The organism is Shewanella sp. MTB7 (assembly GCF_027571385.1).
GTDB lineage: Bacteria > Pseudomonadota > Gammaproteobacteria > Enterobacterales > Shewanellaceae > Shewanella.
The window spans coordinates 4,995,515-5,110,857 of sequence record NZ_CP085636.1; the positions used below are offsets into that span (position 1 = coordinate 4,995,515).

At 42.7% G+C, this 115,343-nt stretch carries 82 protein-coding genes, 1 tRNA gene, 4 pseudogenes and 2 riboswitches (2 of these 89 running past the window's edge); of the genes and pseudogenes, 38 read left to right on the forward strand and 49 right to left on the reverse strand.

The window, feature by feature from the left end; genetic code table 11:
• From chrA to HWQ47_RS21760, 3 genes are all read right to left on the reverse strand, one after another.
• Positions 1–723 carry the 5' portion of a chromate efflux transporter gene (gene chrA / locus HWQ47_RS21750; protein ID WP_269968091.1) on the reverse strand. Its footprint begins 441 nt before the window's first position, so only the first 723 of its 1,164 coding nucleotides appear in the window; the start codon lies at positions 721–723; its stop codon lies beyond the left edge, outside the window.
• Between the two features lie 82 nt (positions 724–805).
• Complete coding sequence (locus HWQ47_RS21755; RefSeq protein WP_269968092.1) at positions 806–1,981, reverse strand: glycerol-3-phosphate dehydrogenase/oxidase; 1,176 nt, start codon at positions 1,979–1,981, stop codon at positions 806–808.
• Between the two features lie 94 nt (positions 1,982–2,075).
• Entirely contained in the window at positions 2,076–2,531 is a 456-nt protein-coding gene (locus HWQ47_RS21760; protein ID WP_269968093.1) for a MarR family winged helix-turn-helix transcriptional regulator, read from the reverse strand.
• Positions 2,532–2,805: 274 nt separating this feature from the next.
• On the opposite strand from HWQ47_RS21760, the gene HWQ47_RS21765 reads away from it, so the two are divergent.
• The 3 genes from HWQ47_RS21765 to HWQ47_RS21775 all read left to right on the forward strand — a co-directional run bounded on the left by HWQ47_RS21765 (position 2,806) and on the right by HWQ47_RS21775 (position 5,197).
• Positions 2,806–3,258 carry a hypothetical protein gene (locus tag HWQ47_RS21765; RefSeq protein ID WP_269968094.1) on the forward strand — a complete coding sequence of 151 codons (453 nt, stop codon included), beginning with the start codon at positions 2,806–2,808 and terminating at the stop codon, positions 3,256–3,258.
• 216 nt (positions 3,259–3,474) lie between these two features.
• Entirely contained in the window at positions 3,475–4,890 is a 1,416-nt protein-coding gene (locus HWQ47_RS21770) for a cytochrome C biosynthesis protein (protein WP_269968095.1), read from the forward strand.
• A 118-nt stretch (positions 4,891–5,008) separates the two neighbouring features.
• Complete coding sequence (locus HWQ47_RS21775; RefSeq protein ID WP_269968096.1) at positions 5,009–5,197, forward strand: cytoplasmic protein; 189 nt, start codon at positions 5,009–5,011, stop codon at positions 5,195–5,197.
• Between the two features lie 81 nt (positions 5,198–5,278).
• Here HWQ47_RS21775 and ahpF read toward each other — a convergent pair whose 3' ends face one another.
• The 3 genes from ahpF to HWQ47_RS21790 form a co-directional block, all read right to left on the reverse strand.
• Entirely contained in the window at positions 5,279–6,847 is a 1,569-nt protein-coding gene (gene ahpF / locus HWQ47_RS21780) for an alkyl hydroperoxide reductase subunit F (RefSeq protein ID WP_269968097.1), read from the reverse strand.
• A gap of 191 nt (positions 6,848–7,038) precedes the next feature.
• Entirely contained in the window at positions 7,039–7,608 is a 570-nt protein-coding gene (gene ahpC / locus HWQ47_RS21785; RefSeq protein ID WP_269968098.1) for an alkyl hydroperoxide reductase subunit C, read from the reverse strand.
• A 178-nt stretch (positions 7,609–7,786) separates the two neighbouring features.
• Positions 7,787–8,530, reverse strand: a complete 744-nt coding sequence (locus HWQ47_RS21790) for a spermidine synthase (protein ID WP_269968099.1) — start codon at positions 8,528–8,530, stop codon at positions 7,787–7,789.
• Positions 8,531–8,881: 351 nt separating this feature from the next.
• On the opposite strand from HWQ47_RS21790, the gene HWQ47_RS21795 reads away from it, so the two are divergent.
• Complete coding sequence (locus tag HWQ47_RS21795) at positions 8,882–9,409, forward strand: DUF3332 domain-containing protein (protein WP_269968100.1); 528 nt, start codon at positions 8,882–8,884, stop codon at positions 9,407–9,409.
• Between the two features lie 67 nt (positions 9,410–9,476).
• Here HWQ47_RS21795 and HWQ47_RS21800 read toward each other — a convergent pair whose 3' ends face one another.
• Both HWQ47_RS21800 and HWQ47_RS21805 read right to left on the reverse strand, forming a co-directional pair.
• Positions 9,477–10,214: a dienelactone hydrolase family protein gene (locus HWQ47_RS21800; protein WP_269968101.1), complete on the reverse strand. Its 738-nt coding sequence runs from the start codon at positions 10,212–10,214 to the stop codon at positions 9,477–9,479.
• Positions 10,215–10,345: 131 nt separating this feature from the next.
• Complete coding sequence (locus HWQ47_RS21805) at positions 10,346–11,338, reverse strand: 2-hydroxyacid dehydrogenase (protein ID WP_269968102.1); 993 nt, start codon at positions 11,336–11,338, stop codon at positions 10,346–10,348.
• A gap of 137 nt (positions 11,339–11,475) precedes the next feature.
• On the opposite strand from HWQ47_RS21805, the gene HWQ47_RS21810 reads away from it, so the two are divergent.
• From HWQ47_RS21810 to HWQ47_RS21820, 3 genes are read left to right on the forward strand one after another with little or no spacing between them, the layout of a single operon-like run.
• Positions 11,476–11,886, forward strand: a complete 411-nt coding sequence (locus HWQ47_RS21810) for a hypothetical protein (protein ID WP_269968103.1) — start codon at positions 11,476–11,478, stop codon at positions 11,884–11,886.
• The gene (locus HWQ47_RS21815) at positions 11,861–12,391 is read left to right on the forward strand and encodes a class I SAM-dependent methyltransferase (protein ID WP_269968104.1); all 531 of its coding nucleotides are present in this window, start codon (positions 11,861–11,863) and stop codon (positions 12,389–12,391) included. Before HWQ47_RS21810 ends, HWQ47_RS21815 begins: the two co-directional genes overlap by 26 nt.
• Positions 12,392–12,435: 44 nt before the next feature.
• A complete protein-coding gene (locus tag HWQ47_RS21820) occupies positions 12,436–12,726 on the forward strand; it encodes a hypothetical protein (RefSeq protein ID WP_269968105.1) in 291 nt (96 codons plus the stop codon).
• Positions 12,727–13,758: 1,032 nt separating this feature from the next.
• On the opposite strand, the gene HWQ47_RS21825 is transcribed toward HWQ47_RS21820, so the two are convergent.
• Together HWQ47_RS21825 and HWQ47_RS21830 are read right to left on the reverse strand one after the other, a co-directional pair.
• Positions 13,759–14,001, reverse strand: a complete 243-nt coding sequence (locus tag HWQ47_RS21825; RefSeq protein WP_269968106.1) for a hypothetical protein — start codon at positions 13,999–14,001, stop codon at positions 13,759–13,761.
• 182 nt (positions 14,002–14,183) lie between these two features.
• Positions 14,184–16,373 (reverse strand): winged helix-turn-helix domain-containing protein, encoded by a 2,190-nt coding sequence (locus HWQ47_RS21830; RefSeq protein ID WP_269968107.1) that lies wholly within the window; start codon positions 16,371–16,373, stop codon positions 14,184–14,186.
• Between the two features lie 223 nt (positions 16,374–16,596).
• Here HWQ47_RS21830 and rluA point away from each other — a divergent pair, with 223 nt between their 5' ends.
• Positions 16,597–17,274, forward strand: coding sequence for a bifunctional tRNA pseudouridine(32) synthase/23S rRNA pseudouridine(746) synthase RluA (gene rluA, locus HWQ47_RS21835; protein WP_269968108.1), 678 nt, complete (start codon positions 16,597–16,599; stop codon positions 17,272–17,274).
• Positions 17,275–17,436: 162 nt separating this feature from the next.
• Positions 17,437–17,898: a transcriptional regulator AsnC gene (gene asnC / locus HWQ47_RS21840; protein ID WP_269968109.1), complete on the forward strand. Its 462-nt coding sequence runs from the start codon at positions 17,437–17,439 to the stop codon at positions 17,896–17,898.
• A 97-nt stretch (positions 17,899–17,995) separates the two neighbouring features.
• On the opposite strand, the pseudogene HWQ47_RS21845 reads toward asnC, so the two are convergent.
• The 4 genes and pseudogenes from HWQ47_RS21845 to HWQ47_RS21860 all read right to left on the reverse strand — a co-directional run.
• Positions 17,996–18,688, reverse strand: a pseudogene (locus HWQ47_RS21845) (IS4 family transposase); the annotation flags it as partial.
• Between the two features lie 10 nt (positions 18,689–18,698).
• Positions 18,699–19,757 (reverse strand): annotated as a pseudogene (locus tag HWQ47_RS21850) (IS630 family transposase).
• Between the two features lie 34 nt (positions 19,758–19,791).
• Positions 19,792–20,416: pseudogene (locus HWQ47_RS21855) on the reverse strand (IS4 family transposase); the annotation flags it as partial.
• Positions 20,417–20,541: 125 nt separating this feature from the next.
• Positions 20,542–24,342 carry a S8 family serine peptidase gene (locus tag HWQ47_RS21860; protein WP_269968110.1) on the reverse strand — a complete coding sequence of 1,267 codons (3,801 nt, stop codon included), beginning with the start codon at positions 24,340–24,342 and terminating at the stop codon, positions 20,542–20,544.
• Positions 24,343–25,039: 697 nt separating this feature from the next.
• Here HWQ47_RS21860 and HWQ47_RS21865 point away from each other — a divergent pair.
• Entirely contained in the window at positions 25,040–28,954 is a 3,915-nt protein-coding gene (locus HWQ47_RS21865) for a rhombosortase-dependent M36 family metallopeptidase (protein WP_269968111.1), read from the forward strand.
• Between the two features lie 82 nt (positions 28,955–29,036).
• Here HWQ47_RS21865 and HWQ47_RS21870 read toward each other — a convergent pair whose 3' ends face one another.
• The 4 genes from HWQ47_RS21870 to HWQ47_RS21885 all read right to left on the reverse strand — a co-directional run bounded on the left by HWQ47_RS21870 (position 29,037) and on the right by HWQ47_RS21885 (position 32,983).
• Positions 29,037–29,546, reverse strand: a complete 510-nt coding sequence (locus HWQ47_RS21870) for a hypothetical protein (RefSeq protein ID WP_269968112.1) — start codon at positions 29,544–29,546, stop codon at positions 29,037–29,039.
• Positions 29,547–29,639: 93 nt separating this feature from the next.
• Positions 29,640–30,746, reverse strand: a complete 1,107-nt coding sequence (locus HWQ47_RS21875) for a succinylglutamate desuccinylase/aspartoacylase family protein (RefSeq protein WP_269968113.1) — start codon at positions 30,744–30,746, stop codon at positions 29,640–29,642.
• A 35-nt stretch (positions 30,747–30,781) separates the two neighbouring features.
• Positions 30,782–32,131 carry a lysine-sensitive aspartokinase 3 gene (gene lysC, locus HWQ47_RS21880; protein WP_269968114.1) on the reverse strand — a complete coding sequence of 450 codons (1,350 nt, stop codon included), beginning with the start codon at positions 32,129–32,131 and terminating at the stop codon, positions 30,782–30,784.
• 135 nt (positions 32,132–32,266) lie between these two features.
• Positions 32,267–32,441, reverse strand: a riboswitch (Lysine riboswitch).
• Between the two features lie 104 nt (positions 32,442–32,545).
• Entirely contained in the window at positions 32,546–32,983 is a 438-nt protein-coding gene (locus HWQ47_RS21885; protein ID WP_269968115.1) for a DUF3293 domain-containing protein, read from the reverse strand.
• A gap of 572 nt (positions 32,984–33,555) precedes the next feature.
• Between HWQ47_RS21885 and arcA the strand changes: the two genes are divergently transcribed.
• Positions 33,556–34,275: a two-component system response regulator ArcA gene (gene arcA / locus HWQ47_RS21890; protein WP_269968116.1), complete on the forward strand. Its 720-nt coding sequence runs from the start codon at positions 33,556–33,558 to the stop codon at positions 34,273–34,275.
• Positions 34,276–34,465: 190 nt separating this feature from the next.
• On the opposite strand, the gene HWQ47_RS21895 is transcribed toward arcA, so the two are convergent.
• Complete coding sequence (locus tag HWQ47_RS21895; RefSeq protein ID WP_269968117.1) at positions 34,466–36,787, reverse strand: S9 family peptidase; 2,322 nt, start codon at positions 36,785–36,787, stop codon at positions 34,466–34,468.
• 261 nt (positions 36,788–37,048) lie between these two features.
• Here HWQ47_RS21895 and HWQ47_RS21900 point away from each other — a divergent pair, with 261 nt between their 5' ends.
• Positions 37,049–38,038, forward strand: a complete 990-nt coding sequence (locus tag HWQ47_RS21900; RefSeq protein WP_269968118.1) for a class 1 fructose-bisphosphatase — start codon at positions 37,049–37,051, stop codon at positions 38,036–38,038.
• 48 nt (positions 38,039–38,086) lie between these two features.
• Here HWQ47_RS21900 and HWQ47_RS21905 read toward each other — a convergent pair.
• Positions 38,087–39,258, reverse strand: a protein-coding gene (locus tag HWQ47_RS21905; protein ID WP_269968119.1) for an IS3 family transposase whose coding sequence is annotated in 2 segments (ribosomal slippage) — positions 38,087–38,988 and positions 38,988–39,258 — 1,173 coding nt in all. Because the reading frame shifts where the segments join, the coding sequence is not laid out codon by codon here.
• 90 nt (positions 39,259–39,348) lie between these two features.
• Positions 39,349–39,627 (reverse strand): hypothetical protein, encoded by a 279-nt coding sequence (locus tag HWQ47_RS21910; RefSeq protein WP_269968120.1) that lies wholly within the window; start codon positions 39,625–39,627, stop codon positions 39,349–39,351.
• Between the two features lie 372 nt (positions 39,628–39,999).
• Here HWQ47_RS21910 and HWQ47_RS21915 point away from each other — a divergent pair, with 372 nt between their 5' ends.
• Together HWQ47_RS21915 and HWQ47_RS21920 are read left to right on the forward strand one after the other, a co-directional pair.
• Entirely contained in the window at positions 40,000–40,707 is a 708-nt protein-coding gene (locus HWQ47_RS21915; RefSeq protein WP_269968121.1) for a HipA family kinase, read from the forward strand.
• Positions 40,704–41,546, forward strand: coding sequence for a DUF3037 domain-containing protein (locus tag HWQ47_RS21920; RefSeq protein ID WP_269968122.1), 843 nt, complete (start codon positions 40,704–40,706; stop codon positions 41,544–41,546). Before HWQ47_RS21915 ends, HWQ47_RS21920 begins: the two co-directional genes overlap by 4 nt.
• 1,317 nt (positions 41,547–42,863) lie before the next feature.
• Here the strand turns inward: HWQ47_RS21920 and HWQ47_RS21925 are convergent.
• Entirely contained in the window at positions 42,864–44,654 is a 1,791-nt protein-coding gene (locus tag HWQ47_RS21925) for a flavocytochrome c (RefSeq protein WP_269968123.1), read from the reverse strand.
• A 683-nt stretch (positions 44,655–45,337) separates the two neighbouring features.
• Between HWQ47_RS21925 and HWQ47_RS21930 the strand changes: the two genes are divergently transcribed.
• Both HWQ47_RS21930 and HWQ47_RS21935 read left to right on the forward strand, forming a co-directional pair.
• Entirely contained in the window at positions 45,338–47,389 is a 2,052-nt protein-coding gene (locus tag HWQ47_RS21930; protein WP_269968124.1) for an ATP-binding protein, read from the forward strand.
• Positions 47,390–48,769 carry a sigma-54-dependent transcriptional regulator gene (locus HWQ47_RS21935; RefSeq protein WP_269968125.1) on the forward strand — a complete coding sequence of 460 codons (1,380 nt, stop codon included), beginning with the start codon at positions 47,390–47,392 and terminating at the stop codon, positions 48,767–48,769.
• Between the two features lie 47 nt (positions 48,770–48,816).
• Here the strand turns inward: HWQ47_RS21935 and fdhD are convergent, their stop codons facing one another.
• Positions 48,817–49,680: a formate dehydrogenase accessory sulfurtransferase FdhD gene (gene fdhD, locus HWQ47_RS21940; protein ID WP_269968126.1), complete on the reverse strand. Its 864-nt coding sequence runs from the start codon at positions 49,678–49,680 to the stop codon at positions 48,817–48,819.
• Positions 49,681–49,826: 146 nt separating this feature from the next.
• Here fdhD and HWQ47_RS21945 point away from each other — a divergent pair.
• Positions 49,827–49,921, forward strand: a tRNA-Sec gene (locus tag HWQ47_RS21945).
• Here the strand turns inward: HWQ47_RS21945 and selB are convergent.
• The 16 genes and pseudogenes from selB to HWQ47_RS22025 form a co-directional block, all read right to left on the reverse strand.
• Complete coding sequence (gene selB, locus HWQ47_RS21950; protein WP_269968127.1) at positions 49,899–51,806, reverse strand: selenocysteine-specific translation elongation factor; 1,908 nt, start codon at positions 51,804–51,806, stop codon at positions 49,899–49,901. The genes HWQ47_RS21945 and selB overlap by 23 nt on opposite strands.
• The gene (gene selA / locus HWQ47_RS21955; protein WP_269968128.1) at positions 51,803–53,251 is read right to left on the reverse strand and encodes an L-seryl-tRNA(Sec) selenium transferase; all 1,449 of its coding nucleotides are present in this window, start codon (positions 53,249–53,251) and stop codon (positions 51,803–51,805) included. Before selA ends, selB begins: the two co-directional genes overlap by 4 nt.
• 124 nt (positions 53,252–53,375) lie before the next feature.
• Positions 53,376–54,341, reverse strand: coding sequence for a formate dehydrogenase accessory protein FdhE (fdhE, locus tag HWQ47_RS21960; RefSeq protein WP_269968129.1), 966 nt, complete (start codon positions 54,339–54,341; stop codon positions 53,376–53,378).
• A 2-nt stretch (positions 54,342–54,343) separates the two neighbouring features.
• A complete protein-coding gene (locus HWQ47_RS21965; RefSeq protein WP_269968130.1) occupies positions 54,344–54,988 on the reverse strand; it encodes a formate dehydrogenase subunit gamma in 645 nt (214 codons plus the stop codon).
• Between the two features lie 5 nt (positions 54,989–54,993).
• Positions 54,994–55,896, reverse strand: coding sequence for a formate dehydrogenase subunit beta (gene fdxH / locus HWQ47_RS21970; protein ID WP_269968131.1), 903 nt, complete (start codon positions 55,894–55,896; stop codon positions 54,994–54,996).
• A gap of 2 nt (positions 55,897–55,898) precedes the next feature.
• Positions 55,899–58,916 (reverse strand): formate dehydrogenase-N subunit alpha, encoded by a 3,018-nt coding sequence (fdnG, locus tag HWQ47_RS21975; RefSeq protein WP_269968132.1) that lies wholly within the window; start codon positions 58,914–58,916, stop codon positions 55,899–55,901.
• 684 nt (positions 58,917–59,600) lie between these two features.
• Positions 59,601–61,667: a sensor histidine kinase gene (locus tag HWQ47_RS21980; protein ID WP_269968133.1), complete on the reverse strand. Its 2,067-nt coding sequence runs from the start codon at positions 61,665–61,667 to the stop codon at positions 59,601–59,603.
• The gene (locus HWQ47_RS21985; protein WP_269968134.1) at positions 61,664–62,878 is read right to left on the reverse strand and encodes an urea ABC transporter substrate-binding protein; all 1,215 of its coding nucleotides are present in this window, start codon (positions 62,876–62,878) and stop codon (positions 61,664–61,666) included. The genes HWQ47_RS21980 and HWQ47_RS21985 overlap by 4 nt, the downstream gene beginning before the upstream one ends.
• Before the next feature lie 193 nt (positions 62,879–63,071).
• A complete protein-coding gene (locus HWQ47_RS21990; RefSeq protein WP_269968135.1) occupies positions 63,072–64,325 on the reverse strand; it encodes a dicarboxylate/amino acid:cation symporter in 1,254 nt (417 codons plus the stop codon).
• A 497-nt stretch (positions 64,326–64,822) separates the two neighbouring features.
• A pseudogene (locus tag HWQ47_RS21995) lies at positions 64,823–65,059 on the reverse strand (phosphoenolpyruvate carboxylase); the annotation flags it as partial.
• Positions 65,060–65,095: 36 nt separating this feature from the next.
• On the reverse strand, positions 65,096–65,968 hold the full coding sequence (locus tag HWQ47_RS22000; RefSeq protein ID WP_269968136.1) for a DUF7281 domain-containing protein: 873 nt from the start codon (positions 65,966–65,968) through the stop codon (positions 65,096–65,098).
• Between the two features lie 41 nt (positions 65,969–66,009).
• Positions 66,010–67,251 carry a hypothetical protein gene (locus HWQ47_RS22005; protein WP_269968137.1) on the reverse strand — a complete coding sequence of 414 codons (1,242 nt, stop codon included), beginning with the start codon at positions 67,249–67,251 and terminating at the stop codon, positions 66,010–66,012.
• Positions 67,251–67,874, reverse strand: a complete 624-nt coding sequence (locus tag HWQ47_RS22010; RefSeq protein ID WP_269968138.1) for a hypothetical protein — start codon at positions 67,872–67,874, stop codon at positions 67,251–67,253. The genes HWQ47_RS22005 and HWQ47_RS22010 overlap by 1 nt, the downstream gene beginning before the upstream one ends.
• Positions 67,874–71,569: an ATP-binding protein gene (locus HWQ47_RS22015; RefSeq protein ID WP_269968139.1), complete on the reverse strand. Its 3,696-nt coding sequence runs from the start codon at positions 71,567–71,569 to the stop codon at positions 67,874–67,876. The genes HWQ47_RS22010 and HWQ47_RS22015 overlap by 1 nt, the downstream gene beginning before the upstream one ends.
• A 232-nt stretch (positions 71,570–71,801) precedes the next feature.
• Positions 71,802–73,202 (reverse strand): alanine/glycine:cation symporter family protein, encoded by a 1,401-nt coding sequence (locus HWQ47_RS22020; RefSeq protein WP_269968140.1) that lies wholly within the window; start codon positions 73,200–73,202, stop codon positions 71,802–71,804.
• A 435-nt stretch (positions 73,203–73,637) separates the two neighbouring features.
• Positions 73,638–73,759: riboswitch (glycine riboswitch) on the reverse strand.
• Positions 73,760–74,132: 373 nt separating this feature from the next.
• A complete protein-coding gene (locus HWQ47_RS22025) occupies positions 74,133–74,834 on the reverse strand; it encodes a DUF3581 domain-containing protein (protein WP_269968141.1) in 702 nt (233 codons plus the stop codon).
• A gap of 308 nt (positions 74,835–75,142) precedes the next feature.
• Between HWQ47_RS22025 and HWQ47_RS22030 the strand changes: the two genes are divergently transcribed.
• The 4 genes from HWQ47_RS22030 (at position 75,143) to HWQ47_RS22045 (ending at position 80,347) form a co-directional block, all read left to right on the forward strand.
• Positions 75,143–77,332, forward strand: a complete 2,190-nt coding sequence (locus tag HWQ47_RS22030) for a TonB-dependent receptor family protein (RefSeq protein WP_269968142.1) — start codon at positions 75,143–75,145, stop codon at positions 77,330–77,332.
• A gap of 299 nt (positions 77,333–77,631) precedes the next feature.
• On the forward strand, positions 77,632–78,819 hold the full coding sequence (locus tag HWQ47_RS22035) for a porin (protein ID WP_269968143.1): 1,188 nt from the start codon (positions 77,632–77,634) through the stop codon (positions 78,817–78,819).
• 126 nt (positions 78,820–78,945) lie between these two features.
• Positions 78,946–79,464 (forward strand): FMN-binding protein, encoded by a 519-nt coding sequence (locus tag HWQ47_RS22040; RefSeq protein ID WP_269971825.1) that lies wholly within the window; start codon positions 78,946–78,948, stop codon positions 79,462–79,464.
• A gap of 82 nt (positions 79,465–79,546) precedes the next feature.
• Entirely contained in the window at positions 79,547–80,347 is an 801-nt protein-coding gene (locus HWQ47_RS22045; protein WP_269968144.1) for a PepSY-associated TM helix domain-containing protein, read from the forward strand.
• Positions 80,348–80,490: 143 nt separating this feature from the next.
• Here HWQ47_RS22045 and HWQ47_RS22050 read toward each other — a convergent pair whose 3' ends face one another.
• A complete protein-coding gene (locus tag HWQ47_RS22050; RefSeq protein WP_269968145.1) occupies positions 80,491–81,387 on the reverse strand; it encodes a LysR family transcriptional regulator in 897 nt (298 codons plus the stop codon).
• A 513-nt stretch (positions 81,388–81,900) separates the two neighbouring features.
• Here HWQ47_RS22050 and HWQ47_RS22055 point away from each other — a divergent pair.
• The 3 genes from HWQ47_RS22055 to HWQ47_RS22065 all read left to right on the forward strand — a co-directional run bounded on the left by HWQ47_RS22055 (position 81,901) and on the right by HWQ47_RS22065 (position 86,500).
• Positions 81,901–83,952, forward strand: a complete 2,052-nt coding sequence (locus tag HWQ47_RS22055) for an alkyl/aryl-sulfatase (protein WP_269968146.1) — start codon at positions 81,901–81,903, stop codon at positions 83,950–83,952.
• 99 nt (positions 83,953–84,051) lie between these two features.
• Positions 84,052–84,843, forward strand: coding sequence for a hypothetical protein (locus tag HWQ47_RS22060; protein ID WP_269968147.1), 792 nt, complete (start codon positions 84,052–84,054; stop codon positions 84,841–84,843).
• Between the two features lie 196 nt (positions 84,844–85,039).
• A complete protein-coding gene (locus tag HWQ47_RS22065; protein ID WP_269968148.1) occupies positions 85,040–86,500 on the forward strand; it encodes a glutathione synthase in 1,461 nt (486 codons plus the stop codon).
• Between the two features lie 146 nt (positions 86,501–86,646).
• On the opposite strand, the gene HWQ47_RS22070 is transcribed toward HWQ47_RS22065, so the two are convergent.
• The 5 genes from HWQ47_RS22070 to HWQ47_RS22090 form a co-directional block, all read right to left on the reverse strand.
• On the reverse strand, positions 86,647–88,005 hold the full coding sequence (locus HWQ47_RS22070; RefSeq protein ID WP_269968149.1) for an MFS transporter: 1,359 nt from the start codon (positions 88,003–88,005) through the stop codon (positions 86,647–86,649).
• A 324-nt stretch (positions 88,006–88,329) separates the two neighbouring features.
• On the reverse strand, positions 88,330–88,617 hold the full coding sequence (locus tag HWQ47_RS22075; RefSeq protein WP_269968150.1) for a 4Fe-4S dicluster domain-containing protein: 288 nt from the start codon (positions 88,615–88,617) through the stop codon (positions 88,330–88,332).
• Positions 88,614–89,906 carry an FAD-dependent oxidoreductase gene (locus tag HWQ47_RS22080; protein ID WP_269968151.1) on the reverse strand — a complete coding sequence of 431 codons (1,293 nt, stop codon included), beginning with the start codon at positions 89,904–89,906 and terminating at the stop codon, positions 88,614–88,616. Before HWQ47_RS22080 ends, HWQ47_RS22075 begins: the two co-directional genes overlap by 4 nt.
• Before the next feature lie 90 nt (positions 89,907–89,996).
• A complete protein-coding gene (locus HWQ47_RS22085; RefSeq protein WP_269968152.1) occupies positions 89,997–90,941 on the reverse strand; it encodes an FAD-binding protein in 945 nt (314 codons plus the stop codon).
• A gap of 8 nt (positions 90,942–90,949) precedes the next feature.
• A complete protein-coding gene (locus tag HWQ47_RS22090) occupies positions 90,950–91,723 on the reverse strand; it encodes an electron transfer flavoprotein (RefSeq protein WP_269968153.1) in 774 nt (257 codons plus the stop codon).
• A 1,083-nt stretch (positions 91,724–92,806) separates the two neighbouring features.
• Here HWQ47_RS22090 and caiT point away from each other — a divergent pair.
• The 9 genes from caiT to HWQ47_RS22135 all read left to right on the forward strand — a co-directional run bounded on the left by caiT (position 92,807) and on the right by HWQ47_RS22135 (position 103,103).
• Complete coding sequence (caiT, locus tag HWQ47_RS22095; protein WP_269968154.1) at positions 92,807–94,348, forward strand: L-carnitine/gamma-butyrobetaine antiporter; 1,542 nt, start codon at positions 92,807–92,809, stop codon at positions 94,346–94,348.
• 53 nt (positions 94,349–94,401) lie between these two features.
• A complete protein-coding gene (gene caiA, locus HWQ47_RS22100; protein WP_442802039.1) occupies positions 94,402–95,541 on the forward strand; it encodes a crotonobetainyl-CoA dehydrogenase in 1,140 nt (379 codons plus the stop codon).
• A gap of 153 nt (positions 95,542–95,694) precedes the next feature.
• Entirely contained in the window at positions 95,695–96,921 is a 1,227-nt protein-coding gene (gene caiB / locus HWQ47_RS22105) for an L-carnitine CoA-transferase (protein ID WP_269968155.1), read from the forward strand.
• Between the two features lie 10 nt (positions 96,922–96,931).
• Positions 96,932–98,485: a crotonobetaine/carnitine-CoA ligase gene (caiC, locus tag HWQ47_RS22110; protein ID WP_269968156.1), complete on the forward strand. Its 1,554-nt coding sequence runs from the start codon at positions 96,932–96,934 to the stop codon at positions 98,483–98,485.
• A gap of 61 nt (positions 98,486–98,546) precedes the next feature.
• Positions 98,547–99,332, forward strand: coding sequence for a crotonobetainyl-CoA hydratase (gene caiD, locus HWQ47_RS22115; protein ID WP_269968157.1), 786 nt, complete (start codon positions 98,547–98,549; stop codon positions 99,330–99,332).
• Positions 99,333–99,424: 92 nt separating this feature from the next.
• Positions 99,425–100,276, forward strand: coding sequence for a MaoC/PaaZ C-terminal domain-containing protein (locus tag HWQ47_RS22120; protein WP_269968158.1), 852 nt, complete (start codon positions 99,425–99,427; stop codon positions 100,274–100,276).
• A gap of 48 nt (positions 100,277–100,324) precedes the next feature.
• Complete coding sequence (gene caiE / locus HWQ47_RS22125) at positions 100,325–100,927, forward strand: carnitine operon protein CaiE (RefSeq protein WP_269968159.1); 603 nt, start codon at positions 100,325–100,327, stop codon at positions 100,925–100,927.
• A gap of 128 nt (positions 100,928–101,055) precedes the next feature.
• Positions 101,056–102,006 carry an alpha/beta hydrolase gene (locus HWQ47_RS22130; RefSeq protein WP_269968160.1) on the forward strand — a complete coding sequence of 317 codons (951 nt, stop codon included), beginning with the start codon at positions 101,056–101,058 and terminating at the stop codon, positions 102,004–102,006.
• A 209-nt stretch (positions 102,007–102,215) separates the two neighbouring features.
• Positions 102,216–103,103, forward strand: a complete 888-nt coding sequence (locus HWQ47_RS22135) for a LysR substrate-binding domain-containing protein (protein WP_269968161.1) — start codon at positions 102,216–102,218, stop codon at positions 103,101–103,103.
• An 83-nt stretch (positions 103,104–103,186) separates the two neighbouring features.
• Here HWQ47_RS22135 and mrcB read toward each other — a convergent pair whose 3' ends face one another.
• Positions 103,187–105,568 carry a penicillin-binding protein 1B gene (gene mrcB, locus HWQ47_RS22140; protein WP_269968162.1) on the reverse strand — a complete coding sequence of 794 codons (2,382 nt, stop codon included), beginning with the start codon at positions 105,566–105,568 and terminating at the stop codon, positions 103,187–103,189.
• A 164-nt stretch (positions 105,569–105,732) separates the two neighbouring features.
• A complete protein-coding gene (gene hrpB, locus HWQ47_RS22145) occupies positions 105,733–108,264 on the reverse strand; it encodes an ATP-dependent helicase HrpB (RefSeq protein WP_269968163.1) in 2,532 nt (843 codons plus the stop codon).
• Positions 108,265–108,392: 128 nt separating this feature from the next.
• Here hrpB and HWQ47_RS22150 point away from each other — a divergent pair, with 128 nt between their 5' ends.
• A complete protein-coding gene (locus tag HWQ47_RS22150) occupies positions 108,393–108,983 on the forward strand; it encodes a 2'-5' RNA ligase family protein (protein WP_269968164.1) in 591 nt (196 codons plus the stop codon).
• A gap of 294 nt (positions 108,984–109,277) precedes the next feature.
• On the opposite strand, the gene HWQ47_RS22155 is transcribed toward HWQ47_RS22150, so the two are convergent.
• Both HWQ47_RS22155 and pepB read right to left on the reverse strand, forming a co-directional pair.
• Positions 109,278–110,018 carry a winged helix-turn-helix domain-containing protein gene (locus tag HWQ47_RS22155; protein WP_269968165.1) on the reverse strand — a complete coding sequence of 247 codons (741 nt, stop codon included), beginning with the start codon at positions 110,016–110,018 and terminating at the stop codon, positions 109,278–109,280.
• A 447-nt stretch (positions 110,019–110,465) separates the two neighbouring features.
• Positions 110,466–111,743, reverse strand: a complete 1,278-nt coding sequence (gene pepB / locus HWQ47_RS22160) for an aminopeptidase PepB (protein WP_269968166.1) — start codon at positions 111,741–111,743, stop codon at positions 110,466–110,468.
• A gap of 525 nt (positions 111,744–112,268) precedes the next feature.
• Here pepB and sfsA point away from each other — a divergent pair.
• From sfsA to HWQ47_RS22180, 4 genes are all read left to right on the forward strand, one after another.
• Entirely contained in the window at positions 112,269–112,988 is a 720-nt protein-coding gene (gene sfsA, locus HWQ47_RS22165) for a DNA/RNA nuclease SfsA (RefSeq protein WP_269968167.1), read from the forward strand.
• 159 nt (positions 112,989–113,147) lie between these two features.
• Entirely contained in the window at positions 113,148–113,591 is a 444-nt protein-coding gene (gene dksA, locus HWQ47_RS22170) for an RNA polymerase-binding protein DksA (RefSeq protein WP_269968168.1), read from the forward strand.
• A gap of 141 nt (positions 113,592–113,732) precedes the next feature.
• Positions 113,733–114,635, forward strand: a complete 903-nt coding sequence (gene gluQRS / locus HWQ47_RS22175) for a tRNA glutamyl-Q(34) synthetase GluQRS (RefSeq protein WP_269968169.1) — start codon at positions 113,733–113,735, stop codon at positions 114,633–114,635.
• Positions 114,636–114,904: 269 nt separating this feature from the next.
• Positions 114,905–115,343, forward strand: partial view of a polynucleotide adenylyltransferase PcnB gene (locus tag HWQ47_RS22180; RefSeq protein WP_269968170.1) — the beginning only. It continues 830 nt past the right edge of the window; 439 of the gene's 1,269 nt are visible here — the first part of the coding sequence; it begins with the start codon at positions 114,905–114,907; the stop codon falls past the right edge of the window.

Here is a 115,343-nt window from a genome sequence, read left to right on the forward strand (position 1 = left end):
GGGTAACACCACATGCCCACCACCAAACACTAAACTGCCAACTTGGTAAAACTGACTGAAAAGCGATAACAAACTCGACTCCGGCGCACTGAAACTCTCAGAAACAAGAAAAGTTGAGCCCATAAACAAAAGTACAAAAATACTCAGCCAAAGGTAGTTGAGCTTGATGCGCTGCTTTGCTGGCTCAAGAGGCATAGCAGTCGTCGATAACAACTGCCTACCAACCAAAGCCGCAAAAATCAAGAGCGCAAATTGTATCCATATTCCAGGAAACAATAAGATAAGAATAAAACTAAGCAACATAAGCAAAATAGCAGGCTTTCGCTTACAAAATTGATTGAACATGATCCACACCGCATCAGCAACCACAACCACGGCCAGCAATTTAAGCCCGTGAATAACCCCTTGTGTTACTGGGTAGTCCAGCAATTGAGTGCTGGTTACCGCAAACAAAAATAGCAGAGTAAATGAGGGAAGTGTAAAACCAAGAAAGGCAGCCAGTCCTCCGAGTAACCCACCTCGATGATAACCAATAGCAAACCCCACCTGACTCGAACCTGGGCCAGGCATAAACTGGCTCAAAGCAACAAAACTGGCGTAACGTTTGTCATCTAACCATGCAAGCTCTTGCACGAAAGTTTGTCTGAAATACCCAATATGTGCAGCAGGACCGCCGAAAGAGATTAAACCTAATGAGAAAAAACGAATAAAAATCTGTAGCATAAATCCAGCAGAGCATTGAATAAAATTTGGCAAATTTTAGCATCAAAAGATGACACTCAGATGAATTTTTCATCTGAGTGTACTAGTACAGAGGCAAGCTATCGATATCTGCGACCACTTTTCGCCCCCCTAACATCTGCTCAAGCCAAAGCGTAACCTCTTTGGCAGTCGAACGAAATGTGGTTAGCTTTCCACCATAAAGAGTAAGCAGCCTAGGATGAGATTCACGAGTTTGTAACCAGAGTTCTCGAGAGCGCTCGAATGATGTTCCCACTTGTTTCGGTAACACCCTGACACCACAGAAAGTATCAATGATCTTTGACTCTAATATTTCAATCCCACCAGAGTCAGCAAAGTAATGCTGATAGATCCCAAGCAGATAATAGATCTCTTCTCTCTTAGGTTTTGGTTTTCCCTCTAAGCTGGCTAAGGGAGTTTCTGTCGTCCCTAATAATGTTTTCCCTCGCCAAGGCATAACAAACACCACTCTTTGATCAAAACAAGACTCCAGATATAAGATCCCCTCAGGGGGAGCAATATCGAGCAATAGATGGGTTCCCTGCACAAGCTCGACCTCCTCTCTGGCCATTGGAGGTGTTACGCAGTCGATAAGCTCATTGACCCAAGGTCCAGTCGCATTAATGACGCACAGTGCTGCCACCTTAAGATGTTCACCTTGGTGCTGATAGCTAACTTCACAGTGAGCAGGTTTATGTAAAATGGCATCACATCGAGTTTGCTGTAATACCTTTGTACCCAATTCTATTGCACTTTTTATGACGGCTTTAGTCAAAGCCTTATCATCTGTTTGAGCGTCCCAATATTGAAAAATTGCGACTAAACCTTTTAGTTTTAAACCTTGAATTTCAGGCCATTTAGTCGCTGAAATACTCTTGTATCTGCCTAAGGGATCTAATTCACTCAATAAAGCATAGGCACTCAGTCCAGCACGGATCGCCCATTGACTGCGTTGGCTACTCTCATAAATGGGGATATAGAAGGGAATCGGTTTAACTAAGCTCGGTGCTAATTTAAGCAAAGCTCGGCGTTCAGATAGAGACTTACGAACCAAGGACACTTGACCGGATTCAAGGTATCTTAATCCTCCATGAATTAGTTTACTCGAATTAGCAGAAGTCTGTTCACCTACCTCCCCCTTTTCCAAGAGCAATACATTATAGCCAGCCGCAGATGCACTTTGAGCAATACCAGCCCCATTGATACCGCCACCAATAATAACGAGATCAAATGTGTCCATTCAAATACCTGATGCAAGCTGTCGTACTTCCAAAGATAGCACAATCAGTTGAATCTGTTGATAAAACTAAAACCTACTTTATTTAGCACAAGTCTTACTTCTGCTCAACCTGAGCCAAACTCACATAAGCCTGATCACACAAACGCTTCAATTCGGCAAAAACGTCAGGCTTGATGCTGAGTTTACAGCGCATTTGTTCAGGAATTGTCGCTGCGCGTTGTTTGAGCTCCCGGCCTTCCTTTGAAGTGTGCAGTACCCTCGCTCTTTCATCAGTTTCACTGCGCCCCCTGCTTATCAAGCCCTTAGTTTCCAAGCGTTTCAGTAATGGGGTTAAGGTCCCAGAATCAAGATGAAGTTTATCGCCTAAAGTTTTGACACTGAGCCCTTCATTTTCCCACAAAACTAACATGGCCAAATACTGAGGATAGGTCAGATTAAGTTCATTAAGCAGAGGGCGATACGCTCTCACCATTGCGTTAGTGGCGCTGTATAGGGAAAAACAAACTTGATTGTCCAGTGCTAACGGGTTGCTCTCTTGATCTCTTGACATAATCTTAGCGTGATATTCTATTTAGTTGTGCACAATATACTTATTGTGCACAACTAAATCCTCACTTTCAAATAAGAATTTGTGTTTACTCTTAGAATAATTAAGGAGCCGATTAGAATCCCCTTCCTTTTGCCAAAATAATTAACGGGCAATTAGCTTACAGATTGATTTTATTCTGCCATTGCCTTAAATTAATAGCGCAACAAACCAGTAAAGATAAGATAACACCAACAAATCACCAATTAGGCACGTTTTACTTCAAAAGGAGCCAGCAATGAGAGTGATATTAACTATTATATCGATATTTGCAGTAGGTGGCGCAGCTGCACAGTGTGACCAGAGTATCCATATGTTTGATATTCCCTATGCAAAAAACAGCTCCTATTTCCCCAGTTCCTATTCCACCCAATTGGACGCTATTGGTAGAGAGCATAAGGAGCAGTCCGGGTATCTGTTATTAGAATTTCAGGTACAAAAAGAGCAAGTCAGTGATGAGTTGAGAACCTACAATCTGTGGCTAGCTCAACGCAGAATAGATAGGGTAAAAACCTACCTCTCCGATTCAAACTTTGTCGCTCCGGTTGTGACACGGATCTTAACTGCTGGCTTAACAAAACGACGAGATATGAGCGTGAGTTGGTGTCCTCTTTCTGCATCCCCAGAGACAACATCAGTGAGACTTGCCGAAAGCCAAGAGCTCTCTCTAGACGGAAAAACTAAGCTGTAGAAGAAAGCAAAGTTTATTTTAGCAAACTAGCTCCTGCCTGAATTTATATACCCAAACAACTTGGATATAGTATGTCTCAGTTCCCAATTCCCGATGATTCGAGATTCCGGTTGCAATTATTGAACGTTTATTTAGCTAACCTGATAAATAAACGTAAAGTAATTCAAGATAAGTATCTCAATATTCTCTCAAAGAGAGCATCCCGGTGGAGGGAACATGGCTAGAATGATTCTGTTAATCATCGTTTTTTGCTTAGGTATATTTTCAACATCTTCGACGTTAGCCTCAGTTTCATCAGTATCTCCTCCGGACAGCACACAAAACTGGCATTATATGAATGAAAAGGGTGAGCTTAAGATAAAGCTCTATTTTTTCTGGTCCAAAACCTGTCCACACTGTGCTGAGGCTCATCCATTTATCGATGCATTACCAAAGCATTACCCTTGGATAGAGCTCTCTTCACATATGATCTCAACGCCGGGCTCTATGGACAGATGGCAGGAGATAGCTTTACAAACTGGCACCAAAGCTAGCTCCGTTCCCTATATGGCCATGTGTGATAAAGCGGTCATTGGCTACAGTAGCGAGGCGGTAACGGGCCAGTATTTAGTCGACAGTTTAAAACAGTGTTATCAAGCTCTGGGTGGTACATTGGATCCCAATGATAACTTTGCACCTAGCAGTTTAAATAACGAGCAATCACTCTTTGGCACCTGTGGAGATGATACAGATCAAGATAGTAATGCTGGAACTTGCGCTCTTAATACTGAATCTCAACAGCCTCATATCAGCTCTGTTCAACCGGTAGAGTTACCATTCATCGGTGTGGTTGCCCCAGAGCAACTCTCACTTCCTTTGCTCACAGTGGTGCTAGCAGGAGTCGATGCGTTTAATCCCTGCGCCTTCTTTGTGCTGCTATTTTTACTCTCCATTATGGTGAATGCGAAAAGCCGCGCGCGTATGCTGATTGTGGGTGGGATATTTGTGTTCTTCTCGGGTTTTATCTATTTCCTGTTTATGATCGCCTGGCTCAATATTTTCGAGTTATTGGGAGCTAGTAGTGATGGAGGCATGATTATTCTAGGGGCTGGTATTTTGGCTTTAGTGGCTGGCATTATAAATTTAAAAGATTACTTTTTCACTAAGGGAGAGGTCACACTCTCCATGTCGGCTGAAAACCGAACCGGACTGATAAAGCGTATGGGGAAGCTCACGAATGCCAGTAGTATGGCGACTATGATTGCGGGAACAGTTATCTTGTCTATCTTAGCCAACGCTTATGAACTGCTATGTACAGCAGGTTTTCCGATGATTTATACCAGTGTGTTAGCCATGCATGAACTCCCTGATTTTGAACGCTATATGTACCTTGTTTTTTATAATATTGTCTATGTGATCCCCCTAGCGATTATCGTTATCGCTTTTAGCGCAACACTAGGTAAACGCAAGCTAACAGAGAAAGAGGGACAAACCTTAAAGCTGATGTCCGGTATTATGATGGTGGGTTTGGGGGGTACATTAGCCGTTGATCCTACCGCTTTGCAAAATGTGACTCTCGCTATAGGTCTGATCTTAAGCTCAATAGTCCTTACCTTCATTATCACTCTCACTAGAAAGATCTTAAATCAATAGGTCACATTTCATGCAACACTTCGATACCATAAACTACGTTAATGGACTAAAGTTTATGGTATCTGAGTCGATAGAATCTTAATGATAGATAGTTGAATTAATCTAGTGTGAGGTCGAAATGTCAATCACAATCGGTAGCGCAAATTTAGAGCCCAACTTAAGTAACGGTAATATTGGCGTTAAAGTCGCTCAACTCGCCAAAGAACAACAAGAAGCTGAAGGAGAGATCGCACTGCAATTGATTCAAGCTACAGCGCCCACTGCTCCAGTCGGCAATTCGGGGCATAACGTCAATATCAAAGTTTAGCTGTTACTCAATTTCTCTTGATACCAATAGCAATCAGCCAGTCTTATGACTGGCTGATTAGTTTGTACTTAATAGAGCTAATTAAGCTGCTACTTGGGCTTGCTCCGGCGCACTATGTCTGATGAGGTAATCAAACGCTCCTAACGAAGCCGTTGCCCCACTGCCCATCGCAATTATAATCTGCTTGTACGCTGAGTTAGTCACATCCCCAGCAGCAAATATGCCCGCTAACGATGTTTCACCTTTACCATCAACGATGATTTCGCCTCTTGGAGTCAAATCAATCGTCCCTTTTAGCCACTCAGAATTAGGGATCAAACCTATCTGAACAAAAATACCTTCAAGCTTCACATGGTGTGACTCTCCAGTCGTTCTGTCAGTGTAATTTAGTCCATTAACTCGCTTTCCATCACCAACAACTTCTGTAGTCATGGCTTGGGTAATGATCTTAATATTGCCCATAGAAGCCGCTTTACGTTGCAAGACTTCATCTGCTCTTAATTGGCTATCAAATTCGAGTACGGTAACGTGTTCAACAATATTCGCCAAATCGATAGCCGCTTCGATACCTGAATTACCACCACCAATAACGGCAACACGTTTGCCCTTAAATAAAGGGCCATCACAATGTGGACAATAAGCCACACCTTTACCACGATACTCTTGCTCACCGGGTACCTTCATTTCACGCCATCTAGCACCCGTCGCTAACAATACTGTCTTACTTTTTAATACAGCCCCATTTTCCAATTCAAGTTCAAACAATTCACCAGATTTAAGGCTCAAAGCTCTTTGATTATCCATGATATCAACATCATATTCATGAACATGAGCTTCAAGGTTGGCCACTAACTTAGGACCTTCAGTGGCCTTAACTGAGATAAAGTTCTCAATACCTACAGTCTCGGCTACTTGACCACCAAATTTATCGGCAACAATACCGGTACGTAATCCTTTACGAGCAGCATAAATTGCCGCTGCAGCACCTGCTGGACCACCACCGACAACAAGCACATCAAATGGCTCTTTTTCAGCCAAAACTTCTGCTTGACGTGCCGTCGCTCCGGTGTCTATTTTATTGAGGATCTCGGTCAAACTAATACGGCCTTGAGCAAACACTTCACCATTAAGGTAAACCGAAGGAACTGCTAAGATGTCGCGCTCGAATACCTCGGTTTGAAACAGTGATCCATCGATCATTACATTGGTAATATTTGGATTGATAGCCGCCATCATGTTCAATGCCTGAACGACATCCGGGCAGTTTTGACAGCTAAGAGAAACGTAAGTCTCAAAATGGTATTCACCAGGTAATGCCTTGATCTGTGCAATGACCGCATCCTCTAACTTAAGTGGATGACCGCCAGTATGAAGCAGTGCTAAAACAAGTGATGTAAACTCATGCCCCATCGGCAAACCAGCAAAGGTGATGTCGGTTTGAGTTTCTGTATTAGTCACCTTCATCGAAGGCATACGCTTACCTTCAGTTTCGATAATGCTAACCAATGGTGACAAGCTTTCAATATCTTGCGCTAAAGCTCTAAGCTCTTGCGCTTTAGGACTAGTATCTGCAGACACGACAAGTTCAACTGGGCGCTTGAGGTTTTGCAGGTAGGTTTTCAGTTGAGTCATAAGATTCGTATCTAACATGATAACTCCTAAAAAATCGACACTACTATCTTTGAGTATCAATCGGAAAATTTGGGAAAAAATAAGCTCAGACTGACAGGGGGAGCTGAGCTTATTTGGGCATAGATAAAAGAGCACTGAAGTGTAAAGCTAATCTTTCACCTCAGTGGCTGGTAGTTTGGAGATGAAGCCGCTACCAGCAATAGGTTAAATTAGATTTTACCCACTAGGTCTAATGATGGTGCTAGTGTTTCTGCACCTGGCTGCCATGCTGCTGGACAAACTTCACCGTCGTGAGTTGCAACATACTGAGCAGCTTGAATCTTACGCACTAGCTCTGCAGCGCTACGACCGATACCCAAATCATGAACTTCACAGACCTTGATTTGGCCTTCTGGATTGATAACGAATGTGCCGCGAAGTGCTAAACCATCTGCTTCAATCATGACACCGAAGTTACGAGTGATAGCGCCTGTTGGGTCACCGATCATTGGGTACTGAATCTTGTTGATAGTATCCGAAGTATCGTGCCATGCTTTGTGAGTAAAGTGAGTATCGGTCGATACTGAGTAAACTTCAACGCCCATACCTTGTAGCTTCTCGTAATGGTCAGCCATGTCCCCTAATTCTGTTGGACATACAAACGTGAAATCAGCAGGGTAGAAGAAAACAACAGACCACTGGCCTAGTAGGTCTTGCTCAGAAACTGGTACAAACTCACCCTTGTGGAATGCAGTTGCAGAGAAAGGCTTGATTTCAGTATTGATGATAGATTGATTCATTTAAAGCTCCAAAAAGATTATTAATTCATTCGCCTGACTAAGGTGTAACGGTCAGTTTGTTTTCGATGTGAAGATAATAACCAGGAACTAAAATTAAGTATAACGGATAAAAACTGTTGTTCTAATCGATTTATCCGAACAACAGTTTCAAATAGAGATATTACAAGGTATAAGCAGGCTATACCCAGTAATCGAACCGAGTCAAAGAGCGGCTCAAGGTAAAATCTAATTGTAGTGATAACCCATGAGCCTTAGCTCTCATTCCGCTACCTGAGATATCTCTTTTAGATTTACTAGCAAATACAACCCAATTGCCACCGCCAGTCAAACATGCTCTAACTTCACAGAAGTAAGTTTGCAGCAATTGCAGTAACTCCCGGTTTTGGCTATGTTCTTTCCAGCAGTTTAGGACAAGAAAGCCATCGGTTTTAATCATTGCAGCGGCGTTTTTTATAAAGCCTTCTGACAACTGACTTTCATCAACCCCATCCGCACCGTATATGTCGGCAAAAATAACATCAGCTTTCTTGTGATCTGCTTGCGTCAAAAATTCAGCAGCATCTTGATGAATTAACGTCAGTTTTTTTCCAATAGGTAGTTGAAAAAAACGTTTTGCAATATCGATGACTTGAGACCTTAGCTCAACTGCGGTGACTTTAATGCCGGTATCGTAGTGACGCAGTGCATGTATAAGTCCACCGCCACCTAAGCCAAGAATGATCACCCGCTTAGGTTTGATAAACAGAAGTACCAGTAACATCGCTTGCACATAAGTATGTTGCGGCAGATGAGGCTCAGCCTTAAGTAACTTGCTCTGTTCATCATTATCACCAAAAGAGAGCACGCGCATATGTTTGTCATCTAGCACCAACAAAGGGCCATACTCATCTTCGCTCTGATATAGTATTTCAAGTTCTGTCATAGTGCAGCCATAGTTCTGTCACAGTTCTGTTATCGTTTTCTTGCCCCAAATTAGGCCGCGTAGTATGCGCCAAAAAACGATGAGAACCCACCCAAACATTTTGATTTTATGTCTATCAATCTAGATTATTACCGTTAGCGATTAAGATACGAGCGTTAAGAAGAAAACAGTCAACGATGAAGAAATAAGCCATTAACACCAATATAAGCGCAATCACATTCAGTACATAACATTCACCACAACTACTTTAGCAATCACCACCAATATTCAACCAAGATATGTGATGTAGGTCTCCAACAATAAAAATCTAATCATTACAATCTGCTCGCTTTCCCATCAACTAAGAAAATCATGAAAAAGACATTAATCTCTATCACACTTGCAGCTCTATTAACCACTCAACTCTCAGGATGTATGGGACAAATGGGATTAAGCGCGATGGTCACCAAAGGCAACTTAAGTGCTGTAGATAATCGTTATGGCCGTGCTGGCTTATTTATCCTGCTTAGCCCAGTTTATGGTTTAACCGCTACTGCCGATCTTTTCATATTCAATAGCGTTGAATTCTGGACTGGTACAAACCCAATCACCCAACGCTCCCCTGCCGTTGTTGATATGCCTGTTGAAGCGATCTTTAAGGTTAACTCTCACCTCAATAAAGAACTAACTAAAGCGCCACTACCTGAAATTAAACTGACCAACGCGACAATGGAAGCGACAGGAGATGACACCTTAGTCATGACGCTGAATTTCGATGATGGCAGCCAACAGCTAATGTCAGGAAAGAAGAGTGGAGAACAGGTTGATTTTTACCTTGATAATGAATTCATCGCTCGAGTGAGTGTGCAAGACCTTGCTAACTACAGCAATCAAGGCTAAGCATTAGTCGCAGTAAGAGTCATCGTCCAAATAATGACTCTTACACTTTAAACGGCTTCATCTAACATTAACCTAATAGCCGATGAAAAAAGGCCACCGCTTGAAGGTACATCAGAATAGCTAAGGCGGGATCGTATCGACTCTCACTATCGCGCATAAAAGCATGCTGTGCATTAACTTCTAACCAGGTAAACGTTCGACCAGTATTATCTAACTGAGCATATATTCGTTTACGTCCCTCACTGGAAACATGCGGGTCTTGCTTGCCCCACACCATCACTAGCTCACCCTGAATATCCTCAGTTCTGGATAAAGAATCATTGCCTTCACCACTAGGTAGGGTACTCGAGTGAATGTCAGTCGCATATAAACAAAAAGCGGCCGAGATATCAGGATTTATTGCAGCGCGGTAAGCTAAATGTCCGCCGATACAGACTCCCATACTGCCAAGCTGACTAGTACAAAAAGGCTGACTTCTAGCAAATTGAACTAATGCTTCGGTATCTGAATCATGACTTTCTAATGGTTTAGCAAACTTATCTTCATTGCCTTTATCTTTACCTGCATCATCATAAGCAAGCACTGTTCCAATGGGATTAAGCTCGTGAAACACTTCAGGAACAAGTACCACAAAACCATGTCCGGCCATGATAGTAGCCGCTCTTGCAATGGGATCTGTCTGTTGAAAAATCTCAGAATAAAACAAAATAGTAGGAAACTGTCCCTCTTCATTGGGACGATAAAGATAGGTTCGCATCAACCCAGTAGCAGTGGGAATATCGTGAACTTCTTGGGTGACCATCATAATATAAAAACTCTGGCTGATATCGGATACCCAATCTATCAGCCAAGGTTTAACTTGTCAGTTATTATACTGTGATAATTCAAATTCTATCATACTAACTCGTCATAATGATGTATCAAGAGTACGTATGATCACGAGTGTAATTCATTGGAGCAAACTTCCCCTGAAAGTAGCTGCTTCACATTGGTTAAACTTGTATGTGCAATTGCGCCCAAAGCTTCGACAGTTAAAAAGGCCTGATGGCCAGTAAAGATCACATTATGACAGGCTGATAAGCGCCTAAATACATCATCTTGAATGATCTCATTAGACTTATCTTCAAAGAACAGAGATTTCTCATTCTCATAGACATCTAAACCCAGTGAACCTATCAGTCCTTGTTTTAATGCTTCCATCGCATCCAATGCATTAAGTAACCCACCTCGACTGGTGTTGATCACCATCACTCCTGGCTTCATCTTATCAAAGCTTTCGCTGCAAAGCAGATGATGATTATCAGGTGTTAGAGGACAGTGTAATGTGATGATATCGCAATGAGGATAAAGTTCATCAAGGGAGACATACTCAACAGCTAGTTTTATAACTTCCGAATTAGGATATGGATCATAAGCTAAGACCTTACAGCCAAAACCTAAGAGTATTCTGATAGTCGCTAAGCCAATTTTTCCCGTACCGATGACACCCACTGTACGATTATGCATGTTAAATCCAACTAAACCCTCAAGTGAGAAATTAGCATCGCGAGTTCTCTGGTAAGCTTTATGCACTTTTCTATTCAAAGTTAGCATTAAGGCTATAGTATGCTCGGCAACAGACTCCGGCGAATAGGCAGGAACATTGACCACCCGCAAACCTAAACGCTTAGCAGCAACAAGATCTACATTATTAAAACCAGCACATCGCATGGCAATAACCTTAGTACCGTTCTTAGCAAGCTCAACTAAGACCTCTTCACATAAAGAGTCATTTACAAATGCACAGATAGCCTCAAATCCATGAGCTAGCTTTACAGATTGCATGCATAAACGATGATCAAAATATTCGATTTCCGCACCGAAAGCCTGATTAGTACGATCAAAATGCTCAATATCATAGTGCTTAGCACTGAAGAATCCAATTCTCATTTTTACCCCCTAAATCCATTCTATTGGCTAAGAGTTTAACCGAAATCAGGCTTAAATTCATCCGTCAGAAATACAGGGCTTCACAGCATACAAAATCCTGATAAGCTTACGGCAACTCAAATAACTTTTGCATCATCATGGCTAAATCTAAACTCACAGAAAAGCAGTTCTGGTTACAAAGACTAAGCAAAACGAGCCTAAGAGCCATACATATTCTCGGGATCACAGGTGCTGGCGGCGGAATACTTTTAGGCGTCCCACAAGATAAGTGGATCTACTATTGGTGTATGGCCATGGCTTCAGGTTCCCTAATGATGATATGGGAGATCGTCAGAGACTGGCGTTGGTTGATTCAGCTGAAGGGAGTACTAACACTCGCAAAACTTGGTTTGTTGCTACTCTTCATTCCCCTTGCTCAGTATAAACCTGAACTCTTGATCATCGTACTGTTACTCTCAGTTATGGTATCTCATGGTCCGGCAGGATTACGTCATTTTTCAATTATTCATGGACGAAGAATCGATGGAAGAAAAGAAGTTAAAGGTTAAAGCATCTAGCTTAGTTACCGAATTCGAAGAATTTAAACAAGAAGCTGGACACAAAAAAGTACTCGACTTGGCCTGTGGTAACGGCAGAAATGGTCTTTGGTTTGCTAAGCGTGGCCATCAAGTGACTTTTATAGACAGATCATTCGCGGAGCTCATTGAACAGCCTGCAACTCAGCAATTTCTGCAATGGGACTTAGAAGACACATCAGCACCAGAGCTTCCCGTTGCAGAGTATGACCTCATTCTCGTCTTTAACTACCTGCATAGGCCTCTTTTCTCACAAATTAGATCAGCCGTAAAACCCGGAGGTCTAATTATCTATGAAACTTTCATCGATAAACAAGCTGAAATCGGCCGCCCAAAGAACCCTAAGTTTCTGCTTAAACAAGGTGAACTTAAGTTTGAATTTGATAATTGGACCTGCTTACATTACTTTGAAGGGGAGGTGTTTAATAATACTCACATGAGTAAAAAAGCTCAATTGATTGCACGCAAACCCAGCTAGAACGTCAAAATAATTATCATTTATCGAGTAAAATAAGGACGCTCATGTTTCCCTACCCAGAACAGTATCGACAAGCTACACCACCTATTCTTACAACCTTTATGGTGTTCTGGTCTCTCCTTAGCCGGTTACTCTTAGGTGACAATAGTTCAATCGCCTTCTACCTGCTGCTAGCCCTATTTCCCTTAATAATATTGCTGCACGGTCAACTAATCTGGCAAGCCAAGGGGATGGAGAGGTTAGATCAAGGTGTGTATGCTTTTATCCATATCGCCTTATCATTCGTCGTTTGGACATTTTCTTTAATGCACGTCAACGGCAATGGATTCTCATAAGTCTCTGATGAGATAGCAACTCATCTAAAATTTAGATTATTTACGCGCAAAAAAAAAGGAGTGCTCAATTGAAGCACCCCTATGTCTAAAGGGAGATGACTATAATCTAACAACTTACTTCCCATGATGAAAAACTTGACTTAAGCCGCAGTGAGAAACTTAGTCAGTTCAACCTCATAAAAGTAAAGTCAACAAAATTAAACGCTAGCAAAACATCTATAATGGACAAAATTTCACTTCAATTTTCAGTAAAAAATAGGGAGACAGGTTAATCAGTGTTCTGATTAAGGTGATCACAATTAATAAACCACTTAGCTACTACAGAAACAAACCCATACTCAAAACTGTCACGCTAATACCTATAGTTTGTAGGCAATAAAGACCTAACTCAGATCTAAGTTGTCAAACCTAACTATATGTACTATCCAGTTATCTCAATTGTGGACCAGACAATGAAATATACGACACTTCTAAATATTGATTATTTCCTTTTATTGTAGAAAACCAGTGATGAAACCCAGGGTAAAGTTAGATTAAAAGTCGACCTAATCATTGAACTTACCGAGTTAACCTGTCTGACTACAAAACTACAACTGGAAGAGTAATGAGTCATAACAAAAAAATGATTAAAAAGTGATTATAAGTAAAATCAAAGGATTATATCGGCATTCTATTTGATGATTTGATATACATTGAAAATAACGGATCCAAATACAAGATGGTGTTAAGTAAACAAAGAACCCATTTAAGAAAAATGGCCTACTTAAAAGTTTAACGATAACGCTTTGGGGCTGGAGGGTGAACTAATGATATAGTTTGATAACTCTACGAAACTTGTAAATAAATTATTATCAATAAGGAAAATAAAGAAGAAGTGCAACCTCAAACTAAGCTTAAATGTAAATAAGCAAATGTTATCAGCCACACCAAATAAAAGAGAAATGAAAATTTCTTTGAAATAAATTCTGACTATTAAACTAGCGGTTCAATAATGAGTATGTTCTCCACTGAACACTACTCATAAAAACTTTATTAGTTTACTTCTAACCAAGATCCTGGGCACGGTCTCATTGGACAGCCAGCTGTTGGTATAATGACCACTTCATCCTCTGCTTTATCATATTCATTCTGACCAATATTTTGCTGTTCAAAGCCAAGTTGGTATTTGTTTTCAACCACCACGTCATCATTTACTACAGCTACAGTCATCCCTGAAACGCATACAGCACTTAGTACTACAGCCTTAAAAAACATATTCATTGTTGAAATCTTCATGTTTAGTCCTCAAAATATCTAATTATCTAAATGCAAATAATTTTCTAGCCAATAAAATTATTCAACCAACTATACAACTTACAATTTCATACGGCCAAAAACATAATAAAAAGATTATGAAAAAATAACACTTAATAAAATCAACTATTTAAGTGATTACCCAAGGAGTATGCACAAGCATGCTACCTATAGTTTAACTTCACAATATTGGTATAACTTTCGTGGAAACTCCCTAAGTATATTACTCCTTCTCTATCGACAGCTATTGCTTGTGCAATTGCTATCGCCTGCGATCCGTTGCCAGAATTCATAATAATTCGCTCTCCCGTTTTAAGGTTAATGCGATCGATATCTATATGCCCTTCTCGGTAAGTTAAGTTGTAAACATATTGATCAACTATGGTCCACGACATATCAAGCATAACGGTAAACTCTTCATGAATTAGTTTCACTTCATCATTATCTAAGGTCCATAGGCCATCCTTTGCTCTTTGAGTAAAAAATAGCTGTCCAGTACTAGAAAACTGACCAAATTCAACTCCTTCAGCTAAAGTATTTGATATATCCCCAGACTTGATATCTACTAACCTAAGTGATGGCCTACCCAAAATATCAAATGAAGCCATAATAGTTTGATTATCAGGACCCCAAGCAACGCCATACAACTCATGTTGACCCTGGATATCAATATACTGAGTTGTATGACTATTTAAATCATAGATAAAAGGTTGATGATTGTTGCGACCCAATATCTGAGTTCCATCAACCGAAAATTTAATATGTCTAATAAAACTTATATCTTTAAATTGAGTTAACTGAGATTCGGTACCACCTTTTGATTTTAACCAAATTTGCGGCTCTCCTGTACGAGTGGATACAAAAGCCAGATGTTTCCCGTCTAAACTGATAGTTGGACGAGAGTCATCCCCATTCGAAGCTATAAAGCGAGACCAATCATGCTGTATTTTATCATCCGTTGATGCACTTCCTGATTTCAACGAAGAGGGTAATCGCCAAATTTCTCCATCGTACAATTGCCCTAATACAGCAACAACATCTCCTTTCTGGTTAGAAACAGGTGAAAAAACAGGCTGTAATATATTAGTTAGTTGGGAGTGTGTTTTTGACTCTATGATATAGCGCATCAAATTCAACCCTTCCCCGCGATAGATCAAAGACTCACTATCATGGCTCCAAGCTACTGTATGCAGAGCAAGATCGAGCATAAATAGTTTTTGCCAGTTCCCAGTGTCCAAAGACAGCAACATCACCTGTACCTGATACCAGCGAACATTTCTAACTACCGCCAAATAACGACCATTTGGTGAGAGACTGAGAGAGTAATCGCCACCACCAATGGAGTATGGTTGACTCAACTGCTTTTTATTAGCCCCAGTAATATCGATAGAAAACAACATTTTTTCACTAAGAAAGTTTTTTCCATGATCTTCATCAGAATAGAAAATGCTCTTGCCTGAAGGGTGCCAGACTATACTAGTACTCTGGATGATACTTTTACAGTCGGTGATCTTACTTACTTCTCCAAATTGTCCATCACGTACCTCCACCATATTAATTTGACAGCCACCGATGAGATTAAAGGAAAGATAAGCAATTTTACTGCCATCAGGGCTAAAAGCTGGATAACCCTGACTATCAAACGAATCTTCAAGAAAGTGAGTTTTACGATTATCTAATGTCATCAAACCTATACGCCAGCTTTTCTCACCTAAGTCTCGTTTCGCATAGGTCAAATATTTGCCATCAGCCGAGAGCATAGGCGATAGCTCTTGCCCATCGAGATAAGTAAGACGTTTTAGCTCTGTCTTAACATGTTGCGTATTATCGATAGTGGTATGATGAGTAATTTGGTAAACGGAGAAGATAAGCAGCGACAAAAGTCCGGTTAATAACAATGCTGTTTTCCCAGCATGATGATACAAGGTGGCAAACAAGCTACGTTTAAAGACTTGTCTCTTACTCTCTACATTATCAAGTTCAGTACCGGCAATCACTTCAGTAGCAAACTTCTCATGCTTGGTGATCTCTTTGAGTAAAGTAATAGGGGCAATTAATACATAACCCACTTTAGGTAAGGTTTTGATAAAATGTGGCGATTTTGCATTATCGCCAAGTTGATTTCTTAATATGCCTATAATGCGATTGATAGCGTTATCTGACACTTCCCCACCAGACCAGACCTCATCCAGCAACATATCCCGACTCACAGGTTCCCCAGCATGGTTTATCAGGCATAGCAGTACCTGCATCGCCCTTAACTCCACTTTGAGCAAGTTATCTCCGCTTAAAATGGTGCATTGCGCCGGATCGACAACCTTATCAGCCAATCGATATCGAGTTCGATTTAACATTAATGGCTCGCTTATTAGCTTAAAAGAATAAATAACAACATAAGAGTCCAAAGAGTACAGACAAGAACATCAAATTAGAGCAAGACAAGCAAATGAAATCAACACCATTAACAGATAATTCACTTATTAACATTGAGAGAGTATGTAACAGTATCTTTTTTTACTTGCTTCACCTCCTCACCTGCGGGTATCTTTGCTGCGCACTTTTACTAAGGTTCTTTTAATGTCTGACTTTATCTACTCGCCGCCCACAACACCTTGGCTTGACATCCTTTACCAAGACAAAGATATTTTAGTTGTCAATAAGCCTTCAGGTTTACTCTCTGTCCCGGGACGAGATCCAGCTCATAGAGATAGCATTTATGCCCGTGTTCTCGCTGAATATCCAAATGCACAAGTTGTTCATAGGCTCGACATGTCCACATCCGGCGTCATAGTGCTCGCATTAAGACGAAATGCAGAAAAAGAGCTTAAGAGACAATTTAGGGATAGAGAGACCAAAAAAACTTATTACGCGAGAGTCGCTGGTCATATAAAAGAGGGGACTGGCACCATTGAGCTTCCACTTATATGTGACTGGCCAAACCGCCCAAAACAGAAGGTTGACCATAAATCAGGAAAACCATCATTAACACACTATAAGGTTATCAGTAGAGCAAAACGTTCAACCTTGGTAAGGCTGACGCCAATCACAGGACGTTCTCATCAGTTAAGAGTACATATGCTTGCCATAGGTCATCCAATATTAGGTGATAACTTCTATGCTGACCCATTAGCAAAAAGATTAGCCTCTCGATTGTTATTGCATGCCCATGAGTTAACCATAAAACAACCATACTCGGGAAAGGAGTTGTCCTTCCGTTGTAATGTCCCCTTTATGGAGCCAGAGGGACAACAATAATACGGTATACCCAAACTACCTGAGAGTATTAACGTCCTACAGCAATAACCACTACTTCATAATACAACAAGGTATTTATTATCAAATGATGAATTTCAATAGCCTTTTCTTATAAAAAGACGTAAATTAGCCACTAATCATCATATAAATAAGCTAACCACCATGGATACTTCATTCCAAAGAGATCAACTTGATAATCAGATATTATCAGCACTGATGGCGGAGGCACGTACTCCTTTTGCCGAGTTGGCTAAACGTTTCAGTGTCAGTGCCGGTACCATCCATGTTCGTGTTGAAAAAATGAAACAGGCTGGCATTATCACTGGAGCACAAATTACCGTAGACCCTAAGGCCCTTGGCTATGATGTATGCTGCTTTATCGGCATAAATTTGAAGAGTGCCGGCGATTATCCAGCTGCGATATCTAAACTAAATGCGTTAGAGGAAGTCGTTGAAGCATATTATACAACGGGCAACTACAGCGTTTTTGTAAAGGTTATGTGCCAATCCATTGATGGATTGCAGCATGTGCTGATCAACCGTATTCAATCAATCGATGAAATTCAGTCAACAGAAACATTAATAAGCCTGCAGAACCCTATTGTTAGGGCTGTGAAGCCTTAATAGCCATTGAGGCAGATGAAAAACATACACTCTCTTGCTACTTTAATTTACCAGCAAAAAAAGGCTAACTCTCGTTAGCAATTCCGGTAAGTTAAGCTTACTGGCATTTTTTATTTCTGGCGTATCTCTGAGGTCTGCGCTTGACCATTCTAGGAAAAGACCGTATTCGTCGAGGCGCTAAAATCAGACTCTCAGCCATGTCGTAGAAGTACTTAAGCTGTCCAGGAATGGCACCTGGTGTGGAGTAGGGTAAGCCTACTAGCAGCCTAAAAATATGAGCTAAAGAACCATTAAAACTCAACTGATAAGGGAGGTAATCCCCTTTAAGTTGATGGCACATTTTCACCATTTGATAGCGTACTAAATTGTAATTGTAGGTGAGTAAGATCCCCCACAACTCCTGCTTAACGAGCTCTGGTAGTCGACTTCTCAACGTTAATCGATTGCCTAGCATGTATTGCTTCTGCTCGCGATAACCCAATTCTATTTCCCATCTATGTGCATATAGGTCAGCGATGTCTGTAACGGAATAGCGCATCGGATCTGTCATTGAGGTCAAAACCGAGTATTCTTTGCCATTAATCTTTCGACTTATTAACCGCACTTCCAGCTCATTTGGCAACTCAGCCCAGCGTTTTCGGGCATGTGGATTACTTTTTAACTGGACGATCTTATCGTTGTGTCCCAAGCTGCGGATCACCTCATATTGGACATTTTTCTTCAAGGGGATCAGCCAGTGTCGTTCAATACCAGTGGTTTGCCATTGATACAGCAGTCCAAGTGAAGAATACCATTCCATCTTAACAATTAGTCATTCTTGCCCAGTCTCTTTGACACAATGACATAACCCTTTTAGTGTCGCTGATAAAGTCATTCCAAGCAGTTGAACACTCATCCACTATATTCTCATAACCTTTGAAACTGCGATTAGCTAGATGATGCTGTCGTAACCAACTCCAGACTTGTTCTATGGGATTTAGCTCTGGCGAATATGGAGGTAATTTGATGATACTAAGATTGTTAAATTCATCCGCAATATCATCGGTATGCCAACCAGCACCATCCATCACTACAACAGCGTGTCGACCAGACTTTGTTCTTTGGGATATCAGCGAGAGATGTTGGCGCATAATATCCTTACTGAGGTATGGCGTAATTAGCGCTTCAGTTTCTCCTGTTTGTGGACAAACAGCCCCAAAGAAATGAACATATTCAAATTGTTGCTGACGCACAGCTCTTGGACGCGTCCCTTTTCTCGCCCATAAGCGTGTCGTGGTATTTTGTTGGCCAAATCTCGCTTCATCTTGGAACCAGATATCGACCTGCTCAAGTGCCACACTACCTGGGATGTTAAGGATCGTTTCCAGTTGGAACTTTTTTAAAAGCCGTTTGGGCTTCAGGTGATTGTTTGGGGTGCTTGGAACGGCTGGTTATCCAGCTAAAGCTCAGCTGAGTCAATAGTTTATAAATAGCATTAGGGTGATAATCAACATCAAAATGGTGCTGAATATATTTTCGGATGTCATCACCTGTCAGTCTGCCACCAGAGGTTTCAGACAACTTGCTTCTATATGGGTGCTAAGCTGTTGTTTTTGCTGTTTAGTAAGGTAGCTATCTCTTCCTTTATTCTTTTTAGCATCCAATCCTTTGAGGCCATGAGTAAGATATTTTGCTACCCATGTATTCGCACTGCCACGGGCGACTTTAAGTCTATTGGTGACTTCTGTTCGGCTGTGCCCTTCTAGAAATAATGACACTGCCAATAATCGGATCCGTTTGCGAGGGTCCTTTTCTGCTCTAGATAGGGCTAAGATCTCTTCTGAGGTGTAGTTTTTCAAAAAGGAATACGGGTGATTTATGGTGTTCCTATTAGATCACAACTCTTTACTGATTGGTATAAAAGCCTCGATCGAACAGTGTCAGACTATGGTCTGGAGTCGAATCGATAAGTTTCTCAGCCAAAATCATCTCGTTAACAGCATAATCATCAAAAGCACTGGCGGTAATAAGCTGGCTACTCAATTCCATTTGGCAGACCATACGGACTTGAGGATATTGAGTGTTTTTAGGCGTAGTGAATACCTCTGCATTATCAGGTGTATCTTCCGTTCGCCACACTACACCATCGACTCCTAGTAACATCAGTCCATTCCAAGCTGGATGTAGAGCTTCACGATTCCAATGAGCTTGAGTACACTCAAACAGCGCTTTCATTGCTTGCTTCACCTAGATCTTTTCGTCGTTGAGTTAAGGCGCTAGGAGCGACAAATGGCTTGCCCTCTCTATCGACGACATCGAGCATATTAACAATGTGAGCCATGGGATTATTGTTATAAATAGCCATCCCGATGACAAGGCAACTCATTGATTCTAATGTTAATTTACGTTTTACAAGCGTTACCGTTTCAGTCAATGCATACGCTTCCTCTATCTATTCTAGAGGGAGTAAGTCAGCGAGGGTTTCAACGTGATGAGGTTTGAGTTGGTTGATGATGTCAAAAGCTTGAGAAACATGCATAAAAAAATCCGAGACCTAGAGATAGGACTCAGATTCTGAAGCATCTAGAAGATCAGTCAACCGATCGATAAATCACTAAATGATCGGCATTGAACTCTCGTTAGCCTTTTTTTTAGTCAAACAAATTAACCTTGAAATTTACGTCTAATCCAAACAAGTGGAAGTAGCAAGGTTGCAATCCAACCCATAGAGCCACCTTCATCAAAGTTCAAGGTGTCAGTAACAGTAACTGATGTCATTTTCGTATTTGAATTCCCATTTCCATCAGAAACGGTTAGTTCAAATGACAATACAGTTCCTTGACTATCAACCTCTGGAGCATCGAAAGTAACACTTTTGCCCGTTGATCCTAGTGCTACGAGTACGCCACCCGTTTGTTTCCACGCATAAGTTAGTGCATCATCGTTGCCATCATAAGAAGCACTCCCATCAAGAGTAATGCTTGCTGTATCAGTAACGCTCGAAGGCGCATCAATCATAGCAACTGGCACCATTTCCATTACACCAAACTTAATAGTCTCTTCAACAAGATCAGAACCTAGTTCATTGGTTAGTTTCAACGCGAACGCATCACCTGCTTTTGTTGGTATTAAGTCAAAACCAGCAGATAAACTCTCACCTGAAGCTGCAGATTGAGTCACACTCCAAGTAATCGTATTTCCTTCTTGAGTTCCCTCATCAGAAATATTTTCCACCTTATGACCCGCGGACATTTGGGCTGTAAACGTATATACCTTATCTTCATCTGAGAAGTTAGGCTCAACATCAAAGCTCACTCTGCTCGCCTTACCTGCAGCCATAGCATCTGATAAGTTGGTTATATGACTAACATCATCTTTACGAACAAGGCTATATGGTACTTGTATCATGGCGCTCTTATCGCCAGACTCAAGAATCAAAATACCTGAAGAGTTCTTATCAGTATCCCAATCAAAAGTAAGACTAAACTCACCTTCATCTTCTGCTACTGTTACCGATACATCACTACTTAACGATGCTTCATCTGCTACAACAGAGGTTACAGTCACAGTCACGTCATCCGAACCACCAGGAGTTGAGGCTTTATAACCATCAACGACTACATAGTAAGTACCAGCGGGCAGATCGGTAAATGAGACAGATTCATCCGAATCCGCTCCAGCGCTACTTCCTATTTTAGCAAAAGAGCCGTTGAAAATACGAAGATCCACATCCGGAGCAGTTTCTGAAGAAGTAGAAAATATGACATTTGGTACTAATTCTGCAAATTCAACTTCGACTATTACAAAATCATCTTCAGGTACCGTTACAATTGTTGGTTCAACAAGATCCGATGTTTTATCATAAACTCCGGCTGTCATCGCAGATAGATCACTTGCGACAAAGCCAGTGTAAGTCATACTGCCTTCTGTACGACCTGCTGTAATTGACAAACTATCAGGAAGGTTATGTCCATTAGATTTAACCGCTACAGGTAACTTAGCTTCAGGCATCCCATCACTAACAAGTTTGATATTGGCAAAATTCCAGCCAGCACTAGCTGAAGTTGTATCAGCAGTTATGGTTAACTCTTGGGTTGCACCGACTTCAAGTTCGAAACTAGCGGGAGAAACACTTAATACCAAACCATCGGCCACACCTAAAGTGCTAGCGTTCCATGTGCCAGCTTTAGTTGCTTTCACAGTACGAGTCCAAGTACAAGTGTTGACACATTTAGCATTCGCCATCGTCGGTAAATTAATCTCTGATGGCTGTCCATTTAACCCTGGATCTGCTTTCACATAATTAACATAGGTCTCATCCATGACTAAGCCAGACTTCGCTGCGGCTTCTATATCAGCAAAACCAGCTCCCATATCAAAGAAATCAGATGGCGTCTCACCATCGTCTTTGAATGTAGTTTGGTTAGCGGTCATCATTAAGGCAGATTGTACTTCAGCAGGAGTCCACGTAGGGTGAATACTGGCAAGCAATGTTAATGAGCCAGCAATGTGCGGGCTTGCCATAGAAGTGCCACTTAAGAAACCATAATCATTCGGATCTGGAAACTGTTTAAAGGCATCAGACTGATCATCAGCATAAGCGGCAAAAATGCTCACACCTGGAGCTGCAATTGATGGAGCGATTACATCCGGAACTGATTTATTCGGACCTCGAGAAGTAAACTCTGCCGCAATACGTGCAAATTCATCATCATGTTCAATTTCAGTGCCCGTGATACTTGCCATATGTTCTGCACCGCTTGCCAACCATGCTCGCAGCACATCACCGTTATCAGCATCAATGTGAATAGCAGGTAAAACATGAGCATCGGCAACAACGCTTGTAGCCTCATCCTCACCATGTATGTTTGCTAGCACAAGTGCTGACGCGCCACCCGCTTTTACATTACGCCCTTTATCAACACGAGCAATAGCACCACGATCACAAACTACAATCGTGTCTGCTGCGAATGTATTTTCAGGAAACGGCTCCAAACACTGGGCTGAGTCACTATCAGGGTCATTACTATTTTCAAAGTTACCTGCATAAACAATAGAACCGGAAAATGCACCTGTCATCGCCTTACCCGTTAAATCTTTAGGAGCTTCTGTATCACCACCAGTAAAGCTGCCAACGGTTTTCTCAGTGAAATCTCTATCATGAGTATAAGCAGCAACAGTAGTTAACCAAGGTGCATCTCCAGGAGAGCCAACAGTTTCAGGTCCAGGACCTGAGTTACCCGCAGAAGTCGCAACATGAATACCCGCTTTACGGGCAGATAAAAAGGCTAACGCATCGGCATCATTCCATGGATTACTTGAACCGCCACCAATGGAATAGTTGAGTGCATCAACACCATTTTCAATTGCATGTTCTACTGCTAGAACGGTTAGTGAAGGCAAGCAACCTGCAAATCCAACATCATCATCTTCACCTGGAAGACATACCTGGTAAGAAACAATGTTCGCATGTGGCGCAACACCTGACATAGACTCAAATACGACACCCGTTTCTCCGCCATCCACATCAGGGACATTAGTATTTAAAAGAACATTACCCGCAGTTGTACCTGATGTATGAGAACCATGGCCATTATGATCTTCACCATTCGCAGGAACATCTAGATCATAATCTAGATAGCCATCAGTTACAGCAGGCCAACTATGTACACCAATTAATTTATCATTACAAAGCTCAGGAAAGTCACCAGCACAATCACCGGAATAAGTACCTTGTCCCCATGGGTTAGTGTGATCATAATCATCACCGCCAACATCAGCAAAAGAAGGGTGGTCAGTGTTGATACCAGTATCAATGATACCAACTATCATCCCTTCACCTTTACTTGCCGTCCCAGTCGCTTCACCACTCCATACAGCTGGACCTTTGATAATCGCAGGTCCCGCATCTGTCATCGTTTTACGTAAAATTTCTCTTTGAATATTTGCAATCCCTGAAACTTTAGCCAACTTAGCAGCTTGATCTTGCGTCATTTCAACAACCATACCGTTATAAGCTAATGTTGTTCTCTGTTTTATATTCAACTCACCCAGTAAAGATGTAGCCTTAGATATTACGCTGTCTTGGCGTGAGTTTAGAAACGAACGGTATGACTTTACATTCTTACTATTTACATCCAGCTTTCTGCTTTTACCTTTAACGGCGTCAGAAGATGTTGCCTCATAACCTTCAATCCCACCTTGATAAAGGGCAACTGGGTTTTCAATAAGACGAACAAAATATCTATAAGTTCCTGAGCTAAGATTCACTTCCGGCGTAAACACTGCATGACTACGAATAACTTGGGTGTTAGTCACTGGCTTAGAATCAACAACTGATATTTGTGCCCTAACGTCAGCTGATTTGGAGGCTACAACTTTAACGTGGTTATCTGAATATCCTACAGCATTCACAGACATGGAGAGTAACGCAGTAGATACTGCAATTGCGATTTGAGTTTTCACTTGTCAATTCCTTAACACTTTATAGTGTTTTTGTTATATTCCATATTTACTACTCAGCTCTCTTCTTACTCAGATAGAGATACTAAATTAAAGGAAAATCATTAGCAGATTTAACTAAAGACCTTACCTTTTAACACAACAACAACAACGCGGCAAACATAAATGCATAATCACACTTCAGATTGAGTAACAACAAAAAGATGCGTATAAACATAATGCTCCCATTACTTGAGTGCATGAATCATGAGTATTTGGTATAAATCTGATAAGTGCTCGTGATGACCCAGCCACAATTGCTAAACTGAGCTCTTTGAAAAAAAATCTAGAGGCATACTACACGGCAGGAAACAACAGCATTCTGTAAAGATTATGTGCCAGTCCATCGACAGATTACATCGATAGACAGCTAAATCGTATCCAGCCAATCCACGAACCTAATCATTAATTAAGCCTGAAAAAACCTATTGTTAGGACAGTTAAACCATCGCATCACATGGCACACGCCTCCTCACCTTGCGGAACCCCCTTAAAAACAACCGAGAGACAACATTTAGCTCTATAAAAATTAACAAAGAAAGCTATTCATGTTACAAAACTTCCTTAACCTCTCAAAAAAAGAGAGGAGATAATAATAATTCAATAATAAATTGCCTTAATTAAAATTTGTCTAAGGCACTAATTGACAAGGAAGAACGTAGTGAAAACTAAACTATCAATAGCAATAACAGCTGCATTAGTATCTAGTTCAGCTTATTCAGCACCGCAACCTGTAGCCATCAGCCAGCTGCAATTAAATCCTCAATTACAGAATGTTTATTCCCTCAAAAAACCAGCAAGTATTACAGGAATGCGCGATCAATTTGATGCAACGTCTAAGCAGGAAACATTTCAATGGGCTAAAAAAGGACAACAAACTCCAGCATTATCCGCTTTAGAACATAAGTACAAAGCAACAACAGCTGCCGATTTTTACTTGAATAAAGTCACTGGTCTTTCAACCGTAAAAAAAGGTAATGTGCAAGCCGTATTATCAAGTGTTCATGACATTGGTCGTGGATCCATGGTGGCCAAATACACTCAAAGACTCAATGGTATTCAAGTCTTTAATCACGAAGTCAACATCATGATGGATCGTGAGTTTAATATGGTTGCCGCTTCAGGTAAATTTGCAAATCATGTGTCATCTAAACACAATAGAATTGAAGGCTTACAAGCTGATTTTGGCGATTCGACTTCAGCCATTAATACAGCTTTCCATACAATGGGAGGCAGCCAAGTCTCTTTAGCCCAAAGCCCTAAAGATCCTAGCAATCAATTCCAATCTTATACTGCCTCAGTAACCGATGGTAATAAACAAATAGTAGGAGAACCTAGAAGTAAACAAGTTTACTTCATGAAGAAAGGTAGTTTAGTACCCGCATTTTACATAGAAATTCAAGTAGCTGAAACTAACAGTGTTGACTCAGAGTTTTATAGTTTTGTCATTAATGCTGAGACCAATAAAGTCTTATTTAAGCATAACCTGACATCTCAAGATGCTGACTTCAATTACAGAGTATACGCAGATGAGACAGGGGTACCTTGGGATAGTCCTCATGGAAATGTCATACCAGCAATGAGTGCAGATCAAACTGACTCTTCAGAATATTTAGATGCTCCTATGGTTATTATTTCTTCAGGTCCAATAAGCACAAAAGATGCTTGGTTGTCTGATGATGCAACAACAACATCAGGTAATAACGTTAATGCCTATGTTGATGCCATTGCACCAGATGGATTCACCAATGGCGATTTTACCGCTGAAGTGACAAGCTCTAACACTTTTGATTACAAGTATAATACTGCTGAAGTTGAAAGCTCTGTAAATAACAGAAAAGCAGCAACTGTTAACCTGTTCTATTTAAACAACTATCTACATGATACCTTCTATGACCACGGTTTCGATGAAGCAGCGGGTAATGCGCAGGCATTAAATTATGATCGAGGTGGAGTAGAGGGTGATGCTCTTCGTGCTGAAGTCCAAGATAACTCTGGCTTCAATAATGCAAATATGAGTACTCCAGCAGATGGGGCGTCTCCACGAATGCAGATGTATTTGTGGGATAGTAAAGATGCCATTATTGGTGAGCAATATGGTGTAACGGTCACATCTGACGATGCTATAGGGTTATTGCTTTCAACACAGCGTGCCAGTTTTGGTCAGGGACAGTTTGATATATCTGGTGATGTTGTCCGTATCACTGATGACACAGCGCCAACCTCTGATGGCTGTGAAGCTGCAGTAAATGGAGCCGAACTGGCTGGAAAAATAGCCATTATTGACCGTGGGGCTTGTAACTTTACTCAAAAAGCAAAGAATGCCCAAGATGCAGGAGCGATAGCGGTACTTATCGCAAATAATAGTGGAACTGACGAACCAGCTCCTATGGGCGGCTCCGATGATGACGTAAAAATCCCAAGCATGGGATTATCACTTAACGACGGTGCAAAAATATACGCTAAACTTGATGCTGCCGAAAACGTTACAATTTCAATGTTTAATCAAAAACCTTACAAAGCTAGTTCTTGGGATAATGCCATTGTGGCTCACGAGTGGGGACATTATATCTCCAACCGTTTAGTCGGTAATGCATCAGGCTTGATAAACCAGCAAGGCCGCTCAATGGGTGAAGGATGGGGGGATTTCCATGCGCTTCTCCTTATTTCAGAAGAAGATGATGCATTAATAGCTGGAAATGAATTGTTCCAAAAAGCATATGCCGCGGTGTCTTATGTAGGGTCTTTCTATACCGGTATTCGTAACTATCCATATAGTACCGATATGGAGATAAACCCACTAACTTTTGCGAATGTAGAGCTCGGCAATGGTACTGGTGCAGATCGAGATGGAAATGCCGAAGTGCATGATGCTGGAGAGCCTTGGGCTGCAATGTTATGGGATAGCTACGTTGCACTAATCAACGATGAACGCCATACATTCTCCGAAGCTCGTAGCTTAATGATGGATTATCTCGTCTCTGGCTATAAAATGACGCCTATAGCGCCAACTTATACTGAAGCTCGTGATGCTATTTTAGCCGCCGCATTTGCTAATGATGTAAAAGATTATGAACTCATTTTAGGTGCATTTGCTCGACGCGGAATGGGACTTGGGGCTGTTTCACCTGAACGTTTTGATACCAAACACAATGGTGTCGTAGAATCTTTCAAGACTAAATTGGCCACATTCTCTGTATCTGAACATAATCTAAATACAAATTACGAAGGGATGACTACTGGTTACTGCTCTAACGACAATATCTTAGATAAAGGAGAAACAGGTACAGTCAGCTTTACTGTCGCGAATAGAGGTAGTGAAGACTTCGAAAGCATTGAAGGTGTTGTTGAAGTAACGAGTGGACATGACGTTACTTTTGCTAACGAAGGGAAAGTAAGTTTTGCTGCAGTTCCAAAGTTTGGCGAAGCAACAAGTACTCCTCTCGAATTTACTCTTAATGACGCTGGAGTTGCTGAAGAAGTTGAATTAAAAATTACTTTCCCTGAATTGACTGAGGAAGTTGAAGCTTCTGAGTACAAACTTTCAACTGTAGTAAACATGGATTTTGTGGCTAAAGAAGCTCAATCTAATATGTCAACGAGTGACATGGAAGATTATTCAGGTTTAGTTGATTTGAAAGAAATGATACTAAGTGGCGGAGAGTTAGCTGAAGGCACTTCGATGCTAGATGGCACATATGCATCTTTCTTCCCCGTTGATAGCCAATATATGTTTATTGCAAATAATGGTTTTGCATCTGATGTTGCTTTTGAAACAAAACCCGTGACCGTAGGTTATGCAGGTGACTTTACTGTTAGCTGGTTCCAGTATTATGAAATAGAAGATGCTTATGATGGTGGTGTTGTTGAGCTAAGCATCAATGGTAGTGACTGGACTGATGTCACAAAAGTTGGTGGCACATTTGAAGGTGCTGGGTATGATGGTGAGTTAGCAGATCTACTTCCTGGTCGCTCTGCATTTACGGGAGTAATGCCTTGGCCTGGTGGAACTGAAACCGTTAACTTTGGTACTGCGTTAAACGGTAACGAAGTTAAATTTAGGTTCCGTATAGTTTCAGATACAAACACTAACTCATTTGGCTGGATCGTAGATAATGTTACTTTCAAGAACATCTCTTCGGATGTATTCCACACCCAAGTAGCGGGTGATAGCTTAGCATGTGATAACCGCTTACCTAGTGTAACGACAGTCGCAAGTGCAGAGAGTGTTAAAGAAGGTGAAGCTGTAACGTTAACTGCTACCGCTGTCGATGCAAACGAAGCCGATACATTAACTTATATATGGACGCAAACCTCAGGAACTGAAGCTACGTTAACTGGTGCTGATACAGCAACAGCCAGTTTTTCAGCTCCTTTAGTTTCAGCCGATGAAGCACTTGAATTTACCGTAACAGTAAACGACGGAACGGCTGATGTTGTATCGAATGTAAGTGTTACTGTAACGGATATACCTGCAGTCGTTACTCCACCTGCACCGAAGAAATCATCAGGTGGGTCTACAGGTTTACTGACTTTATTATTACTTCCGCTAGCGCTTCTTCGCCGTCGTAGGTAGTCACTAAACGTTAAACAAAAAAGAGTCATAACCCCTCGGTTATGACTCTTTTTATTAACAAAGCTTCTCTTATAAAAGTAGCTTAGTACTCTAGTGCATCTGAAGGTCGACTAAAATCTATCTCGATTTCAACTCGTGAAAAATCACCATTCTTGAGTAAATCAGAATAGAGAACATATAAGCTATCTTGAGCTGTTAAAGGTGTTAATCGATAGGTCTCTTTAGCAATTTTATCGACTCGATAACCGGAAGGTAATAGATCGGCTTTCTTTGCTATGACGACAAAGCTCCCTTTTAAGACCCCTGCTTCTGACATGGTAGGGCTAGAAACAGGACTGCCTTTAATTAAGACATCAGTATTAGATGTAAATTTCTGACCATTTAATCTATAGCTGTGAGTTTTAGTAGCACTAGAACTATCTGTGACCGTTATAAGCTCTTTACTCCTATTAGCAACCTCAGGCTGTTGCTCAACAGTCACAGAAGTGCTGGTTTCGGCAGGCGTCGCATTTGGCTTTTGAATGTCGTCAACTTTATCACTGGAGCAGGAAGCCGTTAATAATAGTAAGCTAGTTAATATCGTTTTATTCATAAAGCACCTATGTTCTGTCGATACAATCAATGTAAAACAAACATAACTGTAACATTTATGCGGTATTCATGTCTTCTCGTTAAGCGACTTCAATCAAATCTCGAACACATTCGTCATCACCTTATAAAGCTCTGTTCCTTGATATACAGACGCTGAAGCAAAATGTAATATGGGCACGCAATCTTGTTGCAACTTTAGCGATGTTAAGGCTTTATCACTGCCATAAAGATCCAGTCGTAGAATATTCACCAAAGGTTTTCCTGCCGATAATGGTTCCCCGACTTCAGCCAAATACTCCACCATACCACCAAGGGGGGAATGGTATTTTTTATAATCTTTTAGGTAACAAGCATAACGTGACATCTTAGCCGGTTTAACCTTCTCAGCAATAACCCCTCGATGACTTAGATAAGCCAAAATACCCTTTGCATCAATAGCGGCATCATCAAGATGAATATTCTCTTGGGAGCCCAGTTCAAGAGTAAATGCTGAAACAGGAATATCCATATCTCGCCCTGCTGATTTCATATACTCACAGAGCGTCCACCAAGGGCAAAAAATAGATTCATCCATGGCGCCACCAAAATCATTGGGGATCAATAAGGTATAGGGAATAGAGAAGTAACTTGCTGCATCAGCATCAAACTCAGGACAGTAGAGGTGTTTACAGGACTTAGGCCCAGTATGCAGATCAATCACGATATCGGCCTTATGGGCCATTGATTGCAGCATCACCGCTTGTTGATGACCCGTTGTTATCCCCCACTCGCTGCCTAAACGTTGCTGACACGACTCAAGTAAAATCGCCCTAAAGGCTGTGATAAGTTCATCATCAGATGATGTGCGATTATCTCGATACCAAGCAACAATATCAATTTTATGATCCAGATATTCACGATTCCAGTTAACGCCGGTAATGGGATCAAATCTACCCAGCGTAAATTCACCACTTTTTTGATTTATCCCCAAAGGATTGGCCAAAGGCACTAAGGTTATGTCGCCACATAAGGTATAGCTCTCTAACAGCTGCATAAGCTGATAAATAACCGCGTTTCCCTGCACTTCAGCGCCATGAACATTTGCTTGAATATAGACACTTGGTCCACTGACATTCTCAGCCTTCATACTGAATATAGGCAAAGTGAGGTCTTGACCAGTTGCTAACTCGCCAATTTTCAATGACGCTTGGGAAATGTGCATTTGCTATCCTTCACTATTTAACCGTCTCGAAATTATTACTCAAATAGGTTCTTATGTAGCGCTTTCACGACCTGAGCCGCTTCTGATTCTGCAACTAGCACACACAGATTATGTGGGCTAGCCCCTTGGCAAATCATTCTGACATTATGGGGCTCAAGCACTTCAAACACACGACGACAAACACCTGGCGTCGAGGCGATTTTATTGCCGATAATGGCAACCAAAGCCAAGCCATCCTCGACTCTCACCCTGCAATGCTGAGACAACTCTTGCAATAGAGATTCGCTCAGTAAACCATTGCCCGCTGAATCAGATCCGGTTTTATCTAGAGTGAGTGCGACGTTAACTTCCGAAGTGGTAATCAAATCGACACTGATTTTATGCCGAGCAAGCGTGGCAAATGTCTCGGCAAGAAAGCCTTGAGCATGCAACATCTGTAAGCTATGAAGGTTGAGTAAGGTCTGATCTCGACGCACTGCGACCGCTCTGTAAACCGGAGCGTCTTCAACCTGGTGACGTATCCAGGTACCACCACGCTCAGGCTCCCAACTCGATCCTACAAACACTTGAATTCTTTGTCTTACTGCAGGCAAAATGGTTGCAGGGTGCAGTACTTTAGCACCAAAAGTTGCCATTTCTGCCGCTTCATTAAAGCTAATTTCAGGAATTGGGGATGCCTTAGGGGCAAGCCGTGGATCCGTGGTATAGATGCCAGCCACGTCAGTCCAAATCTCAACCGACGTCGCTTTCAAAGCTTCAGCTAATAACGCCGCAGAATAATCACTACCACCTCGACCTAAAGTAGTGGTTGCGCCAAATTCGTCAGCTCCAATAAAGCCTTGAGTGACGATTCGTTGTGAAACCAATAAAGGAGCGAGATGTGCAGCAGTAAGCTCAGCAATGGTTTCAATTTGTGGTTCAGCTCGTCCAAAATGACTGTCAGTGCGCATCACCTGTCTCACATCAAATGCGATTGCCGCTTCACCTTTTTCTCTCAGTACCGCCGCAAACAGTGCTGATGAACATTGCTCTCCTTGGGCTAATAGCTCATCCATTGTCGCTTTGCTTCTATTCGCGCTTAGGGACTCACTTAAGGTCGAAATATGACTTAAAACGACGTCAAGACGAGCGGCGACCTCTTGGGAGTTACCGAGATCAGCTAAAATCTGATATTGAATATGTGCAATGTCTTTAATGAGCTGACTTCTGCGATCATCAGTTGTTTGCTCTTGGGTCAATTCAACTAATAGGTTTGTCACGCCACTAGACGCACTAACTACCACAACTCGGGTATTGGGATTATTAATAACAATATCGGCACAGCGACTCATCGCTGAGTAATCAGCAACTGAGGTACCACCAAATTTAGCCACATTTAAGGACATGAAGCGCCTCCACGACAAAGCAGACACTGAGAAGAAAAATTAACTTTAAAAATTGACATGATCACGCTCCGAACTCACTACGTTCGAAGAGCCTGGTGCAAAGATTACGCATCCTATAGAAGGGAAACAGACATCACCACCAGAAGCTCTCCACCAATAAAAGGTGACAATCTATGGGATTCAGCCCATTCGACCAATATTGAGTCATTCCAAACACTGCAATATCTCGGCGTTAACCTCCCTCATAAGTCATCATCAAAGTTTGGACCTTTCAGACTTACTACCTAGTTAACGCTCCTCTTCTGTATCCCATTGCTACCAATTGTTAATCAGTAAAAATGAGGAAAGTAAAAAATATCAAATTTTGAGTAAATAAGTCAACGATTAAAAAACATATTGTCGACAAACTCATCGTTAGACGAAATCTGGCAATTCATTAACCAGACTCACTCTGGAGGAAAAATGGCCAATTATTTGCTCCTGATATTGTGGCGGTGAAAAAAGACAAGGGATCAACTGTAACTTATCATGCTCGACAAAGTAGATAGCATTTTGCTGGAATTTCCGTCCTAAAATCATCGCAGAATTTTTATCAGTAGATACAGCCCAACTTTTCTCCATATGGCTACGGTCTAATGAAGTCCCCATCATAGCGCGATATGGTTGTCTTAATTGTTCAATCTCATATTGTAATTTTCTATCAAGAAGACGATTTTGACAGCTTGTGAGTATCTGCCCTTTCGGGTTATGAGCGGTGATTATGGCGAAGGATATATCAGAAGAAAGTGGCTGAGAAAATAGAAATTCCACGTCTTGATAACACTGCCAAAGAAGATTATTAGACTGGTTCATTTGCATCATATCCCCCGATTAGATTCGAAATATTATAGCAAACTAAATTAATCTTCCGATAGGCGTGACATACGTCACATAAATATTTTTTTTCACTTACAATAGAATCAATACGTTAGATAAAATTATGTGACCAAGATCATATCCACAAGTAAATTTGTTAACATTTCATTTGTTAACAAATGCCTAAAACGAGTACAATAGCCCCACTTGGTTCTTTGAACAAAGCTAAAAAATGGATGCTTTTTTGTTAGATTGCTATCTAACACCAAACAAATAGTTAACCAATTTCCTGTACAAAATGTGAGCTAGACTGCATTTCACATTTTTACTTCATTTTGTTTAATATCTTGGGGAACTTAACTCCCCTATTGTTAATCGAAGTGAAGACAGTTCGCGTTTCTATTAAATAAGATGCGCATACTTTAACTATCTTGGAAGTGTGTTTCAGTTTCAATTCAGATTTGAAAGCACTTACTCGATCAGTAAAATCAAGATGATGACTTGGAGCATAACGTATTATACGCATGCTCATGGTTAAAACAGAATTGAACAAAATTAGGTAAATTAATATGCAAAACCCGCACATTCTGATCGTAGAAGATGAAGCCGTTACCCGAAACACGCTAAGAAGTATTTTCGAGGCCGAAGGATATGTGGTAACTGAAGCCAATGATGGCGCAGAAATGCATAAAGCCATGCAGGAAAATAAGATTAATTTAGTCGTTATGGATATTAATCTTCCTGGCAAAAATGGTCTTTTGTTAGCACGTGAACTTCGTGAAATTAACAATATTGGTCTGATTTTCCTAACGGGTCGAGATAACGAAGTTGACAAAATTTTGGGTCTTGAGATCGGCGCAGATGATTATATCACTAAGCCATTCAACCCACGTGAACTCACCATTCGTGCCCGTAACCTATTAACTCGCGTTAATAGCACTGGTAATGAATCTGAAGAGAAAAGTGCTGTTGAGTTCTACCGCTTCAATGGTTGGAGCTTAGAGATCAACAGTCGTTCTTTGGTTAGCCCACAAGGTGAATCATACAAGCTGCCACGTAGCGAATTCCGCGCTATGCTGCACTTTGTTGAAAATCCAGGTAAGATTTTAAGTCGTGCTGATCTTCTTATGAAGATGACTGGCCGTGAACTTAAGCCACACGATCGTACTGTAGACGTAACCATCCGTCGTATCCGTAAGCATTTTGAGAGCTTACCTGATACGCCTGAAATCATCGCAACTATTCACGGTGAAGGTTACCGTTTCTGCGGTAATTTAGAAGAAGCATAAACGGTAAAGCTAGCGCTTATCTTTGCTTTAAGAAGCCAGTCTAACGACTGGCTTTTTTGTGTCTGGCCATAAATGTTCCTGACATTTATTGGCATTTCCTCCATCCCTGGAGGTCAGAACACTGATGTAAATTTACCATGGATGGATATAAATTTACTTTGTATCTTAGATTCTAACTAGTACCTCGAAGCTAGCCCCTAGAACTTTCTTTCAATTGCTTCTCTAAAAAATCTGCCAACGAACGATATAGATGAATTCTGACTTTTTCGCCGCGCATCGAGTGCTTAGAGCCTGGATAATCAATCATCTGAAATAATTTACCTTCATCCTGAAGCGCTTTATAGACCTTAGTGCTGTTCTCAAACAATACATTATCGTCTGCCATGCCGTGATACATCAACAGACCCGATTGATAGCTCTTCACATAGGGAAACACACTGCTCGCTTCATAGCCTTTGGCATTCTTTTCAGGATGATTCAGATAACGCTCGGTATAGTGAGTATCATATAATGCCCAGTCAGTTACCGGTGCACCAGATATCGCAGCCTTAAAATAATCAGGCGCTTTAAACAGCCCCATCAAGGCCATATAACCGCCATAGCTGTGGCCATAAAGTGCTATATTATTACCGTCCACATAAGGTAACGTTCTCAGATAATCGACACCGACTTTTTGATCGTTAACTTCCGCTTCGCCAAGATGCTGATAGATCACATGTTCAAACTGAGTACCTCGATGAGCCGAGCCTCGGTTATCCAGTTGAAACACCATAAAGCCCTGCTGCAGCAAGTATTGGGTAAAATAATCACTCTCGCTCCAACTGTTCACCACAAGCTGAGCATGAGGACCACCATAGACCCGCACTACAACTGGATACTTGTTATCTTCACTAAAATTGGTTGGTTTAAACAGGCGATATTGTAATGCTTGACCATCCTCAGCCTTAATTTGGCCAAACTCAGGCACCTGCCATAGGCCTAGGTACTCATTTAGCGGATGGCTCTTGTCTATCTTGTTTTGCTCCACCCACGCTAAATGTTGGCCCTTATCTCCATGTAAACTCACTTGTGGTGGTTGTACTAAACTACTGAAGTAGTCCAGATACACAGCCTGATTATCGGCAAAAACAATAGCGTGCATACCACGGCGTTGGCTCACAGCTTGAACTTCACCGCCAGCCAATGGCACTCGGTAAAGGTGTTGCTCTACGACGGTATCTTTACGGCCGGTAAAATAGATCCACCCCGCCTTCTCGTCAACAAACTCAACGCCATCAACCACCCACAGTCCCGACGTCAGTTGACTTGTTGTTTTGCCGTCTAAGCCCATTAAATAGAGATGATTAAAGCCATCACGCTCAGAGGCCCAGATAAAGCTATCTTGCAGCTTTAAGAAGTACAGGTCGTCATTGAGGTTAATCCAAGCTTCACTTCGCTCTTCAACTAGATTTCTAGCATTGTCGGTGTTATCGATATCGACGACTCGTAGATCGAGTGTCTGTTGATCCCGACTCTGCCATTGATACGATAACCGCTTGCTATCGGGTAACCATTTTACTCGCGGAAGATAGATATCTTGTTCTTTGCCTAGATCAACCCAAGTCACTTTTTTATCACTGAGTTTGACGATAGCCAAAGCGACTTTTACATTATTCTTACCCGCATAGGGATAACGCTGCTCGGTCAGCTTAATGCCATCGGCATAGATCTCATTGCGCGTCACTAGCTCAACATCAGATTCATCGATACGGGTATAAGCGATCGCAGTTTCATCCGGAGACCACCAATACCCCGTCATACGGCCCATCTCTTCTTGAGCGACAAACTCGGCCATGGCATTTTTAACCGCCCCGCCGCCATCTGTCGTCATCGCCGTTAGCTTCATGTCATCCAAGCTAAGTACAAACAGATTTTGATCGCGTACAAAAGAGACGAACTTGCCTTTAGGTGAAAGACGCGCATCGGTAGCAAATCCCTCACCAGTAGGCAGTAATGTCACCTTATTATCGCTTAATGAATAGTAATACAGCACACCAGATGCAGGAATTAACAATGCTTGGCTATCGTCAGACCAAAAATACTCCATGATCCCTTCACCAAATATACGCTGGCGCTCACGTCTCGCCTTCTCCTCATCAGAGAGTTCACCTATGGTCAACTTATCGGCGTCAAGCAAGACTGATTGCTTGCCCGAGGCCACATCCATCTGCCACAGATCATAAAAATATTGGTTGTCTTTACGTCCCGCTAAATAGGTCACACGTTTGCCATCGGGAGACAGTTTCAATCCTCGTGGACTAGTGCCAGTCAGCGCAGGCGAGGCGTACATGCGTTCAATCGAGAGAGGCGTCTTACCCGCAGCCGATAACAATGCCTGTGTATCATTATCCACAATGCCTTGATTGACTTGAGCTTGGCTTAGCTGAGTATTCACTGATTGAGATGCTGATATAGGAGTTGAAAATAGCATAGGTACCGCCATTAGGACTGAAGTGATCCATCTTGTTGTCATTATTACTTCCTAGCGCTTTATTGTTATTATTCTGTAATCCACTTTCTGCCATCGACAACCTACTGAAAAGGTGTGATAACGAGGATACACTGCGAACATCATTGTGCCTAAAGTTGGATAAAATAGAAACTATCAATTATTCAACAAAATTGAGTACTAAGAGGCTTATCAACGCTGAAAAAAGGTTCAATTTCAGGTATCATGCGCACAATAAAAAGACCCACCCTCAAGCAAATACTTGAAACTGTCATAGGAAATAACATGCAAACCTTGGCTCAAAATCTGACTTCGCAAGGGGTAAATGCCTCTCTGACTCAGCTTATCCATACTTTAGCGAACACTTCAAAAGAGATAAGCCATGCGGTACGCCATGGCGCACTTGCCGGAGTACTCGGTGCAACTGAGCAGGAAAACGTTCAAGGCGAGACCCAAAAGAAGCTCGACGTTATCACCAACGACATGCTTAAAGATGCCCTAAAAGCTGACGATACCGTTCGCGGATTAGCATCAGAAGAGGAAGATTACATTGTTGAAACCGGCGACAAGGGTGATTACCTAGTTTGCTTCGATCCACTGGACGGTTCATCAAATATTGATATCAACTCATTAGTCGGCACCATATTCTCAATACTGCCAGCGCCAAGCGGTGAGCTCTCAGAATCGAGCTTCCTACAAGCGGGTCGCAAGCAAGTTGCTGCAGGTTACGTGTTATATGGTCCTTCGACCATGCTAGCTTTAACCACAGGTAAAGGTGTTCAGCTATTCACTCTGAATCCTGAAACCAATGAATTCTTACTGACGACCGAAGCGATGAGCATCAGTAAAGACACCGCTGAATTTGCAATCAACATGTCTAACCAGCGTTTCTGGGAAGCGCCTATGCAGACCTACATCAGCGATCTACTCCTTGGCACTATTGGCCCCCGTGAACAAGCCTTCAACATGCGCTGGATTGCAGCCATGGTGGGTGATGTCCACCGCGTCTTATCTCGTGGCGGCATCTTCACCTACCCTACGGATAACAAAAACCCACAGAAGCCTTACAAGCTAAGACTCATGTATGAAGCTAACCCGATGTCATTTCTGGTTGAGCAAGCCGGTGGTAAAGCATCGACAGGCTATGAGAACATCATGGATATCGAACCAAGTGAGATCCACCAGCGTGTAGCGGTGATCTTAGGTTCGGCAAACGAAGTCGATGCGTGTCTTGAGTATCACGGTTTAGATTACAGCGAAGAACCGACTTTATAAGGTTCTAGGTTCTAGGATGATATGACCCCGGTTAAGTGGACACGGGGTTTAAATTCTTGATTCAAAAGCTATGGGGCTTACTCCATCTAGAGTCCCATGTCTTCTCAGCATATTATAATAATCATCGATATAAAATCGACACTGTATCGTCATTTCTTTTCTGCTTAGCTCTTCTAAGTTAGAGAACCATTCTTTCTTTAATTGAGCAAAAAAGCTTTCTGAGCATGCATTATCCCAGCAATTCCCCTTTCTCGACATACTCACAGTGACCCTACGTTTCGTTAGCCACTTAAGCACTTCAAAGCTTCTGTACTGAGCGCCTTGGTCTGAGTGAAACATCAGCTCACTTCTATTCGGGCTTCGTTCTCCCCAAGCTTGTTTGAGTGACTTCATTACCAGTTCGCTCGAGTTAATGTAGCTCGTTGCCCAGCTAACCACTTTTCGCGAGTATAAGTCGATGATGACACACAGATACTGCCAGCCCTCTTTGCACCTAATTTGTGTAATATCTGATACCCAAACTGTATTAGGCTTAGTTACATCAAACTGCCTATTTAAATAGTTCGGTGCTCTAGTTTCTACCAGCTTAGGTTTCACTACACCAAACTTTCTTTTACATGCCTTTGAACGATACCCAAAAACCTGTAGTAAGCGCTGTACTCGCTTTTTATTGCAATCGAAGCCATTTGCCACCGCATCGAGCCATAGCTTACGATAGCCGGCTATGCCCTTATGCTTACCGATCTGTTCCTTCAGAAAAGTAGATAGCTTCTTGTTCTCTACATCTCGTTTAGATGGCTCACGCTCAAGCCAGCTGTAATAACCTGAACGTGACACACTGAGTATCTCACAGAGTATTTTTATCGTCCTTCGAACCGAGCTATAGCCTTGAATAAAGCTAAACTTTACCCCTGATGTTTGTCGAAGAACTCCTTCGCCTTTTTTAAGATGTCGTTCTCCAACTCTGCATGCTCTAATCTTTTTTTTAGCTCACGGTTTTCACGTTCAAGTTCAGCTAGCCCCTTATTAGGGCCGATATTTTTGATAGGTTTAGAAACGTGCTTCTTTGACGTCAATTGAGCTCTCCATTTACTGAGCAAAGCGGGATGGATACCTAATTTACCAGCTAAAGCCTTTACTGTATCGGGAGAGTTTAAGGATTGTTGAACGGCAGCCAATTTGAAGGCTGCTGTGTGGATCTTACGAGTTATTATTTTCATGACACCTTATCGCTTATAATAAGGTGTCCACTTTTAGGGGGTCACATCAGGTTCTAGGAAAAGCCTAAGTTAAAGCGCAATCCTATGTCATTAGGGTTGCGCTTTTTTACAGTTATTGCTGACTTGCTTGATAGCAAGTTTCAAGTCTCTTCTAAGTTGGTATTTATTGCTTGCAGCATGTGCTGTATATGGATATACGAATGTCGTGATCACATGGATGTGAATGAACGACCCTTCTGTGTAAATACTTCTATGACAGCCACTCTTATTAACAGAAAGGGTCCCTATAGCCTCTACGACAGCGTCCATGCTGTCGAAGGTCACTGTCGCGTTCACACCTAATTGTTTATCTCTTCGAATTAGGTTCATGTTGTAACGTCTAAGGAATGAAACGACAAAGTCCCTTGGTGATCACAAGATTGAACTTGTTGGTTGTAGCTCGTTTCTGGACAAAAATGAGCTAGGACAACCACTCTAGCTAACCTGACATCGATTAGAAAAAGTGTCTTAGTTTATACTTGCTCCGCCCCCTTACCTGTAGGTAAGGGGGCGTGATGTATATCCATGCTGCGATGACTCACGAAGTAAAGCAATTCACGTTAGCTTTAGGATAATTAACTAGAAGTAATGGTGATCATACTAGGCGATTATTGAATAATTATTTGATTTTATATGTATAAAACCGTGATACTTGACTGAAAATAATACCGTTACTAACAGTGATCTCTTTGGAATGACTTAATGATTGGAATCACCAAGATCATTCGGCAGATGAAACAAGGTCAAACAGGACCTTTTTTGTGTGAAGCTGATGATGGACACAAATATATTGTAAAAGGCGCAAGAGCGACAGGAAAAGGCCTAGTAAAAGAATGGTTAGTCGGGCATTTATGTCGTGGTTTTGGTCTTCCAATTCCTGACTTTAAACTCGCGTATGTTGATAATGTACTTGTTGAATTTGATTATGATGACCTTGGGGCAGGTGTATGTTTTGCTTCACAGTATATCGATAATATTCAAGATATTACAGTCGCTCAGAGAAAGCGTATCGATAAACAATTACTCCGTGATCTATTTGTCTTTGATTACTGGATTAGAAATGATGATAGAAATTTAACGGCTCTTGGTGGGAACCCTAACTTGTTTATTCACCCTCAAACTAATAGGGTCTATGTGTTGGATCATAATTTATCATTCGAACCTGATTTCGATTTAGATACTTTTAACCAATGTCATATTGGGGCTGAAGCTTGGAATGAAAAAATTGATTTCCTCGATAATCAATTTTATGAAGAACGCTTTAAAGCTTCTTTAGCTACACTTAAAGAAGCAATAGAGCAACTCCCTGATGAGTGGCTTGAAGTATTCGATCTCGATAGCATTGAAGCACAAATCAAAGTAGTATTGCTTCACTATACACACACTGGTTTTTGGGAGGGCATACAATGAGCAACTTATGTAAATACGCAATAATACGTTTTATGCCGTTTGCAGAAACAGAAGAATTTGCAAATGTTGGTATTTTACTATACGCCCCAAAGCAAGGGTTTGTTGATTTCAAGCTAGCGCCAATGCGATTTGCTAGAGTGACTGACTTTTTTGATGATCTTGACGGTGCATTATACAGCAATGCACTTAGAAGTTTTACTGAAGAGTTGGAGCGAGTTCGTATCTTTGGGCGAAAAATGCTTGGTAGGGAACAGGTAAACTTTTTTCAGGAAGTTACTCGTTACCGTGAAGGTGTGATGACATTCGGTGGAACGAGTTCAATGTTATGTGATGATCCAACTATCGCATTAGAAGCACTTTTTGAGCGTTATATTGGAAGAAGCTTTGCGACTAAAGAGTATCGTGAGCAGCAGATGGTCAAAGTGCTTAGGCATGAGCTTAAAACCCATGTAGATAATGTTAAGTTTAAACAGCAAAGGTTGGTTGCTGATTATGTGCCGGTTAATATGCCTCTTGTGGCCTCTATTGGTAACATAACGAAAGTAATAAAACCTATCGCTTTTGATCAAGCTAGACCACTTAACCTTATAGAGCACGGAGAGCAATGGATTAGCCGAGTTAAGAGGTTGATTCAAGCTAAAACTATTAAGCCTGAGCACATGATGTTTACAGTTGAAAATCCTATGACAAAAGATAGCAATATCATAAGGGCTTTTAATGAAGTTTCAAATGAAATGCTTGATATTGGGGTAAATGTTACTCAGTTTGAAGATAAAAAAGCTATTTACAGCTTTGCATCTAACCTTCATGAAAATGAGACTTTTGAACTCATAAATTAATTATTCAGCCAGTAAATATGGTTATATATATTTGCTGGCATCTTTTCCTTATCCCTTCTTTCATTTACCTCCTAAGACGTTAAACCAGAAATAACAGAAAATTACGGCTCAGGTCTTGTATTTTGCATTAGCTGAGTTATTGCAAACGCAGATAAACAAGGATGTGAACAAATTTCCCCCTAGCTAACTTTGGGGCATTTCCGTGTTAGTGACTTACTCAGACAAGTCAAAATCGAAGAGATAAATTATCAGGTGTAGGTGCGGCTACGAGTTTTGGCAGCATGGAAGCTGCCGTAAAGCCCACAGGGATGTGCTAGTGGTGTCTCGTAGAAGTATCTGCACATTCCCCCGCTGAAGGCGATAGACAACCATGAAGGTACGAGCTTCAAGCACACCTGCAAATACCAAACTAGCCAGAAGCTAAATAAGAGAATGTAATCAGTCTTCATTCGAAGGTTAGCTAACTTTGGGGCAGAAACGTTTTACAAAATGCTACCAAGTAAAACCAAATCGAAGAGATAGATAAACAGGTGTAGATGCAGCTGCGAGCTTCCAAAACAAGGATGTTTTGGTAGAGCCCACACGGATGTGCTTGCGGCGTTTCGCAGAAGTACCTACACGTAAGCCTGCGGCAGGCAATATATGATAATGAAGATACAACCTTCAACAAGCTAGTCAATACCAAAAAATCAAATGAACCAAACCAAAAAATGTAATCAGCCTTCATTTGAAGGCTAACCAACTTTGGGGTAGAAACGATTTACAAAATGCTACCAATTAAAGCCTAATCGAAGAGATAAATAACCAAGTGTAGATGCGGCTGCGAGCTTCGACTTCTGGGATGAAGTCGTAGAGCGTATAGGGATATATTTACAGCGTCTCGCAGAAGTGTCGGCACATTCCTCGCTGGGAAGCGATAGATAACAATGAAGGAACGCCCCTCAAACACACCACTCAATACCAACTCAGCCAAAAGCTAAACTAGAGAATGTAATGAGCCTTCATTCGAAGGCTATTTCATCCATGGAGAGAAGTAACGGCAAAACTCCAGCTCTTCTCCGTGATCTCCGTGATCTCCGTGATCTCCGTGATCTCCGTGAAGCAAAGCACAACAACGTCCCTGTATAACGGCCAGTTCGGCTCCAGCCTCTCGCTCATTAACTTATGGCTTTGCCATATTCGCCGTGGTGAGGAATTTGTTGTCTTTAACTTAAAAGCTATCAACAATGAGCTGAGGGGACATTTATGAAAAATGACACAAACAAAAAAGCCTTCATCCGAAAATGAAGGCTTTCAATTTAAAGGTTAACTCTTAGATTAATTCTTCTTAGAGTAAGTAGCTGCTTCCTCACCCGCTACTCTACCGAAGGTGATGATGTCAGAGATAGCATTACCACCTAAGCGGTTAGCACCATGTACGCCACCAGTTACTTCACCGGCACCGTAAAGGCCTGGGATAACTTGCTGCTTGGCATTCATTATCTCAGCTTTAGAGTCGATTTTAACGCCGCCCATGGTGTGGTGTACGCCAGGTGTCACCTCAATGGCGTAGTAGTTGCCTTCATTAAGTGCACGAGGCAGGTTAGGACGTTCAAAGTCACTGTCTTTACCGCTAGTCACAAAAGTGTTGTAACGCGCCACTGTTTCAGTCAACGCCTTACCATCGATATTCTCAAGCTTACCTAGATTAACCAGCGTATCAGCAGTTGGTGCAACCCCAAGACCAATATACTTATCAATTTTCTTCAGTGACTTGCGAACAGAGTCATCGAAAATGAGATAAGCTGACTGACCTGTTTGGTTCAAAATAGCTTCAGAAGCCTTATCACGTGTAGTGATTTCGTTGACGAAACGCTTACCTTCACGGTTAACCAAGATAGCACCGTTACCACGCACCGCTTCAGTTACCATCACACCACCTTTAACAGATAGCGTTGGGTGGGCCTGGATGTACTGAAGGTCTACCATGGCTGCACCAGCATTTGCAGCTACGTCAATACCGTCACCAGTAGCACCTGGTTGGTTTGTTGATATGAAGCCTTTTAGCGTAGGATCTAGCTTAGCTACACGTTCATTGTTTTTAGCGAAACCACCAGTAGCTAGAATCACCGCATCGGCTTTAATCCAGTAATAGCCCTTGTACATGCCTTTAACTAGCAGGCCTTTTACTTTGCCAGAGTCATCTTTAAGGATCTCGATACCACGGGTATTCATACGCATATCAATATCGCGCTTAACCGCGTTATCATAAAGCACTTGAATCACATGAGCACCCACACCGGCACCACCTGTTGGACGATGTGAACGGTTAGCTGATGCGCCGCCCATACGGCCAACATCATTAAGATCTGCACCCATGGCTGTCATCCAATCAACAGACCCTTTTGAATGAGTCACTAACACATCAACCAAAGCAGGATCATTGATGTCTCGACCCCCTTTCATGGTGTCTTTTCTCATTGATTCAACACTGTCTTCAATCTTTTTGGCTTTTTGCTGATCGGTCCAAGCAGCGTTCATGCCACCAGCGGCTAACTTAGCATTACCACCAATAACTGGCTCTTTCTCAATCAGAATGACCGAAGCACCTTTATCAAACGCCGCAACAGAGGCTGAGAAACCAGCTCCGCCAGAACCGACAACCACAACATTAACCGTATCTTGTGGTGCAGCGGCAAGTGCAGCTTCACGCTCAGACTTGTCTTTGGCAAGGTCGGCAATACTTGGCTCGTTACGCTCCCATTTACCTACATAAGGCATATCAAAATCGAAGCTATGGCAAGAATCACAATAGACCATGGATTGTTCATGAGCACTATGGCAAGAGGTACAGGCTATTTCGCCAGGGAAGTGAGAGTCGTGAGCGTTATAGTGCTCATGCTTAGTTTCTTCAGCCACCTCATCCATGGAGCCGTGACAGGAAACACACTGAGCATTTTCATAACTAAGGTTATCGTTAGATAGCTCACCATCAGCGGTATGACAAGAATCACACTCTTGGTTTTCAGCATGAAAATCGGCAAGGTTATCTGCAGCAGTGGCGTTGGCAGTTAAACCGACAGTGCCCAGTAGTGTTGCCAGATAGATGGCACTTTTAAGCTTTTTCATCACGTCTCCTAATGTCCGATTTAAACAAAATGTTCTTAATCGAACCTTCATCTCTATTATTTTCAGCTAGAGTTTCGCAATATCCTTGATATCGTCAGCCCTCTATTTCAAATAAATTGTCGATGATTCCCTCCATTCGCTCAAGCTGAAGCGACAATCATGGATCTAAAATCAAGCTAGCTTCACAGCTCCATTTTTCTGTCATGCAAAAGTGCATCAATAAACTGGCCAATATGCAATTATGCATCCCCCCTAAAGAGGTAGATCACAAAACATCTGCTATAGAGGAAAAAGAGGGCTAATACCAATCAGTATAAAGATTTGATCGCTCAGCGAGAGTTTAGCGGTCCTGAGGCAAGGCAGCGAGTGAAGAGCATAGTTATTCTACGGTTAAGCTCGTTAACACAGCATCAGAACCGCTAAAACTCGCCTGTAAGGAGTGTTTTTGGCTGCCTACTTCTGCGTTGAATGAACTCATAAGGGAACAACCATTATGTCATCCATTCGCCTTGAATTAGTTTGCCAAAAAACACTCTGAGTAGATCAACTTCTTATACTGATTGGTATAATAGACCTTATTAAGGTGAAGAAATCCTTGTCAGAGTACAATACGAGAAAAGTAAATATATGGATTTGCGTCAGATAACACATTTCCTCCTATAGAGACTTGGTAAAATCTCACCATGAAATATTTATCTTTTTTACTTTTTTGTGTGAGCTTCACCTCTTTATTAGCTCAGGCTGAAACTCAGCCTCAAAAAAGCATCACCTTTGGTGTTCACTCCAAAACAGCGCCTCTTGAGTGGCGTAGCAATGGTGTCGATCAAGGCTTTAATGTTGAACTGATGAATCGTATCGGCCAACTTTGCGGATCGAGGATCCTTATTAGGCGCAAAACCTTTCAGCAGTTGCTAACAGATGTCCATGCTCCTGATAGTGACATTGATGTAATAGCCATTGTCAGCCCGGTCTCCATCGACAGAAAACTGAGCCAATCAGATCCAATCTATGCCACTCACGCCAAAGCCTACACCTTACAAGGTAAAGGATTTATCGATAGCTGGCATGACCTGATTGGCAAGCGTGTTGCCATCAAAAAAGGTGCTTTTGTTGACGTTTATCTATCAGATCAAGAGCAGGAGTTTGAGCGAGTGGATGTCGACTTGTATGAAACAGGTTTCCAACTGCTCATAAAAGGAGAGGTCGATGTCGTACTGGCGGAGAATTTTGTCGCTCGGCGATTATTGCCATTTTACCCCTCAATCAGAAGCTCGAGTGACCCACTAATATATGGTGCATTTAACTTTGTCACTAACAGCAAGAATGCCCCATTAATGGCACAAATTAATGATGCATTAAGGCAGCTAAAACTGTCTGGCGAATACGACACACTCGTCAATGAGTGGTTTGGTACTGGACGGGAAAAGGTCGACTTGACCTCTACTCAGCATAAGATGCTATGGCTAGCGACTTTAATCAGTATCATCTCTGCGTTAGGAACCATACTCACGGTTTATATCAGTAGAAGTCTTAAGAAACGTACTCAGTCACTAAAAGTGGAGCTGAATCAACGTCTACAAGTTGAAAGCCAAATACTAAAACTGTCGCAACAGTTTCAGTCAGTACTCAACGGTATCCCACATGGCGTCACCTTATACAATCGAGAATGTGAGTGTTTATGGAGCAATGACAAGAATAATCAACTGTTGCAAAGTCCCGATTTCCACTTCACCCATGGTCAAACTTTTCAACTCAAAACCACGTTAATTGAAGTATTAGACGAGCAAAAATCTCTAACCGCAGACATGAGTTACCACAACCAATTTTGGCAACTACAGATCCATCCTATCGATGATGATCAAGCCGTTATCCTCTTAGAGGAAGCCACAGAGCAACAAGCCTTAAGGCAAGCAAACAATGAAGCGAGCCGTCTGGCCTCATTGGGTGAGTTATCAGCAGGTGTTGCCCACGAGATCAATAACCCAACCGGACTTATCATCCACTCAATCGCATTCTTAAACCATGCCATTAATGATCTAAAACCTGCAGCACAATACTATATGCAGCAAAATCCATTTTGGTCTGTGGCGGGGCTAGATCCCCAGCACGCCATCAGCGAGCTAGAGATGAGCTGCTCGACAATTGATGACGGTGCCAACCGTATAAGTCGTATCGTTAACGATCTGAAATGTTATGCAAGACCCAATATTGCCAGCGAATATCAAAGATTTAAGCTCAATGAAGTCGTCATGGTTTCCCTTAGATTAACCGCAAACCAGCTAAAGCTATTCCAAGTAGAATGTCATCTGCAGGAGCCCGCACCTGAATTACTTGGGGATGCTCAGCAACTTCAACAAGTGCTAATCAACTTGATTCAAAATGCTTGTCATGCATCGCAGTCCACATCAGATATGAATACTAGTCTCATCACTATCGAAACTAGTACCTTGGCTAACACCGCCTGCTTAACCATTACAGACACAGGAACGGGTATGGATAGCGCAACATTGAAGCGCATTACGGAACCTTTTTTTACCACTAGACGATCCTGTGGTGGGACAGGTTTAGGCCTCTCCGTCTGCAGTCGGATCATCAAAGAACACCATGGTGAAATGCAGATTAGTTCACGTCTAGGCATTGGGACTCAAATCAAATTAATCTTCCCATTATCACCCGCACCTATTGAAGGTAAAAAACCAGACCTTGAAACAGAGCATAAGATTAGGTACAACTAGATGAAGTTAGCCAGAAATATTTTATTAGTAGACGATGAAGCTGCATGGCTAAGAACTTTAGCCCTCACCTTAAACCGTCTCGTACCTGAAGCTCATATCGATACCTGCGTCGACAGCAGACAGGTTATCAACCGACTGTCTGTCGATGATTACGCCTTAGTCCTGCTCGATCTAACCATGCCATTTCACTCTGGAGAAACTTTACTGGAGATGATCCGCGCAGACTTTCCTAAGACTCGGGTCATCATAGTCACAGGAGTTAATGAGGTCGATACTGCCGTGCGCTGCATCAAAAATGGCGCCTATGATTACTTTATCAAAACGGACAAGGTCGACGACTTAGCGAGAACAGTTCGAAGAGCCCTTGAGGTCGTCGGCCTTGAGCGTAACTACTTAAGGATAAAAGAGCGATTCTTGAGCCGCACCCTAAGCCAACCTGAGGCCTTCAATAACATCTTAACTTGCGAACCCGCCTTGCTCGACCAATTCCGCTATCTCGAGGCGGTTGCCCTAAGCCCTGAACCTATTCTTATCCAGGGAGAGAGCGGTACTGGCAAAGATGAATTTGCCAAGTCTTGTCATCAGCTTTGCTGCCGCGATGCCCCTTTCACCAATGTGAACCTGACAGGTATCAGCACTCAAGCATTTGAACTGCAGCTATTTGGCCAAATCCACACCCAAGATGATGGTCAAATATCCGCTCAGGCTGGGGTATTACACCAAGTGGGCAACGGCTTACTCTACCTCAATGAGATCGGTGAGTTACCACTGGAAGCTCAGGCGAAATTGGTCGATGTTATCGAACATAAACAGTACTACCCCATAGGCAGCGATCGCCCCTACCCGGTAAAATGTAAAATAATCACCTCAAGCCAAGACGATCTTCTCGCCCTTAATATTGCGGGAAAATTCCGCAGCGATCTCCTCTACAGACTGCAATCCCATAAAATAAAGTTGCCCCCTTTAAGAGAGAGAAAACTGGATCTGTCGATGTTGATCAATCACTTTATTGCATTGGCGGCACAAGAGATGGGACTCGAAAGCCCTCAACAGCCGAGTCATTTAGCTCATCAATTGGAAGGTTATAGTTTTCCAGGGAATCTGCATGAATTAAAGGGGATGGTATTTGATAGTGTTAGCCGCAGTAACGGCATACAACTGAACACAACTCCTTTTATGGAAGCGATTAATGAGCAGAAAAATACCACTGCGACGACAAAGAGCAAGATGGTATTTCCCAAGAAACTACCAACCCTTGCTCAAATGAGTAACGCACTAATTAACGAGGCTATGAGCCGTGCTGCCAGCAACCAAACAGCGGCCGCTCAGATGCTGGGGATAAGCCAAAGTGCGTTGAGTCGTCGCCTTAAAGGTCAGTAGGAGATATTATTTTTATAATAACTCTGCATTTTATGGAGGAACCCATTTCACATAACGGAAAATTGGCTATGTTCATCAGTGGTGAGCTGTTCATTTCCGAGAAATAGTCGTTGCGGGTGGGTATATATGGTCACCCTATTTTCACGACAAAAGCCAACTAGGGTGATATTCGATTTATGGGCAATTTCGATGGCTAAAGAGGTCGCCGAAGAGATAGCAAACACAATACTAATATTTGCAACAGCGGCTTTCTGTACCATCTCAAAACTGGCTCTACTGGTAAGTAATAAAGCGGTTTGAACAGATGATTTATCGGTCGATATATGGCCGATTAGTTTATCTAAGGCAACGTGACGACCTACATCCTCAAAACAAGAAGTGATCTCACCTTCTGCTGACAACATGGCGGCGGCATGTGTCGCGCCAGTCAAGTTAAAGGTCTGCTGGTATTTATGTAAGTTTGCTAATGCCCTCTTTAAGTAGGTTAAATCAAACTGTTTTTTCCCAGTCACTTTTACCGTAGGTTTAACGGTTTGCTCAATTTGTTCAACCCCACAGATCCCACAGCCAGTTCGCCCAGCAAGACTGCGTCTATGCTGTTTCAGCTGCATAAAACAACGCTGGCTAATCTCTATGTGTATCAAGATCCCAGTCTCAATTTGCTCAACCTCAATGGCGCGAATATCTTGTGCATTTTTAATGATAGATTCAGACAAACTAAAGCCAATGGCAAACTCCTTCAAAGCCGTTGGACTGGCCATCATCACCACATGAGAAATACCATTGTAAATCAGAGCAACTCTCACCTCTGTTGCCACGGTTTCTATCAAGGTTTGTTTTCTATCATTGCGAAAGCACGTTACTTCAACCTGTTCGGTAATGTTATTGGGACCGCACACAAGTTCCATCATAGTGATATTCCATTTTATGGTAAATAATGTCCCACTTATCGTCATCAAAATCGAAAACTGACTGTCGGACTCACATTTTATAAATATACAAATCGCTTGATATTGTTTAGCAATATAAAAGCATCTATTATCCGCCCAAGTGATATGGAAGAACGTCGTTTCCGGTGAAACGTCTGGACTTCAAATCCAGGTGGGGCTGCCAGCAGTCCCGGGTAGGTTCAACTCCTATGTTCTTCCGCCAAATCACTTGCTATAAAAACACTGCTATCTCGTATAACTCTTGAGTTATCCTTTTGCTTTCTCCAAGTTAATCCACTGCGGTCATAGAACTCTAAAAGTTGGATACTGGCCTTTCTGCCTAATTTAATAATCGAATTAAAATCAGCGGTTTTTACTTCACCATGGGTCTTTATTTGATCTCGAATAACATTGGCATAGAAATAAAGACGTGCTGTAAGTACATAACGATCCTTAATAATCGCCGATATATAACCCAGTTGAATGAGTTTGCGACAAAGTGGTCGCACAACAGCAAGGTCCAAATTATTCTGCTGAGCCAGATCCGATGACCACAGGGGTCCACCAGCTGTTAGCATCTGCTGCTTAATCAGTTGCCATTGCAATTGTTCATCATTTGAAAGCGCTAGATTATGCTGGGGCAGATGCACTAAGCCTCTGGTGCTATTCAGCCTATTATCTAGGCACAAGTTATCGCAAGCGTGCATTAATACCGCTAACGGGTATTGGCCGTGGGTCATACGCTGTAAACGATTAATGGTTAAACCTAAAAGCTCTGGCGATGCCTGATGATATTCGCTCACGAGCGTTAACAGTTGCTGTTCAATCTGTTCGCGGAGCACTGTAGAGAGTAAGTAACCGTCCACCTCAATTATGGCACTAGCTTTCACTAAGATGTCACTTTGGCAGCTCAATTGATTGGCCCACATAAACGCTGACCTTAGTACACAGTGAGTTAAAGTTTGCACCTGTAAACTTGCAACAAGACTCGTACACTCTTTAAGCTCACTTAACAGTGCCAATCGTTCAGGACTGCGTTTACCTCGGTTAGGTGGAGCAATATCCAGTACTCGTAATGCCCCTAGCGTGCTTTTAGCCGCTGCATCACGCACAATAATGCGATCTTGCTCTACACACGACAGCGCTTGTTCACACTGCAGCTCAACTAACGCTTGGTTATCGGGCAACAGTTGTAATAAACCAAGGCGTGCGGTGGTATGGCTATTGCCTAAATGAACTTGAACGTTTTGCCAATGTTTAAACGGCAAGCAAGATTCAAATACACCACATATCACCTTAGGCGGAACTAATGGTGCAAGTGCGGTTAACCAATCGCCGCGCATTGCGCCGCGGTGCTGATCAACACCCGTTAAGTTAAGCGCAACCCGCTGGCAACTATAAGCATGTTCACTCACTCGGCCTTGGCTGTGTAAGCTTCTGACTTTTACCGCTTTATTTTGCCCAGAAAGATAGAGGCTCTGCCCCCTGCTCACTTGACCACTGATAACCGTGCCAGTCACCACAAGGCCAGCGCCTTTAACGCTAAACACTCTATCAATGGCCATTCGAAAGCCTGTTTGTACACTTGACTGATTAAGTTCATGTATCTGGGTTTGTGCCAGATGCTTTATGGCGATATTAAGCTCGCTAATACCCAAGCCTGTCTGCGCCGACACCACATACACAGGACTGCACCTTTGATACTGGGCTAACAACTCAGTCACTTGTAACTTAACGGCTTCAACCCGTGCACTGTCCACTTTATCTTGCTTAGTCAGTACCACGATTAAGTGTTCAAGATTGAGCAGTTGCAAAATGGCCAGATGCTCGCTCGTTTGTGGCATAACGCCATCATCACAGGCAATAATAAGCAAGGCATGTTTGGCACTGCTAACCCCAGCCAGCATGGTATTGATAAATTTACTGTGACCCGGTACATCCACAAAGGCTAAACGTTGATTGTCGCCAAGATCCATAAAGGCATAACCAAGCTCGATGGTCATGCCACGCTGCTTCTCTTCCGGTAAGCGATCGGCATTGGTGCCGGTAAGCGCCTCGATTAAGCTGGTTTTGCCGTGGTCAACATGACCAGCAGTGACGATAATCATAGGTTCACTCCAGGTTGCTGAGCTGCGATAGCCTTGCCGATCTGTGCCAATACCTGAGCTAGCAGCTCGTCATTATCGCTACCACGCAAATCCAACCAGAGTCGATTGCTCGCCAAGCGGCCAATGATGGGCATACTTGCCGCCTTAAACAGATTATCCAGTTGCAATAAGCTCAATGGACTCTCGGGTTTAGGGCTGAAACACAGTGATAATGAATCCAGCAATACATCAGGTTGAGAACCGCTACCCACTTGTGTTTGACAGGCTTGTACTGACACTTCGAATAACAAGGTGAAGTCACGGCAAGCTAATATTAACTGCTGGGCTAAACACTCTAGCTCTGAGAGTGGACGAGACAGTTTTTTAAAGATGGGTAATTGAACGTCTAATGTCGTGGGGTTGCGGTATTGCATCAAGGTAGCTTCAAGCGCAGCTAGGGTCATTTTATCGCAGCGCAAAGCCCGTTTTAACGGGTGAGATTGCAGCTGAACAATAAGCGCGGCATCACCCACAACCAAGCCTGCTTGGGGACCGCCAAGTAACTTATCACCAGAAAAGCTGACTAAGTTAACCCCATCGGTGAGCATTTGCTGTGGCATAGGCTCTTTTGACAGGCCAAAACGTGATAAATCAGTCAGTGCGCCACTGCCAAGATCGGAAATAAGTGCAATGCCCTTCTCTTTACACAATGCTGCCAACTCAGCCTCTTCAGTCACTTTAGTAAAACCACTAATATGATAGTTACTGGTGTGCACCTTCATAATCGCTGCGGTGTTCTCGGTTATCGCCGCTGCGTAATCTTTAAGGTGAGTGCGATTAGTGCAGCCGACTTCCACCAGCTTACAACCGGCCTGGGCCATAATATCGGGAATACGAAACGCGCCACCAATCTCCACCAGCTCACCACGAGACACGATAACCTCTTTACCTGCGGCCGTTGCAGCGAGCATTAATAACACGGCGGCGGCATTGTTATTGACGATGCAACAAGCCTCAGCGCCGGTTAACTCATGGATCAATGCTGATATTGCCGTATCTCTATGGCCACGTTTGCCTTGGCCCATATCAAACTCAAGCGGCACCGGATAACGCATCACATTGGTGACAGCATCGATTGCCGCTTCACACATCTGCGAGCGACCCAGATTGGTGTGCAAAATGGTGCCCGTTAAGTTAATCACTGGACTCATACTTTGCCGTTGTTGCAATGCGATGCGCTTTTCAAGTTCTGCGACGATATCATTTGGCTGCTGACACCAACTCGGCATACTTTGATGCTTGGCAATATTGTGGCGCGCATCTTTAAGCATCTGCACCAACAATGATTTAATCCACGCTTTACCTTGTTGTTCAGTAAAACCTATCACTTGAGGTATCAGCAGCAAGCTGTCCATTGCAGGCAAACAACGGTAAAGGGCTTGAGTTGAGTTGATAGCTTGAGTCATAAGTCTTCGTCTAGTTAATATTAATAGGGTTGAACTGTGTTTAAAAAAGGAGTCGCACAGTGATGCGACTCCTGGTATTGCTGACTATTGTTTGCAGTAAACTTAGCCAAGAGCGGTAACGTTCCTAGTGGATATCACCGACTTTTGGCTGTTGTTCAAGTTCTAGCTGAGGCTCCTGTTCATGGGCCAGCAGCAAGGGGTTTACCGTGGTAGCGCTGTACCCATGATCAACCAGATGGTTGTCCATCACCATCGTGGCTAAATCGTCCACTGCGACTTCAAGTTTGGGATTGATGTCGGTAAAGAACATCTTGGTGTACCCCTTGCAGGTGTCACAGCTTTCAATACGAATCGCAGCATTGCTTTCAGTTTCTGCCCAGAGGTTAACCCCTTTGCTTTCACCGCATGCAGTGCATTCAGCACGCACTTCATGCCACTGGGTTTCACATAGACTGCAATGCAAGTAACGCAAACCGGTACGAGGTTCGTCCTTGATCACGCTCCCCACTGGATGGCTGCCGCAAACTGGGCATAAGCGTCTATGGGACTCACCTGTTGCAGCCAACCCTTCAGCAACATCAACAGCCCAATGAGACCAATAAACCGACAGAGCAGCCCAAATAAACAGGCTGTACTGAGCTGGTACTTCGGCAAAATGTCCACCAAGCATCGACTTAGCGTAACCTTGCAACTCATTGGAGTCAGCCCTAGCCAACGTCTTTAGCACCACATGTAATTCTGTACTGACTTTAGGCATTAGCTCACTAAGGAGTTCCAGCAATACCGACTGCCAATAATTTCCCCACTCAAAGTGTTCCTGTACCATCGGCTGGCTGTGTGTAAGATCTAACCTTGGCTTAAGGCCAAAGCAGCTCTTTGCAGCTTCACCATCAAATGCCGATACCTTTTGTTGAGCATTGACGAGTTGTTCAAGCAAGCCAAAATATTCTGTTAAGCCAGAGTCTTGGGCTAACTCAGCGAGTCTCTGCGCTCTAAATTGATAAACGGCTGTTGGGTTGGCTGGGATCACGGTTTTGATGTCCAATGACTGGCCGGGGATCTTTTCAGCGTCGAGTATTGCTGTGCTCATAATTAGTGTTTTTCCTGCTTAGTAGTCTTTAATTCAGGATCGTTTAGCATATTAGGGTGATGCTTCTTGCACCAAGCCCGCGACACATAGCCGTACAACATGCCAGCAACGGATCCTTCCACCCAAGTAGCCATCCAGAAATGCACTATCACAAAGATCAACATGATCACTGCACATACTGCATGTATCAAAATAGCCCATTGGATTGCGATAGAGTCAAAGTAAGGGGCAAAGTACGGCTGCCACATCATGATCCCTGTTACCGTCAACGCGATAGAGGTCACTACGAATGTACGGAACAGCACTTTTTGACCTGGGTTATAGTGACCGATAGCGGGGATCTTGTCCTCGTTCTCGAACATCACATCCTTAATCGCTAACATCCATGTCAGGTCATTCTTTTCCCACTTATTATGGTGGTAATAACGCACCAGCATCACCATCAAGGGTAAGCACATCATCAATCCAGCTATCGGATGAACAAAGCGCGCCATTTGTGGTGTACCCGCTATCGACCCCAGCCATTGAAAGGAAGGGAAGAAGAAAGCAAAGCCGGTTAGGAATGTCACCAAACCCGTTGCAACCACAAACCAGTGACAGAGGCGGTCAAACAACTTATGGCGCAAAATCATATTCTGCTTATGCATGAGCGTTACTCCTTATCTGACTTATCTGAGTGAGTGTGATCAAAGGCAGCCGGCTCATCTTCTTCAACGATATTGCGGCCCACAGTGATACGATGTAGACAGGCCACAGCCACAGTGGCAATAATACCTACCGCACCTAATGGCTTAACCACGTCTTGCCATAACTTAATTGGCACACTCGTTTTTGGATCGGCTGGTAAACCGTAGTTTTGTGGCTGATCAATATCATGCAAAATCATGACCATACCAGTACCACCCACACCTTCAGGGTTATACAGTCCAGCCTTGGTAAAGCCGCGCTTATGCAGTTCTTTAATTCTAAGATCGGCAATAAACAACATGTCTTCACGGGTGCCATACTTCAGTGCGCCGGTGATACAAGACTTCACGCATGCAGGCTCTTGACCCACTTGAATGCGATCTGAGCACATGGTGCACTTGTAAGCCTTTTGATCGATAGGATCGAGCCTAGGCACATCAAATGGACACGCAGTGACACAGTAACCACAACCGGTACATTTATCAGAGTCAATATCCACAACGCCGTTAGCACGTTGAACGATTGCCCCTTTGGTCGAACAAGCTGTTAAGCACGCTGGGTCTTCACAATGCATACAAGCGCTATGAGCGAATCGCCAATTTAGCTTGTTGTTCTCTTCCACTTCTTGGTACTTCATCAGTGTCCAACACTCTGAAGACAAGTCCATTGGGTTCTGGTAAGAACCCTGGAAGCTACCAACTGGGGCTCTAAGGTCATTCCACTCTGAACATGAAACCTGACAAGCTTTACAACCGTTACACTTAGTGGCGTCGAACAACTTAGCCACTTTGCTTAACTTACGTCGTACCTGCGCAGCAGGGGTGAGCTCTGATGTTCCAGAGCTTAAAATAATATCTTGAGCAGACATGATTAAACTCCCTCAGCCTTAGCGATATCCACAAGGAATGCTTTAAATTCAGGTACTTGTGTATTAGCATCACCCACTTCAGTGGTCAGTACGTTACAGCTGTAGCTTCTGCGTGTTAAACCGTTATGGCCACCATGACGTGGTAAGCCCACTGTGTGTACCATCTGGCCATGCACCTTAAGCGGTTGCAGACGCTTAGTGACTAATGCCTTAGTTAACAAACTACCGCGCTTAGAACTGACTCTGACCCAATCTCCGTTAGCGATACCTTTCTTCGCCGCAAGAATTTCGTCTAACTCAACGAAGGTTTCAGGCATAGAGATAGCCGCTAAACGACAGTGAATCGTCCAGAAGTTAAAGTGCTCTGTTAGCGAGTACGTGGTACACACATAAGGAAACTCGGTATGTGAACCTAAAGTCTCAGCCACACCCGGCAACATACGTACCGCAGGGTTGCTGATGACATTCGGGTGCAATGGGTTGGTGCCGATTGGCGTTTCCATTGGCTCGTAATGCTCTGGGAACGGCCCCTCTGCTAACATTTTTAGCGCGAAGAAACGACCCACACCTTCTGGCTGCATGATGAACGGATGCGCCGACTCTTTTGGCGGTAACTTCATATTGAAGTCGCCTTGGTCGATGCCGTGCCATTTACCATTAGTCCACTCAACAATGACGCGATTTGGATCCCAAGGCTTACCATCGACATCACACGATGCGCGGTTATAAAGCACACGACGGTTTGCTGGCCAAGAGAATGCCCAACCCGGCGTAATACCTTTACCTGACGTATCAGAGTTATCGCGCCGCGCCATCATGTTGCCTTCTTCAGTCCAGGAACCTGAATAGATCCAGCAACCACAAGCCGTACTACCATCATCTTTTAACTGGCTAAAGCTATCAAGCTGCTTGCCGGTTTTAAGGTCAATACCGTTAAGCTCTTTTGCCACTTCCTCACCATGTGGGAAATAAGGATTGTGATAGTCCCAGTTAACCGCGTTAATCGGCTCTGGTAATACACCACCTTCTTCTTTATAAAGCTCTCTAAGCTTCATCAAGATACCCGATAAAATCTCGGCATCTGGCTTAGACTCACCCGGTGCATTTGCGCCCTTCCAGTGCCACTGCATCCAGCGACCCGAGTTAACAATACAACCTTCTTCTTCAGCAAATAAAGTCGTTGGTAAGCGGAACACTTCAGTCTGGATTTCGCTAGGTTTAACATCATTAAACTCATCCGCTTTTTGCCAGAAAACAGAAGTCTCTGTTGCTAGCGGATCCATCACCACCATGTACTTAAGCTTGCATAGTGCAGCTAACGTCTTGTTACGGTTTGGCATAGAGTTAATCGCGTTAACCCCTTGGATAAAATAACCGTTCACTTGGCCGTGGTACATCATGTCGATGTGTTTAGTAAAGTCGTACTGAATATCCCACTTAGGTAACCAGTCATAACCAAAACTATTGGCCGCTGTTGCGTTCTCGCCCCAGAAACTCTTCATCTGTGAGATAAAGAACTTAGGATAATTAGACCAATAGTTAGTTTGGCCCGGACGCAACGCCTTAGGCGTGTAGTTATCGAGGTAAGTTGCTAAGTCAGTGTCGTTGTCATTTGGCAGTTTCAAGTAACCTGGCAGGTTCTGGCATAGCAGTCCCATGTCGGTTGCACCCTGCACGTTTGAGTGACCGCGCAGTGCGTTAACACCACCACCCAATACGCCGATATTACCTAACAGTAACTGCACAAGCGCCATCGAACGAATGTTTTGTGCGCCTTTAGTATGATGGGTCCAGCCCAACGCATACATAAAGGTCGCCGCTCTGTCATGAGTGTGAGTGCTACCAATTAAGGCGCAGACTTTCTCGTAATCTTCAACAGGCGTACCGGTAATATTACTGACGGTTTCAAAATCATAACGGGCAATATGATGCTTTAATAGATTCCACACACAACGAGGATGCTCATAGCTTTCATCGACTTTAGCGTAACCATCTTCATCAAGTTCGTAGTACCAAGAATCCTTGTCGTAAGTGCGACTCTTCTCATCAAAACCACTAAATAGGCCTTCATTGAATTCGAAATCTTCACGAATAATGTAACTTGCGTTGGTATACGCTTTTACATATTCATAGTTAACTTGCTTAGTTTCAATGAGGTATCGACATAGACCTAAAAGGAATGCGATATCTGTACCACTACGAAGTGGTGCATAACAATCAGCCAAAGCTGCACTACGGGTGAAGCGAGGATCGACAACCACTAACTTAGCGTTGTTGTGTTCCATAGCTTCTGTTACCCAGCCGAAACCGACAGGATGTGCTTCAGCGGCATTACCGCCCATGATCACCACGACATTAGCGTTCTTAATGTCGATCCAGTGGTTGGTCATGGCACCGCGCCCAAATGTTGGAGCAAGACTTGCTACCGTTGGGGAATGTCAGTTACGCGCAATAGTATCGATAGCCACTAGGCCAAGAGAACGAGCAAACTTATGAGTGATAAATCCACCCTCGTTTGGTTGTGCAGACGAGGTCATCATGCCTGTCGTCAACCAACGGTTTACTGTGGTGCCATCACTATTTTTTTCAATGAAGTTTTCATCGCGATCGTCTTTCATTAGACGCGCGATACGACCAAATGCTTCATTCCAGCTAATGCGTTTCCACTCATTAGAGCCAGCTTCACGAACTTCAGGGAAATGATTACGGTTAGGGCTATTAACATAGTCCACCAATCCAGCACCTTTAGGGCATAACGCACCACGGTTAACTGGATGATCCGCATCACCTTCAATATGGAAAATCGCTTTTTCGGCATTTTTGCCGTTACTGCCATGGCTGTACATCAACAAGCCACAACCCACAGAGCAATAACAGCAGTTATTGCGGGTTTCTTTTGCTTTCAACAACTTATACTCACGAGGCGCAGCCATCGCAGTGCCGGGCATTAATCCCAACGCTGATATCGCCGATGTGGTCGCTCCGCAGGCACACAGTTTAAAAAACTGTCGTCTGTCCATATAACCCTCACACAATTAATATTTATCCTACTCTGGCTGCGTTCATTTCATACCAGCATAGATTTGATTTATGTCATCCATCGCTCTTGTAAGCTATACGCTAAACATTAACTAGGACGCCGAGGAATTATCTTTAAAGTCGCCCAAACTTACAATTAATAACACACGCTGAAGATCACATAACAAATCAAACAGAACAAACCAAACTAAAACCCAAACCAAACAGCGTAATTAAGTTGAGATCGTAAGATTTCAGCGACATAACAGCATTAAAATTCAAAAATATAAAGATTAACAGATAGGGACAAAATCACCCACATCAAGCGGACAATATGTCTCATACGTTTATCCTAAAATGATGCTAACAAACAAGATAAAAATACATCCGATTGATGAACTGCGGCCCTAACGGTGAGCCCTACATAGATATTGATTAAATGAGACGGTAAAAAGTGCCTATTAACGAGCGTATAGATTTAGTTTTCTATCGATAGGAAATACGGGGATTTAGACAATATGACACACAAACAAACTGTCTGCGCTTATTGCAAATAGCGCTGAAGAGGGAGATTTGAAGCCAAACCCAATGGAAATGTACAGGAAGGAGCACTTGAAATCCGGAAATAGATAACTTTAAAGAGTAAGGTTCTACAAAATAACTTTCCTCCGAGGTATCACATTGACTTAATCATTAGTGACCGGGCTGTTTTCATTTTCAATCGGCAAGGTAACAATAAACTCAGCACCTTGACCTAAAATTGAACTAACTTGAATATTACCGTGGAGTTTATGTGTTGCGATATTATAGACAATACTCAAACCCAATCCACTGTCCCCTAAGCCTCGACGAGTCGTAAAAAATGGCTCAAAGATACAACAACAATCATTCTGCGAAATCCCCTTACCATTATCAGCCACAGTCAACACTAAATTGTATTGGCACATTGAGGCACTGATCGTTAACTTACCTTTGTCCATACTCTCAAATGCATGGATCATCGCATTTAGAATTAAATTAGTTAACAGTTGATAGAAATCACCCGCGTAAGAATTCAAAATGATGTCATTGGGGACCTCATTAATGATGTCCACCGGATACTTTTTGGTCTCAGGAGTTAAACTTTTCAATAATGAATCGACTAGATCATAAAGATTAAACTTCTCTTTATGAAGATTAGTCTGCTCAACCGCCACGAGTTTAAAATTACTAACAAGGGAAGCTGTGCGTTTAAGGTTCTTATCGAGTAAGAAACAAGTATCTTTGATCTCATTAAGATATTGATTAAAAACAACCTCAGTTAATGTATTGCTTTTGTAATACTGCTCTAAGATAACCAACTCCCTTGAAAACAATGAGGAAGCTGTAATTGCGATCCCAATTGGCGTATTAAGTTCGTGAGCAAAACCAGCAACTAACCCGCCTAACGAAGCCATTTTTTCAGACTCTATCAACTGAGACTGCATGTTTTTCAACTGCTGCATTGATTCGCTCAGCTCTTTATTACTTTTAGTTAACGCGAACTCTTTACTCTCACGCAGTGAAATCTCATTAGTCAAATCTCGCGTCCGCTCCTCTACCTTCTGCTCCAAGGTCTCTCTTGCTAAAGCAAGGGAGTGTGACATCTGATTAAAACTTAATGCGAGCTGGTAACTCTCCTTTGTTCCCTGGGGCGTTATACTACTATCAGTCGTTCCTGAAGCGATCACTTGTGTCATTTCAATCATTGATTCAAAGGGTTTTGCTAACCAGCGACCTAATAAACCAGCCAGTACTAGCACGCAGATAATAACCATAAAAAAGATGAAAACACTTAATCTTAATAGTTCATGATAAGCACTCATGACCTCCGCTAGATCTTCTTTTAATACCATTCCCCATTGCATTGATGGAATATAGCGAGTAGCAGCAATCACATTCTCCCCTCGGTAATCTTGGGCGAAAACAATGCCTCTAAGCCCTGATATCGCATTAGCAAGAGGCTTAGGTAGCGCAAACTCAGGGTACAAGTCTCCGATAATAACTTCAGGATCATATTTGAGCTTTGCCTGATAACTAAAATATCCATCTTGCCTCGCGGCAACCACCACTTCTCTACTCGAAAGATTACCACTTACATCTAAGGTGACTCGCTGAATAATCTGACTATCGATCTGAAGCACTATGACTCCCAGTAACTTGCCTTCAATCAATACTGGCGCTCCAATAAAAGCTGTCGCTTGCTCCAATGTTGAAGAGTATTCGAAGCTCGATGAGGATGACTCGAGGAAGTATTTTGCTTTTTGTATAACCCCATATAATCCAGGGTGAAATTGTTGCTCTATTGTTTGGTTTTTTTCTAGCTCATGTTGACTGGTTAAAGAGAATATCACCTCTTCTGAAGGGTTAATAAAAAGCAGATCTAAATAACCATAATCGGTATATTGCTGATACACATGTCGGTATTTTTCCAGTAGCGCAATATATTCAGCTCGTTGATTATCCCCCCCATGATAAAGAGCCATTAACAGCTCAAACACTTCTATCACCTCTGTAGATTGAGACAGAGTAAAAACATCGGCAATACGTTCACTGATGTAGTCTTCCACCTGTTTGACCTTTTTATCGGCAAACTGCGACAAGTGTTCTTGTTCTTGTGCTAATAAGGTGGCTTTAAAGGAGGATAAATACAGAGTGGATAGCAAAAGTGTAGGCACCATAATGCTGATAAGTAACCAGAAAAAAAGCACGCTGGACAGACCAAATCGTTTCATTTCAGCTTTAACTCCCGTACACGCTTAAGCCACTCCTGTTTGTTATGATAAGTAGGAAATGGACTTGGCCTAATTGGAGATTCACTGGACCAAACAATGTCAAATTGACCATCATCACGCACTTGACCTATGCGCACCGTTTTCCAGAGATGTTGGGTTGCAGCCTCCACAGAAACGACGCCATGAGGTGCATTCAAACTCTGATTTGCCAGTGTACTTCTGATCCTTAATGGTTCAAAAGTGCCCGCCGATCTTACCGCTTGAGCCCATAACCTAACCCCTACATAGGTCGCCTCCATCGGGTCATTAACCACCCTGCCAGCCCCAAATTCAAGCTTAAACGCCTTGATAAAACGCCTATTTTCATCACTATCAATACTCTGAAAGTAGTTCCAAGCAGCAAAATGTCCCTCCAACAGATCAATCCCTATCGCCCTAACTTCAGGCTCTCCAATGCTATAGGAAAGTACTTTAGTCTTGTTGATAGCATTCATGCCCTTAAAAAAAGCAATATTGCTATCACCATTTATCGTGTTTACCACTAAATCAGGCTTAAGAGCAGCAATCTCTTTAAGTGTTTGAGCAAGGTCTGATGATCCTAACGGAAGATAGGTTTCCCCTAACGGAGTAATACCACGGCTTTTAAGCTGATCTTTAATAATCATGTTAGCGGCGCGGGGAAAGATATAATCTGAACCCACTAAATAAACCCGCACTCCGATATTTTCTAATGCCCAATGGATACTTGGAATTATCTGTTGATTTGGCGTCGCGCCGGTGTAAATGATATTGGGTGACTGCTCTAGTCCTTCATATTGTAAAGGGTAGAACATTAGGTGGTGGTGCCTTTCAATAACAGGTTTAACCGACTTACGACAGCTCGACGTCCAGCAACCAAATATTACCGCGACTTTATCCTCTGTGATTAATCGCTCCGCTTCATTAGCAAACTTATTCCAATCAGAGGCACCATCGGCCAACACAGGTTCAAGCTTTTTACCTAACAAGCCTCCATCAAGATTAATTTCTTTAATAGCCAGAGAGATAACATCAACAAGATCTCGTTCACTAAAGGACATAGTGCCCGTCATAGAGTGCAAAATACCGATCTTCACCTTAGTATCTTGCTTAGTATCACATGCCTGTAATACTAAAAATAACCCGATAAATAATAAACTGATGCTCATAAATAAGCGGACTTTTTTTATCACACTATCTCCAAGTAGCAAGTATCAAATAAAGAGGTTTACTCACTCGTTAATTTTGGCAGATAAGTGAAATTTAGCTATTTAATGATTAAAAATCACCGGGAGACTTTAAACAAAAAAAGCCCGTAGCGAATATCTACGGGCTTTAATGACTTAACAGCCTTGTTCTGGAATCTGGTTAAAACAACTTAAGTGATCACGCTTTAGCTGTGACGCCTTCAAGAATAAACTCATCATGCTCAGTTGAGTCAACGATAGTCAGTACCGCGGTATCACCAACCACATTACATGAAGTCAGTACCATATCGATCAATCTATCTAATGCTGCAACAATGGCAAAGGCTTCAATAGGCAAACCCATCTGATGAATAAGCACACCTATCATCACCATACCGCCTCCGGGAACACCACCAGCACCAACTGAGAGTAGAAAAATACTAAACAGTAGTGTGGGGAGTTGTTCCATCGCGATAGGGGCACCAAATGCGTTGGCCACAAAAAAGATGGCAATGGTAATATAGATGGAGACACCACCCATGTTCATGGTTGCTCCTAGCGGCACACCAAAACCAGCAACGGCCTGCTTCACACCTAACTTTTCGGTCAATGTTCGCATCGTTACTGGAATCGTAGCATTTGAGCTAGCAGTTGAAAGTGAAAACAAAATCTGTTCGCGAGTCTTGGCACGAAACTCTTTCGCCGATACCGATGTAAAAATCCCTACAGCCATTGGATAAACAATAAATATCCAAGTCAATAACAGACCTAAAATAACAAATACATACTCGAGTACACTAACAAAAATCTCAGCTTCAAGGGTTGCACCTAACTTAAGCATCAAGGCAAATACGCCGATAGGTGCAAGTTGCATCACGACAGTAATAAGTTTCATCATCAACTTATTACCCTCGAGGAATCCCTGAGTTAATAGAGGCACGCCTTTACCCAAAGACTTAATCACGCCACCAACTAACAGAGCCATAAAGATAACTTGTAACATATTGCCCGATGTAAATGCAGACACGGGGTTACTCGGCACGATATTAACAATTAACTCAATCAGGTTAGGCAGTTCTGTTGCGGTGATCTGAACTCCCACTCCGCCAGTCATATCCACACCACGACCCGGCTCTAACAGCAGGGCTACCGCAAGGGCGGCAAAAATAGCAACGATGGTGTTAATGATATAAAACCCAAATGTTTTCCCGCCTAAGCGGCCGAAACTCTTTAAATCTTTAAGCTCTAAGATCCCACACACGATACTGACAAACACCAAAGGAACCACTAACATCATGATCATATTTATGAACATGGTGCCAACACCAGATGATAATTCGACAATTGTGCCGGAGAAGAAGCCAATATCGCCGAGTAGATATTGAATGATGGTACCGAAAATTAATCCGGAGAATAGACCTATAAAGATCCTTGTTGAAAGTGATTTTATCATTTTCCCGCCTTCAAATTAGCATGTCTTTTTGCATGCCTTCAAATTAGCATGTCTATTTTGCATGCCTGAGTTCAGCATCTAGTCAGTTAGGTACTGATGCTTTCTGAGGAGGTTAGCCCCCTACTTTGGCAACGATAGTGAATCATGCTAGCGATAATTTCAATGACAATTAAATCCAAGCCACTTTCCACATTAATGTAACACTAATTAAAAGGCTTACAGTAACAAGGTTCCGAAGGGATCATCAATAAAAACAATTTCATAAGTTTTACATTGGCATTACAAATACAAACTCTTTCATACAATCAGCACATATCGAGCTAGTTTTAAACGCCGTACTCATAATATTTTTAAGAATAATAATGCAAACAAAAGCCTGATACAGAGTAATCATTCAGCCTGTTCGAAAATTAGGGGTTATCGAGTCATTAAAAAGCAATAAAAAAGCCGATAAGGCTGTCGACCATATCGGCTTTTAAATTATAATAGTTATACCTCTAAGCAAAACCCAGCTCAACATCGCGAATAATAAAGTTACCAGTGTAAATAGGATCTGGCTCTCCAATGGGCTCCAGCTCAAAATAGTCCTTATGTTCTTGAGGCAAGCCCTCATAACCACAAATTACTTGATAGAGCCAGCTCTCCTTATCCCAAGGAAGTTCATTTTCACTCAAATATTCCAATGCAGACTGACTACGTCCAGAATCGATGACCGCACAGAAATAGCGATCGACAACACACTGATAAGTAAATTTTGCTCTATCAAAACGTTAAAGCTCAAACAGGGATAAGAGTAATTTATGTTCCAACATATGCTCTTGTTGCAAGGTATGGTGCTGAATTTTCATCAAATCAAATGCTAGATTGCATTGCTTAGGAAGGTGTTCTTGCGTCTCTAGGTAAGTTTTGGCATCTGTCTGATTCATCCACTCCTGCTCCACGCCTGCTAGTTGCTGTTTGAGCTTGATCGCCAGCTCACAGTCACTTGGTGTTAACCAGTAACTCGCACCACTGGATATAGCAATCTGTATTCCTGCTGGATCTAAATCACTAAAGCAGATCAACTTATGTGTATTAAAACGCCTAAAAAATTCATAAGCCATCCCTGTTTGTTGTCCAGGTTTCACATCCCCACGGTAGACCCACAGTGCCTCTTTAAGGCTATCCGGTATCCTTAATGCCTCTAAGTTGGCCATAAGAGTTAGGTTTTCGACTAACACGATTTGTCTATGCTCGATTGAGATGATCTCATGGGCTTTTATAGAGAGCCCTAACGAGGTAAAAGGTGTTTTGGCAAACTTTAGCCCGTTGAGATGAAATTTATTGAGGGTATTGATAAGCACGAAATCACGACTCACAGGGTAGCTATTGAGCTTCTCGTCTTTGTGGCCCTTAGCAATATTCTCTCGACTCTTTTTGTCAGGATAAGGGCTTAACAGATCTAACTTATCATTCAACCTGACCGTTTCAATCAGTGATAATCTGTTCGCAAAGGTAAACTTAAGAAAACCATTCTCTTCGATACCAAAGAAATACTCATCGCGTAAAATTTTGAGATATTTTGTATCTCCAATTTTAACTTTTCCCCCAGTAGGGTTATCCCGCAGTAAAGCTTGAGTAAACTTAAACACTCCTAGCTTCAAAATAGTCACTCCAACATAGTAAACCTGAATTCGAGGTAAGGTTACTTTAGGCTTATCACTACATCGCTATAGCTATAGTTATCCGATGTACCAGCCACTTTGACTTCTTTCATCTCAATATCAAACGCATCTTGTTGCTCATTGGTTAATGAACAATATGCGCTAAACACTAATTCAATCCAAGCCTTAGGGTGAATAGCTTGTGAGTCACCTTGCCAGCTTACTTGAGACGAAGTCCAAAACTCGACGGCGGAAACGGGACTGTTTTCACTAATGACTAACTCGAACAACTGCTCGGTTTTCTGGTCAAAAAAGTCCACTTGATAATCCACTTTTTCAACAGGAGTGAGTGTAACCTCACCGCTGTCACGCACTTTAACGGGCACGCTAGCCACTTGCTTACGCAGGGCTTGAACGATGGCAATCAATGAGGCTTCATGCTCTGTGTTATGGGTTTCGACATAACAGCTTAATGACATAGGTGGCGCATGTTTTAAAACATCAGGGAGCTCTGGGTCTTCAAACAGATTGTCATTAATTTCAAACTCTGGGTGTTGGCGTAAAAAACGCGCCATATTGCGCAGTTGACTGGCTTGCTTCTCATCTCGACGCAACCTGAATAAACTCAAGCGCATGTTATCAATGATAAAGCGCAAACGAGGTAACACCTGATTAAACCAGTAAATAAATCCAGTAATTTTACGTGCAAACTCATTGGGACAGGGCCAATTTATCCACTCGTAACAGGCTTCCGGATCGATCTGCTGTAACTCAGTCAATAAACTTTGGGCGTGGTTTAAATAACGTTCATTTTGTCTGATTTTGTTGGCTAAAGTACTCACGAAACCAAATTGGCTGACGATGCCATAATGCATGTTATCCAAGTTGGTATTGAGGCCATCTTTGGTTTCATACAGCAAGTCGTCTAGTTGATCGAGATAGAACTCGGCATCGTCATGCTCCTTTGACTGCACTGAAAGATGATAATCTTTAACCGTTTCATCCAGTGCATCAATCACTTTACCCATATCAGTTAATTGACGATAACTACTCTGCTTGCGCATTAAACGATTGAGCATTCGTTTAAAGTCAGTGGTCACTCGAAACTCACCGGGCTCGTCATCTGGACGCAGTAACCCAGCTTTGTGTAAGGTGCTAATGGTTTTAACGTCTTGCTCGTCACTGGTGATGCTGCCAAAAACGTAGGCGTTTGCTAACAGCTCATCATTCGCCCCTATCTTACGCAGTAAGACCGCGACTTGTCCCGCATCAAAGCCCGCCACTAGAAAAGTAACTCATCTTGCTGAACCTGTGGATCATTAGGTAATTCGACCCGCTCTGAGTCATTTAAAAACTCAATCAAGGTGTAAATAATATCGAAGCGTGCTGTGGCATAATAGCGGCTACTGCCTGGATTTTTACGCACAAAATAATGCATCTCTTCCAGCTTAGTAAATAGCGTTGCAAGTTGTTCACGAGTCTCCTCTTTATTGGTTTTAAAGGGTTTAATTGAGGTTAAACGACGTAACTGATCGCGCAGAGTCTGATCTTGTTCGAAAGGTTCAAATAGCTCGTTAATATTCACAACTGATTTACCATGGATCGGTAAATCCGCATTGCTTGCCGTTAACAATAGATCCAGAAATTCGACTAAGGGTCTAAAGGTGCCGCGCATCTCGCTAAATAGAGCCATGAGCTCAGCGGTATTACTACTATCTACCTTGATGTAAGTACAATAGTACGCATCCGCGCTTTCATGATAGGTTAATTTACGGTCAATATTTTCCAGGAAATCATTCACTCGTTCAAATTCAGCAGCAAGCTTAAGAAATTGAAACTCTTCATCAAATGCGGTTTCGCAAATAATGGCGCCCGTCAGTAATTGTTGCACGGTTTGTTTAAACATTAGCTTTGCTCCTGTGCCGTGACGCTCGCTTGTTTTTGACTTGCACGTAACGCCAGCAATTCGTCGAGACGGGATTGAGGGATCTCAGCATGATATATCTTATTATCTTTAAGCTTATAATGACGCTCATAGAGCGCCAGAATATGGCGATCGGTAGAGGGTGACGCTGATAAAATACAAATATGATTATCGCCAAACATCTGCAGCAATAGCGCAATATTTTCCGCCGCCAACTCACCTAGTTCATCCACGGGTAAGATTATTTGGCTACTGTGCTTACTCTCTCCACGTAACATACCAAGAATACCGGTGAACAAAGACAGCATCGCCAGATAGGATAATCCAGTCGAGCTAACTTTTTTAAGCTGACGGGCATTTCTGGCGTGTTTAACTTGGCCTTTCTCGGTGATGGTAAACTCAATATCAAACAAGTTGCTGTGATTAAGTACAAACCCTTCACTGGGCAAATAAACAGACAGCTTTTGCATCGCATAAACTAGCTCATCAGGGATTTCGCCAATCCCTTCACGCAGCTGATCACGGTACTGCTCGAATATTTTGGCAAACTGCTGCAATGGCCCCCAATAATCTAACTCTTCCTGTTTCATCACAGTGGTGACATTAATATCCGCCAACGCTTCGAAATGAGCCAGAGCAGTAACCTTGTTTGACAACTGCTTACCTATCTGTTTAATTCGATGGCCAAAGTTTTCAATATGTTGATAGAACTCATTAATTATACTGGCATTCACAGACACTAATTGATAAGTACTCTTTTGCTTTTGCTCTGCACTACTGAGTAAATCGGCGATAGGTTCACGATATTTGAACAGCGTTTTAGCAGCATCATAATGATCATTCTCTGCCACTAATTTTTGCCAGCTTTCGTAGAGTTCACTCGCGGCGTGGTCTTTTCTAAACCTTTCATTAAATTTAGTGAGTTGATCGCTTAGTCGCTTTTCAACCGTTTTAAATTGGCTTATCCAATCGGCACAAAAGCTCACACTGAGATCGGCCTGATTACTCGGCTGCTCTTCAGCAAACTGTGCATCAATGCCATGCTTAACACAGTTTTGCAGACTATCATTGAGCAAATTAAGCAAGTCATCGGTCGCTTGCTTTTGCAGATTATACTTTTTAATCAACTGCCTAAGCACAGTGATCTCACTTGTCAGTGAAACCTGTGAATCTTCTAACTGATTTTCGACACTGCGCTTTTGAACCATTCGGCTCTGATTTTCTTCGACTAAACCATTGCGGTGGCAATATCTGTTGTTCATAAAATGATGATATTTACGAGCTTTTTGCTCGAATTCGGTACACAGCTGCCGCGCAGTAATTAAGCCTTTACGCTCACTCACTCGTTTGTCGACTTCGCCATCAGGATCGAGTTTTGCTAAATCGGTATTTTGTTGTTTTTTAAGGTCTTTTAAACGTTGTTTATAATTAACGTCAAGTTGAATGTGTTCTTGGCTCAGCATGCTTAATTGTGTGTCACGATCACTTTCGACCACCATACGCTTTTCGAGAACTTGGTTATGCAATTCGTTACGTTGATCTTGGCAGTTCTCGTTAAACCGCTGCTGCTGTTTAGCATTATCCTTACCGTCGCTCTCAAGCGAGCGAAGCCGTACATTAACCTCTTCGGTGTACGCTTTAATGGCTAACTGCTTTTTAACAGCTAAGTTTTCCAACTGTACGTTCAACTGCTGCAGATTAAGCTCATTTTTTTGCAGATTTTGTGCTTCACGAGTACATGCTAATTCTGCCGCAGCTATCTCTTTGCCCAGCTGATTAATGTGCTCATCAAGCTGCTCAATTTTATCGGTTAGAATTTGAATATTCTTAGCAATAACATCACGTTTCTCACGCAACTGCATCTCATCTAAAAACAGTGAATCATTGCTTTGCAGTTGCTGTAAATCCAGAGATAAACCATAAAAACTATCACCACCAACCCATTGAGGGTCAAGGTCACAACGAGTGAGTTGCTCGCTAGTCAGTAATCGACCTATGTTATGTTTCCAGTTACTGGCTTGAGATTCATTATCTAGGTAGTGCTGCAACGAACCTGCAGCTGGGATCAATTGCGCTTCGATTTGAGTATATTCAGCTTTTAATGCTTCGAGTTGACGATTCCCTTGCTGATGTTTGTCGAGGTGTTTGTCACGTTGTTGACGAATTGAGCTTAATAGGGATTGAGACTGCGATTGAGTCTGATATAACTGATTTTGCTTATCTTTGGCATCGCTTAATGCGTGCTGGTTTTGTTCAATATGTTGCAATAAAGCCGGATCGAGTTGGACATGGTTTAATTCTGCTTTCGCGCTGCGTAACTCATGTTCAATATTTTGTTTTTTTAGCTGTAAATTAAGATTTTTATGACTAATTTGTTCCTCTAAATCACGGCTCTGTTGCTGATAAACTCCCTCAACTTTACTAAGTTGAGCAGCAGAAGCCACACTGATATCCGCCGATTTTTTCTCGTTCTCAGCTTGATCTTTAACATGTTGAAATTCCAACCTTTGGATCAGATCGGTAAACTTTTGTTGCACCTTACTCAGATTACCTTCAAACGCCTCGATGATGGCATTAACTTCGTTGAGCTCATTTTGGATATGAGGCGCTTTATCAGCTTGAAGCTGGTAATTAGGTGCGTCATCATCATCGAAAATCATTTTATCATCATCAAGTAGATCGATATGGCTTTGATCTGCACTGATTTTAGCTTGTAAATCAAAAATCTGTTTACTTAAAGCTTCAACGGTTTCATTGAGCTGTTTGTCTAACTCACTCAACCGCACCTGACTCTCTTGTTTCGCCTTTGAGCATTCTGTTTGCTTATCTTCAAGTCTCGCTTGATGCTCAATGATTTCAAAATGTAGATGCTGTAACTTAGTTAATAGGCTGTCTAAACTTGCAAAATCGCCTTGCCATAACCCAATCTTATCGGCGACCTTTTGCACTGCACGACTCGCCTGAATATCCGCAAGCCAGCTGGTGATCTCCTCTTTATTGAGGCTTATTTGCTCTTTTTCATCTACGCTGTTACGGGCAAGATGATCACTAGCTATCTCGACTAACATGCGTTTTACTGCTTCAAAATCGAGATTCTTCTCTATGGTTCCATTAATCACTTTTTCAATGTGTGGACACGGCAACTCACTAAATGCATAGCGATTCTGTAATTGACGAACTTCTTTTAATTTGCGGCCACTGCGTAAGTTTTGAATGACTTGACGGTATTTATCGATACCGAGAAAACTGGAACGATCACATCCCATCTGCCGATAACATCGGTCCACCTCAGATACGGTATAGGGCTTTTTATCTTCGCCAACAAAATAGTCACTATTATAGGCGCCATCGATAAATTTAAAATGTACTCCGCGGCCATCACTACTGGCCAATACCATACAAGTTTGACCATGAGGACGTTGGTATTCATACACCAACATACTTGAGTCACGGGGAAGGTAATAATCAGCAAAATTACGTGCTTGATCGACCTTACTAACAATATCGCTAGGACGCATACCATAGAAAAGTGGCAGCAGACGCATAAGGGAAGTTTTACCCGCGCCATTGGTTCCTTCAAGCTGAGTGTGTCCGGTTAAATCAAGCTCATTAACTTGGCCTTTCCAAAAACTGTCGATGATAATAATGCGCAGCAGAGAGTAGCCTTGTTGAACCATGATAAATCCTTGTATGAACGATATTTCGTACAGATATGCGATAAAAAGAGCGAACTTGCTAATTTATAAGGAATGATGAGTATTGTCGATAGTTACTGGCCCGAGTTACGCTTTTTATCAAAAAATTTTTAGGGTAAACACATTACACCATGTAATGCGAATCCTCTTGTATAGGGCGCATTTAGGCAATGATGGCGATTAAGTTAGCACTCGCCATCAAGCCGAGAGAGCATTAATTGACTATAGGAACATCAATGTTTGTTTTAGCTAAAGACCCGTTGGCCAGCCGAGCAAAATAACTTACTGTTTCTAAGTAGATAACATGACGTAAGCCGATGAGAGCAATTAGGTTAGGGATCGCCATTAAGCCATTAACGGTATCAGCCAGCAGCCAGATCATATCCAGATGAATAAAGGAGCCCACAGCGATTAAACTGAGAAATATCCCCTGATAGACACGATGACCTCGATCGCCCATCAAATAATACCAACAACGCTCACCATAATAGTGCCAGCCCAAAATGGTCGTAAAAGCAAAACACACCAAGGCGACAGTCACAAAATATTGACCCACAAGTGCCGAACCCCCACTGGCAAATGCGGCACTGGTCATCGCAGCGCCTGCGGTATCTCCGCTCCAAACGCCGGTAATGATCAATACTAAGCCTGTCATGGTGCAGATAATAATAGTATCGAAGAAGGTGCCAGTCATACTGACCAGTCCTTGCTCAACTGGTTCATTGGTCTTCGCAGCAGCAGCAGCAATCGGTGCACTGCCTAATCCTGCTTCGTTAGAAAACACTCCTCGTGCAATACCGATTTGTAACGCTTGTGCCACCGTAGCCCCTAAAAAACCACCCGCAGCAGAGATAGGTGTAAAGGCAGACTCGATGATTAAATGAAACGCTGGTACTATCTGCTCGCTAAAGAGTACCAAGATCCAAACACACGCTAGAACATAACCTAACGCCATAGTGGGCACTAACTTTTGCGCCACATTTGCAATACGCTTCACCCCGCCGAGCGTAACTGACGCAACCAATATGGTTAACACCAAAGCGGTGATCCAAGCTGGCACATGAAAAGCGATGGTGATTGCATCGCTAATCGCATTCACTTGGGCAAAGGTACCAATGCCGAAAAAGGCCACCCCCACACCGAAGAGAGCAAACAACTTAGCCATCCACGTTAACCCGAGTCCACGCTCGATATAATACATGGGGCCACCTGCTATCTGTCCCCGGGCATCAGTGGTGCGATATTTCACCGCCAACATACACTCGGCATACTTAGTTGCCATGCCAAAAAATGCCGCCAACCACATCCAAAATAGTGCTCCGGGACCACCAATTTTAATCGCGGTCGCGACGCCGACGATATTGCCCGTGCCTATGGTGGCAGACAGGGCAGTGCAAAGCGCCGCAAACGAAGAGAGATCGCCCTTGCCTATTGAAGGCCTAAACATTAATTTCAATGCTAATGGCAGACGAAAGACCTGAATAAGTTTCAATTTTAGAGTGAGGTAAAGTCCGGTACCGACTAACAGGCACAGGGTAAGTGGCCCCCAGACAATGGCATTTATATCGACCAGAAGTGCGGGCAATATATCGTTTATTAAAGTGTGGAAATTCATTGCTTTTCTCGAATATTAAACAGCTTGATTAATAAACGGAAGCGAACAAGAAATGGCTGTGGGTAGTCACTGACGAATGCAACCAACGATAAGCTCTACCTTAAAAGCAAGGTAAAAAGCGCAGCGACAAACGACAGTGACCTAGATAGCTATACCCAAGAGACCTCAAGGTGCTCGTTTCAGAGCCCCCGTAGGATAGCTGAACAAGGCAGTGATTGAGGATAATGGTTATTCCCTTGTCGATATCACTAACGCAGTGCAGGGATTCTACGGGAACTCCCGAAGGGCATGGCGAGAAGCAACATTTTTCTGTGTTATGAAATATTGAATTAGAATAACTAGTCCAACTATTTCATGCCTTGAACTCTGTCACTTCTCGACATGCTGAATCCTGCATCTTGAAGTTACTTGGGTATATACATAGCTATCACAGTCATCCTCTCCTCTGTCCTTTTGCCTGAGCGTTTCACCCCACAATAAACATCATTGTGGGGCTTTCGCCTTCGGCGCCGTAATATCTGTTAAAACAGACTTACGATCTCTCCAGAGGCTCGTCCAGTAGCAGTCCACGCCAATCACTATTGGCACCTGAAAGAGTATTTAGACTCAGACTCATTACAAGGTAATTGTCATTGTCTAAAGTTGCCTCGTCGGTGTGGGGGCAATTCCCCACTCTCCTGCTACCTTCATCCGAACGGATTGCCAGATTTAATCTTGTATCTAAATCTGGCAGTAGCACAGAGTGCAATAATCCTAGGGCTGACTCAAGACACATAGATCACACTTTTAGCTTCAATTTGTACAAGTGCGTTTTTTTTAAACAAGAAAAGCAACCGAGAGTCTAAAACAGCGAAGAAATAAAGACAAGAGTAAGAAAGCTGCATCCTGAGACTGGCTCAGGATGACAGAAAGAAAGATAAACCAATGGGATTAAAAGCTGGTTCTGCGACCTTCATAGGTATCGCACATACCTTGCACTTTATCCGCTTCAATAGGGCGAAGACCACTCATAACCAAGGTTTTAACACCGGTTCCAACGAGTGCATCGCCGCTGTGTAGTTCAAACTTTAACGTGACATTACCACGCTTACCGTCGACAACCAGTTCCTGCTCCACCAGTGACAAGGTCACTTGGGTAAAATCGAGCGTGGTTAAATCAAAAGACATGCTTTCATAGATAACCAAAGGACGCGCCGGATTAATCATTACCTGATGTTGCTTCATCATAGGCACCAGCACATGGATAAAGTTCAGCCCCGAAAAAGCAACATAACTGCGGATAAAGGATTCTATCTGAGTACTGCAATTTCTGACCTCTCCATGGCGCTCAACATTCAAATACAGCTTGTCTCTATCATCATGAATATTGAACTGCTCACCCACTGAATCAGGGAACTGTAATTTTACGCCATCACCAACCATGCCTTGAAAAGTAAAGCTCATTTTCTGGCTTAAGCCGTATTCGCCTAAAACCAAAGAAAAGAGCAGATCACCCGGAACACAAAAACGTTTAGCGCCAACATCATGAATAGGATTAAAGTCCTGAGCCACATGCTTAGCAAAATCACTTGCCTGAGATGGCGTAATCAAAACTGTTTTATTTTCTTTTTTAAAATAAGGTGTTAGAAACATATTCACTCAATGTAGTCACAATTAAAACCCATCGTCTCCAAGATGCAGAATGAAGAGATAGCTTAGGTATAGATAAAATAATCGCACAGTCTATAGCAAATATCACTAAACACTCACCCGATGACTTAGTCGCTGAACTTTAAACTTCTAGATTCGCTCTCCCACCAATGTTGTTGTTAACAAATGTAAAGAACCAGCCCATTAAGTTAATTTTAATACAGTAAGAATAGAGTATGCACGCAAATGATAATCAATCCCATTAACAATAATGTAGATGATTCGCAGTTCATATCCTATACGGAGCTCTTATGTCACACAGCACTACGCTATCCTTAAGTCTAATTTCAACGGCACTACTTACCGCACTTTCGCCTCAGGTTATGGCCCAAGAGCTTAACTCTCAATCGACCATGGAACAGATCAGCATCTTCGGTAAACACAACCCTATTAACACCGTACCTGGCAGCGCGCATCTGCTAACTGAAGCTGATCTTGAAACGTTCAGATACACCGACATCATGCGCACTCTCTCCTCAGTGCCAGGCATCTATATTCAGGAAGAGGATGGTTATGGTCTGCGCCCTAACATAGGAATGCGTGGTACAGGGCAGAATCGCTCTGAAAAGATAACTATTATGGAAGACGGTGTTCTGGCAGCTCCTGCTCCTTATGCCTCACCTGCAGCCTACTATTTTCCAACTTCAGGCAGAATGCAGTCGATTGAGGTACTCAAAGGCAGCTCAACAGTTAAGTATGGACCTCGCACCACAGGCGGTGTGATCAATATGCTCTCTCGTCAAATTCCAGAAGAGGAGCTTGCGGGTAAGATAGATGTCGCTGCAGGCCAAAATGGCTTTGCCAAAATACATGCCTATGCGGGTGGACAAGGTGAACGAATTGGCGCAGTCGCCGAAGTGTATCGCTACCAAGCCGATGGTTTTAAAGATATCAATGGTGTCGGAGGCAATACTGGTTTCGAGAAAAGCGATGCCCTTGCCAAAATCAGCATTCGCTCAGAAGAAGGGGCTAAATATGGGCAAATTGTCGAGTTTAAGCTTAAATACTCAGACGAAGTCTCAAATGAAACCTATATGGGGCTCACCGATGCTGATTTCGAAGCGACACCTTATGCACGTTACTCTGCCTCACAAAAAGATGTGATGAATACTGAGCACAAACAGTTTCAGATCAATCATCTCATTGACTTCAGTGATAGCCTGACCTTAGGCACAACGGCTTACTACAATGGGTTTGCCCGTAACTGGTATAAAGCAGACAGAGTCGGCGGAGACAGCCTTAAAAAAGGCGGGATCGAAAATGCATCAGCATTTGATAAGAATCCAAACTCTGCTCCCATTGATGTGCGCGTAAAGGCCAATAATCGCAGCTATGTCTCTCAAGGAATACAAACTGAACTTAACTGGTTTTTAGATAGCCATGAGATCGCCTTTGGTGCTCGCTACCACGAGGATTCGATGGATAGATTCCAGTGGACAGATCAATATAACATCGATGCAAATCAAGTCATGACCTTGACGGAGAGCGGTATTCCCGGTACCGATTCAAACCGTATCGACAGCGCCGAGGCCATAGCCCTTTACGTGCAAGATAAAATCCAGTTAGGCAACTTCAACATCACAGCGGGAGTTCGCTATGAAGATGTCACTACCAATCGACTCGATTGGGGCAAAGATAACGTACAGCGTGATGGAAAACCCATTGAAGACATCAGTAACAGCTTTTCAACTTTGCTTCCTTCACTCTCTGCCACTTATCAGGTCAATGATAACTGGCTAGTATTAGCTGGCGTTCAAAAAGGCTTCTCACCTGCCGCGCCTGGCAATGCAGATAGAGAAGAGGAAAACAGCTGGAACTACGAGGCGGGTACACGTTTCAACGCTGGTGAGTTCAACTCAGAAGCGATATTCTTCTATAGCGACTACAGCAATATGCACGGTAACTGTACCGCAGCTCAAGGCTGTGATGAAGAGAACCTCGACAACCAATATAATGCAGGTGAAGTGGCAGTATCTGGACTTGAATTGAGCTTAGGCTACCAATTTAACGCTGCAGGAGATATCAGCTTTCCAGTAAAGTTGGCGTATACCTACACCAATGCTGAATTCCTAAATAACTTTGAATCTGAATTTGATGCTTGGGGTGATGTGACTAAAGGCGACAAACTTCCCTACCTAGCGGAAAACATCCTCTTCGCCTCAGCGGGCGTTACAGGTGACAGTTGGGAACTAACTTTAGCTGCACGCTATACCGGTGATATCCGTACTAAAGCCGGTCAAGGTGATATCGCTCAAGATGATCTCATCAAATCAAAAACCATTGTCGATCTATCGGGACGTTACTTTATCAGTGAAGCGCAAGAGGTTTACCTCACTGCAGAGAACCTTTTTGATGAGAAATATATCACCACAAGAATTCATGGCTCTAACTTTGCGGGTAAACCACTGACTATTTCAGTGGGCTATGCGTACAAATTCTAATCACAACAAATAAGTTTCACATAAAGATTAGAATAATTTTGCCAGATATTGTCTTCAAGAAAAGGTGAGCCTTCTAGTTCACCTTATTCTCTTTCATTAGAAAACACTCATTATAAAACAGAGTCTTACTCTCTCTCCCAGCCCATCAACACTTACACAAATAAACTCACCTTCAATTTACCTTTAATTCACAAACATTGATCTTAATCAAAAACATAATGATAACGATTTGCATTATCGGCAAACATTGTTAGAATTTAACAAAATTTAATAACCTTTGCACAACACTCGGGAAAAGAATGATGATGAAGAAAACATTACTTGCAACAGCCTTAGTTGGCCTATTTGCCAGCCAAACGGCTTTCGCTTCTGATGAGACCCAAGAGCTACGTAAAATCATTGAGCAACAGCAACAAGTACTTCAAGACTTAGAACGACGTCTTGAAGCAACAGAAACTCGCGTCGAGCGAACTGCCGACGTAGTTGAAGAAGTTGCAGAGTCTAATAGTGCGACGACCATTGGTGGCTATGGTGAACTTCATTACAACAACATTACCGATAACAAGACAGGGAAAGACAAGAAAGAGGTTGACTTTCATCGCTTTGTTCTTTTCTTTGGTCATGAATTTACTGAAAATACCCGTTTCTTTTCAGAACTAGAAGTTGAACATGCACTATCTGGTAATGATAAGCCTGGTGAAGTAGAGCTTGAACAAGCTTACATTGAGCATGATTTTAACAACATGTTTACCGGTAAAGCGGGTCTATTCCTGATCCCAGTTGGTATCATCAATGAGACTCACGAGCCACCAACATTCTATGGAGTTGAACGTAACCCTGTCGAGAAAAATATCATCCCATCAACTTGGTGGGAAGCGGGTCTAGCACTTAATGTTAAAGCAGCTCCTGGCTTAGCTTTCGACGGCGCCATTACCAGTGGCCTTGAAGTTGCCACAACGGGTAGCAAGGCATATAACATCCGTAGCGGTCGCCAAAAAGTAGCCAAAGCCAATGCTTCTGATCTTGCTTATACCGCACGCGCAAAATACACAGCTATACCGGGACTTGAACTTGCAGCAACAGCTCAATACCAGTCTGACATCACTCAAGGTGTAGGCGGTGTTGATACAGCATCGGCAACTTTGCTGACCGCTCACGTCATTTACAGCATTCAAGCATTCACCGTTAAAGCCCTATATGCACAGTGGGATATCGACGGAGCAGAAGCTAAAGCACTTGGACGTAATGATCAAAATGGTTGGTACATCGAGCCATCATACCGTATCAATAACAGCTTTGGATTGTTTGCTCGTTACAACGAGTATGACAATGAAGCTGGTAATAGTGATGACACTAAAATCACTCAAACCAATGTCGGTGTGAACTATTGGTTACATGAAAATGTCGTCTTTAAAGCTGACTATGAAACAGTGGGTGGCGCTAAAGATGCTGACGGTTTCAACCTCGGCGTAGGCTACCAGTTCTAATCTACAAAATAAGTTCCTAGGTGCTAGGTTCTAGGTGCTAAAAGCCGTAGCTTTTAGCACCTTTCTCATTTTTTACCTAAACTCAGACAGTTAGGATCTGAAACTTTATTTATTGCTGAGCATATGATGAAATTAATTCAAACATTAGCCATTGCTATCACATTAAGTTTAAGTTTTGCAGTGCTCGCTAATAGCCAGTATCAAGCACCAAAAGCGTTTATCAGCCAAGCCTTCAACGCTCCCACTCCTAAGGCTAAGGTATTCTGGATCGACGATGAGGCTCAACAGGTCATTGAAAAGATCTTGTCCCATAAATTTAAGAAACTGCGGATCCGCTACTGGCAGCAGGAGGGAGAAACCGTCTGGATATTAGATGAGATAGGTAAAGAAGCCCCGATCACTGTCGGTATTCATGTGAAACAAAAACAGATAGCCCAAACTAAAGTACTTGTTTATCGTGAAAGCCGTGGTGATGAAGTACGCCACGATTTTTTTACCGATCAATTCAAAGCCGCCAAGCTCAATAAAGAGCTCAAGCTCGACAGACATATCGACGGTATTACCGGTGCTACCTTGTCAGTCAGAGCACTAACTAAACTTTCACGTATTGCGCTCTGGTTGGATTCACGAGTAACAAGAAGCTAGTGATGAAACTCTGACTCTAACTATCGTTACCTGATATGCTTGTTATGATTTCCACCTGACAGAGTTAATAACAAGAATAATAATGGCCCATAAACATCTCCCTTCCAGCAGAAACCGTGTCAGCTTAATGCTTAAAAGACTGCTTAGGCCTTGGCATCAATGGTTGGGGATTTTCAGTGCCCTTTTCGTCTTGCTCCTTGCCATAACGGGCATATTGATCAACCACAGTCATCATCTTGCTATCGATATTAGCCATGTCAAACAAGCTTGGCTGCTGGATAATTATGGCATTACACCGCCAGCTCAGATAAATATTTACCAAACATCACCACTACAGCTCGCCAGTTCAGACAATCTTGTCTGGGTAGATAAGCATCTGGCACTCGAAGCCAACTCTACCATTAACGGCATCGTCCCCTTTGGCGGTATGTTCATCGCTATTGATAGCGATAACCTATACCTCATCTCTGCTGAGGGAGCATTACTTGAAAAGCAAGATCTGAGCACAGGCTTACCTTCAGGGCTAACATCTTTAGCCAATGATGGTCATATCTGGATAAACACTGATAGTGGCAGCTATATGGCCGATGAAGACCTTATTGAGTGGACTCAGGCCATGCCCTTTGTCCCACTGACTTGGGTTCAACCCTTAACGGAAGTGAGTAATAGCTCAGTAATAACGGCAACTCAAGAGATCTCACTATTAGCACGCTCACACCACCTAACCTGGGAACGCGTCCTGCTCGATATTCACAGTGGCCGTTTCTTTGGTGTTTTAGGGCCCTGGTTTATGGATCTGGTTGCCCTTGCTCTGATATTTATGTCACTGTCTGGAGTGTATTTGTGGCTGCAGCACAAACCAAAACGAATTAAACGAAAGTAAATTCGTTTAATTCGTTAAACCTAGGGTTCATTGTAACAACTTGAAAGCTCTATCTCTTGAACCTATAGTAACGAGCTCACGAGCATTCTCTCAGGCACAGAGTGCCGTCCTAGCTGCATTTAGCAAGACAAAGCCCGTTCTATCTACATCAATATTAATTGCGCCAGTTTTTCTCTCAACCAGATATGCGCGGGATTAAACTCATTACGTTTATGCCACATCATATTGTGTAATACTGGCTTACTTTTAAAAGGAGGGGCAATACATTGAAGGTTGAATATTTCGGCGTATTTATCTGCCATGCTACTACAAGTAGTACCGATACAATCGCTCTCTGATATCAGTGCCATCATGGCGATGAGTGAGTGACACTCACAACTGATTTTACGCTCACGGATCACCTCTTCAGTAAAAAAATCCAGTGCAGTAAGATCCGAACGACGCACTTTAATGATGATATGTTTCTCTCGGTAAAACTGATCTTTATCTATGGAGTCATGGATACGTGGATGATTCTTACGACAGAGCAGTGAAATACCTTCGCGATAAAAGAGTTGATTTGTATAGGAGAGGCTTGGCAACTGCCCAATATCGATAGCTAAATCGGCTTTTTGTAGACTCAACTGCTGCTGCAACTGCTCCTCGTCAGTCGGAGTCAGCTTAAACTCAATATCACACCTGCCCATCTCTGTGTCCAGTTCAACCAAAGGTTGCAGCAGACTCATCATGGGTTCATTAACATAAACCACAAATGAACGTGGTGTTTGCTTATCAAACCCCGACACATTACTTAATGCGCTATTGACCATGTTATAAGCAGGAGAAACTTGATTGGCAAATTGAATTGCCGCATTGGTCGGTGATATCCCTCGCCCTTCTCGCACAAAGAGCTCCACCCCAAGCGTTTTTTGTAACCGCTTCAATGCTGCACTGACGCCTGGTTGGGTCAAGCCTAAAGCGTCCGCGGCTAAAGTGATAGACCGCTGTTGATAGACCTCTAAAAAGATCGCCAGTAAGTTAAAATCGAACCTTTTATCCATAACTCCCCCAACCAATACTAAGGCTTTAATAATACATAAACCTATCAACATATAAATAAATTAACACAGGAATAAGTTAACACATACAGAATAGTTATGTTTTATCTAAAGCTGAGTTTATTGGTTAGAAAAAGTTCCAAGCCTATCCTATCACCAAGATTTCAAGACAAAGCAATCATGGCTATACCAATCAGAATAAAGATTTGATCGCTCAGCGAGAGTTAATCGGTCCTGAGGCAAGGCAACGAGTGAAGAGCATAGTTATTCTACGGTTAAGCTCGTTAACACAGCATCAGAACCGCTAAAACTCGCCTGTTAAGGAGTGTTTTTGGCTGCCTACTTCAGCGTTGAATGAATTCATAAGGGAACAACCATTATGTCATTCATTCGCCATGAATTAGTTTGCCAAAAAACACTCTGAGTAGATCAACTTCTTATGCTGATTGGTATCACTCCCAAGGAGAGCCGACACGTTTTGTCTTTACCCATTTTTAAATCTCTAAGGTGATTATTATGAAAAACAAGATGATGAACAAAACCATTCTTGCAACAAGCATCGTTAGTCTGCTCTCTTTTAATCTTGCAGCTCATTCCCACGATGAGGTTGAAAAACGCAACCATGAACATGAGCATATCAATGCCACTGAGATGGCAGCATACAAGGGAAAAGCAGCAACAATTCATACCACAGCCGCCAATAAAGCGCTGGCTATGCGCTTGCCATTTGCTGATATGACCGCATTTGAACAACAAAAGCGTGGCCTCATTGCCGCTTTTGGCGATCACGACGCAGGTAAAGCAAGGTTACAATTTAGCGATATGATGCAAGACATCGAGCCAACAGCCTTCCCCGATACAGTGAACCCCTCTATCTTCCGTCAAGGCTTAATGAACTACCAAGCAGAAGGCTTGTATCAAGTGGTTGATGGCGTTTATCAAATTCGTGGTAATGATATTGCAAATATCACTATCTTTAAAACAGATAATGGTTATGTGATCAACGATCCTGGCTTACTCGATGAGACCACTCAGCTTGCATGGGAGTTTGCTAAGCAGCATCTGCCTGCGCCTCATACCATCCACGCAGTGATCTACTCTCATCCCCATGGCGATCATTTCGGTGGTGTACGCGGCTTAAGTACAGACTTTAGTGATGATGTGAAAATTGTTGCCCCAGAGGGATTTGTACAAGCCTTAGCCGATGAAAATATGTTGGCAGGAAATGCCATGTCACGCCGCTCCAACTACCAATATGGAGTCACACTCGGTAAAGATGCTCATGGGGCGGTAGATAACGCCATCGGGTTAACCACGGGCATCGTCGGTGATCTAACCTTGATCACGCCAACACTGGATATATCTGATAAAACAGAAACCCACACCATAGATGGTGTTAAGTTTGAGTTTACCAATGTCCCTGGCGCTGAAGCCCCCGTTGAAATTATCACTTGGGTCGAGAAGTACAACACCTTGTTTACTGGTGAGCTTACCTATCATGGCATGCACAATATTTATACTTTCCGCGGTGCAAAAGTACGTGATTCATTAGCTTGGAGTAAATACCTCACCGACATGAAGCTTGCTTACGGTGACCGTATCGAAGCGTTAACCTCTTCTCACTCAGCGCCGGTATGGAATACAGCAGACATCAATGAGTACATCACCCTACAGCGTGATAACTACGGCTTTATTCATAATCAAGCTCTGCGTTTAGCCAATCATGGCACTACGATCAATGATGTAGGGCGTGAGATCGACAAGATAATCCCAGAAGCCCAGTTTAATACTTGGCACACCAATGGCTACCACGGCTCATACTCACATAATGCCCGCGCCGTCGTTAACCTCTATTTGGGCTACCATGACTTAAACCCTGTCAACACCAACCCACTAACGAGCCAAGACAAATCTTGTGTTTATGTGGAAACCGCTGGAATCAACACCTTAATGAGAGGCGCGCAAGCACGCTTTGATAAGGGCGAGTACCAGGCCGCTTCTCAGCTCGTTAACGATATCGTACTGTGTGACCCCAATAACCAAGCTGCACGTAACCTGTTAGCCGACTCTTTTGAGCAGCAGGGCTATCAGTCGGAGACCATGGCATGGCGCAACTCTTACTTGTCAGGGGCTTACGAGCTACGGACCAATACCATCCATGAGTCGATTAAACAGAACTCGGCAGACATAGTGGCTAATAGTCCGACACTGAACATCCTCGATTACCTTGCGGTACGGTTAAATGCACCAAAGGCAATTAAGGCTAACTTAACCCTGAGCTTTAATCTTGTGCATCCAGACAGTAACGAGTTTTTCTATTCAGAGATCTCAAACGGCAATATGGCCAACGTCAGTACGGAGCAAGAAGTAAAAAGTGCTGATGCCACCTTCTACATCAACAAAATCGATCTCGCTAAGGTGATGACAGGTCAAACAACACTCGCTGAGCTGTTAAAGGGCCAACAAGCCAATATCAAAGGTCAACAGGACTTTATCCAAAAAATCATGCCAAACCTAGATACCTTCAGCCCGCTGTTTGAAATCCTACCAATCGCAGAACAGCAATAGACCATTCTCTTGGTTCTTGGGGAATGCCCCAAGAGCCAGTAACAAATCACTCCCCTTCCTTTTTTAGAGGCAACCGCCTTTCTCTACTGAGCCTACAATATGAAAAAATTATCCTTAATCAGCACTCTCAACCTCATTACTCCCTTGAGTTTGGTAGCACTGTTTTTTACGCCAACCGGTTTTGCTCAGCAGTGGGATGGTGAAACTCAAGATATGTCTGACCCACTCGCGGTATACACTCAAGCGGGTGTGGGCGTTGCTAACCAAGGGATTAACTTAAAAATAGGCAACGCCTATGACACCGGAGATATAGATACCATGGCGATGAACATCGTCGAACTAAAAGGCGTAGGCGGTGACAGCCTTGGTCTAGATGGTAATAACTCTATCAACAACTTACGTTTTCGTAACTTCAACTTAGACAAAACCAATGGCCGCGGCTCGCAAGTTGATGTGAACTGGGACTTTAATACCAACCTAGGAAGTGCATCTTACAGTTTTATTCAAGCACTGCCGGCATTGGGTCCACTTCAACTTTATCCACTTGCAGGCATAGGCGTCACTCTTACCGATACTGCAGTCATTAGAGGCGATGAAAATCCAGTTGGTAGCGTGGGATACGCCATTCCATCAAGCTTTGCAGTGGTGGGGACTTATGCAAAAATTGCCATCACAGATAAAATCTGGCTTAACTATAACCCCATGTATATGACCACGTTAAACAGCAACCAATATATGTCGGATATGATGGATGGTTTTTACCACGAAGTGGTGGCCAGTTATCAGATAAATCCCAGACAAAATATTCGATTCTTCGTTAACTATGCAGCAACTGAATTTAATAAAGATAACAATATTGACTGGCGAATTGAGTTTAACCACCAGTTTTAATCATAAACTATCATAGAGATGCTCAAAATGCCCATCTAACGCTATAGGCATTTTGAGCATCTCTGTTACAGAAAACCGATCTGATTAACCCAATTATCAATGTCGATCTCTTGATAAAATTCTAAATTTCTGGTTTAATCGAAATATAAAGTTGTTTCGATAGCGACAAATTAGGCACGACATCAAAGGCATTATTATGAGTAACATGAACGTTCAGTTAGTGGATAAACAGATCACCGATGAATTGTGTGAATGGTCAATTATGCACGGTATTGCCTTTAAAAATAGTGATGGCACCGCAAGGCACTGTCCATTCAGTATTGCACCTATTTCTATGAAACGACATGTTTATCAGCATTTATTGAAAGTGACTCCCTTACTCACCAAATTGATCAGCCGGGTGTCTGAAGATCATTTATTTCTGCAGTCATCATTGAGTAAGATGGCGAAAGCAGATCCATTTTTCGAACGTTTAATGATGCTACATCACCAGATCCATGGGATTAAAGGTCAGCCATTATCTCCGGCTCGCCAGCCGCTGCTGCTGATGAGAACCGATTATATGGATGACCGTCAGCAAGGAGCTAAAGTCATTGAATTCAATGGTATTGCAGCAGGTATGGGGCCATTTGGTAAACGGATCACTCAGTTGCACCAATTTATGCAAAACCAATGGCCAGAGATCTATCATGACTGGGCTGAATCTCTTGAGGCAATCTCTGCCGACAACAACTGCCTTGAACAATTAGCTGACGCTATTGTTCACTCTGCACGTAAAATACAAGCAGATTTCAATGAAACAGACCAAGCCACTTTCTTGATGATTGTGCAGCGGCATGAAGACAATGTTTACGATCAGCACCTGCTTGAAGTTGAACTTAGAAAACAAGGCATTAGAACCGTTAGACGAACCTTTGATGAGCTGGCATCTCAAGTGTATACAGGTGAAAGAGAAAGGCTAATGCTTAGAGGGGTCGGCACTGTTGACGTGGTTTACCTACGTGCTGGTTATCAATATATGGACTATTTTGCTCCCCAATTGCGTGAAGATATCTGCTGTCAAACATTAAGCCAAACACGAGCCTTTATCGAGCAACATAATGTTGCTGTTAACGCGACAGTAAGCCAGCAGCTAGCAACCAGCAAAACAATGCAGATGATATTGACTATGATGCCTGAACAGGAGTTTGCCCCTTGGGGGCTTTCTCTAGAGGAAGTGAGGCTAGTGAAAACCGTATTGGCTGAAATGTTACCTATCAATCAAGATGTTATCTCATGGTTTGCATCCGAAGCAGATCAAAATGAATGGGTTTTAAAAAACCAAGGGGAAGGTGGAGGTCATTGTATCTTTGGCAATGAGATCAGTGACAAGCTTAGTCAACTGAAAGTTGGTCAGTATGATGCCTGGGCACTAATGAAACGCTTGCATCCACACGAGCGTGAACGTCCAACCATTGCAGTACGTGATGGTGAACAGATAAAAGTCGATGACTTAGTCAGTGAAATTGGTTTGTTTACTGCTTTTTTTAATGGTGAACCAGTGACTGAATTGGATGGTTATGCGGGTTACCTAGTACGAAGCAAGCCAGCAAAAGAGAATGAGGGCGGTGTACACAGTGGTCAAGGAATTTTAGATTCTATCACCTTGGTTGATTAGATATCATTTGAACAGACTACCAGAACTTCAGGAAGCTCTGGTAGTCTACTTCATGCAACGGCTTTGCTGACTTCTATTTGGGAAGGTTTTCCCAAATCTTGCCCAAATACAGTATCCCTAAAAATATGCTCAATATACGAGATTATTTAAATATCCTTAATACTTATTTGGCTATTTATTTTTTCAGTAGTGGAAAAATTAGCTGAACTGGTTGTCTCTAATGTTAACCCTCTTGTTTCTGGGGCCATCAATACTGAAATAACTAAGCCAAACAGAGATATTGCCGCACCGACTAATAAGGTAGATGAAATACCATAACTCGCCATAAATAAAGGTAAACCATAAGTAGAAACTATGGTGCCAATACGGCTAAAAGACATCACAGCACCAATAGCTGACGCTCTAATTTCTGTTGGGAAAAGCTCATTGGGATAGAGCCACTGTAAAATACCAGGGCCTCCAGAGAAGAAGGCATAAACAGCAAAAGCTCCTACAATTAACCATATACTGGGATTAGGTACGGTTCCAAGAAGTGCCAGAGAAGCAGTCATTATACCGAAACTACCGATTAACAGTGGTCGACGACCAATTGAGTTCAGCCAATACATGGCAGGGATGCAACCAGCCATAAAAAATATACTGATAACGATATTACCGATAGCCGAGTCTTTTCCTTCTGAAAAACCTAATTGGTCAATTATTTGAGGTCCAAATGTATATATAGCAAACATAGGAATGACCTGACAAGTCCATATCGTACCAATAAATATAATTCGCTTTAAATATATAGGTTCAAAAAGCTTACTGTATTTTGTTTCTTCAGCCGCTTCAAAACTAATATCAACATTTGGGCCAAAGAACTTATGCATTATTTCACGGCATTCATCAACCCGACCTTTTTTAAGTAACCACCGTGGAGACTCTGGTAGATGATAACGACCAAATAGAATTATGATACAGGGAATAATGGCACTACCAAACATCCATCTCCAACCATCTTGAACATCGTAAAGGAGGTAGCCAACCATATTGGCTGCGGTAGCACCTATGTACCACATTGCTGCGATGAAACCCATAGTGAATGCCCGCTGTTTCGTCGGTGAAAATTCGGCAACCATAGAGGTAGCAATGGGGTAATCAGCACCAATAACGATACCAATTAAGAAACGTAAAACAACCAGTTCAATGGGCGATGAAATAAACATAGTCGCAAATGAAAGTACAGCAATGGCTATGATATTAATCATGAACATTTTTTTACGACCAAATATATCAGCTACGTAACCAAATAGGGCGGTACCAATAAATAGACCCGCTAATGTGGCTGCACCAACTAACCCTATCCATTGGGTATCTAACTCTAGTTCAGGGGTCAGCTGCTGGAGTGCAAGTCCAATAATGACTAATACATAGCCATCTAAAAATGGCCCACCGCTACCCCAAAGCATTATTTTTCTATGCAGTGGAGTGAATTCCATATTATCGAAGTTTGTTCTTGGTTTCATGCTAATTACCACCAAATATATTTATTAAAATCTATGTGATTGCGCCAATGGATATATTAACGAACTGAATACACACAACAAGTCACATTAATACTACGCACTATAAATATAAAAACGGTGATAAAGACAATATTTCAGATAATTTAAAAGTGAAAATTAAACATTTGAGATCTAAAACACCATATTTAAATTTACAACTTTATTTTCATTCAGCCAAATAACAAATAGAATTAATTACATTTAAATTTCACAACGAGAAATAGTTGAAATTAATTTCAACTATTTGTTTTTAATCATGCGTTAATATACTATTTACTTTCGATATTACCCATATCGGTATTCAACGCCAAATGTTCCTCGAGGATATTCCCATTTTTCTAATATGGTATCACCGCATAAAAACTTACACGTACCACATTCTAAACAACCTGCAGAGTCAAATCGAATCGTTCCGTCCTCTTCAAGTTTATATAAACCTGCAGGACAAGCATTTATGAGCTTACGATACTCATTCATATTAGGGTTATCTTTTAAGATAATATGTGAATGCCCTTCGTCTACGTAGAATTTATTGACGCTCAATTTAACATCTACATTAACTTTTTCGGTCATATCGAAGTGACTCCTTTAATGCCATCTTTAAGCAGGTTCATGTAACCTACCTCTTTACAATGTTTCATAATGGTCTTACGCAGTGGTTGCGATTCGCGACCATCAACAGTAAACAAACTTTCCATTATGTCGGCAACCATCTTCGGATACTGGTTAAAGATCCGTGGAGTCTCCATAAAAGCTGGTAGGTTTTTATACAGTTTCAGATCTTTCATCAGGAAGCTCTCTTCCAAAAGAGTCTGATATGAAGATAAACCCGCTGCACTAAAATCATTAGTTTCACGCGCGGCTAAAACTGCTTTAGCCGCCGCTTCTCCTGAGGCTATGGCAAGATCCATACCGCGAACTGTATAGCCAATATTTAAACAGAAACCTGCAGCATCTCCGGTGATCAATACGCCATCATCGACCAATTTAGGCACCATGTTCAATCCGGCTTCAGGTACCACATGACCCGAATACTCAAGTAGCTTACCACCTTCAATCAATGGCTTAATCATTGAGTGGTTTTTGAAATCTTCCAACATTTGCGGAACGGTTTTATTTGAACTGCCTATATCGTGTAATCCACAAACGATCCCCAGTGACACTGAAGTTTTGTTGGTGTAAATAAAGCCGCCGCCCATCAAACCATTTGCAGGTGAGCCAGCGAATAACCAAGCCGCACCTTCATCATCGCAGAGATTAAATCTGTCCTGAATGACCTCTTTTGGCAGTTCAATCAACTCTTTTACGCCTACGGCCATTACGCCAGCACTAACTTTAGGCTTTATCATGCCTAGTTTTTCACCCAGCACGGGGTTAACCCCCTCAGCCAATATGACTGCCTTAGCCAGCAACTCATCACCGTCAGCTCGAACACCAATAACTTTTCCATCTTTGGTGATCAACTCATCAACGCGAATACCGCTAATAAACTGGGCACCCACCTCTTCAGCTTTCGCCATCAACCATTGGTCAAAATCCCCTCTTAATACAGTATAAGATTCTTGAACAGAGGTTTGTGCTCGACCATTATGATAATCTAAAGTGACACCGGTATCATCGGTTAAGAAGGTCACTTTCTCTTTGGTCACTCTTCTTTCTATTGGTGCTTCTTTAGCAAAACCAGGCATAATTTTCTCTAGGCTATGGGCATAGAGTCGGCCTCCTGTCATGTTCTTACTTCCGGCAAAATTACCACGCTCAATAACGAGGACGTCCGCTCCCTCTTTTGCTAAAACATATGCGGCAACGCATCCTGCAAGCCCTGCTCCAACGATAATCGCGTCAAATACATCTTCTGACATACAAATTTACTCTTCACATAGTTTTGGTATTAACACCGGGCTTATGTTCACTCGGTATTTGCTGGAGAGGCAAAACGCCCCGCGCTTAAATTAACTTTTAAAGGCGTTGATCAGTGCCGGAACCACCTTATTTAAGTCACCGACAATGCCGTAATCCACATATTGGAAAATAGGCGCATTCTTATCTTTGTTGACCGCCAGAATCGTCTGAGAGCCTAATGCACCCACCATGTGCTGGATCTGGCCAGATATCCCAAGAGCCAAATAAATTTCCGGCTTTAACATAACACCAGAGACACCGATATAACGCTCACGCTCCATCCACTTTTCTGTTTCAGCAATCGGTCGAGAACAGCCTAGCTCAGCACCTAGAGCCTCACCGAGCTCCGCTGCCATTTGCAGATTCTCTTGTTTACCAATACCGCTACCAATTGCAATAACGCGCTTAGCCTTACCTAAGTCGACACTTTCACCTTGCTTAGCACGGCGCTCGATACACCTAATAGCAGCTTTAGGTTCAACAAATGCAACTGAAATAGCTTCACCAGTTTTTGAGGTATCGACTTCAACCGCTTCAAATACACCATTCCCAAGCGTCACTATCGCAATGGATGATGTGATTTTCTCTTCGCCTATGGCCAAACCGCCATAAACCATATGCTTAGCTGTGACACCGTCAGCCACAGTGACTTCAGAGACATCATTGATAACACCGGCATTAAGTTGTACACCTAATTTAGCCGCCAATGCTTTACCGCGCTTAGTGGCGCCTAGCAGCATTAAAGTTTGAGGGTCACCATTAGAGATGATCTGAGCTATGGTAGCCGCGTAATCTTCAACTATTTTACTGGACTCTTTTTCGCCCAAATAATACACATGGCTTGCACCCAATGAGTACGCCTTGCTAATCTCATCTTCAGATCCCAGTACAAAAGCCGACACTTTTTCGCCTAACTGAACACCAGCGGCGATAACTTCAGGTAAACGGGAGGCGACATCGCTAAATACCCATACACTAGACAGTTTGCTCATCATTCTTTCCCTTAATTAAGTGCTTTACGCAGGTGATCTGCAAATGCAGCGATTTGTGCTTCATCATCACCATCGATAATGATCTTCTTACGATCGCTTTGTTTTGGCGCCAATACTGATACTGATTCAACCAGAACAGGTATCTCAGCAAGTTCGAGATCGTCGACACTTAACTTAGTCACCGGCTTTCTAGCGGCTGCCAAAATAGTCTTCATTGATGGGATAGATGGCTCATTGATATCGGTGGAAACTGAGATAACTGCTGGTAACGTGATCTCCAATACTTCCACTTCATCGTCTAAGGATCTTTCTACGGTAAGTTTACCGTCTTGGACTGAAATGATTTTACTTACGGCATTGATGGTCGCGACGCCCAGTAACTCACCGAGCTGTAAACCCACTTGTTGGGCATATAAGTCACCAGAACCATCACCACAAATAATCAAGTCAAAACCATTTTTCTGCGCAGCAGCAGCTAAAACTCGAGCGGTTTGATGGGGAAGCGCCTGTTCAAATTTATCGTCAACGACCACAGTTAATTCATCGGGTCCACGAGAGAGAATATCTTTACGGGCTTTAGGATTGTCTAAAGCCTTACCGCCTATACTTAGCGCCGTAATACAACACTCACCAACCATTGCCTTGATTCCGACAGCGGCTTCTACTGCATTGAGATCAAACTGATTGATCTTCGGTGCTGCTTTACTCATGTCTAGAACACCGCCAGCTTTCACTGCGATATCTTGCTCTTCAGGAACTAATTTGTAACACGTAATAATTTTCATTATTTCTCCAGTTTAGACATTACACACTTCTAAATTTAGTTTATGGCTATATTCTCAAGGAACTCACCGATACAACCTCAGATAATGCTTTGACGGTCAAACCGCTGCATAATTATTATTTGTTGCCAATCTAACGTATCAATAACTTCAATATATCGATTTTATAGATACACTTATTATGCCTACATTATATTCTAAATCTGAAGTTTAAAAGCGTGCGGGTTATTAATACTTATTGCTTCATCAGATTGGACAATTATAAGACCAGAATTAGCAATGCTAATGTTATACTGGTCACACTTATTAAGAGTTGTTACTTCTAACATCTTTAGTGTTTCTAACGTTACTATTAGCAACTCTAATAATCGTTAAGTTTAGGCATGAACCAGCCTTAACCTTAGCACTTTCAACTATAAAAGTAATAACCATATCAGCTCTGCTAATAGCACAACCCAGTACTTATAATATTAATATTAGCCCTACTAATAAGCATCTTTAGTAGTACTAATATTACTATTAGAAATATTGTTTTGTATCATAAAAAATATATTTTACTCCCGTAAATTTGGCATTAAAACGTTTATCACCACCAAGCAATAGTAACTATAAAAAAGATTAAAAACAATAAGTTAAAATAAATGTCAAAAGTAAACAACAAACAGCAACGTCTAATTACTGACAACTTTCAGTCATGTTAAAAAACGATCTCAGGACCATTTTTTGTGATGTGCATATCATTCATTTAGAGGCTATTTATTGCATTCGCCTCTATTTAAAACGTTCGTGATAACGATCACTGTATATGACATTAATGGCGTGCATTATTATTCCGAAAACCAAAAGACATTATTTAATAAGTCACCATCATTAAATCATTACCTAAAGTCGATTGGTTAGAAAAAACAAAAGGTACGTTAGGTTATTTAAATTTGCGTCCTTAACCCATTCTTAATAGTTTGCCTTGAGAGTCGGAACATAACCCCTGACTGACCATAAGCTAATACTAAGTTTGAAAATACACAGATTAAAAAACTTATAAACTTTAAATTTTGTCCTCTTAAAATAAGATTGAGATTTATTAAGATGAATAAAAAAACTACCGATGTAGATTCCACTGTAGGAAAGAAGAAGGTTACTATTGACCCGAAAATCTTTTTTCCTTCATTGCTTGCCGTCATATTACTGTCATATTTGACAGTAAGAGACTTGGATGCCGCTAATTTAGCTATCAGCGAAGTATTCCACTATCTAACTCACTCTTGGGGTTGGCTTTTTGAGTGGTACATGGTCTTCATGGGAGCCGGTTGGGCTTGGTTGACCTGGGGACCTTACGCTAACAACCGCTTAGGTCAGGAAAAACCAGAGTTTAGTACAGCAAGCTGGGTATTTCTGATGTTTGCCTCTTGTACCTCGGCAGCGGTGTTGTTCTGGGGTTCATTAGAGGTTTACTACTATGTTACCTATCCCCCTTTTGATATTGAGCCTTTGTCTATTCAAGCCAAAGAGCTAGGACTTGCATATAGTCTATTCCATTGGGGACCTTTACCTTGGATGGGATACGGATTCTTTACTGTGGCTTTGGGTTACTTCCTATTTGTAAAGAAAATGGATGTGGTTCGCCCCAGCGGAACCTTAGAGCCAGTTTTAGGTAAATACCACAAAGGGTTTATCGGTACCTTTATCGATAACGTCTACGTCGTGGCGTTGATTCTAGCCATGGGTACCAGTCTTGGTTTAGCCACACCTCTGGTAACTGAATGTATCCAATGGTTATTTGGTATTCCACGTACCCCAGCCGTTGACACTATCGTTATCTCTTCATGGATTGTATTCAACGCAATTTGTGTCGCTTTTGGTCTGACTAAAGGGATTAAGATCGCTAGTGATTTAAGAAGTTATCTCAGTATTATCATGCTTGTTTGGGTATTCCTTATTGGCGCAACCAGTTTCACTGTGAACTATTTCACTGACTCTGTGGGCATCATGTTAGAACTACTTCCTCGCATGTTATTCAATACGGCTTCGGTCAGTGAAGGCAGTTTCCCACAAGACTGGACCGTATTCTACTGGGCTTGGTGGGTCGTGTATGGCATCCAGATGTGTATCTTCCTCGCTAAGATCTCTCGTGGTCGTACTGTACGTGAACTTTGTCTAACTATGGTCGCTGGTTTGACTGCTTCAACTTGGCTCCTATGGACCATTCTTGGCAGTAACACCATGAATTTGATGAATGAAAATCTCATCAATATGCCGCAACTTATCGAACAATATGGTGCCGCCAGGGCGATTATCGAAACCTGGGCAGCATTACCCTTTAGTACTGTCACCATGTGGGGCTTCTTCATTCTATGTTTCCTCGCAACGGTCACCTTAGTTAATGCCTGTTCTTATACCTTAGCCATGTCCACTTGTAAGGGTGCTGATGCTGATAACGAGCCGCCTATTTGGGTCCGTGTTGGCTGGTCTGTACTTGTGGGTGTCATAGGTATCGTGCTGTTGTCACTAGGCGGATTGAAACCCCTACAAACAGCAATTATTGCCGGTGGAGCACCGCTAATCATAGTTAACGTCATGATTATCATCTCTTTCTTAAAAGATGCTCGCAAAAATAAATGGAACTCTTAGGTGAGGCCTTTATGCCCGGCTTTGAGACAACTGATTGTAATTTAGAGGAATAAATGATGGATTTTAAATTAACTGACGAGCAAGAGTTATTCGTTTCTGGTATTCGCGACTTAATGGTGAAAGAGAACTGGGAAAACTACTTCGCAGAGTGTGATGAAAACAGTAAATACCCAGAGCGCTTTGTTAAAGAACTTGCCGAAATGGGGATCGACAGCTTGTTGCTTCCTGAAGAGTACGATGGATTCAATGAAGGCATGGTGACGCTAACGGCAATTTGGGAAGAGCTTGGCCGATTAGGCGCACCAACCTATGTTCTGTACCAGCTACCTGGTATTGCCACAATGCTCAGACACGGAAACCAAGATCAGATCAATAAGATCATGGCACTGCGTGGCACAGGTAAGCAGATGTGGAACTCAGCGATCACTGAGCCAAGTGCAGGTTCTGACGTGGGTAGCTTGTTAACCACTTATAAGAGAAAAGATGGCAAGGTCTATCTAACTGGCAGCAAGTGCTTCATTACCAGTGCCGCCGGCACACCTTATATTGTAGTTATGGCTAAAGATGCCGATTCAGAGAAGCCTATCTTTACTGAGTGGTTTGTCGATATGTCTAAGCCGGGTATCAAGATGAGCAAGCTGCCAAAGCTTGGTCTGAAGATGGACAGCTGCTGTGAGCTGCAGTTTGACGAATTCGAACTAGAAGAATCAGACATGTTCGGCATTGAAGGCAATGGCTTTATGCGCGTTAAAGAGGAGTTTGACTCTGAGCGTTTCTTAGTGGCATTGACTAACTATGGTGCCGCTTACTGTGCATACGAAGATGCAGCAAAGTATGCCAATCAGCGTGTGCAATTTGGTGAGGCTATCGGTCGCTACCAGTTGATCCAAGAAAAATTTGCTCATATGGCTATCAAGCTTAACAGCATGAAAAACATGGTTTATGAAGCAGCTTGGAAGTGCGATAACGGCACGATGACATCGGGTGACTCTGCTATGTGCAAATTTTATTGTGCAAATGCAGGCTTCGAAGTTATCGATTCTGCCATGCAAGTTCTAGGCGGTTACGCAATCGCTGGCGAGCACAGAATCAGCCGTATGTGGCGTGATATTCGTGTAGACCGCGTATCTGGTGGCTCAGACGAGATGCAGATCTTGACCTTAGGTCGTGAAGTGTTGAAACGTTATCGCTAATTTGAGACTGCGATAAAGCAAACTAGGTATTGAGTTGGTGAATACCTAGTTTGAACAGCCCGTTACACCTATTAAATTAATCCTAATTATTACTATTTTCCCGGCGCTATTGCCGTGATGAATTTTTGTTCGAATATAAGAGAGATGGGTATCATGTCAAAAAAATTGTCCACCCCTACGTTTGGTCCTCTTTCTGGTTTGAGAGTGGTGTTTTCTGGTATTGAGATTGCGGGTCCTTTCGCTGCGCAGATGCTTGCAGAATGGGGCGCTGAAGTCATTTGGATTGAAAACGTAGCTTATGCCGATACCATTCGTGTACAACCAAACTACCCTGAATTATCACGTCGTAATCTCCATGCGCTATCGCTGAATATTTTTAAAGATGAAGGCCGTGATGCATTCCTTAAATTAATGGAAACCACCGATATCTTCATTGAAGCCAGTAAAGGTCCGGCATTCGCTCGCCGTGGTATTACTGATGAAGTGCTATGGGAACAGAATAAGAAGTTAGTTATCGCTCACTTGTCTGGTTTCGGCCAGTACGGCACCGATGAATACACAAACTTGCCAGCTTACAATACGATTGCACAGGCGTTCAGTGGCTACCTAATCCAAAACGGTGACGTAGACCAACCGATGCCAGCATTTCCGTACACTGCTGACTATTTCTCTGGGATGACAGCAACCACCTCTGCCCTCGCCGCTTTATACCGAGTGCGTGAAACCGGTATTGGTGAAAGTATTGATATCGCTATGTATGAAGTGATGCTCCGTATGGGTCAGTATTTCATGATGGATCATTTCAATGGCGGCGAAGTTTGTCCACGTATGACCAAAGGTAAAGATCCTTACTACGCAGGTTGTGGCTTATACAAGTGTAAAGATGGCTACATCGTGATGGAACTCGTCGGCGCCATGCAGATTGAAGAGATGTTCAAAGATATGAATATCACTCATCTTTATGGCGGTGAAGAGGTTCCAGAAGGTACACAACTTATTCACCGCGTGGAATGTCCATTCGGCCAACAAGTTGAAGACAGTTTAGATGAATACTTAGCGCAAAAGACGATTGAAGAAGTATTGGCAAGGTTTGCTGAATTGAAAGTCGCCTGCGCAAAAGTACTGACGATTCCTGAGTTAGAAGGCAACCCACAATATATTGCTCGTGAATCGATCACACAGTGGCAAAACATTGATGGAAAAACCTGCAAAGGACCGAACGTAATGCCTAAGTTTAAGAATAACCCAGGTCAGATTTGGCGAGGTATGCCAAAGCACGGTATGGATACCGCTGCAATTTTGGAGAACATTGGTTATTCAGCAGAACAAATTCAGAGCTTAAGTGAAAAAGGTTTAGCGAAAGTATCTGAGAGTAAGTGAGGCTAGAATAATGGATATCGTTGGTAGCAAAACCTTAAGATGCATGTGGGAAGAACGTGCTCGTAAATTTAGTAATAACACAGCCTTGGTTTATGAGGATGCTGCTGGCGATGTCCTAGAATATACTTATAGTCAATTAAATAATGAAATAAATAAAACGGCGAACTTATTTCTCAGCTTAGGTATTAAGCATGGAGATAGAGTAGCGGTGCGGTTGTATAACAGTCCACAATTTATATTCTGCTGGTTTGGATTAGCAAAAGTAGGTGCCATTATTGTGCCTGTTAATTGTCAGTACTTATTTGAAGAAAGTAAATTCATTATTAATAAATGCTCAGTAAAATCCGTCGTTATAGAAGAAGAGTTCCTACCAATCTATACCAGAATGGTTGAGGAAGAAAGTAACTCGATAAATAGTATTCTCGTCACTCGACCGACGAACTCTGAACTACCGAGCTCAATGAACTTCGATAAATTGATAAGTGATCAACCATCAGAACTCACCAAGATGGTCACCATCAGCAGCGACGATGTTGCTGAGATATTATTTACTTCAGGTACAACCTCTCAACCAAAAGGTGTGGAGATCACTCATTGTAATTTGCAGTTTGCGGGCTATTTTACGGCGTGGCAAACCAGCCTGAGATCTGACGATGTCTATTTAACCATGATGCCAAGTTTTCATATCGATTTTCAATGTAATGCCGCGATGGCAGCGTTCACTGTTGGCGCGAAATTGGTGATGTTAGAGAAGTACAGTGCACGCAAATTCTGGAAACAAGTCTGTGATTACAAAGCCACGATCACTCATAGTATGCCGATGATAGTTCGCACCTTGATGTTGCAACCTGTAATGCCGTTTGAACAAAAACATTGCCTACGAGATATGTTGTTTTTTATGCATATTTCAGATCAAGAAAAACAAGACTTTGAAAGCCGATTTAACGTGCAACTCTTTAACTCCTACGGCATGACAGAAACACTCGTCGGATTAATTGGTGATAGCCCTGCTGAAGAGCGTCATTGGCCCTCTATTGGTCGACCAGGTCTTGGATACGAAGCTAAGATTACCGATGACGAAGGCCAAGAGCTTGCTCCAAATGTTATCGGTGATCTCTGGGTAAAAGGAGTCCCCGGTCGAACGATTTTGAAAGGTTACTATCAAGACCCTAAATCGACAGCGGAGGTGCTAAGTCCAGAGGGCTGGCTTTACACCGGTGATAAAGCTTATGTCGATGACAACGGCCTATTTTATTTCGTTGATAGAAAGACAAATATGATTAAGCGTGCTGGTGAAAATATTTCCAGTACTGAAATAGAAAAAGTTTTAATGTCTCATCCTGTTATTCAAGATGCCGCAGTGATTGGTGTGCCTGATTTAATTCGTGATGAAGCGGTAAAAGCATTTGTGATATTTAATGAAGGTCAATCATTAACGGTTGAAGAAATATTAACATACTGCGCTAATAATTTAGCGAAATTTAAAGTCCCATCTTTTGTTGAAATAAAAAAGTCTTTCCCAAGAACTTGTACTTGTAAAGTACAAAAAAAACTTCTTATGTGAAGTTAACCTAATTAGCTTTTTAATAAAAGAGTCCCTAGTGGCTCTATATTGGAGTATTAACATGAGTGAATCACTACACATTACACGTAATGGCGCTATTTTAGAAATTACCCTTGATAGACCAAAAGCCAATGCAATTGATGCAAAAACAAGTTTTGAAATGGGTGAAGCTTTCTTGGCATTTCGCGAAGACCCTGAACTGCGCGTTGCTATCATTACCGGTGCTGGCGAACGCTTTTTCTCTGCGGGTTGGGATCTAAAAGCGGCGGCTGAAGGTGAAGCGCCTGATGCGGATTTTGGCCCAGGTGGCTTTGCTGGTCTAACAGAGATTTTTGATCTCGATAAGCCAGTGATTGCAGCGGTTAATGGTTATGCATTTGGTGGTGGCTTCGAACTTGCGTTAGCGGCAGACATGATTGTGTGTTCTGAAAATGCCAGCTTTGCTTTACCAGAAGCCAAATTAGGCATAGTACCAGACAGTGGTGGAATGTTGCGTCTACCTAAGTTATTGCCACCAGCCATAGTCAATGAACTGATGATGACAGGTCGCGGTATGGGCGCTGAAGAAGCACTTCGTTGGGGTGTGGTAAACCGTGTGGTTGCAAGCGATAAGTTGATGGAAACAGCTCGGGAACTCGCACAGCAAATCGCGCAAGGTGCACCTTTAGCCATTGCCGCAATTAAAGAGATTTATCGCGAAACAGCTGAACTATCAGTCGAAGAAGGTTATCGCCATATTCGTACTGGAAGTTTGAAGAACTACCCTTCAGTTTTACGTTCAGAAGACGCGACAGAGGGTCCATTAGCCTTCTCTGAAAAGCGCGATCCTGTTTGGAAAGGTAGATAGGCTTTAAAGAAAAAATGTTTGATAAGACCTGATATCCACATGAGATATCAGGTTTTATCTTAACTGGTTGTCGGTAGTGAAAGGATGTACAGATGGCATTGAAATTAGAGATGCAAGGGCAAACCTATGGCCCATTTATTAATGACTATACCGCTAGAGATGTCATGCTATTTGCACTGGGATGTGGTGCTGGGAGTGATGGTAAAACTGATTTAGATTATGTCTACGAAAAACAGTTAAAAGTATTGCCTATTTTTGCCGCCACTCAAATTGTGGATGCGGAAGTCACGAAAACCATTGATTATGGCTTTAATTGGGGTGGCTCTTTGCATTGGGGATTTGACCTGCATATTCATCAACCATTACCTATCAACCCCGGCAAGCTGAGTACTAAGGTATTGCTAAAGGGATTGTTCGATCGTGGTGAAGGTCGAGGCTGTTTGGCTCAACATATTGGAGAAACCTTTAATGAGGCTGGCACCAAACTCTTTACCAATGAGAGTTGGGATTGTGCTTTGTTTGACGGTGGTTTTGGTGGACCTAAAGCACCAAGAGATATCGTTGAAATTCCTGAACGCGCACCAGACTTTGAGATAGTAGAGTATATCCCTCTAAACCAAGCGTTGATCTATCGCTTGTCAGGAGATGATCACCCACAACATGTTGACTGGGAATATGCCCAAGAGTTTGGTCACCCTAAGCCTAATTTACACGGAGTCAGTACTGCAGGTGTAGCATGTCGTCATGTGATCCAAGCGATGTTTCCTGGAGAACCTGAACGTTTAACGCGCTTTAAAACACGGTTGACTAAGTCATTGTATCCGGGGGCCACGGTAAAAACTCAAATTTGGAAGTGGGACGATAACAGTATTCACTTCAGAGTCATGGATGCAAACGATTCTGAAATATTTTACCTAAATTTCGGTTTGGTCGAGTGGAAATAAATACGACTAATCCAAGTACCATCTAGTGGGTTGAAGAGTGAATTTGATATGCCGTGTTATGAATTTGAAGGACTAATTCCCGTTGTTGACCCAAGTGCTTATGTCCACCCAACCGCGGTATTAATTGGCGATGTGATTATTGAAGCGGGAGTATATATTGGTCCCAATACGTCACTGCGGGGTAATTATGGTCGCTTGATATTGCAACAAGGTTCCAATCTTCAAGATGGCTGCATCATGCATGGTTATTGCGACATAGATACCATTGTTGAACGAGATGGCCATATTGGTCATGGCGCAATCTTGCATGGTTGCGTGATCAAACGAAATGCACTAGTAGGCATGAATGCCGTAGTGATGGATGGCGCAGTGATTGGAGAAGACAGCATTGTTGCTGCAATGAGCTTTGTTAAAGCTGGGTTTCAAGGGGAGCCCAAGCAACTCTTAATCGGACAACCAGCAAAGGCGGTTCGCACAGTGACGGAGCAGGACTTACATTGGAAGCGGTTAAATACACTAGAGTATCAGATGTTGGTCAATCGCTCTGCAAGCTCTATGAAACCAGTGGCCCCCTTAATACGAGTTGAGATTAACAGGCCTAGGTTAAAAGGGAGCACTGAGGTTCAAACCACTGCACAGAAGACGTCATAGATTTAATGATTAACCACGCCATCTGAATTCCCCAATGCTTATTATTAGACGGTAAATTAACACAATTTAATACTGCAATAGCAAAACTATTATTGAGTTTGCTCACGGTATTAGAGAAGGAAACTAGTATGCAGTTAGATCCCAAAGTGGCACTTTTTTTACAGCAATTGCGTGATTCAGGTGCTCAAGCCTATGAAGATATGACGCCTGCTGAGTCACGCCGTTTAGAGATGAATGAACTGGTTAAAGTCCAAGCCAGTCGCATGCTTGAACCCATTGCCACAATTGAACATAGCTTTATTCCAGGGCCAACAGCGGATCTTCCTATTCGAATATACCGACCAGAAAGCAGTAATACTGACACATTACAGCCCGCGCTCATTTTTATCCATGGCAGTGGCTGGGTCGTGTCTAATATTGAAACTAATGACCATTTTAGCCGAGCCTTGGCGAATCGAACCGGATCGGTGGTGATTGCCATCAATTATCAAAAAGCCCCTGAGCATAAGTTTCCTATTCCTATGGATGATTGCTATGCATCAACACTGTGGATATTTGAACATGCAGCGTTATTGGGGCTTGATGCTAAGCGTATTGGTATTTTTGGCGACAGTGCTGGTGGCAACCTTGCCGCTGCAGTGACCTTAAGATTGCGTGACGAAGCTGGACCAAAACTAGCCTATCAAGTGTTGGTGTACCCAGCAGTACAATATGGTTGGCAAACACCTTCTGCTCTGGCTAATGCTGAAGGTTACCTATTGCAACAAGCAAGTATGAAATATTACTGGAGTCATTATCTTCGTAGCGAAGCGGATGCGAAAAACCCGTACTGCTCGCCATTGGGAGCACAATCCCATAAAGACTTACCTCCAACACTTATCTACACGGCAGAATTCGATCCACTGCGTGACGATGGGTATTTTTATGCACAAAAGCTGCGAACCTGTGGTGTGTCAGTCAAATACCGATGCTATAACGGCGTGATTCATGGATTTATTAAAATGCTTGGGGTATTTGATCAAGCCGAGGAGTTTCTTCAAGAGTTAACTCAAGATCTGAGTAATATTTTAATTAAGTGATTAACACAGAGCCAACTAATGAGATTTAAAACATTAGTAACGATATATTAAACTCACGAAACCATCGTGTTTCGTGAGTTTAATCTTGTTGTAAGAAATTTTATAACTCCATGATAATATATAATGTTTTAATGTGCGCACGATTACATTCTCAACATAAACTCTTGTGCTAATCTCATCAAAATAGTATTGGATTTATGTAGTATAAAATGAATAATAATATTCCATTAAGGGCGTTGCAAATATTTGAGTCATGCGCAAGATTAGAAAGCTGCTCTCTAGCCGCTAATGAATTGAGTATTACGCAAAGTGCGGTATCGCAACAAATTAAACAACTGGAAGACTATTTTTTAGAAAAACTATTTTATCGCAATGCAGGAAAAATAAATCTAACCGATGCAGGTCTAGAACTTAGGCAACGGCTTTCCCCAGTATTTTATGACCTTAACAGTGTTTGTTCTAGCTTAGTACAGACCATGTCTGGTGAGGTTCGAGTTCACTCCTATACCTCTCTTGCAGCTCGCTGGCTAGTACCCAAAATGGAACAGCTTAGAGAACTCTATCCAGAGCTTAATATTAATGTTGGCATGTTTCAAAATGATATTGAAATGAGTGACATGATTGCTGATATTTTTATCGTAACAAGAGAGTCTCAGGATGGTTACACTATCATTCCATTGGTTAAAGAGAAACTAATTGCATTTTGCAGCCCTAAGTACCTTGAGCTTTATAATGAGATAACCCTTGATAATTTAGATCAACATTGTTTACTGTATTCTAAACATAAAGATTATGGTGTTGATTGGGAATCTTGGTTTAGGGATAATAGTTTAGTCACGAGTTCTTCACAGAAAAAAATCATTTTCAACCACAATATGTTAGCGGTTCAAGCAGCCATTTACGGTCAAGGTATTGTATTAGGCTTAGAGCAAACATTAAAAGTCGAACTCGATTCTGGCACCTTAGTTAAATTAGATCTGCCTTCCTGTTATTCAGGATTCACCTATTATATTGCCTATAAGACCTCCAAGAAGCGAGATGCGAGGATCATGACAATTGTCGATTGGATCTATAAAAATTACCCGAGTCTTTTATGATTGTTTATTCTTGTGACAAGATAAAATAATATCGGTAAAAATATTTGGAACTTGCTATCAGGCAAGTTCCAAACAAAGTTAACTCACCCCCCTGTAAGTTGCTGCCACCATGAAAGGGGTTCACCGCAATTCTTAGCTGGGTGATAACTGGCATCCAATGCTGGTAGTGCAATGGAGTTCACGCAGCCAGCCTGTTTCGCAACACCGGTAGTTTTGTCAAAATGGCCATTAACCACACCGCTGATTGGCGTTCTTCTTAAGCTGATCGGTGGGCGAATGCCGAGAAAGTCCAGATACACCGCCATGGCACCACTGCTGCCATAAAGACCAGTCTTGCCATTGTCATCACGGCCCACCCAAATAGCAGCGACGTTACGCTCATCGAACCCGGCAAACCAGGAATCACGAGAGTCATTACTGGTACCAGTTTTACCCGCTAACCTTGTATGTGGGAAAGTTCGTCCAAGTCTGGCTGCCGTGCCGGATTTGACCACTTGAGTCATGGCATATTGTACTAGGTAAGTCGTGCTAGGATTCAAAGCCTCACTCTGCTCCACTCGTTTGACTGGCAAGGGATTATTTTCCATATCCAATACATCTGTAACCGATGACAATCGGCGGTAATGGCCGTTATCGGCGATAGTTTGATAGACCTGAGCAACCATTAATGGTGAGCCATTAACTGCCCCCAGCAGCATTGAAGGATACTCTGATACCTTATCTCTCCATCCCGCCTTATCAAGCGTGGTCGCCACACTACTGACACCTATCGCCATACCTAAGTTGACGGTCGGTACGTTGATCGACTTTTTAAACGCCGTTAACAGTGGCACTTCGCCTCTGAATTTTTTATCGACATTTTGCGGCGACCAACTCTTACCTTGGCCGTTGTTTAAGGTGATAGGTTGATCTTTCAATGGGGTCGCCAATGTGTATTTCGCCGGCTGATTTAGGGCAGTAGCATAGACAAAAGGTTTAATTAATGAACCTATTGGGCGTCTTATCTCAACCGCACGATTATACCCTTTATAACCAGGTGCTTTATCGCCGACCATAGCGGCAATACCGGCTGAATACTTATCTGTTACCACCATACCGACCTGCAGATCCTGATCATTTTTCCCTAAGCGAGCCATGGTCTTCTTCACCGCTTTCTCCGCCGCTTCTTGCGCCATAGGATCGAGTGTAGTGTAAACCTTTATCCCAGACTGCTTTAACAAGGAGTCACCAAAACGTCTAGCCAACTCATGTTGTACCACCGCAAAAAACGCCGGTAACTTTTGATGTACCGGCTTATTAGCACTTCTCAGACCCAAGGGCGATTCAACCGCGGCGGTATATTGCGCAACACTTAGCTTACCGTCCTCCATTAAAAGGCGTAGCACTAAGTCACGACGGTTTGATGCACGCTCTGGATAACGCCATGGGTTGTAATAAGAGGGGCCCTTGATGACGGCAACAAGGAAAGCTTGCTGGGGTAAAGTGAGCTCAGCAATAGGGCGACCAAAATAGAACTGAGAAGCCAAGCCCATGCCATGAACACCACGAGACTTGTCTTGTCCCATGTACACTTCGTTAAGATAAGCCTCTAAAATTTCATCTTTTTCATAGCGGAAATCAATAATGATCGCCATCAAGGCTTCACGGATCTTACGTTCCAAGGAACGTTCACTAGAGAGGAAAAAGTTCTTCGCTAGCTGTTGAGTTAAGGTTGAGCCTCCCTGCACTGTTCGTCCGGCGCTAATGTTAACCATAGCAGCGCGAATAATAGCAAATGGACTCACCCCATGATGTTCATAGAAGTTACGATCTTCAACCAAGATAAGTGAATCGATAATGGGTTGTGGCAGTTTATCTGTCGGCACGAACAAACGATCTTCACCATCGCCCGTGATGATACGATCTAGCAACACAGGCTCAAGATGAAAAACAGCTAATTGTCGTTTGTCTGACGCCCTTGTTACTGAACTGACCCCCTGAGAATCAAAAGCAATCATCACTCTCTGTTCTAGCTGAGATCCCTTTGGATGCAGAAAGGGACGACGCCAGAGATCAACCCGAGTCTTAGATGCGGAAAACTCCCCCACCTGTCTTGGATTGGCCACTTTACGATAACCCAGTAGCTTGAGCTCAGCGATCAACTGAGCATGACTCACGGCAGCCCCTGGGTACAATGCCATTGAGCGGCTAAATACCTGAGCTGGCAGATGCCATTTTTGTCCTTCAAATTTACGTGCTATCACCTGATCCAGATAGATGCCATAACTCAATACAGCCACAAACAAAATAAGCCCTAATTTCCAGCAGATAGACCAGATACGCCGAGCTAATCCAGAGGACGGCCTCTTAGCTGTTTTCGCTGCTTTGGCTTTTGAAGCTCGTTTCTTGGGCGCTGTTTTTTTCACTGCGGCTCCAGAAACTGGTGCCTTACGGGCTGGTTTCTTTGGTGTCTCTTTATCTGTCATCTTTATTCCGAATAATCTATCATGTAGCCAAGACCATTGGTGACAAATAGCCTTGAAAAAAATACTTGGTGCGCTCCTGAAGCTGTTTCAAGGTCGCTTATCTAATCTGAAAACGAATAACTTATCTCTTACCTTTACTACTTTTCATCACTCGTTTTCTGCCCTTACGAATTCTGATTTAAGGTCTTTTTCTTGGTGAAACGGGTCGGCAATGTGTTGGCCGGATCCTCAGGCCACAAATGCTTAGGGTATCGACCTTTCATCTCTTTCTTTACATCAACATAGGGTCCTTGCCAAAAACTGGCCAGATCTGCCGTCAGTGCCAGAGGCCGGTGTGCTGGGGAGAGTAATTCCATGGTCACCGTGAGCTTACCATTAGCGAGTACTGGACTTTGGGCCATCCCCAATGCTTCTTGCAGGCGTACACTTAACAGCGCTCTACCGCCATCATCATAGGTGATGCCAGCTCGAGTGCCGGTCGCCATGGGCCAATGGCAGGGAAAAAGAGCCTCCAATCGCTGTTGATCACTCCACTCGAGCTGATTAAGCAGCAGAGTATAACAGTCAAGGGACTTCAATTGTGACAAGCTTCTGACATCGCTGAGATAGGGGCCAAGCCAATCAGATAATGTATCGATAAGCTGATAGTCACTGATATCAGGCCAATTTGACCCCGTATCGAGTTTAGCCGCTAAGGCAAGCCTATTTTGCAACTGTAGTACCTTGTCATTCATGTTTAACAAACTAAGGCCTTTACTGTGGATCTGCTCGATAATGGCTGATTTGATCTGCTCGGGATCTGGTTTACTCACCGCCGTTTTACTTAAGACTATCTGGCCAATACGCTGTTGAGTTTCGGCGTAAAAACGGCCTTTAGCATCGTCCCAACCACAGTGTTCTTGTTTGGTGACCAAAAACGCGAGTCGATGTTTAAACATCGTTGCATCAATTTGTGCCGCCAAAAACACTCGGCCGCTAGTTCGTCCTTCACTCTCCTGAAAATCGGCGATCACCAGCCAATCAACTGAAGACAAAGCATCATGTTCAGGCAAAGTCACGCCGGTACCGTTAGCCAGAAGATATCCAGAAACACCGCGATTTTTTGCGACTCTATCCGGAAACGCCAACGCAAGCAGCAAGGCGATATCTTCATTAGAGGCCTTAGCAATACAAGCAGACAATTCTGGATTAACCTTTAGTTTTTTCATCCACTGGCGCACCTGCTGCCCCGACTCACCTTGAATCGCCTCTCTGAGATATCCACCGATATCGATGCCATGGCGTCCACGGGATCTAGACTCTAATGTTCCAGCCAAAATACAGGCAAGCCCTGTCAGCTCATGTTCGCCTGAATGCTTAGACAAAGATTTTGCCTTAAGCAGCATGTGCGCCAATCTAGGATGACAACCAAGCTCGTAGGCTTGTCGTCCATGGGAAGTGATTTGTCGCTGTTTATTGACTACCTCAAGCATCTCTAACAGCTGCCAAGCTGCACTTTCATTGGGCTTAGATGCCGCTGTGAGCATGGGCAGTTCAGCAAGGGATTTGACTCCCCAGCAAGCAGCATCAAGTACCATAGGGATGAGATCTGAATGCACTATCTCTGGCTCATCGGCTTTGAGTAATCTGCCCTGCTCCTCTTGACTCCAAAGGCGCAGGCAATAACCAGGGGCTAAACGGCCAGCACGGCCACAACGTTGAGCTGCAGATGCCTGACTAATACGCTTTAGGGACAAACGCGTCACACCGGTTCTGGCATTGAAGCTCGCCTGTCGCTTATAGCCAGAATCGACCACCATAGTGATCCCATCTATGGTCAAACTCGACTCGGCCACGTTAGTTGACAACACCACTTTACGCTTGCCATCAGTGGCAGCGGCAATCGCTCGGTCTTGCACCCTTGGTGGTAGGCTGCCATAGAGTGGACATATTGAAAACTGATTGAGATCCAGGCGACTGCTTAGGAACTCCTGCAGCTTCATTATTTCCCCTTGCCCAGGAAGAAATGCCAACAAAGAGCCATGACTATATTGGCTAAGCTGACAGTCATCATTGAGTAGCTCCACGATGCATCGGCCCATATGCTCAATCCAGTGATGCGGTGAACGATTCTTTTGCGGCGAAGTGCATGCACGATAAGCGAGCTCAACGGGAAAACTGCGGCCTTCACTTTTTAATGAGATAGCATTAGGCATTAACTCAGTTAACGACAAACCGGAAAGCGTAGCCGACATAGCTAAAATCTTAAGATCTTCACGAAATGAGCCTTGGATTTCAAGTGCCAGCGCAAGGCCAAGATCTGTGGTCAGATGCCGTTCATGGATCTCATCGAAAATGATCATCTCGATCCCGCTCAACTCAGGATCTTGTTGGATCATTCGCGTTAAGATCCCTTCAGTGACGATCTCTAATCGGGTCGATGCCTGACTACGAGATTCACCACGCACCCGGTAGCCCACCTCTTCACCTACTTTGCAGCCTCGTTGGCTAGCAATGTAGTGAGCGACACTTCTGGCTGCGACACGCCTAGGCTCGAGCATTAAGATTTTGCCCTTAAGCTCATCCCAATCCAACATAGCTAAAGGTAGCGCGGTAGATTTACCAGCACCAGTGGGCGCTTCTAATATCACTTGATGATGCTGACTGAAGGCTTCTCTTAGCGGAGTAAGCAGGCTTAGTACGGGTAGCTGATCCAATGGAAATCGTATCTCAAAATCACTTTGACCCAGTGTACTAACGATTACCCCATAAGTGAATTAGCATGTGATGATGAAATGGATTAATGATGGTATAACTGGCTTATTGGAACTGACAAGCACTCTAAATGATGAAAAGACTCTTCCTCGGTATTGCACCGACACACGCTCAACACTCTCAATTATCTACCCTGCAAGCGGAGCTGAACATTGACGGTAAAAAAGTGAGTCCGAGTAATTTCCATATGACCTTAGCGTTTCTAGGATCTCTGGACATACATAGCCAATATCAACTGCAGCATATGCTAGATACCCGACATAGCTCTTCAGCACGCTGCTGGCCAGCATTCAGTGTCACCCTAGACACACTTACCCTGTTTAGAAAACCTCAAGTGCTCTGCTTATCAGGGAAAGTCGAGGACCCATGTCTACAACTCATCATCGATGATTGTCGTACTCTCATGCAGCAAATAGCAATGAATACAGCTGTCAGAGAAAAGACCCAGGGGGGCAACAATGTAGTTCAACAAGAGCAGCCTACAACATTTATTCCCCATATCAGTTTATTCAGAAAAGCCAAATACCTACCTGAGCAACGTCCTCCTTTTTCACTCACTTTGACACCAAAGAAAGTACACCTTTATGTTTCGACCAGTAGTCCCTCAGGCGTCGAATATCAAATATTGCAGTCTTGGGTCTTAACCGACAATTTTAGATAAAAAAAATGCTGCCGATTAAGGCAGAAAATTGAAGAACTTTTACTTTATACCGATTGGTATTTATATTGATTCCCTCTGCCATCAGTACCCAAAATAGAGAACTAACCATGGCGCTTGTCTCATTCGGAGATAGCAGTGAATTTCAATGTCATATTGATATCATGACGCTAAATAATTAGCTACAGATAAACTTTGAAAGACATTGAAAAACTTTGAATGGAGCTAAAATCACTTAAAAATAATAACTTAAGCCATAAGTTCATAGTTATAACAGGACTTACATCAATATTATGCTCATGAAATACCTATCTTCTCGATATCATTATCAGAATGACCATCGATCCATAACATTCGTCTTATCGTTTCAGGAGAATGACTGGAGAGCATTCCAGTCGAATTGTTCATTTTGTTAGTCGCTGGAAAGGTAAAAAAGGAGGGCATGAAATGATAATTAAACAACAAGATGGCAATAAAACTCAGTAGCAAAAATATAACAATAAGATTTCCTTTTTGGATCAATAATCGAGCAAATAGAGTAACCGTTTCTTTATTATCCCGTCTGGGAGATGACCCACTTAGAATCGCTGTACCATCGGAAATGTCAGACTCACCAACATGCACATCAAGCTTAGTTTTATAGAACTCCGACATAGGCCCCTCACTGAATAATCTAGGCTCCATCGTTACAGCTCGAGGTCTCTCAAGTAGTGAGTTTTGACTACAAAGCTGCAGTCCCAACTCTTTAGATAATCGATAACCACGACCATGAACGGTTTGAATTATCGACACCTCACAGCCAGCTTGCTTAAACAGCTTGCGGGTATTAGACACTAATTTAGCAAGAGACATATCCGAAACCACAGTATTGGGCCAAATATAATCCAGACACTGCTGTTTACCGCAATGAGCAGGATAATACTCAATAAGTAATCTGAACAGCAAAAAAAAGCGCTCATCGAGTTGAACTAGCTCTCTGCCAATCAGCAACTCCAATGTTTTGGTATTAATACTAAATTCATCAAAACGAGTATACATAAGCGGTCTCATTCCCTTGAGCTTGTCATGAATGTTCGGTAAACGAGCGATCTCTTAAATACCGGACGAATTAAATTAATTTAACAATTATGCAACAATAAGCAGCAATGGACTATCCACTATAAGTTTGATAATCCATAAAAAAAGTAGGGTTTTAGGAAGGGAATAGTCGATCCTACTAAGGAAAAAATACGACCTTATATTGAACTTTCCTCAGCACTTAGCACTTTACGTTCAACTTTATTGATCTTTATCGAACTAAACGTTAGGCATGTAGCGAGTCAGATATTGGAGAAGGAGGAATATCTCCCTTTCGTCATCTCTAACTCGCTGCGACAAACTGCGATCTACAGCACCAAGCTTATAAGTCGCGAGCTCAAGACAAAGCTAGACAGCCCCCAACTACGAGTTACCGCCCGGCACTCGTAGTTCCCAGGTAAAATCTTTTTAGTCCTGCAGTAACGCAGTGATGGTCAGCATGCCATGAGTCGTGCCACCTGCCGCCCACAAAGAGTTAGGAGAGTCTGCAAAAGCCGATGACAAATCCATATGCAACCAGTTCACTTCAGGTGAAACAAAACGCCAAAGGAAACCAGCCGCATTAGATGCACCACCAGCCCCACCGCCCTTCATCGGACGACTATTGGCCGTATCGGCGTAAGCCGACGGACACATATCTCTATGCCAAGGATCTAACGGCAATGGCCAAACTCGCTCACCGACCTCTGAAGCCTTTGCTTGAACCATGGTGAGTACTTCGCTTTGTGGAGAGAAGATGGCGTTGTAGTTAGTGCCTACAGCCATCACAGCCGCTCCCGTTAAGGTTGCAGCGTCGATAACTAAAGGCGCACCGGTTTCACACGCAGCTTGCAGGCCATCGGCCAATACCAAACGTCCCTCTGCATCTGTGTTAACCACTTCCACTGAAACCCCATTCTTGTAAGTGAGAACATCACCTAGCTTATAAGCATGACCACTAATCAGGTTCTCAGCACAACAGAGAAACAGCTTAACGCGTTTATTCAATCCCTGCTTCATCGCAAGACCCAGAGCCGCAGTCACTGTCGCCGCCCCGCCCATGTCGCATTTCATGCCTAACATGCCTTCACTCGACTTGATACTGTAACCACCAGAGTCGAACGTGATCCCTTTACCCACAAGTGCAACTGATACTGGTGCATCATCACCCAAAGGGTTGTAATCGAGTTCAAGCATAGCCGGTGGACGCTCACTGCCACGACCGACGGCATGAATACCTACCCACTTTTCCTCTAACAGTTGAGCACCTTCGATAATACGGTAAGTGACCTTCTCCCCACCGATTTCAGACAACCAATGAGCAGCTAAGATGGCCAACTTTACCGGTGCAAGATTTTCCGGGGTTTCATTAATTAAATCCCGCGCAAAACTGGCACTTGAAAGACGATGTGTCAGCTCAAGCTGAGTCGCTTCATCTCCGGTCCAAATGATTTCAGGAACAAACTTTGCTGTGGCAAAACCTTGTGCTAAAGACCATTGAGAGTGCAGATCCCACAACTCTCCCTCTAAAGACAGCCTAGCGAGTCCAAGGTTTCTCAGTTTACGAGCTGCCAGTTGGATTTGACGAAGTTCATCCCCACCTTGAAGGTGGATAACAGCCTTATTATTTTGAAAAGTGACATCTGCACTGCCCCAATGGGCCGCTGGAGCATCTTTAGTCAGGCTCACTACCATTAAATCTGTCATGCCTATATCCTTATCTACTGATATTTCTTATAAATGGATTCGAACATTGTCAGAAAGTGTACTGCAATGAAGCGAATACCTAAAGGTATCTCCTTGAATATCAGACTGCTTTGTTAAAAAGCAATTTATCGATAAAGAGGGATTGATACCAATCAGTATAAAGATTTGATCGCTCAGCGAGAATTTAACGGTCCTGAGGCAAGGTCATTAATTGCTCCTGCATTAACGACATTCAGAACATCCATGTTCTTTGCAACGAGTGAAGAGCATAGTTATTCTACGGTTAAGCTCGTTAACACAGCATCAGAACCGCTAAAACTCGCCTGTAAGGCGTGTTTTTGGCTGCCTACTTCTGTGTTGAATGAACTTACAAGGGAACAACCATTCCATCATCCATTCGCCTCGAATTAGTTTGCCAAAAACACTCTGAGTAGATCAACTGCTTATACTGATTGGTATGAATTGACAATGACTTGAGCTTTACTGCTAATCTAACCCTACTATTCATTGCCAATGAGTTTATGCATGCTTTTTACTCCGCCCTTTGAACAGGGAATACTACTCAAACGTTATAAACGCTTCCTAACCGACATACGTTTAAGTGATGGCAGTGAAGTGACCATTCACTGCCCAAACACGGGTTCTATGAGGAACTGCCTTTTTGAAGGTGAAAAAGTGTGGTTTTCAACATCTGATAATCCTAAGCGAAAATATTCAAGAACCTGGGAGCAAGCACAGTCTGACAAAGGAGACATAATAGGTATCAATACGGGGCGTGCAAATCAACTGGCCGAAGATGCCATAAAATCGGGAATGGTCACTGAAATTCAGGGTTATAGCAAGCTCAAGCGAGAAGTAAAATACGGCAGTGAAAATAGCCGTATCGATATTCTATTGAGTGACGATGACACCCATGAATCTCCCAAGCCCCATTGTTATGTTGAAGTAAAAAGCTGCACCTTGCTGGAAGACGGTAAAGGTTACTTTCCCGATGCTGTCACCACTCGAGGACAGAAACACCTGCGAGAGTTGATGGAAATGGTCTCATTAGGTCATCGTGCAGTGCTCCTGTTCGTGGTTCAGCATACCGGTATTGAGTCGGTTCAAGCGGCAAAACACATAGATCCTGATTACGCAAACTTGCTCAATCAGGCCCATAAAGCTGGCGTAGAAATATTAGCCTATTGTGCAGAAATGTCGCCAAATCAGGCCTCCTTGATTAAATCATGCCCTGTCAAACTTTAATTCACCCCTAAAAGTTGAATTAATTGAGAATAGGGGACATAGTCAAAGAATATCGATAAACGGAAACAAAAAGTTTGCTTGGTTTATCTCTTTCTGATATAGATAGCGCCCGTAAAATACAAGCGCCCAATAAAGCAAACGATTAACAGGAGATGGGTTATGCCAATAGGCACTAAAAAACTTGGCGTGCTCGCTATCGCAGGTGTAGAACCTTACCAGGAAAAGCCTGGTGAAGAGTATATGAACGCTGCTCAGCTGGGTCACTTCAGAACGATTCTGGACGCTTGGCGAAATCAATTGCGTGAAGAGGTCGACCGTACTCTTAACCATATGCAAGATGAAGCCGCAAACTTCCCAGATCCTGTCGACCGTGCAGCTCAGGAAGAGGAGTTCAGTCTTGAACTTCGTGCTCGTGATAGAGAACGTAAGCTGATTAAAAAGATCGAGAAAACACTTCAGAAAATTGAAGAAGATGATTTCGGATTCTGTGATTCTTGCGGAATAGAAATTGGTATCCGTAGACTCGAAGCACGTCCAACAGCCGATCAATGTATCGATTGTAAGACACTTGCGGAGATCAAAGAAAAGCAGATGGCTGGTTAATCTGTCTTTTAATGATGCAAAGTAAGCGGGGCTATCATAGCTCCGCATACTTGACTCTAACGTTCAGTCGTTCTCTCTTCGTTTTTCTCTCTATAAACTTCCAACGAAATACTTCCAACTAACTCAGTCACAGGTATCGTCATGTTGAGCCAACAGAAATATATCGATGCAACTAAAGCTCCGACAACCTATATTGGCCGTTTCGCTCCCTCTCCGTCTGGACCTTTACATTTTGGCTCCTTAGTCGCTGCACTGGGAAGCTACCTAAGAGCACGTTCACAAAAAGGAAAGTGGTTGGTCCGCATCGAAGATATCGATCCACCCAGAGAGATCCCTAACGCAGCCCAAAATATATTACATACCTTAATGGCCTATGGCTTAACATGGGATGGTGAAGTTCTGTACCAAAGCCAGCGTGTTGAGGCCTATCAAGCAAAAATCGAACACTTACTCTCTGAAGACCTCGCCTACTATTGCCAATGCACCCGTAAACAGATTCAAACGATGGGTGGCACCTATGATGGTCGCTGCGGTCGACTCGAAATCCCACATACCCAAGGTGCTATCAGGATCCGCAACTCTGTGGCAGCTAACCATTTTCGAGATCTGCACATGGGTGAAGTGATGTTAGATTCAGACTTTTCCGCTGAAGATTTCATTATCAAACGTAGTGATGGTCTCTATGCCTACCAACTTGCTGTGGTGATGGATGATGCCTATCAGGGGATCACTGAAGTGGTTCGTGGGTGCGACCTGCTTATTCCTACCGGCAGACAGATAAGCTTATTTAGCCAATTTAAATATAACGTCCCACTCTGGTTACACCTACCTTTAGTGTGTGATGCTCCAGGGAAGAAACTCTCTAAGCAGAACCACGCCCCAGCTATCGACACTCTCAAACCTCAGGCAAGCCTAAATGCTGCACTCATTTTTTTAGGTCAACAGTCCATTCCAGAGCAAGCTGACATTCACGTTATGCTAACGCAAGCTGTGGCTCAATTTGATCTCAATACCATCCCCAAACAGGCTGAAATCATTCTTTAAGCGTTAATTCCACCATAAAAGTACTCACATGTTCAATATCTGCCACCGAGCTGGTGGTTCTATATACTCATTCTCCCTTATTTGAGTTATCATAGCGGCCTTATTGCAACCCATACTCAGTGCTATGTTCGAGGTGTCCCATTTTTCGCCGTATAACCAAATTCTGTAAGCAGTTATTTGATAATAACCAAACAACTGAAGAGACCACACAAACAGGCCTGAGCTTATCGGTTGTTCCGAGACAAGACCACTCAATATCTCGTAGTCAGATGAGCGAAAATGCCATAAAGGTACTCTATCGCCTACATAAATCAGGCTTTAAAGCTTATTTGGTAGGTGGAGGCGTACGTGACATCTTATTGGGCTTGCAACCTAAAGATTTTGATGTGGTAACCAATGCCACACCTGAAGAGATCAAACGTCTGTTTCGTAACTGTCGACTCGTCGGTAGACGTTTTCGATTAGCCCATATCGTCTTTGGCCGTGATGTTATTGAAGTGGCAACCCTTCGTGGTCACCATGTAGATACTGAAGAGAAAATCTCAAAAACCAATGCAGAAGGTAGATTGCTGCGTGATAACGTCTATGGCAGTATCGATGAAGATGCTGAGCGTCGTGACTTCACCATCAACGCCCTCTACTACGATATCAGTGATTTCTCGATCCACAGTTACGGTGGCGGTCTAGAAGATCTGAATTCTCGTACCA

Excerpts from the sequence above, each read along its gene's own strand:
- HWQ47_RS21755 (WP_269968092.1), bottom strand. The coding sequence starts at position 1,981 with ATGGACACATTTGATCTCGTTATTATTGGTGGCGGTATCAATGGGGCT.
- HWQ47_RS21760 (WP_269968093.1), bottom strand. The coding sequence starts at position 2,531 with ATGTCAAGAGATCAAGAGAGCAACCCGTTAGCACTGGACAATCAAGTT.
- HWQ47_RS21765 (WP_269968094.1), top strand. The coding sequence starts at position 2,806 with ATGAGAGTGATATTAACTATTATATCGATATTTGCAGTAGGTGGCGCA.
- HWQ47_RS21770 (WP_269968095.1), top strand. The coding sequence starts at position 3,475 with ATGGCTAGAATGATTCTGTTAATCATCGTTTTTTGCTTAGGTATATTT.
- HWQ47_RS21775 (WP_269968096.1), top strand. The coding sequence starts at position 5,009 with ATGTCAATCACAATCGGTAGCGCAAATTTAGAGCCCAACTTAAGTAAC.
- ahpF (WP_269968097.1), bottom strand. The coding sequence starts at position 6,847 with ATGTTAGATACGAATCTTATGACTCAACTGAAAACCTACCTGCAAAAC.
- ahpC (WP_269968098.1), bottom strand. The coding sequence starts at position 7,608 with ATGAATCAATCTATCATCAATACTGAAATCAAGCCTTTCTCTGCAACT.
- HWQ47_RS21790 (WP_269968099.1), bottom strand. The coding sequence starts at position 8,530 with ATGACAGAACTTGAAATACTATATCAGAGCGAAGATGAGTATGGCCCT.
- HWQ47_RS21795 (WP_269968100.1), top strand. The coding sequence starts at position 8,882 with ATGAAAAAGACATTAATCTCTATCACACTTGCAGCTCTATTAACCACT.
- HWQ47_RS21800 (WP_269968101.1), bottom strand. The coding sequence starts at position 10,214 with ATGATGGTCACCCAAGAAGTTCACGATATTCCCACTGCTACTGGGTTG.
- HWQ47_RS21805 (WP_269968102.1), bottom strand. The coding sequence starts at position 11,338 with ATGAGAATTGGATTCTTCAGTGCTAAGCACTATGATATTGAGCATTTT.
- HWQ47_RS21810 (WP_269968103.1), top strand. The coding sequence starts at position 11,476 with ATGGCTAAATCTAAACTCACAGAAAAGCAGTTCTGGTTACAAAGACTA.
- HWQ47_RS21815 (WP_269968104.1), top strand. The coding sequence starts at position 11,861 with ATGGAAGAAAAGAAGTTAAAGGTTAAAGCATCTAGCTTAGTTACCGAA.
- HWQ47_RS21820 (WP_269968105.1), top strand. The coding sequence starts at position 12,436 with ATGTTTCCCTACCCAGAACAGTATCGACAAGCTACACCACCTATTCTT.
- HWQ47_RS21825 (WP_269968106.1), bottom strand. The coding sequence starts at position 14,001 with ATGAAGATTTCAACAATGAATATGTTTTTTAAGGCTGTAGTACTAAGT.
- HWQ47_RS21830 (WP_269968107.1), bottom strand. The coding sequence starts at position 16,373 with ATGTTAAATCGAACTCGATATCGATTGGCTGATAAGGTTGTCGATCCG.
- rluA (WP_269968108.1), top strand. The coding sequence starts at position 16,597 with ATGTCTGACTTTATCTACTCGCCGCCCACAACACCTTGGCTTGACATC.
- asnC (WP_269968109.1), top strand. The coding sequence starts at position 17,437 with ATGGATACTTCATTCCAAAGAGATCAACTTGATAATCAGATATTATCA.
- HWQ47_RS21870 (WP_269968112.1), bottom strand. The coding sequence starts at position 29,546 with ATGAATAAAACGATATTAACTAGCTTACTATTATTAACGGCTTCCTGC.
- HWQ47_RS21875 (WP_269968113.1), bottom strand. The coding sequence starts at position 30,746 with ATGCACATTTCCCAAGCGTCATTGAAAATTGGCGAGTTAGCAACTGGT.
- lysC (WP_269968114.1), bottom strand. The coding sequence starts at position 32,131 with ATGTCCTTAAATGTGGCTAAATTTGGTGGTACCTCAGTTGCTGATTAC.
- HWQ47_RS21885 (WP_269968115.1), bottom strand. The coding sequence starts at position 32,983 with ATGAACCAGTCTAATAATCTTCTTTGGCAGTGTTATCAAGACGTGGAA.
- arcA (WP_269968116.1), top strand. The coding sequence starts at position 33,556 with ATGCAAAACCCGCACATTCTGATCGTAGAAGATGAAGCCGTTACCCGA.
- HWQ47_RS21895 (WP_269968117.1), bottom strand. The coding sequence starts at position 36,787 with ATGACAACAAGATGGATCACTTCAGTCCTAATGGCGGTACCTATGCTA.
- HWQ47_RS21900 (WP_269968118.1), top strand. The coding sequence starts at position 37,049 with ATGCAAACCTTGGCTCAAAATCTGACTTCGCAAGGGGTAAATGCCTCT.
- HWQ47_RS21910 (WP_269968120.1), bottom strand. The coding sequence starts at position 39,627 with ATGAACCTAATTCGAAGAGATAAACAATTAGGTGTGAACGCGACAGTG.
- HWQ47_RS21915 (WP_269968121.1), top strand. The coding sequence starts at position 40,000 with ATGATTGGAATCACCAAGATCATTCGGCAGATGAAACAAGGTCAAACA.
- HWQ47_RS21920 (WP_269968122.1), top strand. The coding sequence starts at position 40,704 with ATGAGCAACTTATGTAAATACGCAATAATACGTTTTATGCCGTTTGCA.
- HWQ47_RS21925 (WP_269968123.1), bottom strand. The coding sequence starts at position 44,654 with ATGAAAAAGCTTAAAAGTGCCATCTATCTGGCAACACTACTGGGCACT.
- HWQ47_RS21930 (WP_269968124.1), top strand. The coding sequence starts at position 45,338 with ATGAAATATTTATCTTTTTTACTTTTTTGTGTGAGCTTCACCTCTTTA.
- HWQ47_RS21935 (WP_269968125.1), top strand. The coding sequence starts at position 47,390 with ATGAAGTTAGCCAGAAATATTTTATTAGTAGACGATGAAGCTGCATGG.
- fdhD (WP_269968126.1), bottom strand. The coding sequence starts at position 49,680 with ATGATGGAACTTGTGTGCGGTCCCAATAACATTACCGAACAGGTTGAA.
- selB (WP_269968127.1), bottom strand. The coding sequence starts at position 51,806 with ATGATTATCGTCACTGCTGGTCATGTTGACCACGGCAAAACCAGCTTA.
- selA (WP_269968128.1), bottom strand. The coding sequence starts at position 53,251 with ATGACTCAAGCTATCAACTCAACTCAAGCCCTTTACCGTTGTTTGCCT.
- fdhE (WP_269968129.1), bottom strand. The coding sequence starts at position 54,341 with ATGAGCACAGCAATACTCGACGCTGAAAAGATCCCCGGCCAGTCATTG.
- HWQ47_RS21965 (WP_269968130.1), bottom strand. The coding sequence starts at position 54,988 with ATGCATAAGCAGAATATGATTTTGCGCCATAAGTTGTTTGACCGCCTC.
- fdxH (WP_269968131.1), bottom strand. The coding sequence starts at position 55,896 with ATGTCTGCTCAAGATATTATTTTAAGCTCTGGAACATCAGAGCTCACC.
- HWQ47_RS21980 (WP_269968133.1), bottom strand. The coding sequence starts at position 61,667 with ATGAAACGATTTGGTCTGTCCAGCGTGCTTTTTTTCTGGTTACTTATC.
- HWQ47_RS21990 (WP_269968135.1), bottom strand. The coding sequence starts at position 64,325 with ATGATAAAATCACTTTCAACAAGGATCTTTATAGGTCTATTCTCCGGA.
- HWQ47_RS22010 (WP_269968138.1), bottom strand. The coding sequence starts at position 67,874 with ATGTTTAAACAAACCGTGCAACAATTACTGACGGGCGCCATTATTTGC.
- HWQ47_RS22015 (WP_269968139.1), bottom strand. The coding sequence starts at position 71,569 with ATGGTTCAACAAGGCTACTCTCTGCTGCGCATTATTATCATCGACAGT.
- HWQ47_RS22020 (WP_269968140.1), bottom strand. The coding sequence starts at position 73,202 with ATGAATTTCCACACTTTAATAAACGATATATTGCCCGCACTTCTGGTC.
- HWQ47_RS22025 (WP_269968141.1), bottom strand. The coding sequence starts at position 74,834 with ATGTTTCTAACACCTTATTTTAAAAAAGAAAATAAAACAGTTTTGATT.
- HWQ47_RS22030 (WP_269968142.1), top strand. The coding sequence starts at position 75,143 with ATGTCACACAGCACTACGCTATCCTTAAGTCTAATTTCAACGGCACTA.
- HWQ47_RS22035 (WP_269968143.1), top strand. The coding sequence starts at position 77,632 with ATGATGATGAAGAAAACATTACTTGCAACAGCCTTAGTTGGCCTATTT.
- HWQ47_RS22040 (WP_269971825.1), top strand. The coding sequence starts at position 78,946 with ATGAAATTAATTCAAACATTAGCCATTGCTATCACATTAAGTTTAAGT.
- HWQ47_RS22045 (WP_269968144.1), top strand. The coding sequence starts at position 79,547 with ATGGCCCATAAACATCTCCCTTCCAGCAGAAACCGTGTCAGCTTAATG.
- HWQ47_RS22050 (WP_269968145.1), bottom strand. The coding sequence starts at position 81,387 with ATGGATAAAAGGTTCGATTTTAACTTACTGGCGATCTTTTTAGAGGTC.
- HWQ47_RS22055 (WP_269968146.1), top strand. The coding sequence starts at position 81,901 with ATGAAAAACAAGATGATGAACAAAACCATTCTTGCAACAAGCATCGTT.
- HWQ47_RS22060 (WP_269968147.1), top strand. The coding sequence starts at position 84,052 with ATGAAAAAATTATCCTTAATCAGCACTCTCAACCTCATTACTCCCTTG.
- HWQ47_RS22065 (WP_269968148.1), top strand. The coding sequence starts at position 85,040 with ATGAGTAACATGAACGTTCAGTTAGTGGATAAACAGATCACCGATGAA.
- HWQ47_RS22070 (WP_269968149.1), bottom strand. The coding sequence starts at position 88,005 with ATGAAACCAAGAACAAACTTCGATAATATGGAATTCACTCCACTGCAT.
- HWQ47_RS22075 (WP_269968150.1), bottom strand. The coding sequence starts at position 88,617 with ATGACCGAAAAAGTTAATGTAGATGTTAAATTGAGCGTCAATAAATTC.
- HWQ47_RS22080 (WP_269968151.1), bottom strand. The coding sequence starts at position 89,906 with ATGTCAGAAGATGTATTTGACGCGATTATCGTTGGAGCAGGGCTTGCA.
- HWQ47_RS22085 (WP_269968152.1), bottom strand. The coding sequence starts at position 90,941 with ATGATGAGCAAACTGTCTAGTGTATGGGTATTTAGCGATGTCGCCTCC.
- HWQ47_RS22090 (WP_269968153.1), bottom strand. The coding sequence starts at position 91,723 with ATGAAAATTATTACGTGTTACAAATTAGTTCCTGAAGAGCAAGATATC.
- caiT (WP_269968154.1), top strand. The coding sequence starts at position 92,807 with ATGAATAAAAAAACTACCGATGTAGATTCCACTGTAGGAAAGAAGAAG.
- caiA (WP_442802039.1), top strand. The coding sequence starts at position 94,402 with ATGATGGATTTTAAATTAACTGACGAGCAAGAGTTATTCGTTTCTGGT.
- caiB (WP_269968155.1), top strand. The coding sequence starts at position 95,695 with ATGTCAAAAAAATTGTCCACCCCTACGTTTGGTCCTCTTTCTGGTTTG.
- caiC (WP_269968156.1), top strand. The coding sequence starts at position 96,932 with ATGGATATCGTTGGTAGCAAAACCTTAAGATGCATGTGGGAAGAACGT.
- caiD (WP_269968157.1), top strand. The coding sequence starts at position 98,547 with ATGAGTGAATCACTACACATTACACGTAATGGCGCTATTTTAGAAATT.
- HWQ47_RS22120 (WP_269968158.1), top strand. The coding sequence starts at position 99,425 with ATGGCATTGAAATTAGAGATGCAAGGGCAAACCTATGGCCCATTTATT.
- caiE (WP_269968159.1), top strand. The coding sequence starts at position 100,325 with ATGCCGTGTTATGAATTTGAAGGACTAATTCCCGTTGTTGACCCAAGT.
- HWQ47_RS22130 (WP_269968160.1), top strand. The coding sequence starts at position 101,056 with ATGCAGTTAGATCCCAAAGTGGCACTTTTTTTACAGCAATTGCGTGAT.
- HWQ47_RS22135 (WP_269968161.1), top strand. The coding sequence starts at position 102,216 with ATGAATAATAATATTCCATTAAGGGCGTTGCAAATATTTGAGTCATGC.
- mrcB (WP_269968162.1), bottom strand. The coding sequence starts at position 105,568 with ATGACAGATAAAGAGACACCAAAGAAACCAGCCCGTAAGGCACCAGTT.
- HWQ47_RS22150 (WP_269968164.1), top strand. The coding sequence starts at position 108,393 with ATGATGAAAAGACTCTTCCTCGGTATTGCACCGACACACGCTCAACAC.
- HWQ47_RS22155 (WP_269968165.1), bottom strand. The coding sequence starts at position 110,018 with ATGTATACTCGTTTTGATGAATTTAGTATTAATACCAAAACATTGGAG.
- pepB (WP_269968166.1), bottom strand. The coding sequence starts at position 111,743 with ATGACAGATTTAATGGTAGTGAGCCTGACTAAAGATGCTCCAGCGGCC.
- sfsA (WP_269968167.1), top strand. The coding sequence starts at position 112,269 with ATGCTTTTTACTCCGCCCTTTGAACAGGGAATACTACTCAAACGTTAT.
- dksA (WP_269968168.1), top strand. The coding sequence starts at position 113,148 with ATGCCAATAGGCACTAAAAAACTTGGCGTGCTCGCTATCGCAGGTGTA.
- gluQRS (WP_269968169.1), top strand. The coding sequence starts at position 113,733 with ATGTTGAGCCAACAGAAATATATCGATGCAACTAAAGCTCCGACAACC.